We start from the raw sequence: 115,343 nt of genomic DNA on the forward strand, positions 1-115,343 counted from the left end.
AAGTGCTATTTTAAAGGTGATTGCATCTTCAAAAACTCTTAAATCTAGCCCTGTACTCTTTTGTAATTTATCTAAACGATAAACTAGTGTATTTCTATGAATATATAGCTGTCTAGATGTTTCAGACACATTCAAACTGTTTTCAAAAAACTTATTAATTGTTGTTAAAACTTCTTCATCAAAATCATCTGGTGAACGATCACCGAAAATTTCTTTTATAAACATTCTACATAAAGGTATTGGAAGCTGATAAATTAATCTACCAATTCCTAACTGTGAAAATCCAATTACGTCTTTTTCTTCAAAGAAAATTTTTCCTACATCTAAAGCCATTCTTGCTTCTTTGTATGAACGAGAAACTTCTTTTATTTCATTAATGATAGTACCATATGAAATATGAACTTCTTTTACTTCATCAGATTTCAATATTCCAATGATAACATTAGCTGTTTTATTTAAATCTTCGTATGTCTCATTTTCTGTGAGTTCTTTAACGATTATAATATTTTTTTCATCAACTGCTGTCACGAAATCTTTTGTTTTCCCACCAAAAAGACTTCTAATTTTTTCTAATTCATTACCATCTTTATCTCTTTTAGTTTCTACAATATAAACTACACGTCTAACTTCTGTTTCTATATGTAATTTCTTTGCTCTGTTGTAGATGTCAACTAGTAATAAATTGTCAAGCAATAAATTTTTAATAAAATTGTCTTTATCAAAACGTTCTTTATATGCTATTAATAAATTCTGAATCTGAAATCCAGCAATTTTTCCTATCATATATACATCTTCATTATCTCCATACGCAAGTAGAATATATTCTAATTGACGATCGTCAAAAACCTTAAAAAACTGGCATCCATTAACGACTTGACTGTCTGCAGGCGAACCAACAAATGCTCGTGCAGGCTCAACAAATTGCTCAGCATCTGAAAATGTTGCAGCTAAGACCTTTCCTTCTACGTCTATTACACATAAATCTGTGCGGGTAATCCCTTTTAGACCGTCTATCGTATTTTGAAGTATTTGATTGGATATCATATAACACACTCCTTCTCCGATTAATTTACGATTTGCATAAAATCCTGTTTATATTTTAATGCAAAACAACGAAAAAATAAAGAGTAAATGTGTAATTTTTACTCATTTTCTCTTATTTTTTTCATTTCGCTTGTTAATTTTTAACCATATTACATATTCAATACATAAATTTATGTCTTTTTTCTATAATAAAAATGCATTTTTTATGCTTTTTTATGTTCTTTTGTATATTCTATGAACCCCTCTCCTAGAACTTCTCTTACATCAGATACTATAACAAACGCACGTGGATCAATCTTAACAACAATTTCTTTTAATGTGACAATCTCCTTTTTAGATACGACACAATAAAGAACACACTTATCATCTCCTGTGTACATTCCTCTTGCTTCTAGCCCTGTAACGCCTCTATCTAATGTCTCTAATAAAGTTTCTGCAATTTCATCATATTTATCTGTAATAATATATGCTGCCTTTGAAAATTTAAAACCTTCAAGTATTGTATCGGATGTTCTTGAAGCTATTGTTATTGCAATAACAGCATAAAGTGTTGATCTTAAACCAAAAATCATAAATCCAATTGCAATAATCAAAAAATCTACAAACTGCATTATCTGTGCAACCGAATAATGTTTTACCTTTTTATGAATTAAAGCCGCAACCATATCTGTTCCACCTGTGGTTGCTTTACTTTTAAAAGTTAATCCTAATCCTACTCCAGCCAAAAATCCACCAAAAACAGATGCTATAACGTAATCTCCCTTAGGTATGTCAATAGCTGGCAATACTCCTAACCAAACGGATAACATAAGCGTTCCAAAAAACGTTCTACCTATAAATCTTTTTCCCATTATTATGTAAGCCAAAATAAAAACAGGCGCATTTAATCCTATATTGGTAATCCACAAAGGAATACCACCCTTTATTATATTTTTACTTACATCTTTAATAACAATTGCAAGTCCAGTAAAGCCTCCATCTACAAGATGTATTGGATCATAAATCCATCCGTAAGCCATCGCCACAAAACATGTTCCAATAACAATCATGCAATAGTCCTTTAATATGCCCTTGTATTTTAAATTCATTTTTAACAACCTCTTTTATCTAGTTTTCTAGTTATTTTTCTCTAGTTTATTATTTAGTTTTCCAAACTTATCAATGTTTTATGAAAACGCTTAAAACGTACAATTTTTTTTATTTTATTCCATAAGCTATGATTTGATGCAATATTTTTATTATCACCAACACCATACCAAATTCCAGCATTAATAAGCCCTTTATAATCATCGAGAAAACTCTCTTGCTCCAGACTTGGTATCACCGAAAAAACAACATCTGCTCCTGTTGCATTGATATCGTTTATTATAGATTCATATGCACCAATACACTCATCTAAAGCTCGTACATTAACAATTATAATTTCAGGAAAATTCTTTTCCAAAATATTTTTAAACTTTTCAATTTTTTCTATACTTTGCCCTATTATGAAAACTTTTTTTCTGTTACGTTCAACACGTTTAAAAAACTCTTCAAAAAAAACATTATTTTCAATTTCATGATATCTTTGTGTTGAATTTTCTCCAACAGCACTTAATATTTCTGTTTCAGCCAAAATTGAAAACTTTAAACCTTCTAATATTCCCTTATAATGTTCGTCTTTTTCTGCATTTAAAATCATGGACATATCAACCTCTTCTATCGTTTTTAGAACAGGCGATTCCATGTCTTTTTCTATTTCAGAAAGTATTTCACGCACATTATAATTATCTAACGTAACCCCTGCAATTTCTACTTTCTTTATCATACTCTCTCTCTTCTCTTTTTTATCGTAAATATATTATTTGTTAAAAATAGCCACATTTATATGCTATTATTATAATATACAATATGCTACTTGTCTAAAAATCACATTTTTTATTATATTTTTTTAATTTTTCATAAATATATTCTTAACAAAATTTCTATTCGTTCATTCCTGCAATGTAATTTCACACAATTTACGCACTGTTTTCTAAATTGATTGACTTCTTTAGTTTTTGAATAACACTAATAAATGTGCTCTAACTTATCAACTTTTGTGAGTTTACACATAATATTTTTTTAAATCCACAAAAGTTTTCCACTTTTTTAACATGATTTTTTGTGGATAACGTTGATAACCCTGTTTGTATATGATTTTTAGCGTTTTTCTATTGTCTATCATTTGTGGGTAAATTGTTGTTATTTTAGTGTAATATTTTTGTAATATTTTATTTCTATTTTTTTGTAATATTTTTGGTCAAAACGCTATATTTTTAGTAGAATTCAAACTTTTAGTTTTCAAACATTTCTCAAAATTACACAACAATTACATAATAAAAGTCATCGACTGATGACGATGACTACAAACGTTTGCCAAAATTTTAACATGCATAATTTAGTTTTGTCAAGTTTAGCTATTTCTGACATTATATTTCATGAATTTTCCTAATTAATAATATCCCTAAAATAGCCGAATTCATTGTTATGTGAATTAGTTTTTTCTAGGAGGTGGTTTTATGATGGATATCACTCAGGTAAATCACGCTTTAACTGACGTTGATAATTTTGCTATGACAAATACTGCCAGTCGAATCAAAACCGAGATTAACGTCCAGTTATTGAGTAATTCGATTGATCAAATTAAAACTCAAGGCACAGATATGATTCGCATGATGGAATTATCAGTTAATCCAAATATTGGCTCTAACGTTGATATACTTGTTTAAGTAAAAAAGATTACTCCTCAGATAATATTTAACAATAAAAAGTTAGAAACAGACGATATTTGATGTTTTAATTGTAATTAGTCCAAAAAAGGACGGCTACATATAAGTAGTCGTCCTTTTATTAAATTAATTTTATACATTTTTTATTGCAATTGCTTCTACTTCAAGCATAACATCTTTAGGAAGTCTTGCTACTTCAACACAACTTCTTGCAGGATAATCTGCTTCAAAGAATTTCTCATACACTTCGTTGATTTTAGCAAAATCATTCATTTCTTTAATAAAAACTGTAGTTTTTACAACATCTGCCATAGAACATCCAGCTTCTTTTAATAAATTTGTTAAATTCTCAAATGCCTGCTTTGCCTGTTCTACTGAACCTTCTGGAATTTCTCCTGTAGCAGGTACAACTGGAATAATACCTGATGTATACACAACTCCATTTACTTCTATTGCTTGTGAATATGGTCCAATTGCTGCTGGAGCCTTATCTGTTTTAATTACTTTTTTCATAACATAATCCTTCTTTCTGTATCTTAAATATTAATACAAAAAAAGTATATTACATTAAAGTATTAAAATCAATTAATTTTTACGAATTTTTCCATCTGTAATATTAATAATCTTCTCTTTATATAAACGTCCTATTGCTCGTTTAAATGCATTTTTACTTAATCCAGTCTCTCTTTTAATAACTTCAGGGCTTGCTTTTTCAGAGAAAGGAAGTACTCCTGCGTATGAATCAATAATTTCTAATACTTTTTTAGCATCTTCATCCATTTGAATATGCGCTTTTTCTCGCATAGTAATGTCAATTTTACCATCAGGTTTAACGCCTGTTACTCGCGCTTCTATCACATCACCAATTCTTAAATATTCATGTACTTCAAAAGATGGTAATTTAGCTGAGAATCTATCATCAACAGCTACAAATGTTCCAAAATTATCACTAAATTCATAAACTCTACCACTAACTCTATCGCCAACTTTATATGGTGAATCTTTCTCTAAAAGATCATAAATACCTTTCATACTAGCACATAAACGATTACTCTTATCTATATATAATGTAACTAAAATTTCATCGCCTTCTTCAACTTTTCTTAGCATTTCATGATATGGCAAAAACAAATCTTTTTCTAAACCCCAATCTAAGAAAGCACCAATTTTATTAACTTCTTTTACCTCTAATACAGCAAATTTTCCTAAAGTTAACTTTGGTTCATTTGTTGTAGCAATTAATCTGTCTTTAGAGTCTTTATATAAGAAAATATTAATCTTATCTCCTATTTTTACATTCTCTGGAACCTGTTTTGCAGGAAGAAGGACATGAGTTTCTGTCTCCATATCTTCTGCTAAATAAACTCCAAAATCTACTTTTTTCACATAATATAATTCTTGGTATTCACCTAATCTCATTTTTATACCTCTACAATAAACTTTTATTTTTATTGTTTACCTTTCTAAAATAATTCTCTAAACAATGTTATCGGCTACATTTATCACTTACACACTTACTTTTTATGTCGATACATTTTATGCACTTACTTTTTTATATATTTTAAAATTGCGTAAGGCTTGCCTTCTTCAGTTGCAAAAACAACGTCAACTTCATCATTATTATATGTCAATCTTGGATATAAAACATCATCTAACATTGCTTCTTTTCTATACTCTATTTTTAATTCACCAACTGAAAAATCATTTGGCAAATAAGTATCTGCTAACAATACATATTTTACATTATTCATATGTCCATTAGTATCTATAAAAAACGAAGGAACCTTTACCGGATCTTTTTCTTCATATTCTGTTGGAACTTTTAATTTTCTTTTTTTGTCACCGTATTCTAGTTTCGGCTCTAGTTTATATTTTTCCATGATTTTAGCACTATCTACTACTGGTTTTCTGGCATCAGTATTTAATAAAACCCAAATAGAATTAGCCTCAACTAGATGCTCGCCCAAATCATTAGTCACAAGAAAATTTCTATATCCATAAAACGCCTTAAATTCATATGGCCATGTTTTTATAATTATTTCATCCTTAAATTTTGGCATCTTATTTATTTTAATTTGCCATGAAGAGATAATCCAACCTAAATTTTCTTTTTTTAAAAAATCTAAATCAACACCAACATCCTCAGAATGATTTATACTGCAGTTTTGGAAATAATCCAAAAGAGCCGACATTGTCAATCTTTTTTCTGTATCAATTTCTGTATAATTTACAGTCTCCCTCATTTGAAACATATTTTACCTCCAAGCATACAAACGTATAAAAAAAGCACTACGCTCTGTCGCATAGTGCTTAAAACAAACTGCCCCACAAGGATTCGAACCTTGAAATGACGGAGTCAGAGTCCGTTGCCTTACCGTTTGGCGATGGGGCATCATGTTAGTAACGCTTTCGTGTCACACAACAATGATATTATATCTCAATGCATTCAAAATGTCAAGAACTTTTTTATTTTTTTTATTTACTTTTTAAAGATAGCTTTTCTTTTAAAAATCAATTAATTATTTATGTCTAATCATTTTTATAATCTAATTAATTCACTATCAACGATGGCATAATCTAATTCTTGAACTTTATTATATTTAACAGTTCCATTTGTTGTTTCGATTGCACCTTTTATTATTTTTTCTTCTTGATCAATTGGAATGATTATTTCTAATTTAACATCAGCTTCATAGATTGAATTTACAATTGTAATATTGTTTTGTGCAAAGTAATATTGCAATTTTCCTAATCCATTATAATCTGTACCTATTTCATATAAAACACCTTTTGCTTTTGTAATAAGCACTGAATTATTCAATCCTTCTTTTACTGCTTTTTGATATGCTCTTACTAAACCACCTGTACCAAGCAAAACACCGCCAAAATATCTTGTAACTACAACTGCCACATTATGAACATCTTCGTTTAATAACACATCAAGCATTGGTCTTCCAGCTGTCTGTGATGGCTCTCCATCATCTGAACATCTCGAAATCTCATTATTGTCTCCTATCACAAAAGCCGAACAATTATGACGTGCATCCCAATATTGTTTTTTCATTTCATTAATAAATTTAGTTGCTTCCTCTTCTGAAGTAACCGGACGTACTGTTGCAATAAATCGAGATTTTTTTTCTACAATTTCTCCTACACCAGCTTTATAAACTATCTGCATCTTTACCTCCTAAAAATGATAATGCTTGATTTTCTATTTAAAAATTATACTTTAGTAATAAATGTTTGTAAAGTTTTTCACTTTCTTATATTAAATGAATTTGTTATAATATATAATAAGGTATATTGTGAATTTAACAATACAACCTGTTTCTTTAAAATTAAATATAGTTTTATGCCAGTTTTTTACAACCTATAAGGAGGACAACCTATGAATTATGGCAAAAAATATACACAGCTTCGCATCAAAACTATAGATTACAAACCCACTAAGATTCGTATGAAAGTAGAAATTTTCATATTAAAATTATTAGTGATTGCACTATTGTTTTTTTCAGTAATCGGAATTTGTGCTGGAATTGGTGTTATTCAAGGCATTCTTGATTCCGCCCCCAAAATTTCAAAAACTGATGTGATGCCTAGCGGATATTCTACGACTGTTTTAGCCGAGGATGGTACTCAAACAACTAATTTAGTTTCATCAGGTTCTAACAGAAAATACGTATCGATTGATAAAATTCCTAAGGATCTTCAACATGCCTTTATTGCCGTAGAAGATTCTAGATTTTACAAACATAATGGTGTCGATTGTCAAGGTATTCTTCGTGCTACTTTTGTAGCAATCTCTAAAAAAGATTTTTCTGAGGGTGCAAGTACTTTAACTCAACAGTTAATAAAAAACAATGTACTTACTACTTGGACAGATGAAAAAACTTTTTTTGATAGTTTCAAACGTAAACTCCAAGAACAATATTTAGCGATAAAGCTCGAACAAAAGGTACACAATAAAAAATGGATTCTAGAGAATTATCTTAATTCCATTAACCTTGGTTCTAATACTCTTGGTGTTGAAGCTGCTTCCGAGAAATATTTTGGCAAAGAAGTTTCTAAACTTACTTTATCAGAAAGTTGTGTAATTGCAGGAATCACTCAAAATCCCGTTGCTTACAATCCTATAACTCATCCGGACAACAACAACAAGCGCCGAAAAAAAGTACTTAAAGATATGCTCGAGCAAGGTTATATCAAGCAGCAGGATTATAATGATGCATTAGCTGATAATGTTTATGATCGAATCCTTGAATTCAATCAAAACACAAGCAATAATAATATTAATTCTTATTTTGTTGATGCATTAATCGAGGATGTATACAATGATTTGACTGAGAAAAAAGGATATTCATCAGAAGAGGCGAATAAAGCTATTTTCCGCGGAGGTCTAACAATTCATTCCACCCAGAATAATAGAATACAAGCCATCGCAGATGAAGAAGTTAACAAAGCTTCTAACTATCCAACTGAACCAAAGTATTCATTCTTTTTAGCTTTTTCTGTTAAAAAGCCGGATGGTACTGTTTTGAATTACTCTAATCAAACCATGTTACGTTATTACAAAAACAAAACAAGTAACGAAAATTACTCCATCATTTTTAATTCTGAAGATGAATGCAGACAAGCTATTTCTCAATATGAGCAAGAAATGCTTAGTCAAGGTGGTACAATTGTTGAAGGTTCTGAAAATATAAATATAACCTTACAACCTCAAGTTGCTTTGACAATTATTGATCAACATACTGGCGCTGTTAAAGCTTTAGTTGGTGGACGTGGTCAAAAGATTGGTAACAGAACCTGGAATAGAGCAACAGATACAACTAGACAACCTGGATCGACTTTTAAAATTATTGCTTCTTACGCCCCAGCTTTAGATGCTAAAAATTTAACTTTAGCTTCTGTACAAGATGATGCACCATATACCATTGGAAATAAAACCTTCCAGAATGCTAATAAAAGCTTTGGTGGCTTTACAACAATCAGAGAAGGTATTCAAAATTCAACAAATATCGTAGCATTAAAAACTTTAAATCAAATTGGAATTGACACAGGGTATGAATATGCAAAGAAATTTGGTTTTACAACATTATCAGATACTGATAAGAATTTAAGCCTTGCTCTTGGCGGACTTGATCACGGTGTTAAAAACTATGAACTTGCTGGTGCTTATGCCGCTATTGCTAACAATGGCGAATATATCAAGCCTAGCTTTTATACTAAAGTTTATGATCACAATGGTAAACTACTTTTAGACATCTCTAAAAAAGAAAAACATCGTGTTATAAAAGCAACAACTGCATGGCTCTTAACTAGCGCAATGCAAGATGTTTTAACTCAAGGAACCGGTAAGGCTGCTTACTTTGGAAACGAATTAATGCCACAAGCTGGTAAATCGGGAACAACAAGCTCTAATAGAGATAGCCTATTTGCTGGTTTTACACCTTATTACACTTGTGTAATTTGGGGTGGAAATGACGACAATTCTGTCCAAGCCGGTGACCAGACAATTTATACCAAGAACATATGGCGAGAAGTTATGAGACGTTCTAACGAAGGTTTAGAGCGAAAAGAATTTACACAACCTGAAGGTATTGTTACAGCTAACGTATGTAAAAAATCAGGACTTCTACCTCTTGAAAATATTTGTGACCGAGACCAACGAGGTTCTATGGTTTATCAAGAATTTTTCGACAAAGACACTGTTCCAACAACTACATGCAATCACCATGTCGGTGTTCGAATTTGTTTAGCAACAGGTATGGAAGCGGCTAGTAATTGTCCTGTTAATCAAACATTTACTTCTATTAGAATTATAGGTGCAGCAGCTAATTCTCCTGAATCAGCTTATGCTCCACCTAGTAAAAAATGTCCACATTCTGGTGGTGCACCTGCGCAGCCAGCGCAACAACCCGCAGCCCCTGCGCAACCACAACCTAATAGAAGTAATTTCCCTTAAATCAAAAAGTTGAGGACTGATGATATGCCCCCTATCAAGCAGGCAGGGTAAATATCAGTTTCCTCAACTTTTTTCATTTATTTTTATTATATTTTTCTTATAAAATCTTATTTTCGTAAAAATATTTTTACATTTTTTCTTACAAAAATTTTTCTTACAATATTTTATTCTCGTAAAAATTATTCTACATCGGCTAATGCTTGCACATCTTCTTCACCTGTTCTAATTTTTACGACTTTATCTACATTATATACAAATATCTTGCCATCTCCAATATTTCCAGTATACAAAGCTTTTTTGGCAACTTGTATTACTTTTTTTACCGGAATTTTACTTACAATAATTTCTATTTTTACTTTTGGTAGTAAGGTTGCGTCTGTTTCAACACCTCTATATCTTTCACCTGCTCCTTTTTGAACGCCACAACCCATTACCTGTGTTACAGTCATACCCGTCACACCTAAATCATTCATTGCTCTTTTTACCTTGTCATACCTTGATAATTTAGAAATAATAACAACTTTATACATTCCTTTTTTATTCATATTGATATTTTCTTCGCCTACAACTACCTTATTACCAATACCTTCTGTATAACCTATATCAGTATTCTCATTAATATCCATTGTCAAAGTATTTGAAATATCCATTAATGAAAATCCTGAATAAGCTGATGCAAGTCCATGTTCTCGTGCATCTAATCCTTCAATTTCTTCTGCTTCGCTTACTCTTAAGCCTACTGTAATTTTTATTAACCAATATACTCCTGTAATTGTCAATGCAGTCCATGCTCCGACTGAAATAATACCTAGTAACTGAGTATTTAAACATTTAACTCCGCCACCATAAAATAATCCTACAATTTTAGTATTTTCTGGTGCGCTTTTTGTAGCAAATAAACCTACTGCTATTGTTCCCCAAATACCATTTAACATATGAACTGCAACTGCTCCAACTGGATCATCTATGTGCAAAATATAATCTAATAACCAAACTCCAAACACTACTAATAGACCAGCAACCGAACCAATAATAATTGCTCCTAAACAATCTGTAACATCACATCCTGCTGTTATTGCAACCAATCCAGCTAATGACACATTTAAACTCATTGAAACATCTGGTTTTCCATATTTTAACCATGTAAAAAGCATACATACTACAGTTGCAATTGCAGGAGAAACTGTTGTTGTCAAGAAAATTGAACCTAATTGTTCTACTGATGTTGCTGCAGCACCATTAAATCCATACCAACCAAACCATAAAATAAATACACCTAATGCTCCAAGTGGTAGGTTATGTCCCGGAAATGCATTTACTTTAATTATTTTTCCATTTTCATCTTTAGTATATTTTCCTATACGTGCACCTAACATTTTAGCTCCGATTAAGGCCGAAATACCTCCTACCATATGAATTGCACAAGAACCAGCAAAATCATGGAAGTCTCGAGCTGATAACCAGCCACCGCCCCAAATCCAATGTGCTTCTATCGGATATACTATAGCTGAAATTAAAGCTGAATAAATACAATACGATGAAAATTTTGTTCTTTCAGCCATTGCTCCAGAAACAATTGTTGCTGTTGTAGCACAAAAAACTAAATTAAATACAAAATTTGAAAATGAAAAAGAACTATATTTAGTAAAAATATCAAATCCTGGTCTTCCTATAATTCCCATATAATCTTCACCTAATAAAAATGAAAAACCTATAATTATAAACACAACTGTACCTATACAAAAATCCATAAGGTTTTTCATGATGATATTACCACTGTTCTTTGCTCTAGTAAAACCTGTTTCTACCATTGCAAATCCTGCCTGCATCCAAAAAACTAATGCAGCTCCACACAGGAACCAAACCGCAAATGCCTCCTTATTAACTAATCCATTAACAATTTCTTTTGTCATAATTATCCTCCTTTTATAATAAAAAAGCGATATATTCTCAAATTCACAGCTTCGTGAAATCAAAAATATATCGCAATATTTTATACTACAATAATATAATTCCTATTTTTAATTGTAAGTGTAATATTAAACTTCAAAAATCAAGTCGCCGTATGATGGCATTGGCCAGTACTCTTTGCCAACTAACATTTCTAAGTCATCAACTGGTTTTCTTAAAGCATCCATAGTAACTTTAACGTTATCTCTATAGAATTCAGCTTTTTCACGTTGACAAGAAATTGCTGAAGCTTTATCAGTCAATTCTGTTAATGTTGCCAACTGCTTATTTACTTCTTTCAATAATGAAGAAACTTTAGTTAACATATCGCTTTGTGTAGAAACATCTGCACTTGCAACTGCAGCTCTTACAGCATTAATTGAATCTGCAAGAGTAGTTGTATATTTGATAACAGCAGGAATAATCTGTTTACATGTAATATCGATCATTGCTCTAGCTTCGATATTTATTGTTTTAGCATATTTCTCATATTCAATTTCAACACGAGACTCTAATTCAGGTTTTGTAAATACTTTGAATTTTTCAAATGCTCTAACATTATTTTCTTTAACATATGCTGGTACAGCATCAACCATTGATTTAATGTTTGGAAGACCACGTCTTTGTGCTTCCTCAACCCACTCATCAGAATATCCATCACCGTTGAAAATAATTCTCTGATGTTGTGTTGCAAGTCTCTTAATGATATCATGCACTGCTAAATCAAAGTTATCTGCTTTTTCTAACTCATCACAAGCATCTGAGAATGCTTCTGCAACAATAGTGTTTAATACGATATTTGCCTGAGCAACAGAATCCTGTGAACCAACCATTCTAAACTCAAATTTGTTACCTGTGAAAGCAAATGGTGATGTTCTGTTTCTATCTGTAGCATCTTTCATGAAATCTGGTAAAGTCTTAACACCAGTGTGTAATCTTTCACCTTCTAAGCTTCGTGTTGCTTCACCAGTGCTTACTAACTGATTAATAACATCTTGTAACTGATCTCCAAGATAAATAGAAAGAATTGCTGGTGGTGCTTCATTAGCTCCAAGTCTGTGATCATTTCCTACATCTGCTGCAGATGCTCTAAGTAAATCAGCATGCTCATCTACTGCTCTTAAAATACATGTAAGAACAAGTAAGAACTGAATATTTTCATGTGGTGTCTCACCTGGCTCTAATAAATTGATACCATCGTTTGTTGTGATTGACCAGTTGTTGTGTTTACCTGAACCATTTACTCCATCAAATGGTTTCTCATGAAGTAAACATTGTAATCCATGTCTTCCTGCAACTTTCTTTAATGTTTCCATTGTTAACTGGTTATTATCTACTGCAATGTTACATTTTGCATAAATTGGAGCAAGCTCGTGCTGTGCTGGTGCAACTTCGTTATGTTGTGTTTTAGCTGAAACACCTAATTTCCATAACTCTTTGTTAACATCACGCATGTAAGCTGCGATTCTTTCTCTAATAGCACCAAAGTAATGATCGTCCATTTCTTGACCTTTAGGAGGCATTGCACCAAATAATGTTCTACCTGTAAAAATCAAATCTTTTCTCTGTAAATATTTTTCACGATCTACTAAGAAATATTCTTGTTCAGGACCTACTGAAGGTGTTACTTTTTTAGAAGTTGTATTACCGAATAATCTTAATAATCTAAGTGACTGTTCATTAATTGCTTCCATTGATCTAAGTAAAGGTGTTTTCTGATCTAATGCTTCGCCTGTATATGAACAGAATGCTGTTGGAATACAAAGTGTTGCACCAGCTGCATCGTGACGTACGAAAGCAGGTGATGTACAATCCCACGCTGTATATCCTCTTGCTTCGAATGTAGCTCTTAATCCACCTGATGGGAATGACGATGCATCAGGTTCACCTTTAATTAATTCTTTTCCAGAAAAGCTCATAAGAATTTTTCCATTCTCCATTGGAGCTGTAATAAATGAATCATGTTTCTCAGCTGTTACACCTGTTAATGGTTGGAACCAATGTGAATAATGTGTTGCTCCTCTTTCAATAGCCCACTCTTTCATCTCGTGTGCAACTACATCAGCTGTTTCTAAATCTAATTCTCTTCCCTCATCCATTACTTCATGAAGTTTCTTGTAGACTTTCTTTGGAAGACGTTCCTGCATTACAGAATCATTAAATACATCTTCGCCAAAAATATCTGCCACATTGAAATACTCTGTCTCTCGCATAATATACATCCTTTCTAAACATCACACAACTTTATTCCCTAAAGTGTGATTTTTTATCAACTTCTTTTGACATTAATTGATTACAACTTACATTAATTTATTCTATAAGGACAGCTAATATATCCCTTAAATAAAAAAATGGGCACTCCAACCTTTGTTGGAACGCCCTTGTTCTCTAAATCAACTGTTGTTAGAATACCTTATCTTCTAGAAAAAATCAATGTTTTTTTTTATTTTTTTAATTCTTTATATATTTTTTACTATAAACATCTTTTTTTTTATAAATTTTTATACAAAATTAATATTTTTATTTGGCTACTTTTTTACTTTATCAAAAAAGGGCTTGCATCCATATAGACACAAACCCTTTTATGTTAATCAATATCTCGAATAATGATTAACCCTTAATTATAAATTGACATTTAAAGAAAACAAAATTATGCGTTAGCTTTTCCAACTGAACCAAATAATTCCATTTTTTCTTTAACCATATCTTTAATAGCTTCAGCACCTGGAGCTAATAATTTACGAGGATCGAATCCTTTACCTTCTAAGTCTTTACCAGCTTCGATGTATTTACGTGTAGCTTCCTGGAAAGCAAGCTGACATTCTGTATTTACATTGATTTTAGCAACACCTAAAGAAATAGCTTTTTTGATCATATCAGCTGGGATACCTGTACCACCGTGAAGTACTAATGGCATAGCTCCTGTCTGCTGCTGAATAGCATCAAGTGTGTCGAATGAAAGTCCCTGCCAGTTTTCTGGGTATTTTCCGTGGATGTTACCAATACCAGCTGCAAGCATATCTACACCAAGATCTGCTACTGCTTTACATTCGTTAGGATCAGCACACTCACCTGCACCTACTACACCGTCTTCTTCTCCACCGATTGAACCAACTTCAGCTTCGATTGACATTCCCATTGCATGAGCAACTTTAACTAATTCTGTTGTTTTAGCTACGTTCTCTTCGATTGGATAGTGTGAACCATCGAACATGATTGATGTGAAACCAGCTTTAACGCATTTGTAACATCCTTCATATGAACCGTGATCTAAGTGAAGAGCTACAGGAACTGTAATTCCTAATTCTTTATCCATAGCTTTAACCATAGCTGCAACAGTTTCGAAACCTGTCATGTATTTTCCAGCACCTTCAGATACACCTAAGATAACTGGTGACTGTAATTCCTCAGCTGTAAGTAAAATAGATTTTGTCCACTCTAAGTTGTTGATGTTGAATTGACCTACTGCATAGTGGCCTGCTTTTGCTTTATCAAGCATTTCTTTTGCGGATACTAACATGTTATTTTCCTCCTATGAAATAAAATACTGTTCTCTCTAATACGTTTGCGCAAAACGTATTACAGATAGCGATTGTATTATTATTTGTACTTTTCGCTAACAGTTTTATTATAGTATATTTTGGAAAAAAAATAAAGTTAATTACTTAACAATTTTATTTTTTTTTCATTTTTTATGATTTTCTATAATATTTAGGTATTTAATTTATAATTTTTTTACGATTTTTTTCTAATATAAATAGAATTTTTATATATTTTTTACCTTACTATAATTTTTCAATCTCTTCGATGGTTAATTTTTCGTATGGATCTTCAAAAACTTCATGTGGAAAAGCTGTAATTTCTGCAATTTCTGCAGCATCTACAACTAAAGAAACCGCTTTATGTAAATTCTTTATGGTCAATTCTTTATATTTTCCACCAAATTCACCATCTGTTGTCCATGCAACTTTTTCATCACATGTAATTTTTAATTCGTCAGTTTTAAATGAGTATATATAATCTGTATCATCTCTTAAGTTAGTAAGACATGTTAAAATTTCACTTAACTCAACAGGATTTTTTGGTGTCTTGATAAATGTTGCTTCAAATACACCATCGTCTAATTTAACATTTTTTCCTGTCATTCCTTTAAAACCACCAACTGAAACAGAATTCGATATCATTCCGAAAATAAATTTATCTTCTATTACTTTTCCATCATATTCAATCTTCATTTTATAGGATTTAATATCATTTAAATGTTTTGCACCCTCTAAAATATATGCAAGATGTCCTAATATATTTTTTAATTGCTGTGGTGTTTTATATGATACTTCTGTAAAAATTCCAAATGCTGCAACATATACAAATGTATCTCCATTAAAATATCCCATATCACATGGGAATAATGTTCCAGTTGCCGCTGTACGTGCCGCCTCTACCATATTTTTTGAAATACCTAACGAATTAGCAAAATCATTAGTACTTCCTGCAGGAATATATCCTACTGGAATATCCAACTCTGCCTCAAGTAGTCCTGTAATTACTTCATCTAACGTTCCATCACCACCACTACAAATAATTCTGTCAAATTTTTCAGCTTCATTAATTATTTGTTGGACAGCATCTCCACTTGATTGTGTTGGATAAATTGTTACTTCATATCCTGATTTTACAATAATATCCACTATATCAACCAAATAATTTTTTATTAATCCTTTTCCAGAGTATGGATTAAATATTAACAAACACTTTTCTTTTACCATTTTTCATTACCTCTTTAGTCTTTAATAGTTTACAACCGCAATAAAAATCAACCTGCATTTTTATTTCTGAGCTCTTCTGCTATCAAAGATATTTTTCTGAGTCTATGATTTACTCCAGACTTTCCTACTGGTGGATCTAGTAATGTTCCTAAATCTTTCAATGAAGAATCCGGATTTTCCAATCTTAAAATTGCTATTTCTTTTAATTGATCCGGCAAATTAATTAATTCATTTTTTTCCTTAATCAATTCAATATCTTCTATCTGTCTTATAGCAGCATTTACAGTTTTTCCAATATTTGCAGTTTCGCAATTAACCTTACGATTAACGGTATTTCTCATATCTTTTAGAATTCTTACATTTTCAAGCTCTAATAATGCTTGATATGCCCCTATTGCGCTCAAAAAATCACTAATTTGTGATCCTTCTTTTATGTAAACCACATAGTGATTTTTTCTTAAAACAATTTTGGCATCTAATCCAAAAGTTATCATTATTTTTTGAATCCTATTAGCCTTATTTTTATTATTACATACCATTTCTAAATGATACGATTTATGTGGATCCGATATCGAACCAATGGCAAGAAATGTTCCTCTAAGATATGCCTTTCTCATTTCAGTTTGCTCTAACATTTTTTCATCAAATGCACTTAGTCCAACAGCTATTGGATCATTGGTTAGTTTATAGCCTAATGTTTTTAAAAATAATTTACAATTATCTTTTCCTATTTGTTTTGTTATATCAAAAGGAAAATTATTTTTTACTAATATAGCAAAGTGTTCAAACACAATTGGATTATCTGTATCTAGTATAAAATTTTCATAGTTTCCTACTACTTCTCCTATACTAGATACGATACCCATTAATTCGGCTATGTCATACTCTTTATTGTTGTTTGATTTGCTAATTATTTCTGTTTTTACTTTTTGTGAAAACGACATATTTTATTTGCCTCTTAAAGAATCCTTTCCTATGTCTCTATGCTCTATTTTTAAACCAAATTCATTTTGGTCTTTTAGTCGATTATAAAGTTCGTTTGCTAATGTAACAGAGCGATGCTTACCTCCTGTACAGCCTATTGATATTACAAGTTGATTTTTACCTTCACTAATGTATTTTGGTAATAAAAACCTAACCATATCCTCAAGTTTATCCAAAAATTCTGTTGACTCCTTAAACTGCATTACATAATCTTGGATTTCTTTATCATTTCCAGTTTTTGGTCTTAATTCATCAATATAATATGGATTTGGTAAAAATCTTACATCTATAACTAAATCAGAATCTGTAGGTATTCCGTACTTAAAACCAAACGATAATATAGTCACAAATATATTTTTATAATTATAATCGTTACTATATATCTTTTCAATCTCACTTTTCAATTCTCTCGTCAACAAATGACTAGTATCAATTATACAAGATGCATGTTTTTTTAATGTTTCAAGACGTAATCTTTCCCTTTCAATTCCTTTATCTATTCTTTCTCCATTTGCGAGCGGATGATTTCTTCTTGTCTCTTTAAAACGTTTAATCAAGACTTCATCTTCGGCATCTAGGAAAAGAATATCCGTCTGAATATCTATTTTTTTTAGATTGTCGACCATTTCAGAAATATTTACTAAATTTCCACTTCTAACGTCTATTCCTAAAGCAACTTTTTGCATCTCTGAAGTTTCGTTAGACAAATCAACAATTTTATCTATTAACTGAATTGGTAGATTATCAATACAATAATACCCTATGTCTTCTAGCATTTTCATTGCAGTTGTCTTTCCTGCACCTGACATACCTGTTACAATCAAAACCTTCATATTAGAACTCTCCCATCATTTTTACTTCTGGTTCTAAGGTTACATCATATTTAGTTTTAACGATACTTATAACATATTTTATAAGTTCATAAACATCTGTCGCTGTTGCCGCATTTGAGTTAACAACAAAACCACAATGTTTCTCCGAAACCTGTGCTCCTCCAATCTTATATCCTTTAAGACCTGCGTCTTCTATTAATTTTCCTGCAAAATTATCTTTTGGTCTTTTAAATGTGCTTCCTGCACTAGGAAAATTTAATGGTTGTGATGAGATTCTTCTTTTTTTGTAATCATCCATAGTTGCATATATTTCATCTTTATTAGCTTCTTTTAATTTAAAAGTTGCTTCTAAAACAATATATTCTTTTTCTAAGATACAACTATGTCTATATGATAAATCTAAATCTTGTGCTTTAATTTCTAGTACTTGTCCATCCTTGGTACAAACTTTTACACTAACTAAAACGTCTTTTATCTCTCCCCCAAATGCTCCTGCATTCATTACAATTGCTCCTCCAATTGTACCTGGAATGCCTGCTGCAAATTCAAGTCCGCCTAGGCCTTCTTTTGCTGCAAAGTTGGCAACTTTTGCAAGTGATGACCCTGCACCAGTGATAATAGTATCACCTTTTATATCTATATACTCTGCATTTCTTCTAACAGAAATAACGACACCTTTTAATCCTTGATCTGAAACTAAAAGATTACTTCCGTTACCAACTACATGATAAGGGACTTCTAAGTCATTACAAAGATCAATTAAATCTTTTACTTCTGTTGCAGATGGAGACACAAAAATCTCTGCATCTCCACCTACTCTAAATGTTGTATGTTTTTTCATTGGCTCATTAAGAGCAATTTCACTTTCTGGTATATATTTTTTTATTCCATTTACTACTTGTTCAATTATGTAACTCATATAATATTATTTCTCTCATTCATTAAAGATTTAATAATTATGCCTCAATTAAAAATGCAATATATCCTCTTAATGCTTCATACAAATCAACTTTACTAATAATTTCCCATGGTGCATGCATATTTAATACAGCAACACCACTATCAATTACGTTCATTCCGTATTTTGCAAGAATATAAGCGATTGTTCCACCGCCGCCTTGATCTACTTTACCAAGTTCTGAAGTTTGGAATGAAACTTCATTTTTATCCATGATGTTTCTAAGTTCTGCAATATATTCTGCATTTGCATCATTAGAACCGCTCTTTCCTCTTGAACCTGTATATTTATTAAACACTAATCCTTTTCCAAAATATGCACAGTTTCTTTTTTCCATTACTGATGGATACATTGGATCAAATGCTGCTGAAACATCAGATGATAAAACTTTTGAATTGCTTAACGCTCTTCTTACTTTAAGTTCTGAATAATTTCCTGTTAAATTCATAACTTCAGCGACACAATTTTCAAAGAATCTTGATGTCATTCCTGAAGCACCAACGCTACCGATTTCTTCTTTATCAACTAATAAACATACGCTAGTTTTGTTTGGAACTTCTTTCATTTCTAACATTGCCATAAATGATGGATATGCACAAACTCTATCATCATGTCCATAACCCATAATCATACTTCTATCAAATCCAAAGTCTCTTGCAGCTCCTGCTGGTACAACTTCAATTTCTGCTGATAAAAAGTCGTCTTCATCTACACTATATTCTTTTGATAAAATATCTAAAATATTTGCTTTAACTCTATCTTTAATCTTATCATCAGAATCATCTTTTTGTTCTTTTGGAATGCTACCAATTAAAACATCAAGGTTCTCGCCTTCAACTACTTTATCACCTTTTTTAGATAATTGATCTGCTGATAAATGAATCAATAAATCACTTACACCAAATACAGGATCATCTGGATTTTCACCAATGTTTACTTTTACTACTGTGCCATCTTTTTTAGCAATTACACCGTGTAATGCAAGTGGTAAAGTAACCCATTGATATTTTTTAATTCCACCATAGTAGTGAGTATCTAAAAATGTCATTTCAGTATCTTCATATAGTGGAACCTGTTTTAAATCCATTCTTGGTGAATCAATATGTGCACCTAAAATGTTCATTCCTTTTTCAAGATCTTCTTTTCCAAGAATAAACATTGCGATTTCCTTACCCATATTGTTTGCAATAATCTTATCTCCAGCTTTTAATGTAGTATCAGCTGCGATTACTTCATTTAAATCCTTGAATCCGTTATCTAAAGCTTTTGTATAAAATTCTTGTGCGCATTCTCTTTCTGTTTTGCAATCACTAATGAATTTTTTGTATCCATCTGCAAAATCAAATACCTTTTTTTTATCTTCTTCGTCTGAATATTTCAACCATGCATTTTTCTTTTCCATCTTATAATCTCCTATCTTTTAAAAACTAGTACATATTAAATAAAAACTAGTGTTTATTAATATTTTCTTGTACTCTTCTATATAATTCTTTAGCTGCATTATAACCCATTTTCTTTTGTCTATGGTTAACAGCTGCAGTTTCACATATTACAGCAAGATTTCTACCAGGTCTGATTGGTAAAGAGTGACAAACCACTTTATTACCAAGATACTCAATATATTCTTCTTCTAACCCAAGTCTATCATATTCTGCATCTTTCTTCCAATCTTCTAATTTGATAACTAAATCAATTTGCTGTTTTTCCTTTACGCATTCTACACCATAAAGTGCCTTTACATCAATAATACCAATACCTCGTAATTCAATAAAATATCTTGTGATATCAGGTGATGTTCCAATTAGCGTATGATCGTCAACTTTTCTGATTTCAACAACATCATCAGTTACAAGTCTGTGACCTCTTCTGATTAATTCAAGTGCAGCTTCACTTTTTCCAATTCCACTTTCACCTGTAATCAATAATCCCTCACCATATACATCAACTAACACACCATGAATTGTAATGCATGGAGCAAGTTGCTCACCTAACGTATGGATTAATTCAGCCATAAAAGCTGATGTCGCACTACTTGTACCAAGAACTGGCACTTGATTATCTCTTGCAACTTCTAAAAATATTTTATCAGGTTCTAAATCTCTTGCAAAAATCACACAAGGAATATCAAATTTAAGAAACTCATTATAACGTGCCTTTTTTTCGTCATCTGATAATTTTTGAGTAAATGCGTACTCTACATTACCAATTATTTGAGTTCTCGACTGCTCAAAGTGTTCAAAATAACCACTTAATTGTAACGCCGGTCTATTAACATCTGCTGTTGTAATTAATCTTTGTTGCGTATCTAATTCTTCCGTATAATTTTTTAGGCCTAAAATAGTGATAATTTTATCAACACTTACACCTTCTACTCTTCCAATACCACTCATAGGATACCTCCTTGTTTTTTCTGTTTATAAATCAAAAACTTATAACAAATCATTTTATCATTCTTAAACAGCTAAGTCTTTTCAATTTTATTTTATCACAGCAATAGATGTTATTCAATTTAGTTTTAATTTATATTAGTATTCCATCTAATTATTGTCTTCATACAAATCTTTATGAAAAAAATAATAAACATTTTGTGCTGCCATAAGATTCATTGAATCCGTCAACAATAAATCATCAATAGAGGCCTCTTTTATCTTATCTATAGACTGATATCGTTTCATCAAAGCCTTACGTCTAGTAGAACCAATTCCATCTATATCATCTAACACTGACCTAATTTGTGTCTTAGAGCGTAAACTTCTATGATATTCTATTGCAAATCTATGAGCTTCATCTTGAATTCTAGTAATTAGTTTAAAGCCCTCACTATGCGTATCAATTGGGATTTCTACATTGTTATAATATAATCCTCTTGTTCTATGATTATCATCTTTAACCATTCCGCAAACCGGAATGTTAAGATTTAATTCATCAAGAACTTTTTTACAAATATTAACCTGACCTTTTCCACCATCCATCATAATTATATCCGGAAATCTGTTAAAGCTTCCAACTTCTTTATCTAACAAATTATCCTTTATCATTTGCTGTTCTTTTTTCCCATGTAAAAAACGTCTAGTTAACACTTCATTCATTGATGCGTAATCATCCGGACCACTAACAGTTTTTAATTTGAATTTGCGATAATCACTTCTCTTAGGCTTTCCTTTTTCATAAACGATCATAGAACCTACAGTCTGAAAACCATTTATATTCGATATATCAAATGCTTCTATTCTATTTAGATCATTTAAACCTATTAGCTTTTCAATTTCTTTGACTGCACCAATGGTTCTTCCTTCTTCTCGTTTAATCTTTTCTTTATCTTGGGTAAGAATCAACCTTGCATTCTTATATGCAAGCTCAACTAATCTTTCTTTCATTCCTTTTTGTGGAACCTTAATTATTACCTTACTGCCTTTTTTATTAGATAGAAATTCTTCTATTATTTCTTTATCTTCGATATTTTCTTGTAGCATGATTTCCTTAGGTATAAACGGTGTTCCTGAATAAAATTGTTTTACAAAATTATATAAAATATCTGTTTTCTTCTCTTCTGTTCCAACTCTAACATTAAAATGATCTCTTCCAATTAGTTTACCTGAACGAATAAAAAATACTTGAACAACCGCATCCGTACCATCAGAAGAAACTGCAATTACATCCTTATCTTCACCGTCAGTATTGGTTATTTTTTGTTTTTGAGCTATTTGATTAACACTATTTATTAATTCTCTATACTCTATTGCTTTTTCAAATTCTAAATCTTCAGATGCCTGCTGCATTTTCTCCGTCAACTGAGTAATAACCTTTTCGTAATCACCATTTAAAAAAACAATTATATCTTGGATTCTTTTTTTATACTCTTCAGAAGAAATATATCCTTGACACGGAGCATCACATTGATGAATATGATAATTCAAACACGCCCTTTCTTTTCCAATGTCTCTTGGTAAATTTCTGTTACAAGTTCGTATTTTATATATCTTATTCACCAAATCTATTGTGTCTTTTACTGCCATTGAACTACTATATGGTCCAAAATATTTTGCTTTATCCTTTTTTAATTTTCTCGAAAAAAGAACTCTTGGAAAGTCCTCTGCCACAGTAACTTTTATATAAGGATACGTCTTATCATCTCTTAGCATCGTATTATATTTTGGAGTATATTCTTTAATAAGATTACACTCTAATACTAATGCTTCTAACTCTGAATCAGTGACAATATATTCAAATCTCATTATATGTTTTACCATTTGTCTTTTTTTTATTCCTTCATCATGGCTAGCTTGAAAATATTGTCTTACTCTGTTCCTTAAGTTTTTAGCTTTTCCAATATATATTATGACATCATCTTTATCATGCATAATATAAACTCCCGGATTAACCGGGAGTTTTTTTAATTCTTCTTGTATGTCGAACATAATATTCACCTTATCTTTTATACTCGTTTACAAGTTATAAAAACATATTAAATATTACTATTGTTGTTATTATCATCGTTAGTATTATTTACATCATTTGTATTATTTACATCATTTGTATTGTTAACATTATCATTTGAAGCTTTATCGCTATTTGATTCCTGTTGTAAATCAATAACATATTTTTTGGATTCTTCAGCATCTTCTTTTAATAAATTTTGAATCAAATCATCCTTCTGAGGAACCGAATTTCTTGCAAATCCAAATTCTCTTTCATATGGATTAATAGATTTTTCAACATTTTGTTGTTGAACCTCATCTACATTTTCTGTAGATTCAACTTCTTTGAAAGATTCAACTTCTCTTGTATCATCTTTTTTGCTTTCAGCTTCATCTTTTTTTGATAAATCTATAGTATTACCAGATTGTAATTTATGTACTTTTGATTCTTCTTCAGGTTCAGGAAGACCTTTCATCTTTCTATACATCTGCATGAATTCTTTACCTGTAATAGTCTCTTTTTCATACAAATACTCTGAAATAGCATCAAGAATCTCTTCATTTTCTTTAAGCATCTTGTATGCTTCTTCATATGCATTATTAATGATGCTATAAACTTCTTTATCAACTAAACCTGCTGTATCTTCACCACAAATAAGACCTGCACTGTTGCTTAAATATTGGTTTTCGATAGTTGCAAGACACATCATTCCAAATCTGTCAGACATACCATACATTGTAACCATTGCTCTTGCAATCTTTGATGCTTCTTCAATGTCATTTGATGCACCACTTGTGGCAACATTAAATTTAAGCATTTCAGCTGCACGACCACCCATATATGTAGTAATCTTAGCTAATAACTCATCTTTAGTTCTTAGGAATTTTTCCTCTTCAGGTGTCTGTAATGTATAACCTAAAGCACCCATTGTTCTTGGTACAATTGTAATCTTTTGAACTGGTTCAGAGTTCTTAGTTAACGCAGTAACTAAAGCATGACCTACTTCGTGATAAGCGACTGTTTTTCTTTCTTTGTCACTCATTGCTCTATCTTTTTTCTCTTTACCACCTACTGCTACTATTTCAAAAGCTTCAAATAAATCTTCTTGATTAACAGCTTTTCTTCCATTCTTTACAGCGTTGATTGCAGCTTCGTTAATTAAGTTGGCAAGCTCTGATCCTACTAAACCTGCTGTTGCTAAAGCTAAAGCATCTAAATCTACTGTTTCATCCATGTTTACATTTTTAGAATGAACTTTTAAAGTCTCTAAACGTCCCTTTAAATCAGGATGATCAACAATAATTCGTCTATCAAAACGTCCTGGTCTTAATAAAGCCTTATCTAATACTTCAGGTCTATTTGTAGCTGCTAAAATAAGAACACCTTTTGATTGATCAAAACCATCCATCTCTGCTAATAACTGATTTAAAGTCTGTTCTCTTTCATCATTTCCGCCACCATATCTGCTATCTCTGCTTTTACCAATTGCATCAATCTCATCAATAAATACAATACAAGGTGCTAATCTTTGTGCTTCTTTGAATAATTCTCTAACTCTAGACGCACCCACACCTACGAACATCTCAACGAAATCTGAACCTGCAATTGAGAAAAATGGAACATTTGCTTCTCCCGCAACTGCTTTTGCAAGTAGTGTTTTACCTGTTCCCGGTGGTCCAACTAATAAAGCTCCTTTTGGCAACTTAGCACCAATTTCACGATATTTTGCTGGATTATGTAAAAAATCTACTACTTCTTGTAATGATTCTTTTGCTTCGTCTTGGCCTGCAACATCCTTAAATGTTACTCCTGTACTTTTTTCAACATAAACTTTTGCCTTGTTTTTTCCAACTCCCATGCTTCCACCATCCATATGACGCGCAAACATTAAGAATAATAAAACAAGCAACGCTATAGGCATAATTAAAGATAAAACATTTAAAATAACTGTAGATGTATTATCTGGAATAACTGCATTAAACTTAACTGGCTTATTGTTTTTAGTTCTTGCATCTTTTAAACGATCTACCAACTTAAGATCACTAATTCTTCCAGTATAGTAAGTTATTTCATATTTTTCACCTTTCTTTTTGATTAACTTGTAGTCAATCTCATAACTTCCTACTTTTACCTCTTTGATTTCGCCCTTTTTTAAATATGTCAAAAATTGATCATATGATGTTTCTTTAGAACTCATTTGACTGAAATTCTTACTGAATAATGACACTGCAAACAATGCTATTAACGCAATAAAAATAAGAGTCATAACAAATATTCCATTATTTTTATTGTTCTTTTTATTATTATTGTTATTGTTATTATTATTTCTATTGCCATTATTATTGTTATTATTCATATTAAAATTGTTGTAATTATTTTGTTGAAATTTACTCATTTACTTATGTCCTCCACGCCATCTTCTATAAGACAACTTATTTATGTTACAATACATTACTTATTATATTTTAATTCTTATATAAAAGCAACTAACAAAAACTAAACTTTTTAACATTTACAGTTCGTTCATAAAAATTTTAAAAATTTTTTTCAAAATCTCTAGATTATTTTTCCTCTAGGCTGTATAATGTTTTAGTTATATCAATAAATGATTTTACGTGCTAATTGTGCCGATTATCTAATTGAGATAATATAATGACTATTATTATATACCATATATATATCATAATAGTTAAACAAAACTTAAAACAAATACCCTATTCTATTGAGGAGGAAAATCATGCCCGTTAAATATGTCTTTGTTACTGGTGGTGTTGTTTCTGGTTTAGGAAAAGGAATAACAGCCGCTTCCCTTGGTAGACTTTTAAAAGCAAGAGGCTATAAAGTTACCATGCAAAAATTTGACCCTTATATCAACATTGATCCAGGTACGATGAATCCAATCCAACATGGTGAAGTTTTCGTAACTGATGATGGAGCCGAAACAGATTTGGACTTAGGTCACTATGAGCGTTTCATAGATGAAAGTTTAACTAAAAATTCAAACGTTACAACTGGTAAAGTATATTGGTCAGTTCTTCAAAAAGAACGCCGTGGAGATTTTGGTGGAGGAACTGTACAAGTTATCCCTCATATCACAAATGAGATAAAGAGTCGATTTTATCGCAACTTCACTTCAGAAGATATGCACATTGCTATCATTGAGGTGGGTGGTACTGTCGGTGATATCGAAAGTCAGCCATTCTTAGAAGCCATTCGTCAATTCCAGCACGAAATCGGTCATGAGAATGCTATCCTCTGTCACGTTACATTAATTCCATACTTAAGAGCTTCTGGCGAGCTTAAAACTAAACCAACTCAAGCAAGTGTTAAAGAGTTACAAAGTTTAGGTATCCAGCCAGATATCATTGTATGTCGTTCAGAGCAGGAAATTGATCAAAATATCAAAGATAAAATTGCTCTATTCTGTAACGTTCCAAGTGAGCATGTTTTACAAAATCTTGATGTTGAGTACTTATACGAAGCTCCTCTTGCAATGGAAAAAGAAAACCTTGCAAAAGTAGCATGTGAGTGTCTACATTTGGATTGTCCAGAACCAAATCTTGATGATTGGAAAACAATGGTTGATAACCTACGTCATCCAGATAAAGAAGTTAACATTGCTTTAGTTGGTAAATATATTGCCTTACATGATGCTTATATTTCAGTTGTTGAAGCTTTAAAACATGGTGGAATTCCAGAACATGCAACTGTAAATATTAAATGGGTTGATTCTGAACATTTAACAGAAGAAAACGCAGCTGAAACATTTAAAGACATTCATGGTATTATCGTACCTGGTGGATTTGGTAATCGTGGTATCGAAGGAATGGTAGTTGCTGCTAAATATGCTCGCGAAAACAAGATTCCATATCTTGGAATTTGTTTAGGAATGCAAATTTCAATTATCGAATTTGCTCGCCACGTATGTAACCTTCGTGACGCAAACAGTATCGAATTAAACCCAAATACAACACATCCAGTCATTTCTCTAATGCCAGATCAAAATGACATTGAGGATATTGGTGGAACATTAAGATTAGGTGCTTACCCATGTATCTTAGCTTCTGATTCAAAAGCAAGAGAAGTATATGGAACTGATAATATTTCAGAAAGACACCGTCACCGTTATGAAGTAAATAACGATTATCGTAATATTTTAATAGAAAACGGAATGAAGTTATGTGGTACATCACCAGATGGTAGAATCGTAGAAATGGTAGAAATTCCAGATCATCCTTGGTTTATCGCTACTCAGGCTCATCCTGAACTTAAATCAAGACCAAATAGACCACATCCATTATTCCATGGTTTCATCAATGCTGCTACAAAATTAATCAAATAATTCTGTAAACGGCTAAGTGGACAAAAAAACCAGATTACATAAGATAAATGAGGCAATTCTCAAATATCTTTTGTGAATCTGGTTTTATTTTACATTTGATGACGAACAACTTTATATTCATCGCCTGATTTATAAAATGGACAATTTTTATATGAACTTTGAACAAATCTTGCCATCTCATCTTCATCCATATTTACAGAACAATAATATTCTTCATCTTCATCATCATATTCATTATATGCACATGTATCACAAATCATGAATATCTCCTTTATAATTTAAACGAATTTATTTTTTTTAGGATCATAAACATAGTCAATACTATTTAATTTTTCGTTTATTGAATCTATATCAACTGAAAGTGATTTAGATAACTCTTCTAGAGACTCATAATTATCTCTTAACTGTGTATTAATATAGCTTAATAACATTACTGGATCTTTTGGCATATTCATCAAACTCTCCTTCTTTTAAATTGCTGAATATTCATTCAGCCTCTTCCTCAAGTTCTTAGCCCCTGGAAGATAATGTTCCATCAAATTCCAGAAGTTTTTGTTGTGACTTGGTTCTATCAAATGTGTCAACTCATGTACCACAACGTATTCTACACACTCCCTTGGTACTCTTGCTAACGCCAAATTAAAATTCAAATGGTGAGTTCTTATATTACATGACCCCCATCTAGTTTTCATTTTTCTGATGGTAAAACCTGTAGATTTAACTCCCATAAGTTTTTCATATTTTATAATATAATTTTTTATTTCAAATTTCAAATATTCTCTGAGTTTTTTTTCTTCTTCAGAGCCTAACTTGTCAAAATTATTATTTTTATGTTGCTTATCTATAACCCTTTGTCTCGTTGTATTAATCCACTCTCGTCTATCTAACAAGAACTCATTTAACCTTTTCTTAGAAATAGTATATGGAGCTGAAACCTTTACTTCACAAGTATTAACATCTACTTTCAGGTATAAATTTTTAATTTTTTTATATTGGACATGCACTATTATATTATCTAGTGCAATATCTTCTTTCTTTACAATACTCCTTGGGTTTACATTCTTCATTTTTTTTCTCCAATCAAAAAGGTTATGACATATTTTAACATGCCACAACCTTTTTTGCTAGTTTATAATAATTAAGTTTTAATAATCTTATAAAAAAATTATTCTGTTTTTTACTTATTTTGTTATCTATCTTGCATTACAAGTTTCAAAAATATTGGTGCTAATACTGTTGTTCCTATGACAACTATAACAATTGGAGCAAAAAGTACTTCATCAACTAATTTACATTGATTACCTTTTTGTGCCACAATTAAAGCGACTTCACCTCTAGAAATCATTCCTACACCAATTTGTAATGCTTCCTTATACGAATTTCCGCATAATTTAGCGCCTATACCACAGCCTATTACCTTAGATCCAATTGCTACAGCTAACAATACCAACGTAAAAATCAAAATATTTGTGTCAATTTTGCTTACTTTCACTTTTAAACCTATACTCGCAAAAAATATTGGAGAAAAAATCAAATATGAAGCTATAGATGTTCGTCTTTCAATATAGCTTTCAACATTCATTGTACAAAGCATAAGTCCAGCAAAATAAGCACCTGTAATATCAGCAATACCAAATATCACCTCAGATATGTATGCTAACAAAAAGCAAAAAGCCAATGCTAAGATTGCTGTTCTTCTTTGGCGATTATGCTTTTCAATAATTTTTTTAGCTTTAGAAAAGATTATAGCAATTCCGCCTAATCCCACAAAATATATTAATAGTTTAAAAAGCATTGTTAATATATTTACGTTTGGATCCTTCAAACTTGTAATAATAGTTAAAATAACCATTCCTAAAATATCATCTATTATAGCCGCACCAAGAATTGTTGTACCAACTTTTCCTTTTAATTTGCCCATCTCATTCAAGGTTTCAACTGTGATACTAACGGATGTAGCTGTTAAAATAACACCTAAAAATAATGCATTTAAAAACTGACTATAATCTGACAAATCCGCCTTAAAGCAAAAAACATACACTATTGTGCCACCTATAAGTGGAAACAACACTCCTGCAAATGCTGTAACAAATGATGACACAGCATTATCTTTCAAATCCTTTATATTAGTTCCCAAACCTGCTTCAAACATAAGCATAATTACACCTATATCCGCAGCATACTCTATAAAAGTACCTGTATCTCCCTCTAGCGTAATTAACCTCATTCCTGAAGGTCCTAAAATAATACCAGCCATCAACGCCCCCACAACTGCTGGCATATTAATCTTTCGAGAAAAAATTCCCAAAACTTTTGTTGCAATTAAAATTATTGCCAGAAAAAGAATAAACGTGTAATCCATATCCTACTCCTCACTTCTTTATTAATTCACCTTAAACTAGCATCTTTCTAGTATTCTCCAATACTAATGAATATACTACTTTGTCGGCCAAAAATCAATCAAAAAATAGTTTTTAACAAAAAAGAAAAGAAGCCATATAGCTTGCTCTATACGACTTCCTTTCGAGGAGTTTAGTTATGAAAATGTTTATTTAATAAAAAGGGAATAATTGGGAAAAGGAATTGCTTCCTTTTACAATAATTATTATATACACGATATGTGTCCAAAGTGTGTCGTAATTGTAAACTTTTTTTGAACACGCAAAAAAGTTCTTTTATCTACTACCGAAAAAAGAAAGACACATTTTTTTTACTATTTTTAATTTTCTTTTCATTATTTTAAAACATTTTTAATAATAATTCAAGTATTATTTCGAAGTTTTCAGTTTAATTATTGTTTTTTGCAGATTTGATATAACAATTTCATAGGGTTTGCATAACTTCTGGTTATACAAAACTTTTTTTCACATTTATACAAATAAATTTTTCCTCATTTATACAAATAAAAAAATCTAATTTCTTAGAAAATGTTGTACACATTTGTATCTTTAGCTTTCAGACATCGTCTTACAGCTTATAAAACTAAGAAATTAGATTTTTAAATTTTTATTCTTTTTAGATTTTTAAATTTTTATTCTTTTGTATTTATGTTTTTATATTTTTATTCATCCATATAGCACAAAGCTTTTTCTTGTTCAATCTTCTCTTGACCCAAGCTATTTTCAAAAATAACCGTTCCTTTTGTTGTTCTAGGATTACGAAGCCCAGCAACTTCTAAACGTCTTCTGGCCTCTTTTGCAGTTCCATATCCACCATCAAAAATCAAGACATCATCACCTATAACTTCTTTTATTTTTTTCTTAACAAATGGATAATGTGTGCATCCAAGTACTACAGCATCAAGCTTATTTATCCGATAATCTTTTAGAAGAGATATTAAATATTCCTCTAGTTCCTTGCTGTCAGTATCTCCTCTTTCAACAAAATCCATTAAACCTGGACATGGAAGTGGAATTATGTCAGCTTGATCATTAAATCGACTGATTAGATTATGTAATTTTTCTTCTCGAATTGTCATTGGAGTAGCCATAACTAGCACTGTAGGATGTTCTTTACTCAATGCAGCTGGCTTTACTGCCGGTTCAATACCAACAATTGGTATATCAGGATATTTATTACGTAAATTTCTAACAGCCGCTGTAGTAGCAGTGTTACATGCAACAACTAGTGCTTTACACCCACGCTTAAAAAATTCATCTGCATGCTGACAAGTCAATTCATTTACTTGTTCTTTTGTTTTGATTCCATATGGTGCGTTTTTTGAATCGCCAAAGAAAATATAATCTTCATTTGGCATAACCTTAAGTAATTCTCTCAAAACGCTAATTCCACCCATTCCAGAATCAAAAACAGCAATTGGGTTTTCCTTGAGCAATTGATATGACATAATACTTATCTCCTAACATTTTTAAGTTATATACAAAGAGGTAATGCTAATGCAAAAACAACAATTTTTATTTGATACAGATGGTAAAACCTGTAAGATATGTGGACGCCCAATAAATAATGACGACGATGAAATTTATTGTCCTTTGTGCAAAGAGCACGAACTTTTTCAGCAGGTGAAAAATTTCATTCGCGAAAATGATGTTAACGAATTTGAAGTTTCTTCAGAATTTGACATACCACTTGGAAAAGTTAAAAAATGGATACGTGAAGGTCGCATCGAGTATCGAGATACTCCAACTGTTGGCAAATCAGCTCGCATGCGTAATCTTAATTGTGAACTTTGTGGTAAGGCCATCTCTTTTGGTACATTATGTCCACAATGTCTAAAAAAACAAAATTCAAAAGGTGTTGGCATTGGATTGCCTACGCCTCAAGGTAATAGTGCCTCTATGCACTTTCTTGATACTGAAGACAAAAACAAATAGAATCAAAAAATTCTTTGCCAAAAATTTTTACTTCTAGACATAATGAGAATGTCCTTAGACATTCTCATTATTTGTATCTTATTAACTTAATTATTCTTTCTACTTTGTTGACATTACAACTTTTTGTTTATATTTAACACAAACGGCATCAAGATATTTCTTATCAGGCTCAAACATTATTAATAATGTACCTGATTCATCATTGATAACCATCTCATAATATTGTACACCTTTTTTATGAGATGTAAAGTTTTTTTTGATAACATCCTTACGAGTCTCATAATTCATAACGGAGCGATCATGTGCAGGTGCAATTTGTACAACCTGTTCCATTGAATAGCTTTTTAATTGTTTTCTTTTGCTCTTATTTCTTATAATGGCAAATCTGACTTCTCCATCAAAATATGAACATTCATATTCTATATTCATTCTAAAAATCTGAATATACAATAAGATTCCCGCAACAACAACAGCTAACAAAAAAATTGGTGATATCAGTGTTAATACCAATAGCAAACCAAATAGTACTCCTGTTACAATTGTTGCAATCTTCTGCGATGTGTTTTTTTGTCTTTCTACAATCACAAATTCCTCAAACATTTTCTTTTTGTCCTTTCTATTAATTACATACTATTTATTATACATGTTATATGAATTTTTGGCTATATTATTGGACTTTTTTATTTTTTAAAACTTTTTTTATTTTTTTTATTTTTCCTATTGACAGATTCTCCTTTATACTGTAGAATAGTCATTGTTGTGAGAGCAACACCAACAGATGCCCAGTTAGCTCAGTTGGTAGAGCAGAGGACTGAAAATCCTCGTGTCTCTGGTTCGATTCCGGAACTGGGCACTGATTTTTAAATATGATTTGCGGGTGTAGTTCAATGGTAGAACACCAGCCTTCCAAGCTGGATACGTGGGTTCGATTCCCATCACCCGCTTTTTTATTTCCGTTTTGCCACCATTAAGGTGGTTTTTTTATTCTCATCTATATATTTTTCCCCTTTTTTATACTTATTTCTATAAATTTTATACATTTAAATTTATATGTGTATTCTTATATGTAAACTTCTATATCCAGACTTTATATCCAAACTTTATATCCAGACTTTATATCCAGACTTTATATATACGTAAATTTATATCTACAAATGTATAAAAAAATCCCTAGACATACTTATGTATATCTAGGGACCTCACGTATCATTCGTTAGGCTTTGAACAAATCTACTCTTCCATTAAATTCTTCATTAATTACATAATAAGCAGAATTATCTTCTGGTTTAACGTAAATTGCGACATTTTCAATTTCCTTTTCATCATGTCCTTCAGAAATAAACTGACTCTTAACAGACTCTTTAATTTCTTCGACATTTACTTCGCAATCCTGATACTGGACAACTAAGGCTGCCTCAACACTCTTAGCTTTAGATGCTTTAGATGTTGTTTTAGCTGTTGTCTTAGATGTTGCTTTTTTGGTTGTTGTCTTAGACGTTTTTTCTTCTTTCTTAGTTACTTCTTTAGGAGTTTTAGCTTTTTTAACTTCTTTAGTCGCCTTTGGCTGACTCTTTGTAGTCTTTGTTGCTTTAACATCATTTGTTGTAACTTCTACTTCTTCAACAACTCCCTTTTTAGATGTTGCTTTGGTTGTTGATTCTGCAGCTTTGGTATCTTTTAATGTTACTACTGGTTCTGCTACCTTAGCCGCAACTGTTGTTGCTTTTGTTTTTTCTACTTTTTTTGTTACATTAGTACCCTTTTTCTGCATCTATGAATCCTCCTCTTGCAATACACTCAAGCAATTTGCCTTTATATTAAATAAATTAACTTATTTACATAAAAATTCTTCAATAGCATTAATTGCCTGTTCTTCATCTACACCAGTTGTAATGATATTTATTTTCATTCCCTCAACTGGATTAAAAGCCATGAGCCCCATAATACTTTTAGCGTTAACTACAATGCTATCATGCTCAATCTCAACTTTAGAATCAAATGTACATGCGCACTGAACTAACTCAGCAGCTGGATTTTCATGGTTTTCATAAGCATTAGAAACTATTACACTTTTTTTCATTTGTTCTCCTTTACCTAACACTGTTAAAACTCACTTAAAATTATAAGTTAATTTCTATCTATTTGCAATAGATAAAATTATTTTCTGTGTAGTTTTAACTATGCCAAAAATTATATATACATTTTATTGTACAATTTTACTTAATATAAGTAAAATATGTATTCTTTCCAGCATTAAACATCTCATCTGCCATCTGATATGGATAAGGTTTAGTAACGGAGGTTACTGGATCATAAATAAAAATTGTAGATTCACTATAGCCAACAACAAGCACTGCTGAATCATTACCTGTCATACACATTACAGGAACACCCTTATTTACATAATACAAAATCTCTGCACTAGTGTTGCCTTTAATTTTTAATACTTTTTTACCTTTTAACTTATCCTGCAAAATATCCTTTATATTTTTTTTACTATTTATGCTCTCCTTAATAGAAACATTTTTGTTTTCACTTGCAACTAAAGCACTCATAGCCTTAACTAAACCATTTCCATTTGCATCATTTGCGCTAAAAGTAACATCATTCATTGGCTGACAATTACTTCTTTTTGCCCTTTGCCAGACAGTATTGCCCTCCGCATCTACAACAAAACCATTATTTGCATTTGCAATACTTATCATCTTAGATAAATTATCTGATAAGGCAATAACATGTCCTTTAGCGTATGCTTTATAGTTTTCTTCGGACTTAGAATCCTTAATTTTTACTGTAAGCGACTCAATATCTCTATCAACTAGTTTAGCATCCTCTCTTACAAATTTTTGGGTTTTTAATTTATTTTTAAAATTAATATAAATTTGTGTCTGCATTTTTTCTGTGATAACTGTTCCAATACTTGCAAAAATATTAGCATCAGCTTCTCTATTCATGATACTGTCTACTGTTCCATCACTCAAAGTAATGTTAATAGTATAATTATCAATAGTAGCATCAACTACGCTTCGTCCATTTGGAGTATAATTCTTTAATTCAGACAATTTATTGTTTTTATATTTAACAATTTTTATTGCCTTTATTGGGAAATTTGTATTTCCTGCATTATCAACACTTACTTCATTTTCATTTGCAATCGCATAAACAAAATCTTCATCGATAAAGCCTATTGGTTTTAACATATATCCAGCCTCTTCTTTGATTATTATATTATGCTTATTAGCTAGATTCATTAAATTCAAACTCTTACCATAGGTTTTACCTTTATTTGATACCCAAGCAACAAATTGATTTGATTTTGAACATCTATAAGTATTATCTTTCAAATTAGAAATCATTTTCTGAGATTTTGAATTTGATAAATCTATTTTTTGCAAATCACCATTAATTTTTATGAAGACTTCATTATCATTGTTCTCATAAACGAATTCTCCTAATTTAGCCTTTACAATTTCATAAGGCTGATTCATAGGTATAAATGATTCTTCTTTAACAGTTCCAGCAATTCCATCATAATGATAAATTCCAATTCCGACATCACCTTCGTGATCACCTCTGTTCATATATCCATCAACAACAAAATCAACACTTCCAGCTTCGTCAACATTTATTATCTTTATGCTATGCTTATTATTATTTGATCTAACATCAATCTTATCATCATCTTTAAAACTAAAGACTCTTGTTATAGTATTTTTAGCAATATTGTAATTCCATAAGTCACCTTGCTGAACAAACGCAACTACGCCACCAGCTTCTGAAACTTTATAATTAACATTTTCGTCAGTTATTCCAAGTTTCAATTGTGAACCGTTATACATAAAATTAGTTTTTGTACTAAAAATTCTATCCATTTTTCTTTCAAAATTTAAAACAAACATCCTAGTTGGAGAATATTTTAATCTATAATATTCTTCTACATTATAAAATTCTTTTTGTCCTTCTTGATTTATAGCACTAACAACATATGTTGCAGTAAGTACATTATAAGAATCGTTTATTTCATTAAAATTATAAACTGGCTTTACTACTTCTTCAGGTTCTAAACTTCCCCATGTAACTTGGGATACTGAGTTTGATAAATCTACATGCGCTAATGTCGAATCCTTAGTATGTGTCTGTTCCATATATTTTGCAATAAACTCTTTTGCTTTTTCTTTGTCGAAAGTCACATCGTGAAATTCTTTTGCAAAATCTAAACATTCTTTTTCACTCATACCCTTTGTTGCCATTATTCGTGAATAATAATACATTGGTTTATCGCCTGACATTAGCTTTATCTCTAAAGTATATTCACTATTTTTTTCTAGTTTAGATTTAAAATCAAGTTCCACATCAAACTGTTGTGTTTTCTTTGAATCAATAACAGCATCATTTGAAACAATTACTTTTTTACCATTTGTAGAATATACCTTAAATCCCACTTCATCAACTGGTGTATCATATGCATTAATGTAAAGCTTTAATCTTTGCTCCTTATCGACAGGGGTAATCAAATTCTTAATTGATGTTATTTTTATTTCTTTTTTATAGCCAAATAATCTATTTATAGTATTACCTTGACTTTCAAATTCTATTACCGGAAAAGTCTCATTTTCCATATCTTTAACCGTCTCGTTTTGAATATCATTCATTATAAATTCAAATATTACAGCTGAAAACAAAAAAACAGCTAATAATATTAAAACTTTTATTGTATACTTATTCTTCATATTATCACCCTAACCTAACGTAATATTTACTGGAATAACTTCTCCTGGCATCTTTAATAAAATTCTGCCTAGTATAAGAATGCCAATACCTATCCACGCTTTTTTTGACAATTTTTCCCTAAAAAAGATTACAGCAACTAAAGCTATAACTAAAACATTGAAACATTTTACATAATTCATAAACCCTTGGTCGCCTTGAACTTGAACCGGCAACTCACCTATTTTTTTAGGAATATTTTCTGAATACACAAATACAAGTCCTGCTAAAATTCCTGTAACCGCACCTAAAAATGGCATTTCACTCACTGAATGTATAACTCCAGAAGCGAAAACATACACCCACACAATTACAACACCTACAAACAATTCTGCGGCTCTTATATCATCACCTGCTAAAACTTGTGCATTTCTATCTAATAAAACCTGTCCTATTGCACCGCATAAAGCTGCACCAAACGCAGAAGCAAACATTTTTACATTATCTCCCGACAACTCATTTCCCAAAACAACGCCTAGAAAAATCAGAATAAGTGCTATTCCTTGTGTAAAATTAGTCGGATTTTTGTACCATAATATATTAATTAGATTTTCAAAAATTATTTCTGCACCATAATAAGCTACTATCGTCTTTGTTATTTCCATGGTTGATAATCCCTTAAATAATAACAACCAAACCAATCCACTCAAAACACCCGCAATCAAAAAAATAATCATAAGGTTTTGACTCGACGATACATTATTTACTTCTTGCGATATTTTAAGAAAATCTCTTTTATCTGATATATTTCTAAACAAAAACACTATACTTACAAAAATAGCTGTTATTAGCCTATAATCCGTTTTTTTCATTGCTAATTTTGCAAAAATATAGAACACTCCAGTAAGAACTAGCATTCCAAATATGTAATATAATCCTGTCATTTTTTAGCTCCTTTTAGTCTTAATCTTTTGCTTTAAACGGTCTTTAGAATGTGCATCTTATCCATTCCCCATCATTTTATTTAACCACATATATTGATTTTACGCAACAAAAAAAGAGCCATGCTTTCAATTAATTCTTACAATTGTAAAAAAATTGAAAGATGACTCAAATTTTTAAATCATATTATATTCTACTTTTAGATTAAAATCCAAATAGACTAGATTTTGGTGATGAATACATACCTGATATTGACTCTTTAAGAGAATCACTAATCATATTTGTTCCAATTCTAAGTGTGATGTATTCAACAACTAACATTACAAAGAAGATTGCAACCCATAACATAACTTTATATTTTTCATTACGACACTGTGAGCAATCATCTGCTGTAATCAACATTATAACACCCCAAATAGTTGTTGTTGAGTATAATAACAATGCAACCTGAAGTGAAACTAATGCAGCAAAAATTACTAATAATCTACCTATAGCATATACAATTGATCTAGTAGAAACCAACTTAAGTTCTGATGTATATGAAGTATTTTTTCCAATAATAACTTTGTGTACAAATAATGTAATTGCAGCAAAAATAAATGTTGCTATCAATGACAAAATAAATGTAACAAAGAAAATCAATACATAGTTAACATCTACATTCATAGATGATGATCTTGAAGACAAACCACCGAGTGATCTTGTAAGTCCTCCAAGCATTGATGAAAACAAGCCAGACATATAAGAAAATAGTTTTGCAACTGAAACACATGCTAAAGTAGCTGTAATAAATGCCTGTAAAGCGATAAAAATAAATGAAATTCTATAATCACCTTGTGCTACGTAATTACGAGTAACTGTTTTTGTATTTGAAAAAATACCTACAAATGTATTTACAAGTTCTGAACCAAATGTATTTTGTCTAACATATGGCTGTTGGTAGTTATAATTTGGGTTTTGCATATTATTTTGTTGATAATTATAATTACCATTTTGCATATTGTTTTGCTGATAATTATAATTACCATTTTGCATATCGTTTTGTTGATATGAATAACCAGCGTTTTGGTTATTAGCTACATTCTGTGTACTGTAATTATAATCAAAACTTACATTGTCGTTACTGTTTGTTGCTTGAGTCTCAGAACTATTTACTGTATTGTTAAATGTTTCGTTATTTTGTTCATTTGTCTGTCCCTGACAATTACAAATTTCACCATCTTGTAATGGTCTACCACATTTTGTACAAAATTTTGCCATTTTTATTTCCTCCTAGACTATTTTGTCAAATATTATCCTAAATACATGTAAAGATAATTTACTAACCATCCTTTTTTTTCATCGTATTTATATGTCACTCTAACATAACCTGTTCTACCGCGATCTCTGAAAATTTTTGTTTCAGTTCCAACATTTTCAACACCATCAACCTTATCGTTGTATGATAATCTTACAGAAGGAGTATTAACATCATTATTTGATATTGATCCTTTAATATCATTAATTTTAATATTAGCAATACCAACCTTTGCATTAGATGCTGTAAATAATCTAGCCAGATTATTATATCTGTATTTTGATATTGAATTAGATGTAGCAAACATATCTTTTACAGTTTCATAATCTTCTTGTTTAACAAATGCATTTAAAAGTCTTGCATAATCTTTTTTTGCCTGTTTAAGAAGTTCTTTTTGTTCACTCTCATTAAGTTTGATTCTTGTTAAAGAGAAATATGTTGATGGTCTTTCATCCATAACTTGTGAACCAACTAATCTTTTTACTGTCATTTTAGAATGTCCAATTGGTTTAACAGAAATAGAATACTGTCCATCATACATTGCTGGAATCAAATAAGTATCTGTTGTTGTAGCATGAGATGTAATATATTTAGTTGGAACTTGATCTCCATTAATATATAATTTTGCATCCTTTGGAACAATAAAGTTTACTCTTTGAGCAACTACCTGAGGGCAGCTAATCTTCCATGCATTAAAGAAAAGGAAATTCTTGCTGCTTCCTTTAGTACCTGTAAGCTTTAAGTATCCACTTCTACCTTTTTCATTCTCAATGTTGAATTTTTTAACTTTACTAATATCAAAAGCAGTATCAACATCTTCTTTATCAACTAACTTTCCTGTAAACTTCTTATCTAAGTCAAATGATTTTTTAAAGTTCTTTTCTGTTAAGAAAGTTTTATCTGTTACATTTGTATATTTATTAATTGTTTTATAGTCATAATTTTTTACAGCATTATAATATGCATCAGATGCATGATTAAAGTCATTTAAAATTGAACCTACTACAAAAAATAAAATTAATGCTACAACTGCAGCACCAATTAAACCAAATAAGATTTTAATATCTTTTGTAATTTGACGTTTTGGCATCATTTGACCTTGGAATCCTGGATTTGGCATTCCTTGATTCTGGAATCCTTGGTTTGGCATTCCTTGGTTTGGCATTCCTTGGTTTTCGAATCCTTGGTTTGGCATTCCTTGATTTTGGAATCCTTGGTTTTCGAATCCCTGGTTTGACATTTCCTGGTTAGTCTCTTCTTTATTAGATACGTCTTTATTTAAATTAACCGCATTATTTTCATTTGCATTATTTTCATTTGCATTATTTTCATTTGCATTATTTGTTGTACCATATGAATACTCAAACGAGTTTGGATCATTATTCACTTGTTCGAGCTTAGCTCCACACGATCCACAAAAAAGTGCACCGTTTTCATTTTCTGCTCCGCATTTATTACAAATCATCTAATTTCCTCCTAAAAACCTAAATATGATTTTTTGTGGCTTTCTTGATATTTTTCAATTAATTTGAAATTACTTGTCTCTATTGGTGATAATTGACCATTAGGAGTCATTGAATACCAGCTTTTTGATGAAAAATAATCAATAAATTCTTTTTCAGAAAAAGCAGCACCATGTCTAGCAACTATTTCTGCTTTCGCAAGTGTTAATTCTCTTGGTGAATAACCATCTAAATCTGATTCAGTTAATAATTCTGTAGCACTTTTTTCAATAATGTATCCATTTGGATTATTTACTGCATCTTTTCCTTTCCCTGGTTTATCTGTTTTCTTTTGATATTCTTCCCTAGACACTTTAATTGAACCCAAGTCATAGTCAGACACATATGTTGTCATTGTACTATTTGATGTTACTGTTACAGCCTTTCTAGAAATAAGTTCGTTGTCTTTGCTTGTTCTACTAGTTACTACCATTACAATTAATGTGATTAAGCATGCGAAAATAACAGCACCAGAAATGGCATATCCTGCAATTACGCCTGCGCTTATTTGATTGTTTTCCTTCTGCATAGTAACTCCTTTCTTTTACTTTTTTTGCTTTTTGCAAATCCTCTTCCTTACAATTATACCAAAACAACTTGATACATTCCACAAAAAACAACTCATAATTTTATTAATTTAAATTTTTTATTAATTTTTTCTAAATTTTTTATTAATAATATTCATAATTGCATACTTTTATTTAAAAATATTTTTCATTAAATTGCTTTTTTTTAAACATTAAAATCGACTTATGGTACTTCAAAAAATAAAAAAGCAAAAAAAAAGCGAGATATTATAAAATATCTCGCTTTAAAAATATACTGCCCCACAAGGATTCGAACCTTGAAATGACGGAGTCAGAGTCCGTTGCCTTACCGTTTGGCGATGGGGCATTGCCTCTCAACAGTTATATATTATAAGGCCTACTGATAGGTTTGTCAACAACTTTTTTTATTTTTTAAAAATTTCTTTCCAATAACTTCACCTTGGTTAACATGAATCTCATATCCATCTTCTGATGCCTTTAGTATATCCTCATCGATTTGAACTTTGTCTTTTTCAAACGCCAAAATAACCGTTGATCCACCAAATTCAAAACGACCTTTTTCATTTCCACGTTTTACAAGATGTTTTTCATTTGCATGATAGTTTAAAATTCTTCCAACTAACAATGCTCCAACTTCCATAATTGCGACATTACCAAAGTTATCACTCTTTAATATAGAAAATTCTCTAGTATTTTCCTTATATATCTTAGTATAATCATTGGCAATTGGATTAACTGTATGAAAGAATCCCTTAATTTTATAATGTTTACTTAGCACACCATCATCTATAATATGATATCTATGATAATCACTGACAGTAAGTCTACATATTAGAAGCTTACCTCCTTCATAATGCTTTGCTATTTTCTCACTTCTAAAGAGCTCAGTCATTGTATACTTTGTGTTCTTAACAGTAAAAACTCCATCATTAGTAATATCATAAACACTTAATCTACTATCACATGGCGAAACTAAATCTGTTGGTTCAAAAGAAACAATACGTTTTTCTTTTTTTACTTTTCTTGTAAAGAACTCATTAAATGAATTGTATTTTACATCTTCAAAATCACTCAAATCTATATTATTGTTTTTCACAAATGACTTAATTAATACAGTCGATAATTTTGAATCTAGAAATTTACCTGCTATTTCTGATATTGTTGGTTTAATTAGGACTTTAAGTATAGCATTTCCTATTGTAGTCTTATATAAAAAATCTAAACTTTTATTTTGTGCCTCATTATCAGCAATAACATTTCCTTGACGATCTAAACATTTCATTTAATATGTGCCTCACTTTTTCTTTAATCAAAATCTTATGTCTTTTATGTTTATGATATGCACCACAACTTCTAATGCATATCTGTTGTTATTAATTTATAATTTATTTTGCTTGTTTATGAAAAATAGTTGTAAATACTTTATTTTCTACAAATTGTTTCTTTCCACCTGCTTTATGTGGAACAATAACTGTTACGATAATTGCAATTGTAACAATAGCTACAAATGACGCCAACTGTTTATTAGATGGTTTTTTTAATCTAAAATCAGTTATAAATAATGTTCCAACAACAAATAATAAAGCTAATAAATTATACTGCCATATTTCTTGCGAAATATGTGTATTTATTAAATATAAAATTGGTAAAAAAATTGTAATACTTGTAATTGGTAAACCATGATAATATTTATTACAACCCTCTTCTACCTTTTGTCTATTTGTCTCTAACACATTAAAAAATGCCAATCTAATAACTGAGCAAATTAAATAATATCCTATTACTACCGAAGCTAAAAGACCTGTCATTCCCATGCTATAACACAAAATTGTTGGAAAAACTCCAAAACAAACCATGTCACAAAGTGAATCGATTTGCACACCAAAAAGTTTTTGGTCATCTGTTCTATTTTTTTTACTTCTAGCAACTTTTCCATCAAACATATCACATAATCCTGATAATGCAAGACAAATTACAGCAATTGTATACTGTCCTTCAATTGCTTGGAATATACCTACTGAAGTACATAGTAAACTAACATATGTTAAAATTACTGTATAATCATAAAACCCTATCATCTTTTTAATCCTTTCTACGCCCTATTGTTAGTTGAGCAACAATGGTTAAGATGGCGCTTAAAATTAATTCTGTATAATAACTCAATCCTCTACTTACAATCATTCCTGGTAAGCAATAACTTTTAAAAATCGGAGCAAAAATTTGCAAAAATAACTGTTCACTAATTCCCATACCACCTGGTAATGGAAGCATATCTACTGCCACGGAAATCATTCCTTGTAATACCATTATAAGATTAGCGCCGTGTTCCTTGAATCCAAACGAACGATAAACTAACCAAGTAACAAAGAATAATAAAAACCTCTGTACAATAGTTATTATGATGACATTAAAAACAACTTTCTTATTTGCCTGAAAAAAAACTGCCACCTCACTATATTGTTGCATAGATTTATTAAGTCTTTCTTCATGATATTCTCTTCTTTTAACAAATTTTAATTTTACAAGAATATCTAAACCAAAAAATAATATTTTTTTGGCCATTGTTGGGTGAAAAACTAATAATAACATAAATCCAACACAAAAACAATTTAGCGCTATTCCTAAATAACACCAATACAACACTGGTGATAAAAAGTTCATAACAGCTTCAGGTCTGATAATCATAACTCCTACACCAAGCAAAACAAGTACAAGTTTGTATGTAATCGTAACAATCATCAAGATTACTGTTGCTATAGGAATTGAAATTTTGTCTTTCTTCATGTAATAAATTTGAGCTGGTTGTCCTCCTGTCGCCGATGGTGTTATACAGCTAAAGAAAAAACCAACAAACGAGTACAAAATACAATGTAAAAATTTCACATGATTTTGTCCTACTTTTTTCATCATGTAATATATAATCACTGACTCTCCCTCAACGAAAAATACTACAAACAAAATTGATATCATCCAATATCGAATATCACACTGTTTTATGCATCCTAAAATTTGGCCCATATCTTGTCCATGAAAAACACCATATAAAGTCAATGCAAAAACAGTAATTAAAAATACAACATTAAATACATTTTTCTTACTGACTCTCATAACTATCAATTTTCCCTAACACTAACGTGTTGACCCTTTCAAATATGTTAATCATTGTATAATATAATCGAGTTTTACCTATAAGCACATAACATATCTGAGCAATAGCTATGCCAACAAAAACATCAACAATGTAGTGTTGTTTGGTAAACTGAGTCGATGCACACACTGCAATAGCAAATAAACATGAAAAAACCTTATACCATTTTGGAATTTTCTTACTGCTATATATTCCTATAAAGCACATCCAACTCACTAAACAATGTATAGATGGGAATAAATTAGATGGTCTATCCACCCAATATATAAATCTCATTAAAACACTTGATATATCATTCCCTATAACTTCTGGTCTTACATTAGTCGTTGGAATTAAAACAAAGAAAACACCACAAATAACCTTACTAGTCATTTCAGCTATTACAAATCGATTCCAGTGCTCTTTTCCTTCTCGAGCGATTAGTATGTAATTAATTACCCAGAAACCAAAACAAATGATATATACCCACACCCATTCTTTGACAAATGGAACTTTTCTGTCAAAAGATGTAGTCAAATCATAATGCTTAGAATTAGCACATAAAAATTGTGTTCCTGTATAGATTAAGCTATTAATCATCCAACACAAAATTAATGTCAATATAGCATATCCCGGAATAATTTTACCTATACTACAACGATACCATCGCCCAAAGCGCGTTTCTTTTGTCATCACTACTCCTATTCTAAAAAAGACTATATGTAACTCTACTGTATCAAAATAATAATTAGAATATCATACTATTCTTAAGATAAACATAATCAAACCTTAAGAAATCTTAAGATATTATAAATAATTTAAATATATTATTCTTGATACTCTTTCCATTATAACATAAAACATTTTATATGTCCTTTAGCAATATTAACAATTTATTCAATTTTATTCTCTAAAATTTCTAGTAAAAAAGCCACGCCCTAAAAATCGAAATCATCAGGCATGGCTTTGTATATAATGAAGAATGGTTATGTAAAAAGAATCTTAACTAATTTAGTCTGCAATGTTAATTTATGACATTACTTCTTATTTTACTGCACCAGTTATACCTTCTGCAAATTGTTTCTGTAAAACAAAGAATACAACTATAGTTGGGATTGAACAGAATAAAACTCCCATCATAAGTACTCCGTAATCTATTGTATAACCAGCTGATAAGTTAGCAATTAACATTGGCATTGTTTGAGCGCTATTATCAAGCATTACTACTTTTGGCCACATGTATGCATTCCATGCATTCATAAAAGTAATTACAGCTGCTGCTGCATATGTTGATTTCATAATTGGCATATACATTTTGTAAAAAATCTTAAACTCACTTAAGCCGTCAATTCTAGCTGCTTCCATTATAGATGTTGGAAAATTTCTAGAATTTTGTCTAAACATCATAATCATAAATGGTGTTGAGATACTTGGTAAAATAAATGCCCAAACTGAATTCAACAATTTCATAGTTGACATCATCTTAAATAAAGGAATCATTGTTGCAACTTGTGGAACCATCATTGCAAGTAGCAATACTGCAAACAATTTATCTTTTCCTGCATCATGATATAATTCAAATCCATAACCAGCTAAAGAACAAATTAGTAAACATAATACTGTCTGAACTATAGCATAAAAGAATGAATTTCCTAATGCTCCCCAAAGATCATTTCCTTCTAATAGTTTTGTCATATTTTCAGCAGCTTTCATACCGAATACAATTTTTCCTCTCGCAACATCTACAGTATCATTTGTGGCTGCTGTGATCATCCAGTATAAAGGAAAAACTGAAATAAAAGATACAATAATCAAAAATACATAACTAGGTATAAGTCTCATTTGAATTGAAGATATTCTTCTTTTTTTAGTCACGAGTATCACCTACTTTCAAATTAATTGCAGCTAGAACTGCTACTAAAACAAATACGAAAAATGACATTGCTGAAGCATATCCAAAGTTTGCAACGCCTTGTCCAAATGAATTGTTATATATATAATGTGACATAGTAATTGTTGTATTTGCTGGACCACCTTTTGTTAAGTTAACTGATTCATCAAATAATTGAAGTGTACCATTTATTGACATAATAAATGTCATAATAATAGTTGGTTTCAATAATGGAACTGTAATATGCCAAAATGTTTTCCAACCATTAGCACCATCAATTTTAGCAGCTTCATAAACTGAATATTCAATATTTTGTAAACCTGCTAAATAAAATACCATATTGTATCCTGTCCATCTCCAAATCAATGCAATTATAATTACGACTTTTGCACTGCCTGGTGTTCCTAAGAAGTTATAATTACTATGTAATATTCCAATTTTAACTAAAATACTATTAATCAAACCTTGTGTTGCAAATAATGATTTAAAAATCAATGCATACGAAACTAATGATGTTGCACATGGTAAAAATACGCATGTTCTAAATAATCCTCTAAATTTGATATCTCTATTATTCAATATTTGTGCTAATAAAATAGCAAAGATTAACATAATTGGTACTTCTACTATCAAATATAAAAAGGTGTTACCTACTGATCTTAAAAACAAGTCATCTGAAAACATTCTTGTGTAATTTCTAAATAATGGTTTTGACCAAACCATATCTGCGCTTGATCCTGTTTTAAACGATGTTATTAATGCCTGAAACATTGGATAAAAGCTCATAATTGTGATAAATACTGTCGCAGGAGTTAAAAATGTCCATCCCGCTCTATGCTGTTTAGCTGTTACTGTTCTTTTTTTAACTTTTTTATTTTTTTTCCCTTTTTTCATCGATTTAGCCTCTACAAAATCTGTACTTAATGTCTTGCTACTCAAATCTCCTGCCCCCTTTTTAAAAAAGGGGAATTGTCTTTATGATACCTCTTTACAACAATTCCCCTAAATTAACACTCTTAGATTCTAACTATTTTTCCATAGCAAACTTAACTTGTTTTTCAGCATCTTTTAATGCTGCATCTGTTTTTGTACCATTAATAATATTCTGAATTGCTGCTGCTACTTGTTCTCTACATACATAATGAAAATCGCTTTGTTCTACAACTTTTACATGTGTACCCATTTCTACAATCTTTGAATAGATTGCCTGATCACCAAAGTATTTAACACCTTTGTTATATACATCAGATTTACCAGCTGAGATACATGTTGTGATAACACCACCATCTTCAAGTGCTTTATCATATGTTTCCTGTTTTCCTTCGCCGCCACCAAATGTATATGCTAAGAAATCTTTAGCTAAATCTTGTTTACGACAGTTGCTTGTAATGTATAATGATGATCCACCGTTTGAAGCATATCCTTCTTCACCATTTAATGTTGGCATTGATGTAATTTCCCATTTGCCTTCATTTTTCTTAACTTGTTTAATTGTTGGAATAATCCAGTTACCATTCATAACACCTGCAACCATGTCACCAATGATTGTTTGATCTGTGTAATCAGACCAGTCATTTGCAAGATATAATACATCTTTTTGCTTCATTTCTACTATTTTATCGATGATTTTCTTAAGTGTTTCATTTTTTGTTAAATTAACTTTTCCGTCCTTAAATTGTGAAACCCCTTCTGCTTGAAGCATCATATATGGTAAATCATTTCCTGCGCCGTCCATAGAGAGTAAATATTTACCTGTTTTTTTATGTACTTTTTGGCCAATTTCAATAAACTTATCCCAAGTTACGCCTGTTAAGTCATCAATCGTATATCCACATTCTTTTAATAAATCAGTTCTGTAAGCACATACTACTGTTCCATTATCAACTGGAACTCCGTAATGTTTATTTTTGATTGTAGAATATGAAAGTTTTTCTTGTCCAAAATCAGCCCATTGTACGTCTGATTTTTCAAGATCTACCCAAGCTTTTGGATAATCTGTTACATATTTTTGGAAATAATGATCTTGGAATAAAACTATATCTGGTAATGTTGTAAAATCACCTGCTGATCCTGCTGTTGTAATAGCAGTTTCAACATCTGATGATTGTGACTGTTCAATGATGTTTAATTTAAATTTAGGATTCTTTTTCTGATATGCTTTCTCTGCAGCTTTTAATGCAGGAATATTAAAGTTTTTATCCCATGCATATACAGATAAAGTATTTTTATCTTCCTTTGTTACATCTACTTTTGTTACCTTTTTACTATCTTTTTTTGTTGAGCCTTTAGCATCTCCAGAACTACAAGCTGCTAGAGATGAAGCAACCATGGCTCCTGTTAAAATCACTGACATAACTTTTCTTTTTTTCATATAAGTTCTTCCTCCATTCCCCTTTGTTTTCGCTTTTTGTGATATTGACGAAAACACTGCTTTTTTTCCTTTTCTTTATAGTTATTTTAACAGTAATATTTAACATAATGTAACCGTTTACATACAAAAAAAGTGCAATTTCAACTATATACTTTATTTTCTGTTTATAATTCGCCTACTATTTAAGTAAGTTACAACAAAATAAGCAACATAAATTGCGATTATACATACAAAAGCAACAAAAACTGTAACAGCATTTAATTTTGCATCGGAAAATAATAATATTTTTTCTGTAAATTGTAATCCAAAAATACAATGAACTAACGCTACAGCTAATGGAATCATAAAAAATATAACCCCTTGTTTAAATAATGATTTATTTATCATTTTTTCATCAGCACCTATTTTACGTATAACTTCATATTTCTCAATACTATCAACATTATTGGTTAATTCCTTTAATGCTAAAAGCGCAACGCACACTATTAAGCAACCTCCACCTAAATATAAACCTGTAAATACTGTAATTGCACCAACGCCAACTGAAGCATCAATCATTTCACTTTTAGATCCTATAATTTCAATTTTTCCAACATAATCTTTTGAGTTTACAATATCATGTTTAATATTTTTATCAACTTGTCTTCTTACGTTGCTTGATTTTGCTTTATAGTTTCCAATAAGTACCTCATAATTTGCCATTCCTCTATTTTGAATAACTTCATAACCAGGATTATCTGAACTAGATAGTTTATCATAATAATTTGTTTTTTCATCTAATGTTTTCATGCTATTAATTTTTGTTATTGATTGTTCCATATAATCATAGTATCTTTTTGATAAAATGTTATACATCTTATTGTACATTTCATCTGTAACAACTATTGAAGCACATGCATTCATGCCACTATTATCAACTGATAATGTAGCCTTTTTTATTTTTTTGTATTTAGGAACGATATCAATTCCACAAATATTAATATCTGTTAGCTTAATTTCATCTTCCACTATATTCTGAAGTGTATCAAGCTCACAATTATAATAAACTGCATATTCATTTTCTTTTAAAGAAACTGTATTTTTTTTAGATATCATAGCAATTTTATTAAAATCACTTTGTTTGTATATTCTATTAAAAATCGGAAAACTGTATTTAGGACTCTTAACTCCGCCTGCTTCATTGGCTGTAAATTGGCTTATGTTCTTTGTTTCCTTTTGTAATGGATTTTTTTCTCCGTACCATATCATTGGTTTTATAACGGTATAATCTTTAAAGTTCGCTAAATATGTTCCATCTAATTTATTTAAAGCTTTTTTTAACTTCATTCTATTTAAAGAAATATCTTTTAATTTTTCCTTATCTTGTTTTTCATAACCAAGAGCTCTATCCATAGTTTCATTTAAAACCTGATAATTTTTTTGACAAACCGTTTTTTGTATTTCAACATCGTATGGGATGCTCTTTTTTGTTTTATTAGTTAAATCCTCTTTTATGGAAAAACCAGCAGCACAAATACATAATGTTACAAATAATAAAATACAAATAATCGACATTGCAATTACATTAGTATTAATTTGATATCCTAACTGTCTATATGTAAAAATATTCAATTCTTTATAATAAACTTTTGATTTATACCTCAATATTCTTAGCGCAAAACCTGATACTGACCAAAAGAATAACAACGTTCCTAAGCATCCTAAAATAATTGCCATAAGTAACTTGAGCTGCATATTCGTTGTAATACTATCTGTAAAACAATCAACTAATGCCAAATGATATGCTGCTGCCAAAACAACAATTGATAGGATAAACACTATAACACTTGGCCAAATACGTCGTATTTTTATGCTTTCCATTTTACGATTTGCATATAACAAATCAATTAATTTATATCTTCCAACCTGAAACATATGAAAAATAATATCAACTACAAATATTATTCCAAAGCATACTATTGTTTTTATAATTGCCTTTCCAGAAATTACAAAATAAAATCTTCTCATATCTGCTTCAAATAAGTTTGCAACTAGCCCACTTACAAAATATGATCCACAAATTCCAATTATTAATCCAACACCAAGTGAGAATAATCCTATTAAAAAGTTTTCTCCTAGCAATATATAAGAAACTTGTTTTTTACTCATTCCTAATGTTAAGTAAATTCCAAATTCATTTTTTCTTCTTTTTATTAAAAATCTACTTGCATATATTATTAAACATCCAAATATAATAGATATAATATAACTAATTATATTTATTACCTGTACAGCTATTTCCACTAGATCGTTTTGATCTTTTTTCATAGAAACAATAACTGATTGTGACTCAATGGAATTAAACAAATAAAACATTGCAACACCTAATGCTAATGTTATAAAGTAAACTGCATAATCCTTTATTCCAGCCTTTATGTTCTTATAGGAAAGTTTAAATAACATCATTTACATCTCCTCCTAACAATGCAATTACATCAATTATCTTATTAAAAAATACGCTTCTTTTATCTTCTCCTCTATTAAGCTCATGAAAAATTTCGCCATCTTTTATAAAAATAACTCTATTTGCATAGCTAGCACTAAATGCATCATGTGTTACCATTAAGATAGTAGCTTCATTTTTTTCATTTAACTCTCTAAATTGACTTAATAACATTGCTGCAGACTTTGAATCAAGTGCTCCAGTTGGTTCGTCTGCAAGGATTAATGAAGGTTTATTTATTATTGCTCTTGCTGCTGCCACTCTTTGTTTTTGTCCTCCAGATATTTGATATGGATATTTATTAAGTATATTCTCTATTCCAAGCATCCTTGAAATTTCGCAAACTTTTTCTTTTATTAAATGTGGGTTTTCTTTTTTTATAGAAAGAGCTAATGCTATATTTTCATACGCTGTTAATGTATCTAATAAATTAAAATCCTGAAAAACGAATCCTAATTCGTCTCTTCTAAATTTATTTAATTTATTTCCTTTGAGCTTAGTTATTTCTGTTCCATTTACCACAATGCTTCCGGCTGTTACCTTATCGATTGTAGAAATCAAATTAAGTAAAGTGGTTTTTCCACTACCAGATGAACCCATTATAGCCACAAATTCTTTCTTTTGTACTTCAAATGAAATATCTGATATAGCCTTTGTTAAACATGTTTTGTTTCCATAATATTTTTTTATGTGATCGATTTTTAATACTGTTCCCATATTAATCCTTTCTCCAATAAAAATTGGTATACATTTTATTTTTTTGCCTTTTATTTAGTACTTCAACTTACATGTTTATAATAAGCTATACAAAATCATTTGTCGTAATTTTAATCTTACATAATCTTACAAATCTGTAATGTTAACAATATGATTTTTTCCAAAAACAAGTCTAACCCTTGTAAATTCGTGCTTTTTTGATTCTATTTCTATTTTATGTCCTAACGCATCCATTAGTTTTTTTACTATATAAAGCCCTATTCCTGTTGATTTATTAAATACCCTACCATTTTCTCCTGTGAAACATTTATTGAATACTTTTGGTAAATCCTTACTATCAATACCTATTCCATTATCTTCTATGTCAAGTCTCACATAATCTTTTTCATCCTTTGCAACTATTTTTATGTATGACTCCTTCTTCTTGACATCTGAATATTTAATACAATTATTTACTATTTGATTTACGATAAATATAAGCCACTTTTTATCAGTTATGACACTTATATTATCAACATTAACATCAAATATTATATCTTTTTCTAATAAATCATCCTTATTGTTTAATGCAACCGTTTTAATAATATCTTTTAAATTACATTTTCCAAATAAGTAATCACTTTTTGTATTTTCTGAACGAGTGTAATATAAAATCTGTTCAAGAAACGTATCTATTTTTTTAAGCTGTATACTTATCTTTTTATAATTTTCTAGAGATATTTCTTCTATTTCATTACAATTTTCTATGTTTTTTAGCTTATTCTTGCTATTTTTACACATTATAACTATACTAGCTACTGGAATTTTTACTTCATGAACCCACATTTCGATAAACTCTTTATACTCTTTTACCCGTCTCTCATAAGCACTGACGTTATCACACATAGATTTGTCAATTTCATAAAGCCATTCATTAAACATTTTTCCTTCTAAATAATCCGTATCTTCAATCATTTCTGTGACAAGATATTTTTCATCTAAATTAGATAGGACTTCATTTATTTGAGTATAATATTTTTTCTTTTTAATATATGATAAAAATAATACTATAACCTCCTGAAAGAAAAATATGATTACTAATGTTTCTATATAATCTGTTCTTGCTCCATAGGCTAAACCAAAAATCACAAAACTAGCTAAAGATATAAATTTTATAAAAATAATTAGACTCTTACTTTTTAAATATTTTCTCAATGTCATTTTAAAATATACCCCTGTTTTTTTCTTGTTTCTATTACATCTGAGTAACCATAACTATCAAGTTTACTCCTAAGTCGACTAATGTTAACCGTCAATGCATTATCATTTATATATTCATCATTGTCCCATAAACTATTCATTATATATTCCCTTGAAACAATTGATCCTTTTTTTTCAACTAAACACATAAAAATAATCATTTCATTTTTTGTAAGGACAATTTCTTTTTCTTCATTGTAAAGAATACTTTTTGCCAACTCTATTTTTAAATCCCTATATTGAAGTTCATTTTTTAAATTTTCCTTATCATTTCTTTTTAAAACAGCTGAAATATGCAACAATAACAATGTTGGGTTATAAGGTTTAGTCACATAATCATCAGCTCCATAGCTTAACGATAAAACTTCATCTAACTCACTCGTTCTACTTGTTACCATAATGACTGGTATGTCTGTTTTTTTTCGTAATTGCTTTAATATTAACTCTCCATTTGTCACAGGAAGATTAATATCTAATAAAACTAGATTTGCATTTTGTGCTATAATTTCTTCTACAACATTTTCAAATTTTTCTATAATGTACGTATTATACCCTGATGTCTGAAGCAAAATTGCTAATTCCTGTCTTAAAGATACGTCATCTTCAACTATAATAATTTTTTTCATGTGTTCTCCATTCTTCTTCGTAATAATTTTATGTCTTTAAACTATTATGATTCTATCATATTTTATATTTTTTTACAGTAATAAAAACGCCGCCCTCGCACCATATTTCTGCGAGAGCGACGCTTTTTCGTTTATCACTCTGTAAAATAAAAACCGTATACTATTATTCCTTTACACCACCTAATGCAACACCTGCAACAATGTATTTCGAAAGGAGGATGTAGACTATAATAATTGGAACAATTGCTAACATAATCAGCATATACACTTTACCCATATCAAATTTCAAGAAATCCGCACCTCTTAACGAAGCAATTAAAATTGGAAGTGTTTTTAATTCCTTTCTATCGATAACAAGCGCTGGCATGAAGTAATTATTCCACGAACTTACAAACACGAATATTGCCTGAACTGCAAGTGCTGGTTTCAAAATAGGCATTACAACTCTGTTAAATGTCTTAAATTCTGAACACCCATCTATTCTTGCCGCTTCAACTAACTCCATTGGAAGTGATGACTGCATGTAACTATACATGAAGTAGAACACCGCTGGAGCCGCAATTGATGGAACAATAAGTGGTAATAAGTTATCTTTCATAAATGGTATACTTTTTACCAATCTTAAAAATCCTAATGCAGAAACCTGTGTTGGCATTACTAATATAAGTAATATAAATACAAATGCTGGTTTCTTTAATTTAAAATCATATGCATATAAACCATATGCGGTTAATGCTGAAAAATAAACTGCTAAAGCTGCCGAACAAGCCGAAATTACAAATGAGTTTTTGATACCAGATACAATTGGTACATTGGCATCATTTAATACATTATTAAAGTTTTTCATAAAAGCTTTTCCCGGTACAGCCGAAAAACCTTGTTGTATCTGTGCATGGTTTCTTGTTGAGTTAATAATTAAAATGTAAAAGAAGAACAAACATAGGAAAGCTAGTATAATTAATACTATATATGCAATTAATTTTCTAAGTCCGCCTGCTTTTAATCCATTTTTGCTATTCATATTAATTGGTCTCCTTCCTTATTTATTCTCTCCAGCTGGGTCAGATGTCTTATAAACAGCTAAACATAATACTGCACATATTACAAATAAAACTACTGATACTGCACCTGCCATACCATTGTTTTTACTATAAAGGTGGTTATTTAAGAACATAATCATAGTTGTTGTTGTTCTATTTGGACTTCCTGCTCCACCTGTTAAAATCTGTGGAACATCAAACATCTGTAATCCACCAATCATAGATGTAATAAATACATATACTAAAATTGGTCTAATACTTGGTAATGTTATCTTAAAGAAAATCTGTCTATGATTACATCCATCTAATTGTGCCGCCTCAAATAATGATGGACTAATTCCCATTACTGCTGCCATAAGCAAAATAGTTGTATTTCCAAACCACATCAAAAAGTTCATAAGTGCTATAAGTCCCCTTGCTCCAATAACAGATGATAAGAATCTAACTGGTTCCTTAACAAATCCTGATGAAACTAAAAATGAGTTAATTGGACCAATATCTGAAAACAAAGCGAAGAATAACATTGAAAAAGCACTCGCCATAATAAGGTTAGGCATATAAATTACCACCTTAAAAAACTGTTTACCTTTAATTTTTAGTCTTTCATCTGTAAACCATGCAGCTAGTACTAATGATACAACAATTTGTGGTATGAAGCCGATTATCCAAAGTATAAAAGTATTACCTAAATATTTTGGTAAATCAGCCCCAAATAATTCAACATAATTTCTTAATCCCACAAATTTTGGTCCTATAACATCTAGACCATCCCTATAGTACTCAAAAAAACTATAATAAATTGTTGATGCCAATGGAATAAACTGAAATATGGCAAAAGTAAGAAAGAAAGGCAATATAAATACGTAACCCCATTTTCCATGTTTGTCTCGTCTGTATTTTTTTGTTTTATTTTCTTTCATCTTTTCTCACCATTTTCCCTTTTCTCATTTATATAATTCTCTTATTAAATTATTATTTTGTAAATTATTCATTTGGCCATTCAACTTTTTTGATTGTTGGATATGTTTCTTTAATAGATGTTTCAAAATTCTTTTTAGCTTTATCTAAAGAAACTTTACCATCAAAATAATCCTTCATAGCTGTCTGGATTTTTTCATTACATCCTTGATCATATTTACTTGTATTTGACATATCGATCTTATTAGCAGACTCGCTAAATAATGCTACGTGGTTTTGGCCTCCTAAAAATTCAGAACCAAAGTTAGGATCTTTAGCGATTTCTTCCATACCTGAAACTGTATTTGTATAATCCTGAATTTCTGGATTTTCTGTCATTTTCTTCATAATATTTTTATCGCATGTAAGTTTTCTCATAATGTCTTTAATTTCTTTCTTGTCATCTGTTCCTTTTGCAGCACATAACCATGATCCACCCCAATAATAAGGAGCTGGTCCTTCACAAACTGCCCAGTCACCAAATGCACCATTTCCTACTTGAGCTTTTCCATCTGGATCTGCTAAAGAGTTTTTCATTAATGTAAAGTTAATTCCCCATGTTGAATAGAAGAATCCAAATACTTTTCCATCTGGTCCCTGATCTTTTGACCAAGCATCATTCCAAAGAGATGTCTTGTTGTTGTATCCTTTATCTGTAAACTCTTTTGTCTGTTTTACCCATTCCATAATGTTTTTATCTACTGTAACAGTATCACCTTTAACCCAAGGCTGTTTAACATTATTTGAGAAAACTCTAAATGAATCATCATATCCTGAAAGCATCTGGAATCCAGCTGATTTTGCTTTACCAGCAACTTCATTGAATTTATTCCAATCGCTTAATGATTTTTGAACTTCTACAGGATCATCTGTACCTAAAACCTGTTTAGCAACTGATCTTCTGTAGGCAAATAATCCAGGAGCAGCCTGCCAAGAAGTAGCTTTTTGTACACCTTTTGTTGTAACGATGTCTTTTGTATACTGATACTGATCGCCTAAATCTTTTTTAGTTAAACCAACATCTTTAACTACATCAAGTGTTGCACTAGAATTAACATATTTCAAAGCATAGTCAGCTTCAATTAAGAATATATCAATTTTTTCATTATCATCTTTATCATCTTGTGCAGCAAGTGCTTCATCTAACTTGTTCTGATAGTTATTACCTTTGTTTTCGTTGATAGTCCATTTTACAACAGTACCATCTTTCAAATATGTTTTAGATTTGTCTTTTGAAACTTTTTTAACTTCTGGATAGTAATCGTTGAATCTACTCTGAAATTCATCATTCCAGCACCAGATGTTTAATACGTGTTCATCTGATTTTGCTTCATTTCCTCCTGTAGAACAAGCTGTCATTGGTACTAACATAGATGTTGTTAATAATAATGCCATTAATTTTGTAATTCTTTTTTTCATAGATTTTCCCCCTAATCTACCATAATAATTTGGCTTTTTATTTTTTACTTGTGTTCCGTTTATTACTTAAGTCTTTTACGGTACCTCCCACTAACAGTCTTCCACTAACCATTATTTGTTCTGGTACGCAAAACTTAGGTTGTTCTATTATTTCTACCAATTTTCTTACCGATTTAATGCCGATCATCTCAGCATCCTGGTAATAAGTTGTAAGTTTAGGTCTAAGGACTTGCGCCAATTTTACACCATCATATCCAACAACGCTAACATCATCTGGAACAGACAAATTTAGTTTTTCTAAAGCATTTAATCCTCCTAAATAAGCAAAATCATCTGGATACATAATTGCTGTTGGCGGATCTGCTAACTTCATTAATTTTTCAGTTGCTTCCGCACTTGATTTTGTATCATGAAACTTTGCCTCTAAAACCCATTCTTTTTTTTCAAGTATTCCTCCTTCCTTACATGCTCTAAAAAATCCATTCAATCTCTTTTCCGTTACTGATGTTCTTTCGCCATGAATAAACGCTATCTTTTTATGACCTTTTTCTATTAAAAATTTAGTAAGTTCATAAGCGCCCTCTATATTGTTTGACATCACGCTACTGCGATTATCATATGCATAATCAATGCTAATTGTTGGGATTTCGCTATTTACTAAATTAATAACCTCCTGGTTTTTGTAGTTTACGCAAGCAATTAATACTCCATCAACTTTCCTATATCTTGCATGATCTAAATAAGAAAAATTCTTTCTTCCCATGTTTTTACTAATAAACGTTATATCATAGCCTAACTTCTCTGATTCTTCTTTCGCGCTATTTAATATAGTTGAAAAATACTCATGAGCTAGTCCACTATTCGTTTCATCAACAAACAATACACCAATATTATGTGACATATTCGTTTTTAGCTGTCTAGCTGCTGCATTCGGAAAATAATGCATTTCTCTAGCTGTTTTCAATACCAAATCTCTTGTTTTATCACTGATATCTTTATAACCATTTAATGCTTTACTAACCGTTGTTGTTGAAACATTACATGCTTTCGAAATATCTTTTATAGTTACCATCTTAATCCTTCCTAACATCAACGAATCTTGCGAATACGTTTTCGTTAATCTCATTCTAACGTAGTTATCGGCACCAGTCAACTTATAATTTTCACAATTACAGGTTACGTTTTTTGTAATTTATGCACAAACTTATATTTTTTCTGATAATTGTATTTATTTTTCCAAAATTGGTTGCTATAATGACATTAATAAGTTTACGAAATCGTATTCGTAAGACAATTTATACAGGATTTTAAGAAAATGTTACTTATTTGATTGGAGGTATATAATGAAATACGGATTTTTTGATGACATTAATAAAGAATATGTTATTACTACTCCTAAGACTCCATTACCATGGATCAACTACTTAGGATCAAAAGACTTTTTTGGTATTATTTCTAATACCGCTGGTGGTTATGATTTCTATAAAGATGCCAAATTATTACGACTTACAAGATATAGATATAATAACTGTCCTTACGATTCAAACGGTCGCTATTACTATATAAAAGACAACGAAAATGTTTGGAATCCAGGATGGCAACCTACCCAAACACCGCTAGATTCCTACGAATGTCGACATGGTCTTGGATATTCAACATTTGAAAGTAGCAAAAATAATCTACGTGCAAAATTAACTGCTTTCGTACCTATTAAAGACAATGTTGAAATAAATAAGCTAGAATTAACGAACGATAGCGAAAACGTAAAAACACTAGACTTATTTAGTTATGTGGAATTTTGTTTATGGAATGCTGAAGATGATTGTACTAATTTTCAGCGAAACTTTTCAACTGGTGAAGTTGAAATAATAGGAAGCACAATTTATCATAAAACCGAGTATCGTGAAAGAAGAAATCATTATGCCATATACCATGTAAACCATGAAATCGATGGTTTTGATACTGACAGAGCGACATTTACCGGTTTTTACAATAGCCCAGCTAATCCTGACGCTGTAAATGAAGGTATTTCAAGAAATAGTGTTGCTCATGGTTGGTCTCCAATCGGAAGTCATCATTTAAAAGTAACATTACAACCAAATGAATCCGTTTCATTTATTTTCTTGTTAGGATATTGTGAAAATAAACAAGAAGAAAAATTCGAAGCTCTTAATGTCATCAATAAAGCTCCTGCAAAAGAATTGATTGCTAAATATTCAACAGATGAGCAAGTCGATACAGCATTAAAAGAATTAAAAGACTATTGGAACTCTTTATTATCTAAATTTAATGTTGAAACTGGAAATGAAAAGTTAAATAGAAGCGTCAATATATGGAACCAATATCAATGTATGGTTACCTTTAATATGAGTAGAAGTGCTAGTTACTACGAAAGTGGTATGGGACGCGGTATGGGATTTAGAGATTCTTCTCAAGATTTACTTGGTTTCGTTCATCTTATCCCATCTAGAGCCAGAGAACGAATTATTGATATCGCTAACACACAATTTGAAGATGGTAGTGCTTACCATCAATATCAACCTCTCACAAAAACTGGCAATTTAAATGTTGGTAGCGGTTTTAATGACGATCCTCTATGGTTGATTGCTGGTACTTGTGCTTACATAAAGGAAACTGGTGATTATACTATTCTTGATGAAGAATGTACTTTTAACAGTGATTCAACTAACAAAGCCTCTCTTTTTGAGCATTTAAGACGTAGTTTCAATTATACTGTGACACACAAAGGACCACACGGACTACCTCTCATTGGACGTGCTGATTGGAATGATTGTCTAAATCTCAATTGCTTTTCTGATACACCTGGCGAAAGCTTCCAAACAACTGGCCCAAGCTCTGGTCCTGTTGCAGAAAGTGTATTTATTGCTGGATTATTTGTAAAATACGGCAAAGAATATGTTACTCTATGCAATGAACTAGGCCTTGATGAGGAAGCTACAGCTTGTGAAAAAGAAATCGATACAATGATTGAAGCAATTACCACTCATGGTTGGGATGGAAAATGGTTTATACGTGCATTTGACGCAAATTCAAATCCTGTTGGAAGTCACGTAAACGAAGAAGGCCAGATTTTCATTGAATCTCAGGGAATGTGCGTAATGGCAGAAATTGGTCTTGATAATGGAATGGCTCTTGATGCGTTAAATAGCGTCAAAGAAAAACTTGATACAAAATACGGAATTATGCTCCAACAACCTGCATATTCAACTTATCATCTTGAACTTGGCGAGATTTCATCTTATCCACCAGGATATAAAGAAAATGCTGGAATTTTCTGTCATAACAACCCTTGGATTGTTTGCTCAGAGACAATCGTTGGACATGGTAATAGAGCATTTGAACTTTACAAAAAAACAAATCCTGTCTTCTTAGAAGATATTGAAGATATACATAGAACAGAACCATATGCATTTTGTCAGATGGTTGCTGGTAAAGATGCACCTTCTTTCGGTGAAGGAAAGAACAGTTGGCTAACTGGTACAGCAGCTTGGACTTTTGCTACAATTAGTCAATTTATTTTAGGAATAAAACCTGATTTTAAAGGATTACGCATTGATCCATGTATTCCTAGCGATTGGGATAAATACGATTGTGTACGTGTTTTCCGTGGCAAAACCTACAACATACATGTATTAAATCCTGAGCACGTTGAAAAAGGTGTAAAATCAATTAAGGTTAACGGAACACTATTGTCTTCAACAATCATTGATCCTGTCCTCGGAACAAACACTGTTGAAGTTGAAGTCGTTCTTGGTTAATAAATATTTATAGACTCCACTTTTTTTCATAATATTATTTATTTTATAAGTTTTCCTTTTTGTTTTAACAGCATAGGTACCTATTATAGATACCTATGCTGTATTTTTATATTTCTTGGGTCAAATCATGTATCCACATTCCACTTTTTACCATTAGATATGCAACGACACATTTAATAAATTCAGCTGATTGAACTATTATAAATGCAGTAATTATATCAACTTTAGTAAAATGTGTAATCACAAAAGCTAACGGTAAACTACACACCCAAACAAAGCCGGCATCAAATAAAAAAGTGATAAATGTTTTTCCACCTGATCTAATAGTGAAATATGAAGCATTTTCAAAAGCATATACTGGCATAAAAATAGCGCCAATTTTGATTAATGAACTTGCCATTTGCTTAATCTCATTTTCCGTTTTATATAGCATAGGGAAAACGTTTGAAAGTGAAAACATAACTAATCCCATAATTATACATACTTCTACCGAAAATACTATTAATTTATTAGCTTCTTCTCTTGTTTTTTCTAGTTTTCCACTACCTAATCCTTGCCCTAATATAATCGCAATCGCATCTCCTAACGCAATAAATCCAATGTTACAAACATTTGCTAAAGTACTATGAATATTGAAGGCCGCAACAACACTAAATCCTAATCTAGAATATTGTTGACTCAATACAGTGTTACCTAGTGACCACAATGTTTCATTTAGTAAAAGTGGCCATGCTTTTAATAATATTTTTTTTGCAACGTCTAGCGGAATATAAAATCTAGAATATAATCCCTTAATAAAACTATACCTAGCTTTGTTTTTACTAAGCCATACAACAACATATATAACTTCAACGAATCTTGAAATAACAGTTGCAGTAGCAGCACCAACTACTCCTAATTTTGGTAGACCAAATTTTCCATAAATCAAAAGATAATTACCAATTAAATTAACAACTATTGCCACAATTCCTGCTTTCATTGGCGTTAGTGTCTCTCCGCATTCTCTAAGTGTTCCAGAATAAACCTGCCCTATAGCAAATGGAATAAGACTAATACATATCGTAAACAAATAGTTTCTTGCGGCATTCAATGTCTCATTCATACTCGCTTTATCTGAACTTTTTGTAAGCCATAAGGAAGCAAGATCTACACCTTTTGTTAAAAAGAATATTAAACCTAATCCTGAAAGAATCAGTGCCATTAATATTTTCATTCTTACAGTAATTCTAATTCCTTCATCGTCTCCACGTCCAACATATTGTGCTGTAAAAATTCCGATACCGGCAAGACCACCAAAAATCATCAGATAAAAGACAAATAGCAACTGATTAACAATAGCAACGCCTGACATTTGATTTGTTCCAACTTGACCAACCATAATGTTATCTAACATTCCAACTAAATTTGTTATTCCATTTTGAATCATTATAGGAATTGCAACTTTTAAAACTTTACTATAAAAACTTTTTGTAGCCAGAATATTTTCCTTCTTAAACATTAAAAATCCTTTCCTTTATATCTTATTTATTTTAGAATGATGATGTCTAATCATAAATACATCTAATATCATCTCTATTCCAAGAACTCTTATATGGAAAATAAAATGATGAAATGGATCAATCATAAGCATTATTGCAAAAATCGTAGACATAATACATACTAAAGTTCGCGATTTAGAAAACACTCTTTCAGCTATCATCTCATCTATTTCCTCTGATATTTCTTTCAACGAAATAAAAGCCCACAAAATTCCCATAATAGCTAGAGTATTATCAACTTCAATTAACAATATTATACCTAAAATTATCATTATACTATTATTTCCAACTTGAAATTCTAGAGATTTCCAATTTAAAATAATTCCGAGCAACAAATTTATCATGCCGTACAACGCCATCATTCCCCCTATGAAACTAGGCGCATATACTGATACTTCCTCGGCAAAAATTAAACAAATGACACCAATTATAGCAAATACATAAGCTTGATCATTTTTATTCAGAAAGCCCAACATTTTTTTCATTTAAACTACACTCCTTTTTGTAAAATATTTTATGTAATTTAATAGCTTAATAATATTTCGTATTTTGCCACATCAAATTAATCTTTTTCACTTGTTTTTATAAAAAATCAGCACTATATGATTCTTGTACACCTACACTAATCATATATTGCTGACCTATCTATGCACTAATAAACTTACTAGTTACTGTATCTTGAACATGCAATGTTTCCTTTGTCGCACAAATTTTATCCGCCATACATACAATCCATGCTTCTTTACTATGCGGTGGAATCGCTGTAAGTGGAAACATATGATGCCTAATAATATCTCCCTCAACTTTTGAAATATAAGTATCTCTTTGAGCATTTTCATACGCTTTCTTAGGATGTGAAAATCCATGCAATCTATGACTTGGGTCATTATCATGCCAATCATATAAGAAATAGTCGTGCAATAATGCACCTTTTATCATCTGTTCATAATCAACATCTGCCTTTAATTTAAAAGCTATTTCACAACTTTTTAGCATTACCATTACACAATGTTCATATACCGACACATCACCATGTTGAATGAAGTCTTTAGTCTTTAAAAATTGAGTATTCTCATTTAAATCCTTTATAGTCTCTAACATAACAGCTTCAACTTCATCCCAAGTATATCTATTTTTCATAATTATCCTTTCTCACTAATCAAATTCCTATATATACCTTCTAATCTACACTACACACTTTTCATTATAAGACTTATAAAAAATAAATCAAATAAAAAAAAATAAAATTTATTTTATAAAATTTTTCACATAAATAATTTCATAAAAAAAACCGCCGCTTATTACTAAAGCGACGGTTCGTATATATAAGACTTTAGGCTCGCATTATACTCTATTACCCTAGATTATAGGAAAACGAATTTTAATACGAATAAAACAGATAGCACATACATAAGTGGTGTAATCTTTTTGAATTTTCCTGCACATACATTAACGATTGTGTAAGAAATAACACCAAATGCAATACCTTCTGAAATACTATATGTAAGTGGCATTGCAATGATTGCTAAGTAAGCTGGAATAGCTTCTGTAAAATCATTAAAATCAATATCAACTACTGCTGAAATCATTAAGAATCCAACGTAGATAAGTGCTGGAGCTGTTGCAAAGCTAGGAATTGCAATGAAAATAGGTGATAAAACAATTGAAACAAGGAATAATAAACCTGTTACAACTGAAGCTAAACCTGTTCTTGCACCTTCAGCTACACCTGCTGTACTTTCTACGAAAGTTGTTGTTGTTGATGTACCTAAGATAGCACCAACTGTTGTTGCAATAGCATCTGCTAATAATGCTGGTTTAATTCTTGGTAATTTACCGTCTTCATCAAGTAAGTCTGCTTTTGTAGCAACACCTACTAATGTTCCTAATGTATCAAAAATATCAACAAATAAAAACGCAAAGATAACCGTTATAAAGTCAAATATATGAATAGTTTTAATAATATCTTTGTCAAAACACTGTCCGAATGTTTTACCGATTGCTGTAATATCAAATGTACTAAGTGATGGAATTAATGAAGGAGTTGTTGGTCCTACTTTGTAAATTCCTGCTAATTCGCAGATAATTCCAAGTCCCCATGTAATTAAGATTCCAAGTAATAAAGAACCTTTTACATTATAGTAACTAAATACTACAATCACTAAAACACCGATAATTGCAAGTAATGCACCAATACCTACAGTATTGAAATTTTCTTTAAAATTAACTAATTTAACAAGAGTTGACTCATCTTTTGTAACAATTTTAGCACCCTGTAAACCAATAAATGCTACGAATAAACCAATACCAACTGAAACACCTTTTTTTAGAGTAGTTGGAATAGCATTAAATATTGCTTCACGAATATTTGTAAGAGATAAAACAATAAAAATAATACCTTCAGCAAATACTGCTAATAAAGCAACTTTGTAGCTATAACCCATTGATCCACAAACTGTAAATGCAAAGTAAGCATTTAATCCAAGACCTGGAGCTAATGCAAATGGGTAGTTAGCAAGTAAAGCCATAGCCATAGTACCTATAAAAGCAGCTAAAGCTGTTGCCATTAAAACTGCATTTTTGTCCATGCCCTTAGCACTTGATAAGATAGAAGGATTGAGGGCCAAAATATAAGCCATAGTCATGAAAGTTGTAATACCACCGATTACTTCTCTTTTGACTGTAGTGTGATTTTCCTTCAAATGAAACATCTTTTCTAACATTTCGTTATTCTCCTTACTACATAAATTAATTATGCATATTCTAATATTTTTATTTATTTTTACTGACAATACCAATCCTTTGAAATTGTCTAATAAAAACCGATTTTAATTATGCCTCATCAATTGCTTTTCCAATATCATGACGCATATACTTGTTAGCAAAATCAACCCACTCTGTAGCTTGATATGCTTTTGATCTAGCATCTTTTAAATCTTTTCCTGTTGCTGTGACTCCAAGAACTCTTCCTCCATTTGTCACAATCTTGCCAGATTCATCAAACTTTGTTCCTGCATGGAAACAATAAAAATCTTCTTTGTCATCAAATTTATCTAATCCAGTAATTTCAAATCCTTTTTCATATGCTACTGGATATCCATCTGAAGCTAAAACAACACAAACTGCTGCATTATCTTCAAACTGCAAATCTATTTCATCAAGTTTACCATCAACACATGCTTCCATAACATCAATGATGTCATTTTTCATTCTTGGAAGAACTACCTGCGCTTCAGGATCACCAAATCTTGCATTATATTCTAAAACTTTTGGTCCATCTTCTGTTAACATAAGGCCAAAGAATATTACACCAACGAAAGGTCTTCCTTCTTTTGCCATTGCATCTACAGTTGCCTGATATATGTATTTTTTACAGAACTCATCAACTTCATCTGTATAAAATGGACTTGGTGAAAAATTACCCATTCCACCAGTATTTAAACCTTTATCTCCATCTTTCGCTCTCTTATGGTCCTGAGCTGAAGACATTATCTTAATAGTTTTTCCATCTACAAATGATAAAACTGACACTTCTCTACCTGTCATAAATTCTTCGATTACGATTGTATTACCAGCATCCCCGAATTTTTTATCTTCCATTAAAAGTTTAACACCATCTTGTGCTTCTTCTAATGTATTGCAGATCAAAACACCTTTACCTAACGCTAAACCACTTGCTTTTAATACAATTGGCATTTTAGCTGTTTCTAGATATTTTAAAGCTTCATCCTTATTATCGAAATTTGCATATTGAGCTGTAGGAATATTGTACTTTTTCATTAAATCTTTTGAAAAAGCTTTTGATCCTTCTAATATTGCTGCATTCTTACGTGGTCCAAAAACTTTTAGCCCCTCTTTTTCGAATTCATCAACAATACCAGCTACTAATGGATCGTCCATTCCAACTATTGTAAAATCAATTGCCTCATCTTTTGCAAAATTTACAAGTCCTTCAAAATCCATAGCTTGAATAGGAACACATTCTGCTAATGCTGCTATACCAGCGTTACCTGGTGCACAATATATTTTATCAACTCTTTTGCTTTTTGCAATAGCTGTAACTATTGCATGCTCTCTTCCGCCGCTTCCAACTACTAAAACTTTCATCCTTATGCCTCCATTTTATTGTAAACGTAATCTATAATTAGCTACATAATTATCATATACGTTTGTACATTGTATATGTACTTATTATACATTTATTTTATGTATACTTTTTTGTCAATTACACTCACTTTATTATTTGCAATCAAATTAATTGCCTGTGGCATAATCTTCCATTCAGCTTGTTCCATAACTCTTCTTTGTAAAATTTCTGGAGTATCATCTTCTAATACTTCTACTGGTTTTTGTATAATGATTGGGCCTGTATCTGTCCCCTCATCAACAAAATGAACTGTTGCTCCAGTAATTTTAACACCACGTTCTAACACACCTTCATGAACCTTAAGTCCATAAAATCCTTTTCCACAAAATGATGGTATTAACGAAGGATGAATATTAATAATTCTGTTCTGATATTTTCTTATCATCTCTTCTGGTAAAACCACTAAGAATCCCGCTAAAACCACTAAATCAACATCATAACTATCTATTTTACTAATAAATTCTTTATTGAATTCTTCTCTACTTTCATAACTTTTAGGTGATATACAAACTGATTCAATTCCATGTTTCTTGGCTCTTTCTAGTGCATAAGCATTTGCATTATTACTAATAACAACCGAAATTTTGGCATTAGTAATTGCTCCACTTTCTATAGCATCTATGATAGCCTGTAGATTTGAACCGCCGCCTGATACGCAAATCGCAAGTTTTAACATAATTCAACTCCCTTTTCGCCATCAACGATTTTACCTACAACATATGGTGTATCACCTGCTGCTTTGATTGCCTCTAATGTCTTATCAACATCTTTCGGATCAACTGCAAGTACCATACCAAGACCCATATTGAAAGTATTATACATCATGTGTTCTTCTATATTACCTTCTCTTTGTAACATTCCAAAAATTGGTGGAATCTTATAACTATCTTTTTCAATTACTGCGCATTTTCCTTCTGGTAACATTCTTGGTACGTTCTCATAAAATCCACCGCCAGTAATATGACTACATGCTTTTACAATAACGCCTGCGTCTTTGATACTTTTTAAAGCCTTAACATAAATTCTTGTAGGAGCAAGAAGTGCTTCACCTAATGTTGTTCCAAGTTCTTCATGATAAGTCTCTAATGTTTCTTTATCCATCTTGAATACTTTTCTTACTAAAGAAAATCCATTTGAATGAACTCCTGTTGAAGCCATACCAATTAACACATCGTCAGCTTTTAAATTAGCTCCTGTGATAATATCTTTTTCATCAACAACACCAACTGCAAAACCAGCTAAATCATACTCATCCTCTTCCATGAGTCCTGGGTGTTCAGCTGTTTCTCCACCTATTAAAGCTGCTCCAGATTGTTTACATCCATCTGCAACGCCTTTAACAATTGATGCGATTTTTTCTGGATAATTTTTACCGCAAGCAATATAATCTAGGAAAAATAATGGTTCTCCACCTGCACAAGCAATATCATTTACACACATTGCTACACAATCAATACCAATTGTGTCATGTTTATCTAAAACAAATGCAAGCTTAACTTTTGTTCCAACTCCATCTGTTCCAGATACTAAAGTAGGTTTTTCCATATTCTTAATTGACTCTAATGAAAATGCTCCTGAAAATCCGCCTAAACCTGTTAGAACTTCTTTTCTCATAGTCTCTTGAACATGTTTTTTCATAAGTTCTACTGATTTATATCCTGCTTCAATATCTACACCTGAGTTTTTATAATCCATTTTTTTTCCTCCTGTATTAACACATAACTAAACTTTTTAATTAGCCATATTAAATTGTGTTTCGAATATGCTCTCGAATCACCTTCTATAGTATAACTGTATTTTATAATTTACTCAAATAAATTATAATAATCTTTTCTATAAGGTAAACTAATAAAAGAGGAATAATTATTCTTTTCTATGTACAATATCATAAATACATGGTTCAACCACTAATGTTAAAAGCGTACCATAAACCATGCCTCCGATTATTGTTATAGCCATAGGTTGCATAAGTTCAGATCCTTCACCTATACCAAGTGCCATCGTAGACATTGATAAAATGGTTGTAAGCGCAGTCATAAGAATAGGTCGTATTCTTACCAAACCCGCACTTAAAATTGCTTCTTGTTTATCTAATCCTTTTTTTCTAGCTTGATTAATATAATCAATAAGTACTATTCCATTGTTAACTATCAAGCCTGCTAACATAATAAATCCAATCATGGCAATTACACTTAATTCGTTTTTAGTTATAAACAATCCTATAAATCCACCTGTAAAAGCTAATGGAATAGTAAACATAATTATAAATGGCGATAATAATGATTGGAACTGAGCAACCATAATCAAATAAATAAATATTACAGCTAAAACTAACATTAACATAAGTTGATTCATTGATTCTTTTATATTTTCATCTTCACCAACCATCTCAACTGTATATCCTTCAGGTATATTTAATTTATCGATTTTTTTTGATATTTCATCACTAACTAACGCCACATTATGATTTTCATCAATGGCTGCAGAGACGCTTATATATCTACTTTGTGCATCTCTATTAATCGTACTTAATGTTTTTATTTTTTTAAAATTTGCTATCTCTTTTAAAGGTATAGTACTTTCTTTTCCAGTCAAATCCTTTGACTTAAAACTTAGATTTTTTATATCCTCTAGTGTTGCTTGATTTTGCTTATCTGAAACCAAATAAACTTTATAATCTTTTAAATCTGTTTCTATTGTTGTGGTTGGACTTTCACTTTTCATTACTTCATATACTAATTGAAAAGCCTGCGCAACTGTAAAATTATTCTCGGCTGCTTTTTCTTTATCAATGGTTATGCTAAATTCATCCATCATATTATTTAGTCCATTGTTAACATTTTTTACACCCTTTGTTTGATTTACAACTTTTGCAATTTTTTTTGCAAGGATCTGTAATTTTGCAATATCTTTTCCTTTTATTTGAACTTCAATACCACTTCCTAAGAAACTATCAAAATCCATTGCAGAAGTATTCGTGCTAACATTACATTTTAAATTTTTTGTCTTATTTAAGATATCCTTTTCTATATCTTTTAAACTTCTTTTATTATTGTCCTTTAAAATAACATACATCGTAACAGAATTAGAACCACCAATTCCACTAATTCCTAGTGATGATGCTGTTCCTCCAGTCATTGCACCTACTGTTTTTACCCCATCTATCTTTCTAATTATTTCTATTATTTTATCCGAATTTTGTGTCAAATCCTTAAATTTTAGTGTTTCACCCTTCCTAGGAGAAACTGTCACAGATATCTGATTTGTCTCCATTTCCATATTCATAAAAATCATTCCTCTTGACATCGTTGCAAAAAATGATACACATAAAAATAGCACTGTAACAAGAATGACTATGACTTTATGATTTAAACATTTTCTTAGAAAGCTCTCATAAAAAGTTTTTATTTTTTCAAACCAAACAATCTTCTTTTCTTCATCGTGTTCAAGCATTTTTGAAGACATAGCAGGTACAACTGTAAGCGCAACTATCAAACTTGCCACAAGTGTAAAAGTTACCGTAAGTGCAAGGTCAACAAATAATTGACGTGTTATTCCTTCCGTAAAAATAATAGGCGCATACACACTTACTGTCGTTAGTGTTGAGGCAATAATGGCTCCACCTACCTGTTTAGCTCCTTTTATAGATGCCCTTTTTATGTTAGTTGTTTCTTGCTTCATTCTAAAAATATTTTCTACAACTACAATTGAGTTATCTACAAGCATACCAATTCCTAATGCTAGTCCTGACATTGAAATAATATTTAATGTTATACCCATAAAATACATTAAAACGATTGCAAATATAACCGACATCGGAATTGAAAAAGCGATAATAATTGTAGTTCTCCAATCTCTTAAGAAAACAAGTAACACTAGGATCGCCAAAAAAGCCCCCATTATCATGTTCTGTACCACACTTTTTACAATAATATCAATATAAATTCCCTGATCCATCAAAATTGTAAATTTTAATTTATTGTTTTCTTTTTCTAGTAAGTTGAATTTGTCCTTTATTTTCTTTGTGACATCACCCGTTGAGTAGCCTGTTTGTTTTTCCATTGCCAAAAGTATACCTGGCTTATTGTTAACTCTTGCATATGTTGAATCTGAATTATCCGTAAAATCAATTCGAGCAATATCATTTAAACGAACCATCGAAACTTTATCTAGCTTCATATCTATTAATGGAAGATTTTCTAATTCCTCTACGCTTTTAACTTTTTTTCCAACACTTACTAAATACTTAACATTATTTTCTGTTACGTATCCAGCTGGCATATCAAAATTTTGTGCAATTAAAATTTTAGACAAAGTATCCATAGAAAGTACACTATTTAAATCTGCCTGTGACATGGTAGAGTTTTTAGTTTCTTCTATTTTTTCTTTTGATGCTCCGATTTTATCTGCTGCACTTTGTAATTTTGCAACATTCATCGCCATTTCCATTGACGCAATAGACGCATTCGAATTAAGCACTTCTAAGATACTTGAAGTTGTATAAGTTCCAACAATTATTTCTCCAAGTGATTTTGAAAGTGTTAAAATTTGAGTATTTAAAACGACTAAATCTTGAGCAATTTTACCAGCAGCTTCATTAAAGCTAGCATAATCATTTACATTAAAACCTATTTCTTGTAATCCTTCAAATTTATTTCTTATATCTAAGTTTCCTGAAGTCACTTCCTTTTGAAGCTCTTCAATTTGTTTTTGTATTTCTTCCCTATTTCCGACTTGTTGCATAGCCTCGTTTAAGGCACTCATGCTTTGAATATTTTTTTGTAGGTTATTAAATGCTTCACTTGTTGAATAAGTTAAAAATTCTTGTTGTATTCTTAATAATTCATTTCTTTCTTGAATTATTTTTTCTAATTGATTTTGAACATCCGCTTGTTTTTTATATAATCCTTCTTTTTGCTTTAATGTATTATTAATTGTATCTTGTAATGCTTTTTTACCGCTTTCTATTTTATTTTGTCCGTTTTGTATTTCATTATTAGCATTATCTAATTGACTTGTCGCTTCTTTGAATTTAGCTTCTATACTTTCTTTGATTTTTGCATTTAAAACATCTATTTTTCCTTGATCTAAATATACATTTACTTTTTGCTCTAATTGACCTGATGCAGAAACTGATGCGACACCTTCAACACTTTCAAGTGAAGGTTTTATTTCGTTATTGATGTAATCTGATAATTTATTCGCATCAAATCCTTCTACATCTACTGCTGCATTCATAATTGGCAACATATCTGGATCAACTTGCATGATAATTGGAGATGACGTTTTATCATCCCATTTACTTTTCAATTGTTCAATTTGTTGTTGAATTTCAATGATTGTTGAATCCATGTTAGTTGATTGTTCATATTCTAACATTACCATGGAATAACTATTGCTCGAACGAGACGTTATTGTTTTTATATTAGATGTAGTGGCCATCGACGCTTCTATAGGCGCTGTGATATTTGTTTCCACTTCTTTAGGACTTGAACCGACGCTCGTCGTAATAATAATGACATATGGAAAACTCATATTAGGCAAAAGATCCATTGTCATTTTTGATAAAGATACTACCCCAATTACAATTACTAATAAAACTGACACCAGTACAGTATATGGTTTTTTTACACTAAGCTTAGATAACATCAAACCCTCCCCTGTAAAAAAAAAGGAATCTGCTTTATTAAAAACAAATTCCTCTTTCTTAGTTATTCATCTTCTTCGCTTTCTGCTTCATCAACATACGCTGCAACTGATGCAGTTACTGCTGAAACTACAGCGATTACTGCTGCAATAATAACTAATACAAAAATAAAGCCCATAAACATTATTAAACCTGATTCATTCATATGCTATCTCCTTTGCTGTTCACCTTCGGTTTATTAAAATTTACTTATATCATACACTAACCTTATCGGATGAAGCATCCTTTATTATTAGTCTATTTATAAAGTCATTACTTACTAGCATCTGCCTCTACTTTTTTTATAAAAGAAATTACTACGTCTATTGCAACTTGAGCTGCTTTTGTAGCAAATGTCTGATAATCCATTGCTCCGCCTTCACTATCTGAAATAGTACGTAAAATAACAAATGGTACATTATTAACATAACATACGTGTCCTATACTTCCACCTTCCATTTCAGCTGCAATTGCATCAAAATTATCACGAATCCATTCTTTCTTTTCTTGTGTATGAATAAACTGATCACCTGTTGCAATTGTTCCAACTTCGTAATTTATACCTTTTTCTTCTAATGTTTCAACTAAGACATTTCTAATATTTTCATCTGTTGGAATATAAATTTTATTAATTCCAGAAAGTAGTCCTACAGGATCTCCTAATGGTGATGTATCCATATCATGTTGTACTACATTTTGTGCAACAGCAACATCAAACACCTTTAATTTATTTGTTGTACTTCCTGCAACACCGATGTTAATAAGTACATCTACGTTATATTTTAATATCATTGTTTCAGCACAAATTGCTGCAAAAACTTTACCTACACCTGATACAGCTGCAACAACTTCTACATCACCAACTTTACCAATTGTAAAACTAACAGAACTTACTTCTTCTATTTTTTCTACTTGCATTGATTTTTTTAAATTATCAACTTCAATTTGCATTGCGCCAATAACACCAATTCTCATAATAGCTTCGTTCCTTTAACTTTCATAGTAGTATTTTTAAACTCTCTCCAGAGTTGTTTTTATTTAGTTGGATATTTAAATTCCATATCTTTTTGATTTTTTAAAACTTCAAGATAGCTTTTGCATTCTTCTTGAGCAATAGCTAAATCTAAGTTTTCGTAATGACCACATTCAATCGCTGATGCCCCAAAAACTTCACCTTTATGATCAATTATCTTTTGTAAAACATCTTTTGTGACTTCAAATGCTTTTTGAGGAGTTTCATTTTTTACAACAAGATAAAAACCTGTCTGACATCCCATTGGTCCAAAATAAATGACATTATCACCAATTGAAGAATTACGCACATAAGTTGCAAACATATGCTCAACTGAATGCATATTTGCATTACTCATATATGATCCTGCATTTGGTTTTCTTGTTCTTAGATCATATGTAATAATATCGCCATCTTCCCTAGAAATATAAAAACCAGGAACTAATACATCATGATCTATTGTAAAACTTTTAATTCTATCCATGAAAATTTCCTCCTTTAATAACAAGAACAGTTCCTATCATTATAGCATTATATTATCATTTTTTGCAATTAAATTGTTATATTCCTAAATATTCTTCAAGATATTCTTCAAAGCTCTTTAGTGCCTTATCAACTGGTTTACTACTACTCATGTCAACACCTGCTTCTTTAAGCAATTCAATAGGGCTCTTTGATGAACCACCACATAGAAATTCTTTAATATATCTGTTTGCTGCTTCATCTTTACCTTCTAAAATAATTTGTGCAAATGCTGTAGCTGCCGAATAACCTGTTGCATACTGATACACATAAAATGGTGTATAAAAATGTGGAATTCTCATCCATTCATAATCAATCTCTTCGTCAACTACCATATCTTCTCCGTAATATAATACATTTAAGTCATGGTAAATTTTATTTAATTTTTCCATTGTAAGAGCTTCACCTGCACGTATCTTTGAATGTACAATATGTTCAAATTCAGCAAACATAGTCTGTCTAAATAAAGTTGTTCTAAATTCTTCTAACTGATGATTCAATAAGAATTTTCTAACTTTTTTATCTTCATTATTTTCTAACATGTAGTGCATAAGTAAGGCTTCGTTACATGTTGATGCAACTTCAGCCACAAAAATTTTATATCCTGCATATGTTATCGGCTGAGTTTTATTAGAATAATATGTATGCATCGAATGTCCCATTTCATGTGCTAATGTAAAAACATCATTTAATTTGCCATGATAATTCAATAATACATAAGGATGTGTACCATAAGCTCCCCATGAATATGCTCCACTTCTTTTGTTTCTGTTTTCATACACATCTATCCAGCGGCTATCCATTCCTTCTTTTAAAATAGAAACATACTCTTTGCCCATTGGCTCTAAGGCTTTAGTAACTATTTCTTTTGCTTTTTCAAAAGAATACTCTTTTTCAACACCCTGCACTAGCGGAACATAAACGTCATACATATGTAATTCATCTACATTTAAATTTTTCTTTCTATCTTTCATATAGCGATGAAGTGATGGTAAATGTTTATGAACTGTTTCGATCAAATTATCATAAACACTTTCTGGAATTTCACTTTTATCTAGTTCCATAGCTCTAGAACTTGGATATTTTCTGATTTTAGAGTAAAAATTTTCTTGTTTTAAATTACTTATAAAAATAGCTGCAATTGTGTTACCGAATGCTTTATATGAACTATACACGCCCTCAAAAGCATCTTTTCTCACCCTTCTATCATGACTTTGCATAAAATGAATAAAATTACCATGTGATAATTCAACTTCATTTCCTTTTTCATCTTTAATCTTTTTGAATTTAATATCCGCATCATTAAACATGTGAAAAATGTTGTCTGGTCCCATTGCAAGTTCACTAACTTTTGCTAAAATTGCTTCACCATCTTTATCTAACACATGATTTTTTGTACGTCTTATCTCATCCACGATACGTTTATATTTTAATAATTCTTCCTTTTCCTTGTAAAAAGCTTCAAAAGTCTCTTCTGAAATTGCTAATATTTCAGGATTAGCAAATGAAGTTGCTCCACTCGCATTTACCAACAATGCCTCTGCATTAGCTGCGTAACCTTGGTACTTTGAAACTGTTGTATCCTGGTGATATCTTTGATTAGCGTACACATAAACACGATCAACATAATAATCTAATTCATCACTTTTTTTGAAAAAATCTAATAAATTCTGGGCACTATTTGATAATGTTCCTTGAAACTTAGACACTTCCTCAACGAGCTCGTTAGCTTTACTTAATTCTTCTTCCCAACAAGCATCATTCTCATACATGTCCTCTAATTTCCATTTATATTTTTCTTCAATCTCGTCTCGATTTAATAACTGTTTTTCCATCTTTATCCCTTTCCTTAAAAGGCTCATCCTTTTAATTTAACTCCCTACTCACCCCATATTATAGTTAGTCTTCTATAATTCTATCATAACTATTTTGCAAAAACAATTATTCTATCTTTAGATTTGATTCAATAAATTTACCATTTCAATAGCAGAAAGGGCACAATCATAGCCTTTATTTCCGGCTTTACTTCCTGCTCTAAGAATTGCCTGTTCAACATTTTCTGTTGTTAAAACGCCAAATAATACAGGAATTCCTGCATTCAAACCTACCTGTGCAATACCTTTAGACACTTCATTGCATACATAATCATAATGTGTAGTATCACCTCTTATTACAGCACCCACACAAATTATTGCATCATATTTTTTACTCTGTGCTAATTTTTGGGCAACAACAGGAATTTCAAAAGCTCCTGGAACCCATGCTGCATCAATGTTTTCCTCTAAAACACCATGTCTTACTAATCCATCAACTGCACCACCTAATAATTTGTTTACAATAATTTCGTTGAATCTTGCTGCCACTATTGCAACTTTCATTCCCTCTGGTGCGACTACTTTTCCTTCTAAAACGTTAATGTTATTCATATATTTTTCTCCTTTTTACTATTGTGTTGGCTTTGCATTTATTTTTTCTTAACATAATATTTATTCTTAATGTTGCTTTTATTATTGATCTAAATCTCGTTTTTTAAGATTGTAAAATACTAACATTCTTTTAAAATATGCCCCATTTTTTCTTTCTTTGTTTTCAAATAAAATGCATCAAATTTCTGAGGGGCAATTTCAATTGGTACCCTTTTTTCTATTTTTAATCCAAAATCCTCTAAGCCATAAACCTTAAGGGGGTTATTAGTCATCAAATTAATACTTTTAACTCCTAAATCTTTTAAAATTTGAGCACCAATCCAATACTCTCTTAAATCTGGTTTAAATCCTAATTTAATATTTGCTTCAACAGTGTCTAATCCCTCTTCTTGAAGTTTATACGCTTTTATTTTATTGATCAGGCCGATTCCTCTTCCCTCCTGCCTCATATATAATAGAATTCCTCTTCCTTCTTTTTCTATTTTTTCCATGGCTGTCTGCAATTGTCTACCACAATCACACCTGTATGATCCAAATGCATCTCCTGTCAAACATTCTGAATGCACTCTAATTAATACGTCTTTTCCATCTCCTATATCCCCTTTTACTAACGCAATGTGATGTTCCTTAGTAATATCATTGACATATCCATACATTTTAAAATTGCCATGCTCGGTTGGTAAATCAGCTTTAGCTTCACAATAAACATGTTTATCATGGTATCTACAATAATCTTGTAAATCTGCAATTGTTATAAACACCAATCCATATTTTTTTGCAAAATCAAACAACTTATCTTGACGCATCATACTTCCATCATCATCCATTATTTCACAGCAAACACCACATTCTTTTAATCCTGCAAGTCTCATCAAGTCAACTGTCGCTTCTGTATGTCCATTTCTTTCTAGCACTCCTTTTTCTTTTGCTATTAATGGAAAAACATGACCCGGACGTCTAAAATCTTCTGGTTTTGCCTGTTCGTTTACACATTGTCTAATTGTAAAAGCTCTTTCTTTAGCAGATATTCCAGTTGTTGTATCAACATGGTCTATAGAAACTGTAAATGCTGTCTGATGATTATCTGTATTATTTTCAAGCATAGGATGAAACTGTAGTTTTTGTGCTAAAGACTCACTCATTGGTGTACAAATAAGGCCTTTTGCTTTAGATGCAATAAAATTGATATTTTCTTGTGTTGCATATTCTGCCGCACAAATTAAATCTCCTTCGTTTTCTCTCTCCTCATCATCTACCACTAAGATAATTTTTCCTTGTTTAAGAGACTCTAGTGCTTCTTCAATCGTGTTGTGTTTTTTTTCATTATTGAATTCAACATCAAATTTGTGATTTTTCATATTCCCTTCTAACTCTCCTTTTTATTTATTATTTATTTTTAAAATCCATTTTCTAATAACATTTCAAGACTAACATTGCTCGTCTTAGAAAACTTTTTGTGTGATTCTTTTTGGTTAGTTTGCTTTTCATTTGAGTAATCAATCGGGACATCTTTTGTCAAAAAACTCCTGATATATTTTCCGATGATGTCATTTTCAAGATTTACAACTTCTCCAAGTTTTTTACTTACCAAAGTTGTTGCATCTTTCGTATGTGGTATTATTGAAACTGCAAAACTTGTTGTATCTAAATACGCTACTGTCAAGCTGATTCCATCTATCGTAATTGAGCCTTTCATAACAATCAAATCAATTATATTCTTAGGTGCTTCTATATATATCCATATTGCGTTTCCATCTTTTTTCATTTTTGAAATATGCCCCACACCATCAATATGCCCCGAAACAATATGTCCACCAAATCGACCATTTAAAGGCATAGCCCTTTCTAAATTCACCTTTGAATTTGTTTTTAGGCTTGCTAAACTTGTTCTTTTAACTGTTTCAGACATTACATCTACTGTAAAACTTTTTTCTGAAATTCTATTTGCAGTAAGACATACGCCATTTACTGCTATACTATCTCCTAAATTAATATCTTCTAAAACAGTTTGACATTCTATTTCTAGTTTCATATAGTTTCCATTTTTTGTAATTCTTTTTATCTTACCTATCTCTTCAATAATTCCTGTAAACATAATTTCTCCTTTATGAAATACTTATTATTCTTCAGATGCGACTGTATATCTAATTACCACATCATTGTTTAGTAACTTTACATCCTTAACAGACATCTTATAAGCATCTTTTATTTTAGAAATCCCATCTCCATCAACTGGACTTTTAGCCTTTCCTCCAAAAATCTTAGGTGCAACAATACAAAAAACCTCATCTACAATATTGCTTTTTAAAGCATTCTCATTTAGTGTTGCACCGCCTTCTAGTAAAATTCCATCAATTTTCATTTTTCCTAAAAATCTCATTAATTTTACTAAATCAACCCTTTTTTCATACTTTCTTGTATCTTTCTCTTTTGTTTCATCATCTATCATTTCTACCTTGCTTTCTCTAGCGCATGCATTGATAATTACCACACTTTTTTTTTGCAATTGTTTTATTTTATCTGCAATAATATCCGGTAAAACTTTATAAGAATCCACAATTTCACCGTCTGGTACTTCTGTAAATGCTGTAGCAATTATTGTTTGATACTTATTTGCTGTTTTTACAATGTTTGAATCCATAGGAATTCTTAATTTAGAATCACAAATAATTCTAACAGGCTGTCTTACATCATATTTCTTAGGATTATTTACTTCTTTTGCTTCTTCATCTTCATTTGTTTTTTCTGGTTCAAATTTTAACCTGCAATTCAACATTGGATTATCTAATAAAACGGTATTAATCCCAACCATTATTCCCATGTATTTATTCCTTAAAAAATGCACAAACTCTATAGATTTTTCCCCAGAAATCCATTTTGACTCATTTGTCTTTGTTGCGATTTTTCCATCTGCTGTCATAGCATATTTCATAACAACATAAGGAGTTTTATTTTGTATAAATTTAAAAAAGACCTCATTTAAGCTGTCGCACTCACTTTTTAAGCAATCCCTTTTTACCTCAATGCCAGCGTTTTCTAAAATCTTTATACTTTTTTCACCCACAAGCGGATTAGGATCTCTTGAACCAATTACAACTCGTGCAATTTTATTTTCAATAATCGCATCTGTACAAGGTGGCTGTTTACCAAAATGACAACAAGGCGTCAACGTAACATACAACGTTGCTCCTTTTAACTCATCTTTTAATTCTTGACGCGATTTTTCTTTTAGTTTGCCCTCTGAATTTTTGTTTTTTTCTCCACTTTCCTCACATTTTGTATTAAAAAAATTTTGAAATGCATCTCTTTCAGCATGTAAATCACCATATTTCTTATGATATCCTTCTGCTAAAATTTGAGATTCTTTTACAATAACTGCGCCTACTAAGGGATTGGGATTAACTTTACCAATTCCTTTTTTAGCCAATTCAATAGCTTTGCGCATAAAAAAATCATCATTTTCATTCATACAACTTCAAGCTCCTTTATTGGTATTTTATTGTTTAATTAATATTTATTCTTGGGACTTTAGCAATTAGATTTATATCGCTACTAGAAATTTGAATTCGAAATTATTAATAACTGACTTTTTATTATTTATCTAATCATTATTTATCTAATTATTATTTATCTAATTATTATTTGTTTAATTATAATTACAATGATGTATCAATATTATTAAATAATAACTATCAGTTAAATACTATAATTCTTCTCTCATCCAGACTTTAACTGTCGGTTATGGAATCACACCATATCAACCAAAATGGCTCGCGGACTTTACCGCCGGTAGGGAATTACACCCTGCCCCGAAGAATATTTTATTATACATTTATTAATTATTAACAAAAGTCTTAATCTTTTATTAACTCAAATTATAAATCGCTAACTCGATAATTGCAACTATTTTTTATGATTTTTGTGTATCTAATAAAATACAATCTAATTTTAATATTATTCATTGTGCATATTGACTATTCACGGAATTTATTGTATATTTTTTAACAAAGCTCCTTTTATTAAGAATATTCATTTTTTTCTGAAATAATAAGGTGTTTTTGACTACAATTTTACAATTTGTAGTACTAGGCTAACCTAAAGGAGAAACAAAATGGAAACTAGAGTAGCATTATTAAGCATAATTGTGGAAGATTTAAGCTCTGTTAAGCCTCTCAACGACATACTTCATCTATATAGTGAATATATAATCGGTCGAATGGGAATTCCTTACAAGAAGCGCGGAATCTGCATTATTAGCATCGCTTTAGACGCACCTCAAAATACCATTTCTACTTTGTCTGGTAAGATTGGCAAACTAAAAGGAATTAGCGTTAAAACCGCTTTTTCAAAAATAAAATCTAACTAAATTTTTCAAATGAAGAAAGAGAGAAACACAAATGGCAATTTACAATCCAAAATCATTAAAAGCAGAGGAGTTTATTAATCATGAAGAAATTCTTGAAACTCTTTCTTATGCTGACGAAAACAAAGATAATTACAAATTAATCGACGAAATTCTTGAGAAAGCTCGTCCACAAAAAACCAAAACAGGCTATGTTTGTTCAGGTTTATCTCACAAAGAAGCATCTGTACTTCTTGCATGTGAAAATCCAGAAAAAATTCAAAAAATGTTTGAAATTGCAGAAGAAATTAAACAAGCTTTTTACGGTAACCGTATAGTTATGTTTGCACCTTTATACCTTTCAAATTATTGTGTAAATGGTTGTCTATACTGTCCTTATCATGCAAAAAACAAACATATTGGACGTAAAAAATTAACTCAAGAAGAAGTAAAGGCAGAAGTTATTGCACTTCAAGATATGGGACATAAACGTCTAGCAATTGAGGCTGGAGAGGATCCCGTAAATAACCCAATTGAATATATTCTTGAATGTATTAAAACTATTTACGGTGTACATCACAAAAATGGTGATATTCGTCGAGTTAATGTTAATATTGCAGCTACAACTGTTGAAAACTATAAAAAATTAAAAGAAGCTGGAATCGGTACATATATACTTTTCCAGGAAACATATCATAAACAAAGTTACGAAACATTACACCCAACTGGTCCAAAACATGATTACGCTTACCATACAGAAGCTATGGATAGAGCTATGGAAGGTGGTATTGATGACGTTGGCCTTGGTGTATTATTCGGTTTAGATAAATATAGATATGAATTTGCCGGTTTATTAATGCATGCAGAGCACTTAGAAGCAGTACACGGAGTTGGTCCACATACTATTTCTGTACCAAGAGTTAAACATGCTGACGATATTGATCCAGATGTATTTGATAACTCAATTTCTGATGAAATATTCACAAAAATCGCAGCATGTATCAGACTTGCAGTACCTTACACAGGTATGATTATTTCAACTCGTGAAACAGAAGAAGTTCGTGCTAAAATGCTTCAAGTCGGTATTTCTCAAGTCAGTGGTGCATCACGTACATCAGTCGGTGGATATACTCAAGAAGAACGTCCACATGACACAGAACAATTTGATGTTTCTGACCAACGTACCCTTGATGAAGTTGTTCATTGGTTAATGGATACTGGACATATTCCATCATTTTGTACAGCATGTTATCGTGAAGGTAGAACGGGCGATAGATTTATGAGTTTATGTAAGAGCGGACAAATTCAAAACTGTTGTACTCCAAATGCTCTTATGACACTTACTGAGTACTTAGTTGATTATGCATCTGAAGAAACCAAAGAAGTTGGGTTTAAATTAATTGATGAAGAATTAAAGAAAATTCCAAAAGAAAATGTAAGAAAAATTGCGGCTGAACACATTGAAGCTATTAAAAATTCTAACCAACGTGACTTTAGATTCTAAGAGGTGATAATTATGGATTTAAATTCAACTCCAAGTGCCCTTAGAACTCATATTAGTTTTTTCGGTGTAAGAAACGCAGGTAAATCAAGTCTTGTAAATGCAATTACAGGCCAAAATTTATCTATTGTATCCGACATTAAAGGTACAACAACTGATCCCGTACGTAAATCAATGGAAATACTTCCCTTAGGACCAGTCGTAATAATAGATACTCCTGGAATTGATGATACAGGTCATCTTGGAACACTACGTGTTGAAAAAACTAAGACTATTTTAAAAGAAACAGATATTGCAATATTAGTAGTTGATGTAACAAAAGGCATTACTAATGTTGAAAAAGAAATGATAGATTTATTTATTGCAAAAAAAATTCCATACATAATTGCATATAATAAATCTGATTTAAAAAGCTCTTGCGAAACTACAAGTAATGGCGATAATAAAATCAATGTTAGTACCATAAATAATCATAATATTTATGAACTTAAGGAAATGATTGGACACCTTATAAAAAATAATTCATCTAGCGAAAAAACATTAATTGGTGATTTAATTAATGAAAATGATTTAGTTGTACTCGTCATTCCAATTGATAGTTCTGCCCCAAAAGGTAGACTTATATTACCACAACAACAAGTACTTCGTGATGCACTTGATCATCATGCTATTCCACTATGTTGTCAAGTAAGTGAACTTTCTCATTTGCTACAATCATTAAATAAGACACCAAAACTTGTTATCACTGATTCGCAAGCTTTTAAAGAAGTTGCAAAAATAACGCCTAGTGACATACCTTTAACTTCATTTTCTATTTTAATGGCACGATTTAAAGGTAATTTAAAAGAATTAATTCTTGGCGCTAAAGCATTACATGAACTTAAAGATAATGACACTGTTTTGATTTCTGAAGGCTGCACTCACCATCGACAATGTAATGACATTGGTACAGTTAAAATGCCAAATTGGATAAAAAATTATACTCAAAAAAATATTCAATTTGAATTTACATCTGGAAATGATTTTCCAAATGACTTATCAAAATATAATCTAGTTGTTCATTGTGGTGGTTGTATGCTTAATGCAAAAGAAATGCTTTCACGAATTGAGATAGCTAAATGTCAAAACGTTCCAATTGTAAATTATGGAATTGCTATAGCTCATATGCATGATATACTTGCAAGAAGTATTGATATTTTTCCAGATTATAAAAATCTATTAGATTAAAAATAATACCGTTTCTGAATTGTTAGATTACAAATATAACAATTCGAGAACGGTATTTTTATTTACCTTCTCACTCTTTTATTAATTAACAACTCTTTTTATTTGCTCTTTACTAATTCTATCCTTATACATTTTTCCTTCTGCTTCAAGAAATGCGTTATTCACACCATTTTTTTCTATTTTATACCTCGCAAAACCTATATTTACATCTAAATTATAATCAACTTCTTCCTTCGCATTATACCTTGCTATAGCATTGTTTAAATCAATCTTTAACTCTCTAATAATAGTTCTTTCCTCATTTTTTTGCTTTTCTTTTTCGCTTTCCTTATGATAAATTTTCATAAATAATGCAAATTCATTTCCCTTAATTCTTCCTACTATAGCTTTTCTATTAGCATCCACTGATACATCTTCTAATATTTTAGCAAATGCTTTCAATTTTTTTCCAGTTTCACGACTTCTTTGTTCTCTATCTCTTAAATCTAATTTATTAATTTCAAACACCAACAAATAAATAACCACAAAATTATCATCCTTTAACTTTTCTACTTCAGCATACATCCTTCTTAAAAACTCTCGATTATTATTCAATGATGTAACTGCATCCTTTGAAATCAAATCTTCTTGTGTCGCAAAAAAAATCAACAGACTCGTTACTGTAACAGATACAGATATCAACGGCATCCAGTTAAATCTCATTTGTATTATGCTAAATATAATAGGAATATATGGAAAAAGCGCAAGCGTTCCATATTTTGTCCTTTCAATATTTTTTTCCGTAAAAATAAGCATACAAAACGCTTGAAAACTACCTGTTATTAAATAAAGATATGCAAAAACAATCTGCAACACATAACAATTTCCAATATGATATTCCATATTTTTATCATAATAATATATAAATCCTGTTTGCGAATTTATTACACATATGAAAAAATTCACAAAAATAAAAAATAAAGCTACTGCATCCATCATTTCCTTATTTTTCGTATATTCTTCACCTTTATCTAATACAAACTCAAAATATACAAACCACAAATAGCCCATAACCGTTTCTGATATAAAATACATTGATTTAAAAACATACAATAAATCCATATTTAATTGTCCATTACCATAATGAATAATTCTACTAACACAATCAACGCTAACATATGACATCGTACAAACAACTGCATTGATATATGAACGTTTATATCCTGAATCATTCAATCTTACACTACTTTGTAATGCAACAATAATTAGTAATACTATACACAATACACTAATTTCTATATATAACGCTAAATACATCATAATTCCACCTCATATTTTTCCCGATGCACAAAAAAGTACACTACCCTATTCTTTATATCGAATCAGTAAAAAAAATACTTATTGAAATTTAAAGTAAATGAAATAAATTAAAAGAACTATATCTCTTTAGATATGAAATAATGAATACTGAAAAATGCAAAAAAAAAATCCCGAAACCATTGTCCACAACAGTTCCGGAACCTCTTAAGAGCGACAGACGGGGCTCGAACCCGCGGTCTCGACCTTGGCAAGGTCGCGCGTTACCAACTACGCCACTGTCGCATATTATTTCCGACTTTTGCCAGAAATAATACAACATAGAAATAAAAACTATAAACACAAATAAAACTAACAACTTTTTAGTCAATTTCTCGACTAAGAGCGATAGACGGGGCTCGAACCCGCGGTCTCGACCTTGGCAAGGTCGCGCGTTACCAACTACGCCACTATCGCATATTAAATTGCGTGGTATCAAATGATACCCATTTAATCAAAAAAATATTCAACCTTTTTTGATTGAGAGCGACAGACGGGGCTCGAACCCGCGGTCTCGACCTTGGCAAGGTCGCGCGTTACCAACTACGCCACTGTCGCATTTCTTTTTTATTTTGTTGCCCTCATCCGTGGCACATGTAATATATTACATTTTTTCTATTCATTTGTCAACACTTTTTTTTGAAAAAATTTTATTTTTTTTTAATAAACTTATTTTTCCTTATACACCATGCACTTTTTCTTGCTTTTTTTATATAAATATGTAAAAATATTAAATGAAAAATATGGAGGACATTATGATAATTGTTTCTTGTATTACAAATAATTATGGGTTACTTTTTAATAATAGAAGAATTGCTCAAGATCGTACTATTTTAGAATTGGTCTATAAACAATTTATCCATTTTAAAAAATTACATCCTGACATACAATTTTTTATGAATAAATATTCTTATAAACTTTTTTTGACTTATCTTAATAACTTAAATCCAATTTTATCCAAAAAAGAATATCTTAATTTCATAAAATCAATAATTGTATCTGATTCTTTTTTAGATGAAGCAGGTCAATATGATATTTGTTTTGTCGAATGCAATGATACTTTGCCATACTTTAAATCTAATAAAGTTATTGGTATTATTTTTTATAAATGGAATAATGCTTATCCTTGTGATTATTTTTTTGCATTACCTTCTGATTTTACCCAACATTTTATTTTACAAAAAGAGACTAAACATATTGGTCATTCCCACTCAACTATATTGGAGGAAGTATTAAGACATGAACAATGACGCTCGTAAACTTTTAAAAATTATTATTACTTTTTTTGTTGTGGCTATATTAGGTTCTGTTATTTTTCTAGCAGCTACTAAACCATCACATAGAACTTCACATAGAAGATATTCTAACAGTTCAATATATAATAATAACCACTATAAATATAAAACTTATAGCAAAAATAGAAATAATTCTAGTAGCTATTCTTCAAGTAATGATAGCTATACTAAACCCAAAAAGAAAACTTCTATTTTTAGTGGTTTTAGATCTTCTACAAAAAGTAACAGACATAGTTATAGCACTCATTCATCTAGACACAGTTTTCATAGTCATCATTTTAGACATCATTGAAGAGCACAAGGTGAATCTGATGGTAACTCAAAGCTAACAAAACAACAACAAGCCCAGATTTCAAAGGATTATAATGTTGATTTTAGTTCTTCTGATATACCAACTGAATCAGGTTCTCCTTACGTTGTAATAAACGATAATAAACCATTTTTTGATGATAAACTTCTCACCAAAAAATCTTTCGAATATTACAGTGATTTGGATTCTCTAGGACGTTGTGGCTTTGCCGTTGCTTCTATTGGACAAGATTTAATGCCAACACAAAAACGTGGTGCTATTGGCATGGTCAAGCCTACTGGGTGGCATACTATTAAATATGACCATGTTGACGGCAAATATCTATACAATAGATGTCATTTAATTGGATATCAGTTAACTGCTGAAAATGCTAATAAACAAAATTTAATTACCGGCACACGATATCTAAATGTTGAAGGTATGCTACCTTTTGAAAACTTAGTAGCAGATTATGTTAAAGAAACAAATAATCACGTTTTATACCGTGTAACACCTATTTTCAAGGGTAATGACCTTGTTGCAAAGGGTGTTCTAATTGAAGGGAAATCTGTCGAAGACAAAGGCGAGGGTGTAACATTTAATGTTTTTTGTTACAATACTCAACCTAAAGTTTCTATAGATTATAAAACTGGTTATTCACACCTTAAATAAAATACCGGATTTAACATTGGATAAAAATAATGATTTAACATAAAAAATACCGGCCTAGCATTGTCAAAATTTTATATGTATTTTAATGTCATACATATCTTTTCTAACTTTGTGGTCGGTATTTTTCTATATATATTCTATTTTTATATATCCTATTTTTATATATTCTATTTTTATATATTCTATTCTTCTAAATTAATATATTTTTTTAAATCAATTTTTTCTAATGCTGAGGCGAAAAAAATATACGCAATAACCGTTACACCTGCTTCAACTAAAAGCCCTGTGGTTTGCATTAAACTTCCAACAACACTACCTCTTACAACGATTCCAAACACTAAATATCCAGCTACAACATATAATGCCATTAATGTTGCCAAAAAATATATCTTCAATGTTTTGATTGGGACTTTCTTTTCTGCCCATTCTTTCCTAAGAACTAAAGAGGCTATATATCCCATCGATCCTTTAATAATTAATGTCGGAATTGCCCATTGCACGTATCCACTAAGTATATCTGCAAACATAGAACCAATTCCCCCTGCGAACAAAGCCGCTACTGGATTTACAAAAGTTGCAATAATCAAAATAAAACATCCACCTAGATTACTGTATCCTGTCATAGTTGGAACTTTAATAAACAACGTAACGACTGCTACAATAGCAATTGATAACGAATATATACTTAACGCCTTTATACTTCGTTGCATAATTTTCTCCTTTATCCTAATATAATTTATCCTAACTCTCCTATAGTTCATAATTCGAACATATTAAATTTTACTCCTCCATTTGAGCCTGTAGCTCTCTATCAACAAACATCATTGTAAGTGCTATCATTAAAAAGATAGAACACATACGAATTGCTGTTTCTTGAAATAATTTAACAAAAAAATTTCCGATAACAGCACCTATTATAAACGATGATATAATCCCAAAATAAAGTAAACTTTTCTTTAATGCTTCTATTTTTTGGGTTTCTAAAAATGTAACCATATTCTGTGTTGCGCTTCTAAGATTTCCTATACACATTGTTGTGGCTGCATTATTACCTAAAACTTTTCTAAAGCTCTCTACCTGTATTCCACACGCAAAAGAAATTAATGAATTGGCAATCAAATTGTATCTTTGAGAAAAGAAACTTACTCCAAAAAGAATAATTGCTTCCACAAAAACAGAAAATTGTCTCCAATGAAGTGTATTTTTTTCTTTAAAAATAATCCTAAACAATTCTGCCAAGGCTATTCCTATCGCAAAAGACATAACCGGTAGAAAAAATCTTAATGCCTTAGCCCAATCTCCTTCCGATAGATGTACTCCAAACAAAAGCATATTTCCTGTTTGTGCATTTGCAAAGACTCCTCCCCTGCATACGAATGAGTAAGCATCCATAAAGCCGCCAGAAACTGCAAGAACGACTCCTAATTCGATTGATTCTGACATTTGAATAACATTTTTCACTTTTTTTCTCCTTTTATATATGTATCACAGAACTAGTATACATCCAATATGTAATATTTACAACTAACTATATCTTATAAGCAATCATAAGTATTACTTTTAACTAGACTTTATTTTAGAATAAGCTCAGGCACACATTCCGCCATTTTTTGATATCCTAATGAACTCGGATGTAAATGGTCTCCACTATCTAGACCTGGCGCAAATGCTTTTGGATTATTTAAATCTCTAACAGCTTTATCAAAATCAATACAGCCATCAAAACCTTCTGCTTTTCTTATCCAATCATTTAATTCATTTTTCATTTTTTCTCTAAAATCAGCATATGTTCTCCAATTTTCAATTGGAAGTAATGTTCCTACATAAACTTTATAGTTGTAACTTTTTGCCAATTCAATATAGTATTTAAGTCCATCTATCATTTCGTCTACTGTAGGCAAATCACTCATTGGACGATATGGATTAACATCTATTCCAACTGGATGAATAATATCATTAATACCCTGTTGAATTATAACTGTATCAACACCCTCAGTTGGAACCTCATGTGCAAAACGATTTGTTCCTTTTAATCCATATGATTCATATCTAATACAATTATATTCTCTTAAAATACGCGAACCGCTTGTTGCTCTTCTTATAACAGCTGTATTATTAAAATTGTTATCTTTACATCTAAGCTGCAGATAGTCAGGCCAATCCTGTGCTGTAATGGAATCCCCATAACAAAGAATTGTTCTATTTTCTTTTTCTGTAAAAATTGATACGTTACTTAAAAAATAATATAAATTTGTTCCTCTTTTAATGTCTATTGAAATATCTTTATTGTGAGTTTGATTTCCAATTGCATATAATGCACTATTTGATAATGGTCCACTCACATAAACAGTTGATCTCATTTGTGTGAAATCTTTTAGGTAAAAATTAACTTCAAATTGAGATTTTGCATCTATTTTACATTTCAATGCATCTGATACAACGTTTTGTTTTGCTGGAATTGTAATAGATTTACTTCCATTATCGAAAGTTACATCTTTAAATTCTCCATTTATATAAATTGTACATTCCGATATTGTTATAGGTTCTGTTCCACAATAATTATCAAATGTAAGCTTTATTCCCTCTCCGGAAAACTGTGAATAAATTGGGTATCTAAAAGTAATGTTCTTTCCATAGCTTTCTGGTCTATTTTCTCCAATAGATACCGCATTTCCCCAAATACTTGCCCAATGCTTGTCATTTACAACCATTCCATTATTACTGTCAATTAAATTATTACTATTTTGTTGCATTTTAAATCCTTTCTAACTCTTAAATTACACTTTCCTGCCTAATTCTAAAGAGCCATAAAACATATATTGTTGAATAACACCATTATATGGTGAATATTTATCTAAATCAAAATTATTATTATATTGTTCTTCTAAAATTCTTAAAATCCAAACATCTTTTGGAAACGAATTTAATCTATGAAAGCCAAATAACATAATACATGAAGCCACTTTAGGTCCAACTCCATATAAATCTAACAGTTTATTATACAATTTATCATCATCAAGTTCTTGTAAACTTGCAATCGTAATCTCTTTATAATAAAACTGTTCCACAATAGTTTTAAGATATTTAGTCCTATAACCTAATGCACACTTATTCCAATCTTCTTCAGACATATTATACATTTGTTCCGGTGTAGGAAATGAATATATCTTTTTATCTTTATCAATTAGATTTCCTGCACATTCACATAAAGTTTCTACTGCTTTTTTTATAGCTGGAATATTTTTTCTCTGAGAAATCACAAACGATACTATCATTTCCCAAGGATCTTGTATTAGTATTCTTACACCTTTTGAATATTCTGCTGCATTATACAAAAATTTATCTTCTTTAGATATCATATTTCGAATTTTTTCATAGTCTGTTGATAAATCAAAATAATCATACCAAATATCCATAAATTCTTGTTTAGAACATGAAATCTCATAAATTGCATGATCTGTTTGATTAAATTTTTTTCGAATATACAATACACGACCAAAGGCAATGGTACAAAAAATACCATTGCCTACTTCATTAAATCTAAACACTTCACCGCTATTTTCTATTTTTTTTAGATCAAAATCGCCAATTATCTCTACTTCACTTTGAAATATGTTTTGTTTTTTTACATCAATTTCATTTTGAAATAATTCTTGCATTTTATCTCCTTTTGTAAAAATATGTACCTTTTACTTAAATATATATTTTTTGTATAAATATGTACTTTTACACTCTAACATCTACTAATTGCTGATTTTCATCACATCTTTTTAGTATATCCCTAATTACAAACTTATAGGCTATAACTGCATATATACCTGTCGTAATCCAAGCAGATGAATCACAGAAAAATGCTAATGTTTGATTATGTAAATATACTGATATAATACCACAACATGCTCTTGATACTAATTCTACAACTCCACCCATTAAAGGTAAAAATGCATAACCACATCCTTGCATCGTATTTCTGAAGATGAAAATATATGACAAAGGTACATAAAATGATGCACTTAACATAATATATGTCCTTGCAGCTGGAAATGCATCTGCAACTTCTTTTGCCGTTCTAAAATAAATCATCATGGTTGGTTTTACTAAAATGACTGCAACTATTCCCATAATGACTGCCATAATCGTAGATGTTATAGTCGCCACTTTAACACCTTCTCGTAAATGTTTTATATTACCTTTACCATAATTTTGTCCGCTATATGTAGCCATAGCCTGTCCCATAGCCGGAAAAGCTTGAGACATTAAGCCATGCAATTTAGATGCTGCCGCAAAAGCAGATACAGTTACTACACCAAAGTTATTAATAGCCGCTTGCATAACCATTGTACCTGATGCAGTAATTGCAAATTGTATTGCCATTGGTAAACCTACACCTAATTGAAGTTTAGAATCTCCTAACTCTAAATACCATTCATGTTTTTTAGGCCATAACAATTTTTCATTTTTTATTATATAAATCAAACACAATATTGCTGAAATACCCTGAGAAGTTACCGTAGCAATTGCAGCGCCTGCAACTCCCATATGAAATCCTTTTATCAACGTTAAATCTAATATTACATTCAAAACCGAAGAAAATACAAGCGCAACCAACGGAATCATACTATTACCAACAGCTCTTAAAAAAGCTGAAAATAAGTTATAAAATACTAATGCAACTAAACCACCACATATTATAGTTATATATGTGTATGCTTGGTCAAAAATTTCTTTTGGTGTACGCATAAGTGTAAGAATATTATTCATTGCTAATATACTTACCAAAGTAGTAAGAAATACAATAATTATTGCTAATAAAATAGCATTCGCGACACTTCGTCTTACACCTTTTTCATTTTTTGCACCAAATCTTTGAGATGTAAGTACCGTACATCCTGTTGTTATTCCCTGTGCAAAGCCGATTATCAAAAACATAATCGTACCTGTTGACCCCACGGCAGCTAACGCATCATTTCCTACATATCTACTTACAATAATTGAATCTGCTGCATTATAAAGTTGCTGAAAAATATTACCTAAAAATAATGGAAAACCAAATTTCATAATTAATCCAAATGGTTTACCTTGTGTCATATCACGCTCCATAGCATCTTCTCCTCCCTGTCTACAATGTAATATTTTTTAAGGTAACAATAAGATTATTAACTGTTGTCTCATAAACGTCTTTATCTTTGGCTTTTTTTATTTTTTTAGCATATTTTTTTACTTCATTATAATCACTAAATGGTTCTAATATATAAAACCATAATTCTTTCATTCTATTAATCGCATCAGAACATGCCGTATAATCCCTTACATAATCCTCAAAAAGTTTTGCAACAAATTCTTTTAATCTATCGCAATCAATATTTGTATCAGGTTTATTACTTAGATAATTCTCTACTAACATCGGATTTGTCAAAAAACCTCGCCCTATCATAATGCTATCAACATTATAATCCTTAAAATCCGTAATTATTTTATTGATGTCATCGGATATTTTTATATCTCCATTATAACCAATATTCTTATTTGATTTCTCACAAACCTCTTTAAACGCGTTATAATTTGGAATATTTTTATAAAAATCCATTCTAGTTCTTGGATGAACTATTAATTCGTTCATCGGATATTTATTATAAATTTCTATCAGTTTTTCTAAATCATCAAAATTTTCTATTCCTAATCTTGTTTTTATAGAAATAAATAAATCATTTGCTAGCTCAGAATATATGGTTTCTAAAAAATTATCAAACTGTTCTAAATCAATTAACATACCAGAGCCCTTATGTTTACTAACAACTGTTCCTGAAGGGCATCCAACATTTAAATTTATTTCGTTATATCCTAATTTTTTTATTTCTTTGGCATACCAGATAAACTGTTGTGCATTATTAGTTAATAACTGTGGCACAACTACCATTCCTTCATTTATCTTTGGATCAATTTCTCTTTTCTCTCGATTTTTTAATTTAAAGGTCTGGTTGGTTGCTATAAAAGGAGTAAAATATTTATCAACTCCTTTATATAATTCATTAAAATGTCTTCTATAAATATGTCCTGTTATACCTTCCATCGGTGCTAAATAAAATTTCATTTTGTACCTCATTGTTACACTTTGCAATAATTCTTTAGACGATATGCATTTTTATTGTTCTCTTTAATCTTATACAATTCATGATCTGCAAGATCAAATGCATCGTCAATATTCTTTTTAGATGAGACAATAACAGCCCCTATACTAATTGATATTCTTATAAAATTGTTTTCATACTTCAAAATCTTATTCATTCTTTTTACTAAATTAGCAAGTAAATCTCTTATCTTTTCTACATCCCTTCCATCTGGAATATAAAAGATAAATTCATCCCCCCCATATCTGGCAAATATACCTATATCTTTAAAAGTTTTTCTTAACTCTTCAGCTAATACTTTTAAAGCTTTATCTCCTCCTAGATGACCTAACGTATCATTTACCTTTTTAAAATTATCATAATCTAAAATACCAACAACAGCTCGCTCATATTTACAATTTGAACTATATTGGTCGTTGTATATTTTATTAAATCCAGAACGATTATATACTTTGGTAAGCGAATCAAGTGCTGTTTGTTTAAGGAACATTTGACGTTCCTCCATCTCATGCTGAACATTTGAAATCTTTCCAACATATAAAATATTATTAGTGTCTTCATCCTCTATTTGCGAAATAAAAATACGCACCCATGTAACATTTTGATCACCTAAGTTTCCAAAATATATTCTCTGTTCCTTTTTTTCATATTTAACCATATTTTTTAGTGCTTCAATGAACTGATTTAATTTTTCATTGTTTTTTTCATATTGGTTTACATCAATACAATTTTTTGAGAACTCGAAAAACTCCCTAAACTTTTCGTCAACAGTTATTGTATTCTCCGATAAGTTATATTCAAAAATATATTCATCCATCATTTCTGCTAAAAGCGCATATCTCTTCGCATAAAATTCCTGTTTATGTAAATATTTTTGTTTTTCATATCCGCTAAACCATATTTCCACTAAAACTAATAAATATATAAATAATATTCCTAAAACAAAATGCATTGGATACTGTCTCATCAACATTTTTATATCCATTTTAGAAGCTAGGTTATTATCTTCATTTAATAAATATGTTTCTAATGAGCTGTCCGAAATATCGTATAAACACTTATTAAAAATAGATAACATCTGTGCATTTTCTTCATCTCTGAAAGCAATTTTTAATGAATTCTTCGATGATGTTGAAATTATCTCTAGATTACTATACTGACCATTTCTTATATAATAATTAGCTGTATAATAATTTAAAATCGTGTAATCCGCATCCCCATCATTTACTGATTCTATTGCATCTTCTACTGAATCACACTTATGCTTTTTCTTAATTCCTTTATAATAATCACGATGCATATTTTTAACAACAGCAGCTCTGCAATCTGCTAAATTTAGCCTTGATACATTTCGCAGCTTTTTATTTCTTACAAGTACGTTATTATATTCCATATATGACTTAGTGAGTTTATACTTTTCTATGTTACTAGCTGTGTCCTCTACTCCTAAAGCCAAATCAATAGTTCTATTATCAAGAGCTTTTGTCATTTGTGCTTCATTATCGAAAAAAACAAATTTATATTTTGTCTTCATTTTTTTCATAATGTCATCAGCCACTAATTTTGACATACCTCTTATTTTATTCTTTTTGCCCATATATGAAAATGGTGGAGCATCAGTTAAAATTCCAACTTTTAATATTGGTAACGTTTTAATATATTTCTTCTCTTGCTCAGTAAAATTTGTTAGATCTTGATTAACATTTTCAGCGTTAATAGATTGAATATTATCTCCAACTGCATTTTTTTCTACACTAGCTTGAGATTTTATCCATCTCCTGCTCCATTCTCTATATATGTTTTCAACTTTTTCGTTAGAATAACCTAATGTAGCATCCGCTATACGTTTTTGCTCGTTTCCTGAAAACATATTTAGATGCTTTCCTATCTCAATATATTGTTGATACATATTTTCTGAAACATTACAATTTTGTAAAACGCATAGATTCTTAACTTCTCTATATACTTCTGGAAGCAAACGTCCTTTTACAATAGATATATTTTGAGTTTCTAAATTATAGTTTGATTCATCAAGAAAATAATCTACAAATTCTTTTGCTTCTTCAGGATACTTTGTTTTTTTACTAATTCCCACACTTAAATCCGCAATCACTGATGCAAATTGCTTATTTCTTATCGTGTTAGGAAAAGGCATATATCCAATATCACTAGGATTATCTGATGCTTTTTGGATAATTTGAATTGCCCATGAGCCAGCCGCAATACAACCAAGATTTCCATTTGCTAGATCCTCTACTGCATTTTCCCATGTATAATCTTTACAAGAATCTTCACAGTAATGATTACGTAAAATATTGCAATAAAAATCATAAACTTTTTCATGTGTAGATCCAGTCGCAAACGGATTACTGCCATTTTGAATTTCGTTATTTTTCTCATCCCCCATCATCTCGATATACGTAAAGTACTCCCACGTTGTAAGAGCCCACTTATATGTATAACCACTATAAAAAGGGATTTTGTCTGTATTATTTTTAATATACGACATATCCTTCAAAAATTCGTCCATTGAAGTTGGCAATTTAGTGATTCCAGCTTTTTCAAACACTTTTTTATTATATACAAACCCCGCCAAAAACATTCTTGATGGTAACCCATATATGTCTTCATCTATTTTGATTGCCTGGTCTAAATAATTATATTCTTTTTCAAGTTGCGTTCTATTTCCTAACTTTAAAAGATATTTTTGTTTATCTGAATCTGTTATTTTAGGTGGAATAAACATCACATCTGGTGAATTATTACTTTTTAATTTATTAAGTGCCTTTTCACAATAATTATCCACATATAAAAATTTTATATCTATATTTGGATGTTTTTTTTCAAAGCCATTAACACATCTTTCTAAACCTATATTTGGTTCATTCACCATAAATCTTATTACTTTTTTATTAGATTTTGCATATATGGGTGTTGAGAGTTTTATAGTCACAATAGACTGTAAAGCTATAAACATTGCAAAACTTATTAAAATTAGCTTTTTCAATTTTTTATTTATCCTATATACTATCTCCATTGTACTCCCATCCTTGGTCTATGAATGCTCTCTTCATGCAATTAACGATAAAACTTTTTCTAATAATAAAGTTCCTCTTCCATTGTTGCTGCCATTAAACTTCTATAACTTCTTTTTAATTCTTCATTATCTGCTGTGAGTTTATTTATTTTTTCTTGCAAATCTTTAATAATCTTATTAAATTCTGTTTGCTGTCCTTCTTGTTTTTGTGCAACTTCATTATTTACAGTTTGTACCGCATGTAACTTTAAGTTAGCTTCTTCTAGTTGATTTAAAGCATCTTTACCTTTTTTTAGTGTTTCTTCATTTTCTTTTCTCAAATTATGTAATTCTTCCTCTAATTCCATAATTCTTAAATCACTATCATCTTTAGCATTATTAATTGTTTTAACTTCTTTAGAAGCATCAGCTAATTTTTGAGTTGTCTCATTTAATCTATTTTGAGTCATTTCAAGTTCTTGCTCTAGATTACGATTCTTATTAGAATATTCTTTATTCTTATCATCATACTCTTTTACAAGTTCTTCTAATTCTAATATTCTAAAGTCGCTATTGTCTTTTTCATCTTGCAATTTTTTATATTTTTCTTGCTCTTGTTTAATAGCGATATCTTTATTATTCGAAAGTTCATTTAATGCTCTAACATCATTATTAGAAATTTTTAAACTTTCTTTTAGCTGATTTAATTCATGCTGTAAATCTTCTTTTTTAGCATTTGATTCATCTAATCTTCCTTGAGTTTTATCTAAATTACTCTTTAATTCAGTTGCTTTTGACTGAATTGAATTTTTTTCATCTTGTAATGCATTATAGTATTTTTTTGCTTGATCTAATCTATTAGCTAACTCATAGACTGTATCATTTAATCTAGTTTTTTCATTGTTTATGCTATCTTTTTCAGCAGAAAGTTGTTTATACTGTACATCTTTTTCCTTAATATCTTTTTCTAAGGACTTGATGTTTTTCTCACCATCTTCAACTTGAGTATGTAATGCTTTATTCTCAACTTCAAGTTTATTGTATTCTTTCTGTGAGTTTGATAAATCTCTTTTCACAGCGACTAATTCTTTACTTACATCTTCATATCTTTTTTCAGCAAGATTTGCAGCTGTTTTAGCATCTTTAGACGTATTTTCTAATTTATTTACTCTTATTTCAAGATTGTCTTTTAATGCTCTCATTTCACTGAATTCACGATTTACCGTTGCTAAAATATTTTTAGTTGAATTAAGCTCTTTTTCGCTAGATGTTACTCTATCCTTCATAAAAGCTAATTCCTTACCTTTTTCATTTAATTCATCTTTAACAAGTTTAATCTTACCACTTTCACGTCTAGTATCATCTCTTGCTTCATCTAAAGCAGCTGTCAACTCATTAATTGTTTTTTCTTGAGATTCTGTTGTCACTTTAGAACTTCTAAGTTTAGTTTCAACAGCACTAAGTTGCTCTTTTACACTATTTAATTCAAGAGCAGTTGCACTTGATTCTTCAATCAAATTCTCATAATTTTTTGATAAATTATTTCTCTCTACAACAACTGTTTGATGTTTTTCCTGTAAATCTTTTAATTCTTCTTGTAAAAGTAAAACATGATAATCGCTATCATCTTTATAATTTTTGATATCTGCAAGTTCTGTACTCGCACTATCAAAATCTGCTTTTACAGTTTCTAAGTTCTTACTAAGTGTTGCTACTTTTTGTTCTAAATCTGCTTTTGTTTTATTATATGTTTCTGTTAATGTTCTATAATCTTCTTTTAAAGATTTAAGTTCATTTACAGCTTTATTTAAACTTTCTTTTGTTGTATTTAATTCAGTTTTATTCGCATTATTTTGCAATGTTATACTTTCTAATTCTTGATTGCAATCTTTTAAGCTATTAATAGTAGATAATACTTCATCTGATTTAGCCTTTAAATCAACTTCTGTATCATGTAATTTAGCGCGAACATTTGCTAAATTTTGTTCTAGTTCCTTTATGTTCTCAATTTTTTGTTCTTCTGATAGTGTTTTTTCTTGTAATGATTCTTCTGATTTTTTTAGATCCTTTCTTGAAATCTCTAAATCATGTTTAACACCAGATAAATTATTATGTAAATCCTCTATTTTTTCTTTGGCTCTTTGTAATTCACTTTTCAATGTTGAAATATTGGCCTTATTTTTTTCAAGTTCCTTATCGTGATTTACTAATTTTGCATTGCTATCATACAATTCTTTACTTTTCTTTGATAATTCTTCTTGTAAAGAATGTATTTGTTGAGACTTTTTAGTATGCTCTTTCTTACTTTGTTCAAACTGCTCTTCAATAATTCTTCTATCCTTGATAACATCTTCTGCTTTTTTGTTAGACTCATCAAGTTTCTTATGATACTCTTTTACTTCTTCAGTCATTATCTTTAGCTTTTCAAGAGTTTCTTGCAATTTTCCTTTAGTAATATCAAGTTCTTCATTTGTATTTAAAGCCTTGTCTTTTGACTCTTTATAATTTTCTTTTATAAGACCAAGTTGTCCTTCAAGATTTGCAACCATTTCTTCTAATTTTTTCTTTTCGATAGTTGCTGAATTGGCACTTGATTCTTTATCCTTTACTACACCTTCTAAATCTGTAATTTTAGTATATGCCTTAAATAAATCATCTACAATGTTAATTTGAAGCATTACACTTTTAGCATCATTTGGCAACTGCCAATATGCTGAGCTTCCATCTATTTCTGCTAATTTTCTATTTAAATATGCAGCTACTTCCTGCATATATTCTGCACTTTCTGAACCACAAAGGTTATATTTTTTTCCACCAACTGTTATCTCTGTATTAATATTTGAATCTGACACAATTAACTTCCTCCACTATATCTTAAGTACTTAATCCTAAAAATACCCAAGTTACATTATAGCAACTTATAGGGTATAAAAACAACCTAATTTATCTTTTTTCACAAAATAAACACAACTATTCTTTGCCCGCATATAAGTGCATTTAAAAACACTTTTGAAAAAAAAGAAAAGGCCAACTTTCGTCAACCTTTTCTAAAAAAGAGGAAGTCAAAGAATTTACTTCTTGTACTCATATTAAAATTATTTATACTCTTCCGACGTTACACGGTTCTTTTCATACTTACAAACACTTTCAGATTTATACTCATCTAAGTTAGATCTAAAATTGGACCATTTACAACACCAACATTCCTTCATAGGAACTATTGTTCCATGTTCTGGCTCCCAATGTTCGCAAAAATCATCTTCACTTACAACTCTATACCCTTCTTTATCATAACTTACGATTTTTGCCATCCAGCTGTTAACCTCACTTCTCTTATTCGCGTCGTTTGCATCCCCTGTAATGCTGCTGATAATGACTTCCCTTTAGCGACACAACCGACTCGACTTTTCGATTGAACAACAAAGCACTCTTCCTCATTGTTCCAATTCACAATTACGCTATACCCTTTTTTTCTCACTTAGACTCTCCTTTCTTGCTAACCGTGTCAGATGTAGTATCTCCCTAGAAACTACATCCATCACTTCAGCAAAACAATACTTTTTAATGAGCCCTTATGAAAAACTCCTAAAAAGCTCTTCTCTACAGTTTATACTTTACACAATTATCACTTACACTAAACTGTATATATATTTCGAATTTAACCCCCATTAAGTTCGAAATAAACATCAAAATCAACTGTTCTAAAAACACTATATCACAATCTGTGAAGAAATTATTTTTTTGTCGTAAACGCGACCATTTTTGTCGTTAAACGGTTTTTGATTTTTTGTTTTTTATATATTTTGTGCATATAACTGTAATAGGATACTTTTTTTGAAATTATTAAAACATTATACTTTTTTTAAGGATTTTATTGGAACAATTAATTCTGTATAAAATGAATTTTTTGTTTTTATAACCTCATACTTTGCTTTACATTCTATTATGCCGCTAAAAATTTTTTTTAGAATTTCATAATTCTTAGGTGGTATAACATCATTTTCATATAAATAACCTAATTTTTCTTTATTAGTCGATAATTTAGTAAAATAATCTTTTCCATCCTTAAATGCCTCTAAATTACCGCTATTATCCATGCTAATATTTATACTTGAAAATACTTGGTTTAATCCTGCTTTAAACTGCATTCCAACTTTTTTAACCTGAATATTTGTATTGTCAATTTTGATATCTATCCAAACCTTCAATAATGTAGTATCATCTTTTCCTAAAATATGCTCAATATCATTTTCAAGTATCTCAAATGATATCGCCAAGAATTCTACTAATTTATTTATGTTACAAGTTTTTTCTATATAATTGCAAATATCGCAATTTACATTAACTTTATAACATTTGTCTCTTAATTTGTATATATAGTTTTCTATTATATAATTAATATACTCATTTTGAGTATACCTTTCATTGGTATAATCTTGTAATTTATTTTCATCATTATATAATTCACTTAAATATTTATACGCTTCATCCATCTCATCGTTTTGAATATACGTTTCTACCGCATTAATAAATCGTCTCATTTTAGATTCATAAATTTCATTAATATTTCTTAGAAATTGATAATCTACGCTGTATTCTTTCATATTTTCTTCTACATGTTTTTTGAGAAATTCTGATTCTCCTAACAGCTTATTTTTTTCTATGTAATACTTTGTAAATTCATTCTCGATCATTACAGCAAGCAATTGAACTAGTACATATATAAAAGGATATGCACTATTTATTATATTTTTTTCAATATACATGTTGCACCACATAAAAAGAATAGATAACAACAATCCACTACAGCTTGCGATTAATCCATAAAAAATTCCTGCTAAATGTATCGAAATATACGGAAGAATTAATATCCATATCCAAAATGAACTCATTCCTTTATTTCTAAATGCTTCTGTTACAATAAGATAAACAGCTATTATCACACATATTGCAACTGACAAAATCATAGTTACAACTATGTGATTTTGCTTTTTTTTGTATTCATACATTGAAAATAGAATAAGAAGAAATATCGTAGCATTTGAAAAAGTCGACACAATATCATCCTGCAACAAATTCAAAAAAATGAAAAAAGAACACAACGCTTCAATTAAACTTAAAAAAACAATAGTTTTTTCTAGTCTTTTTTCTTTTACAAACGGATATTTCTCTATTTCTCTCAATTGGTTGATACTATACATTATTACAATTCCTCATATATATAAAATCTCTTAAAACAACCTACATAGAATATTTAACAAATAATTCTCCTACCGTCCTATAGGCTCCACGAGGCATAGGAAAAACTTTGCCATCTTCCATCACGATTTCCTTTTTAGATATCTTTAAAATGTATTTAAGATTAATTATCATTTTTCCATTTGGCATATAAAAGAAGTCTTCTTTTATGTTATCCGTTAAGGCCTGCATAGTAATACGAATTAAATGTTCACCATTTTTTTCAAATATCCTCTTATAATGATCTTCTGATGTGATATACATAATATCATCAACTGGTATTTTAACTAAAACACCTGACTCTTTAATTACCAAATAATGTAACTCATCTGATTCAAAAATGCGATCTAACGCGTCATAAAGTTCTTCCTTTAAAAGAGGTTTTTCTAAGTAATGTATAGCCTTTAAACGAAATGCCTCTTTATAGAAACCATCTGATGAAGTTTCAAAAATAATTGCGCCTTTTTCATCTTTTTTACGAATCATTTTAGCTAATTCTATTCCATTAATTTCATCTATGTATATATCTAAAATATATATGTCATATACCTTCTTATCCATTGCATCAAGCAACTCTAAAGACGCACTAAAAGTATCTATTTCCCAATCCATATTTGGATTATCTTCTTTATATTCAGATAATAATGTTATTGCTTCTTTTATCGATTGTTCTTCATCATCACATACTGCTATTTTATACATTCACATTATCCTCACCTATATTATTTGTTCTATTTTTTAAAATAAATAGAAATTTAAAATACTATTCAAAATCTTCACGTATTATATTAGCATAAAAAAATTCATTTGTGCTAATATAGTTTAATATTCATCAAAAAAGCTGTGCCAATTTTGGCAATATATTTACTGCAAAAACTGTTACACAACACATTGTTGCAACAACAAACAAATTTTCAGTAAGATAACTCAATATAACTCCAACTATCATAGCTAATATTCCAGCATATATGTTTTTTGTGGCATATATTATTGCCGGAAAAGTCATAACAGCAAGTGTTACATATGGAACATAATACAAAAACGATTTGACAAATCTATTATGTATATTTTGTTTAAATATCAACATCGGTACACATCTAACTGAATAAATTGTTGCAATCATAATTAATATTGGAATAACGTTACTCATCATCTTCTCCTTTTTCATCTTCTTCAATTGGTCTAATCATAGCTGCTACTGACGCAATTACAATTGTTATAACTATAACTTTAGTTCCCTGTGACATCTTATTAACGATTGGTATATAATCTGAAAGAAAACTTATTATCATCGAAAAAAATACACATATAGCAATATTTATATTTTTCTTTGAAGCCGGAATTATTATTGCTAAAAACATTCCATATATTGCTACTGTAAGAGAAGTGACTATTAGTGGAGGAACAATATCTACAAAAACACAACCTAACACCGTTCCTAATGTCCAACCCGGAATTGACATTAAGGCCGCACCATACGTATAAAACGGATTAACCTTTCCCTCTATAGCACTCGATATTCCAAATATTTCATCTGTAATACAATATGACATAAAAAATCTATGTCGTATTTTTGTTTTTTCTGATATCTTTTGTGATAAGGATGCTCCCATCAAAAAATATCTTAAATTTACAATTATCGTTGTCAAAATCATTTCTACGATTCCCGCTTTTGAAATGATTAACTGTAACGCTGCAAATTCACCCGCTGATGCAACCATTCCTAGCGACATAAATCCAGCTTCTAACAATGATAACTTTGCATTTTTTGCCATTACTCCTAGACTAAATGCTACTGCAAAATATCCCAAACCAATTGGAATTGCATCTTTTAATCCTTTTTTTAACCAATAAACATTTTCATTTTTCATTAGTAGTCAACCTCCACCAAGCACAAACCATTCGCTGGTGCCATAAAACCAGCTTTTTGTCTGTCTTTTGCTTTTAATATTTCTTCAATCTCTTGTGGTTGTATTCTTCCCCAGCCAACTTCTAATAATGTTCCTACTAATATTCTTATCATATTTTGTAAAAAACCATCTCCGTGAAACGTCATGTATATATATGAATCTTTTTGGGTAATTTCTATTTTATCAATGGTTCTAATTGTTGATTTTTTCATTTTTTTATTACCGCAAAAGCTTTTATAATCATTAGTTCCTTTAAGTAATTTAGCTGCCTCATTCATCTTATCTAAATCAGGCATTTTATCTATTACATATAAATATTTTCTATCAAAAACAGGTTTAGTCTCACCACACCAAAGTGTATAACGATAAGTTTTTCCAATTGCATTAAATCTACTATGGAATCTATCTTTGACAATACTTACATCATCAATAGAAATGTCCTCTGGTAAATATTTATTCATATATTCTTGAATTTGTTTTTCAGAGAATTGTGTATCTAAATAAGCATTAGCCGTCATAGAAATAGCAGAAACCCCTGCATCAGTTCTTCCTGCACCTATTACTGTAATTGGCTCATCTTCATTTTTATTAGTCATTCTCATCAATAGAGTTTCTAATTTTCCTTGAATTGTATTTAACGTATTTTTTTGGTGTTGCCACCCATTGTATTTTGTACCATCATATCTTATTTTGAATCTATAATTTTTCATGTATCTTATCCTTTAAAAAATCATTTAATTTACACTTTAGTTTAGCACATTACAAAATTAAATAACATAATTTTTTTTGTTTTTTTCGTACATTTGTATTTTTTGTTTAAGCTAAACAATTTCAGCTCTTGTTTATTCATTTTTTTTATGCTAATATATGCCTTGTACGTTGTATTTTTTTTTGCGTAATGGAAAAATTTTACAATTAAACACTCAAATTTTAGTTTTATAAGTTAGCTTAATGCTAACACGGGAGGAATTTATGGATAATATGTTACAAAATGGTTCACGTATAGCGAATCAACCAAAAGAAAATTCTAAGAAAGTATTGACACTTGTTCAAACAGCTTTAATGATGGGTATAATTGTTGTTATGGCCTTTACACCATTAGGTTACATTAACCTACCAGGTCTATCAATTACATTCTTAACTGTACCTGTAGCTATTGCTGCTATCATCATTGGACCAACTGCAGGATTTCTTTGCGGATTAACTTTTGGTCTTACAAGTTTTTCAATGGGATTAATGGGATCTAGCCCATTTTCAACAGCATTATTAAATTTAAATTTTGTTGGATTTTTTATAACAACAATTGTAACTCGCTCACTTGTTGGACTATTTACTGGCTTAATTTTTAGACTACTTTGTAAACTTAAAATTAATAAAAACATAAAGGTTGCTATAGCATGCCTTTCATGTCCATTACTTAATACACTTTTATTTATGAGTTCACTTGTTATTTTTTACTACAATACAAACTATGTTCAAGGTTTTGTAAAAGCTGGTCATTTTGCTAATCCATTCGCTTTCGTAATTGGATTCGTTGGTATTCAAGGTGCTATTGAAGCAGGCGTTTGTACAGTTTTTGCTACTGCCATTTCTCTAGTTTTAAAACAAGTTTTAAAGAAATAAAATAAATTTTTAATTATACAATTATTTAGGATAATTCTTTAAAGTCATAATAAAAATTTAAGTTTATTTATATAAAATAAAAACTCCGTACTAAATATTATTTAAAATGTCAAGTACGGAGTTTTTCTTATATATTTTTATATATTTTTATATATTTTATAATATAACTTCATATATATTTTATTACATAACTTCATATATATTTTATAATATAACTTCATATATATTTTATAATATAACTTCATATATATTTTATTACATAACTACAGCTAACACTACAACATGATAATCTGATCTATCCTGCATAGGGACATCCTGTAAAAGTCTATATTCTCTATGGAATCTAAGATGTTTCTTTAATAAGCCAATCTCATTTGTATACATTACAATTATACCGTTTCTTGTAAGAACTTCTCTTGATTTTTCAAGGAATTTACCATAAAGGAAATCTAAATCACGTCTAGTAACGCGTTGTGTTCTCGCTGGCATATTTGTAATGATTTCATCAAATAAATAATCATGTCTAAAATCAAAATAATTTCTATTAATAAAATTGATTCTCTCTTTTGCTAAAAATGCATTCTCTCTTGCAAATTCGATTGCCTGGCCATATACATCTATACCATACATTTCTCTTGCAAAAACATTTTTAGTTCTTTCAATAAGCATTGTTCCAACTCCACAGAATGGATCAAGAATTTGTGCTTCATTTTTAAGATATCTTTCTGCAATCTTCATTACTAAAGCTGCAGTTGAAGGATGGATTGATGTTGAAATAGAATTTTTTCTATAATCAAATCTTCTATCTTTAAGTGTATAGAACTTACATGATGGATAGTATTTTCCTTCAGCAGTTCCAATCAATCTAATTTCAATTTCATAATCACTACTAGAATTAACTAATCTATTCTTTGATAATTTTTCTAGTTCAGTACCAAATTTTCTAATGAATTGACCTCTTTCGTCAACATTCATTTGATTTCTTAATTCTACTCTAAAATAATAATCTTCTGGTCCTTCATGATATTTATTAATAAAATCATAAATTCCAGACTCCCAAAGCATTATAGCAGCTTCTTTTGGATCCTCTGGTAATAAAGATTTTAATCCTAATGGGAATAAAACTTCTCTATATGTTCTATTTTCAAGTAATTCACCTAAATCTGTAGTTTCTGCTAAGACTCCAAGAGGATGGATTCCTGTTCTTACATTTCCAAGTGTCTGTTTTAGAATTGATCTAACGCCACGATTGCATGTTAAAACAACTTTAGTTTTATCTTCCTTTACAACAAATTTATGTCTTGTGATTCCTTGATATCTAATTATAATTTTTCTTAAAGCAGCAATCTCATTATTAATATGCTTTTCATTCTCAGGTTCTACCTGCTCATGTAATTTTGCATCTAAAATATCAATAAGATCAGGTATCTTATCTTCAACATTTAACTTATTTAGTGCAACTAAATAATGAGATTTTACGAATAAAATCTGCTCTTTCACATACGCATCATAAATAGCATCTTTTGCTTCTTGAAGCTCTAAATCACCTAATAATAATGCAGCATTTTTTCTACTTTTAGGATCTTCATCTTTCAAAAATTGAGTTATATCTTCTATATTATTTATTAACTCTTTTAAATGTTCTTTGTTTTCTTCTTCTTTGACAAATTTTCTTAATGAACTAAGATTTTCTCTTACATTTTCTTTTTCTAATAATTTCTTATATGTATTCTCCAATATTCTACGCCATCTTTACGCTAAGATGGACTCTCCTTTCTTTACGTGCTAGGCATAACACATAACAATGGCTTGATATGTCATTATACTACTCTTTCTATCGGCAATTTACTCTGCTGTTTTCACACCATTTTTGTCTATATATTCTTGCACGTCATTTTTGAATTTTTCCCATGCTTTTGGATGTTCGACAAAATATTTTGGACAAATTTTACCTGTAATATCATAATGTCTTATTATATCCTCACATGACAATTTATATCTTCCCACTAGCCAAGCAGTGAGTTGTACAACTGATTTATATGTTTTTTTGTTAAATTTCCCCGTATTATCTTCTATACAACACTCTATTGAAATAGTATCTTTATTACGACTATTAGACGCATACGATATTTCTTTGCAAGGTATGCATTGCACTATCTCTCCTTCTAATCCAACAATAAAATGTGAACTTGCCTTTGTTTTCTTAGAATATTGCAATCCATTAAAATAATCTCTGTTTTTAATAGCCGAAGTCCCAGGATTAGCTGTGTAATGAATCACTATACCATTTACTTTTTTTAATGGTATCTGTGGTCGCGAATATGGATTTGGATTAAGTAATACAACTTGAATCGGTGGTCTATCGCCTATCACTTTATCTGGAATATTCTTTTTATTGAACATTTTAAAAAACAAAAATCCACCAATCACCAATATCACTAACACTAATGTTACTAAACCTATTAATTTTTTATTATTTCTATACTCTAAAAATCTTTCCCTATTATCTTTAATAAACACAACCTACTCAACCCCTTTTAATATAATTTTCTTAAAAAGAAATCTTTTCTTTAATAGCTACACCTGTTGGAGTTGCTGCCAATCCACCTTTACCAGTTTCTTTAATGTCATCCGGAAGACTCTTTCCAATTGTTCTCATGGCATCGAAAACTTCATCTGGTGGAATTTTGCTCTCAATTCCTGCAAATGCCATATCTGATGCAGTCATAGCATTAACCGCACCTATTACATTTCTTTTTACACATGGAACTTCTACTAAACCTGCAACCGGATCACATGCTAAACCTAAAAGACTCTTCATCGCAAGTGCTGCGGCATGTGCAATCATATTACCATCTCCACCTCTTAAGTAACATAAAGCACCAGCTGCCATAGATGATGCCGATCCAATCTCTGCCTGACATCCACCAGCTGCACCAGCTAAAAATGCTCGACTTGCAATTACTTCACCAATTCCTGCCGCCACATACATAGCCTTAGTCATCTCATCATCACTATAACCTAACTTTTCCTGAGCTGTAATAAAAACAGCTGGAATTACTCCACAAGATCCGGCAGTTGGTGCGGCTACTATTCTTTTCATACATGCATTAGATTCTGCCATTTTAACAGCTCTTTCCATGACTTTTCCTATGAAATCTCCACAGATTAAATCACCTTTTTCACATGCATCTTTTAATTTTTTGCCATCTGTTCCAACTAAACCACTTTGTGAAAACAATTTATCATTGTAGTTTTTGTCAGCTTCTTTCATTACTTTATAAAGGTTAGCCATTTTAGCAAATGATTGTTCTTTTGACATATTATTTTCTTTACAATCGTCGTTTTGGATACATTCCCAAAAAGGAATATTATCTTTTTTTTCACATTCTATTATCTTAGCAATTGATTCAAACATATATAAATTAATCCTCCATACTAAGGTAAGTTACCCTTAAAATTCCACTCATATAACGTAAATACGAAATAATATGTTCTGGTACCTCACTATCACATTCAATGACCATTACAGCATTTCCACCGGTTCTACTTTTTCGATATAATTGCATTGTCGCCAAATTAATATTTTCGTGAGCCAAAAGCGAAGTAACTTCTGTAACATGTCCTGGTTTATCTACATTATGTACAATAAGTGTAGGATAATCTCCACAAAAATTAACCTGTATTCCGTCTAATTCATTAACTTGAATTCGACCACCACCTATTGAAGATGCAATTATCTCTAAAGGTTTAACATCCTTATCACCTGACAATACTAATTTAACAGTATTAGGATGAACATCGCCTAAATCTATTCCCGAAAAGGAAAATTTAACTCCCTTATCCTTAGCTATTTCAAAACTCTTAGGTATATTTTCATCATCAACCTTCATACCTAATAAACCTGCTAAAAGGGCTTTATCTGTTCCGTGTCCTTTTCCTGTATCTAAGAAAGATCCTGAAAAGAAAATCTTTGCTTCTTTAATTTCTTTTCCAAATAACCTTCTTGAAATAAGACCAATTCTAACTGCTCCTGCAGTATGCGAGCTAGATGGTCCAACCATAACAGGTCCAATTATATCAAAAATATTCATTCCATGCTCCTTGATAATTAAACTTATTTCTCTTTTATAGCTTATATATTATAGCACAAAAATAGGATAGATTCCGAACAAATTCAAAATCTATCCTAAATATTATATTAAAACTTATTCTTTATAATTATTTTATTCTGAAATCACTTTAATCCATCCTTCTGGTGCTTCTAATTTTCCTTGTTGAATACCAGTTAATGTATCATAAATTTTCTTCATCTGTGGTCCCATTTCATCCATTCCTGAAGGGAAACAAATTTCATCTCCATGATCATAAATCTTTCCTACTGGAGATATTACAGCTGCTGTACCACAAAGTCCGCACTCTGCGAAATCTTTAAGTTCACTTAAGTATACTTCTCTATGTTCAACTTTCATTCCAAGAATATGTTCACACACGTACATAATTGAACGTCTTGTAATTGAAGGTAAAATACTATCTGATTTAGGTGTAACTACAGTTCCATCTTTTGTGATGAAAATCATATTTGCTCCACCTGTTTCTTCTACTTTTGTTCTTGTTGCAGGATCTAAATAAAGATTTTCTGCAAATCCTTCTTCATGTGCCTTAACAATTGGATATAAACTCATTGCATAATTAAGTCCAGCTTTAATATTACCTGTTCCATGTGGAGCTGCTCTATCATAATCAGAGACTTTAATAGTGATTGGTTTAGCTCCTCCTTTAAAATATGGTCCTACAGGTGTTACAAAAATACGGAATTGATATTCATCTGCAGGTTTAACACCAATTACTGGATTAGTCGCTATCATGAAAGGTCTAATATATAGTGTTGCGCCTGAACCATATGGTGGAACCCATGCTTCATTTGCCTTTACTACTTCTTCAACAGCTTTTACAAAACGATCTTCTGGAAAAACTGGCATCTCAAGTCTTCTTGCGGAGTCAGCCATACGTTTTGCATTAAGATCTGGTCTAAAGCATACAATCTTGCCATCCTCTGTTGTATATGCTTTTAATCCTTCAAAACAACATTGAGCATATTGAAAAATTCCTGCACACTCATTAAGTGTAATATTTGCATCAGTTGTTACTTTTCCATCATCCCATTTTCCATCTTTATAATTTGATACATATCTATATTCTGTTGTCATGTATCCAAAACCAAGATTTTGCCAATCTAGATTCTTTTTTTCCATTAGCTATTCCTCCTACTCTAAGTTAAATTTAAATTTATTCTATTACTTTATTTTATATTTGTCTACACGTTTTAGAATATTTTGTTATAGTATTATATTATAAATGATATAACAAAATGTAATATCTACCATAGCTTTTTGATATCGCCTATAAAATAAAGTGATCCTAACGCAATATTTTTTGCATCATCTAAAAGATTATTTTTAATATCCCTAATTTCATTTAGCGTGCATGCGTTAATCCCTAATTCATTGATGTAATTTTTTAAATTTTCATTCTGCAATGCCCTAGAACTATCTGGTGTGATTGTCTTAAAATCTATTGCTAGCGGCGCTAAAAGCTTAACCATTTCTTCATAATCTTTGTCAGCTAAAACTCCCATTATAAAATGAAATTTTTCTCCCGGATATAAATTTCTTAAACTATCACATAAAGCTTCAACTCCGTTAGAATTATGTGCACCATCAATCATGAAGAATGGTTCTTTTTGTAAAATTTCCATTCTACCTTCCCAAGTTGCATTAGCAATACCACGCTTTATAGCATTATCTATTTTTATATTATCTTTTGCTGGAAAATCAATTCTCTCGAATACCTTTTGACATATCTTCTTAGCTGTAGCAATATTTTCAAGCTGATATTCTCCTATCATTGTTCTTTTATAATTTTTTATTTCTTCAATATCAACCTTATTAACTATATCAAACTCTTTTACTTTTTTCTCTTTTGCAGCTGTTTTTAAAACTTCTAAAGCTTCATTTTCTTGCATCTGTGAAACAACAATCGTATCCTCTTTAAATATTCCTGCTTTCGAGGATGCGATCTCAGCTAAAGTATTTCCTAATATTTGCATATGATCATAACCTATTTTTGTTATACCACATACAAGTGGAGTTCCAATGGCATTTGTTGAATCGTAGGTTCCACCTAAACCTGTTTCAATTACTGCAACATCAACTTGTTGTTCTTTAAAATATAAAATTGCCATAACAAGACAATAATCAAACATTGTTAATCCTACTTGAAAATCAGTATCTATAAGCAATTTTCCTAGTCTTGCCACATCTTCTTTAGAAATATATTTACCATTAATTCTTATTCTTTCCTCAAAATCGATTAAATGTGGCGATGTAAAAAGTCCAACCTTTAACCCACTTTCCATTAAAATATTTGAAACTACGGATGCTGTTGAACCTTTTCCGTTTGTTCCCGCAATATGTATAAATTTTAAATTCTTTTGTGGATTAGATAACTTTTCTAATACTTTTTTGGTTATTGTAACACCATAATCATTTCCAAATCTTCGACTATTTTCTATTTTATTAACAACATCTTTATATGTTTTGATGTCACATTGATGTTTTGATGTTTCCATAAATCTTACCTACTTATTCAATAAATTTTCAAATCCCTTGTAATATTTTACAATTGCTCTTCCTATAATTTTATCCTTATGAACATACGAAAATTTCTTAGCTTCCTTTTCATTTCTAGCCTTTCCCTCTCGAAAAGCGATTTCTGCCCACTCTCTAGCATCACTTGACCCATTTCGATTATCACCTAACATCAAGTATGAATCGTTTGGAACCTTAAATGTGATTTTATCATTTTTATATGTCCATTTTTCTTTTAAATAAGTTTCTTTTAGAGGTTTTTTGGAATCATTGATATATATATTTCCTTTTTTTATTGTTACTTTTTCTCCAGGAAGTCCTATAACTCTCTTGATATATAGTTCACTTTCATCTACCGGAAATTTAAAAATAACAATATCTCCTCTATTAGGTTTTGAAAAAATATACGACAATCTAAAACCTATTAATCGACTGTCTGTCATTATTGTATTTTCCATCGAACCTGATGGGATAGTTGCATTAATTATTATAAATTTATTAATAAATACGACAATGAATATTACAATTGCTATTGTTTTAATCCACGACCATACTTCTTGCATCACTGTCACATTTTCTTCATTTTCTTTTTTAGAATTAGAATCATTTTTTAATTTATCCATTACCTTCTCCTTTCAAGTCACTACATTCATTATATACTTTACTTTAAACCTTGTACAGATAAAAAATAACCCCATTTACTACAATAATCTCCTTGTTTTTTAGATTTTATTATAGTTAAATGAGGTTATTTTATAAATTAGTTTAGCCACATTGTGTTGAATTTCTCTCAACAATTTCATATCCCATTTTTATTTCTAAAAGCTTACTCTTATCATTATCCTTTCTTCTCATTAGTGATAAAAGTTGTTTAGCAGCCTTTACTCCACTTTCTTCAAAGAAATATCTAACTGTCGTAAGCTCTGGGCTAACCATATCCGAAAAATTAGAATCACCATGCCCTGCAACTAAAATATCATTTGGAATTATTTTTTTACAATCTTTTATATACTTGTATACTCCAAGTGCAATTGTATCTGTCGCACATATAAATGCATCAATATCAGGATTTTTTTCCAAAAGAGCCTTTGCCCCCTCTTCTCCAGCTTTTCGGCTAAAATCTCCAATATAATATTCCATATGAGCATTATTATTTTCCTTAATTGCCTGGCAAAATCCATCATGTCTATTTTTTCCCGCTGAAATATCTCGTTCCGTTACACCAATATATGCTATGTTTTTTCGACCTTTTGATAAAATCAAATTAGTTAATTCTTTAGTTGCATTAAAATCATCATGATAAATACTGCATACGCCTCTAAAATCCTGCCCAACAACGACTACCGGTACACCAATTTTTTTAATAAGTTCATGATGTTTTGGCGTATCAATTGTTGCAATAAATATTACTCCATCTACTTGATTTTGATCGAATGATTTTAAATATTCTAATTCTTTTTCAACTTCATTTTGCGTATCTGCTAAAATACATTTATATCCGCTATCATTTAATACACTTAAAATACCATTTATAACATGTCCTAACGCTGAAGATGCTAATTTAGGCATTATGATACCAATCATTTTTGTTTTTTTAGTTCTTAGTGTTTGTGCTTGAAGTAATGGCTTATATCCTGTTTCTTCTACAACTCTTTTTATAGCTTCTTTTTTTTCATCTGATAAGTATCCATCGTTAAAATAACGGGAAACCGCTGCTCTAGAAACACCAGCTAATTCTGCGATTTCTCTAATATTCATTAATTCTTTTCCTCCAATCCTTTATTTCTATATAATAAATTACAATAAAAATCGGATGATGTCCAACCACCATCCGATTTTATATATTTTAAAAAAGTTTAAGTCATTATTTATATCACGATTTTTACTATCCAAACACTAGTAATTTCAAACGCAATCTTCAATATTTATTTTTCAAAAATTAGCTTGCAACGATAACTTCTGTACCTTTTTCAACTGCTCCTAATTTTTTAACTTCAAAGTTATTATACTGATCGCTGTTTGTAACTAATACAGCTACTGTTGGATTATATCCTGCTGATTTAATTGTGTTAGGATTAAAACGGATTAATTCCTGCCCTTTTTTAACACTTTCACCATTTTTAACTAATGCTTCGAAACCTTCACCATTCATTTTAACAGTGTCAACACCGATGTGCATTAATAATTCAATATTTTTAGGTCCAACCATTGCTACTGCATGTTTTGTATCCTGTACATCTACAACCTGACCATCACATGGTGCAACTAATACACCTTCTGAAGGAATGATACCAACACCATTTCCTAAAACTCCTGATGCAAATGTCTGATCTGGGATGTTTTCTCTAGCTACCACTTCACCTGTTACTGGTGCTTCGATAACTGCTTCTGCCATTTCTACTGCTACTGGAACTGGCTGTGTTTTGTTTCCATCTTCTTCTGCTACTTGTTCTTTATCTTCTCTCCAGAATGTCATTGTTCCTACGAAAGCAATACCACCTGAGATTGCTAACATAATTGTATATAATAATGGTTTGTTAATTGTTAAGTATCCTGGGATACCTGTTACACCGTAAGCTGTTGCTCCTAATCCAACGATTGAACCGAATGCTGATGCACAAGCACCACCAACCATAGCGCAAACGAATGGAGTCATTAATCTTAAGTTAACACCGAAAATAGCTGGTTCTGTAATACCAAGTGAAGCTGATGCTGATGCTGGTACTGCAAGAGATTTTCTCTTTTTGCTAATTGTTTTGAAACCTACTGCAAGACATGCACCAAACTGTGCGAAGTTTGCAGCTGATGCGATTGGCATCCAAATATTTAAGTGTTCTTTACTAGCAAGTAAACCTGCTTCAATTACGTTGTACATATGATGTAAGCCCATTACTACTGTTACTGGGTAGAATAATCCGGCGATGAATGCACCAATACCGAATTTTAATTTAATTACTTCTTTGATACCTTCTAATAATAATGATTCTGCTGTTGAGAATACTGGTCCAATAAACATAAATGTAATCAATGCTGTTGAAAGTACTGTTACAAGTGGAACGATAAATAAGTCTAACATTTCAGGTACGATTTCATGTAATTTTTTCTCAATTTTACTCATTAAGTAAATAGCGATAACTACTGGAATAACGTGTCCTTGATAACCAAGTTTATTAATCTGTCCTAAGTAATAACCATTTGTTATACGAACTTTACCAAATAAATACCAATGTCCGTATCCCTCTGCTGCATTCCAACCATTTACTAAGTTAGGATGGATCATTAATAAACCAACTACACCACCAAGGAAAATATTTCCACCAAATACTCTAGCTGCTGATACAGCAATGATAACTGGTAAGAATACGAATGCTGTGTTTGCTACCATATCTAAGAACTCAAACCATGGTGATCCTGCGAAATGTAAAGCTTCGATCTTAGCTAAAGCTTCTACAAGTCCCATCATTAAACCTGAAGCAACGATTGCTGGTAAGATAGGTACGAATACGTCACCTAAAGTTTTAATCATTCTCTTGAAAATTGGCTGTTTCTGAGCTGCTGCTGCTTTAACATCATCTTTTGTTGCTGCAGACATTCCACTCAATGAAAGGAACTCATCATATACTTTGTTAACTGTTCCTGTTCCGATGATGATCTGTAATTGACCACTATTTTCAAATACGCCCTTAACACCATCAATATTTTCTAATACTCTGACATCTACATTACTGTTATCTACAGTAACAAGTCTTAATCTTGTAGCACAGTGTGCTGCACTTACTAGGTTTTCTCTTCCGCCA

General features: G+C 30.5%; 97 protein-coding genes, 7 tRNA genes, 1 pseudogene and 1 riboswitch (2 of these 106 cut by a window edge). Of the genes and pseudogenes, 14 read left to right on the top strand and 91 right to left on the bottom strand.

What is annotated here, in order from left to right; translation table 11 throughout:
* From BMY79_RS00245 to BMY79_RS00255, 3 genes are all read right to left on the bottom strand, one after another.
* Window positions 1-1,044, bottom strand: the 5' portion of a protein-coding gene (locus BMY79_RS00245) for a PucR family transcriptional regulator (protein ID WP_022748603.1). Its footprint begins 45 nt before the window's first position; the window shows 1,044 of its 1,089 coding nt (coding positions 1-1,044); it begins with the start codon at window positions 1,042-1,044; its stop codon lies beyond the left edge, outside the window.
* 203 nt (window positions 1,045-1,247) lie between these two features.
* Complete coding sequence (locus BMY79_RS00250) at window positions 1,248-2,132, bottom strand: YitT family protein (RefSeq protein WP_074730271.1); 885 nt, start codon at window positions 2,130-2,132, stop codon at window positions 1,248-1,250.
* Between the two features lie 53 nt (window positions 2,133-2,185).
* Window positions 2,186-2,851 (bottom strand): WecB/TagA/CpsF family glycosyltransferase, encoded by a 666-nt coding sequence (locus tag BMY79_RS00255; protein WP_074730272.1) that lies wholly within the window; start codon window positions 2,849-2,851, stop codon window positions 2,186-2,188.
* A 733-nt stretch (window positions 2,852-3,584) separates the two neighbouring features.
* On the opposite strand from BMY79_RS00255, the gene BMY79_RS00260 reads away from it, so the two are divergent.
* Window positions 3,585-3,794: a YjfB family protein gene (locus BMY79_RS00260; RefSeq protein WP_022748599.1), complete on the top strand. Its 210-nt coding sequence runs from the start codon at window positions 3,585-3,587 to the stop codon at window positions 3,792-3,794.
* 132 nt (window positions 3,795-3,926) lie between these two features.
* Here BMY79_RS00260 and BMY79_RS00265 read toward each other — a convergent pair whose 3' ends face one another.
* The 5 genes from BMY79_RS00265 to BMY79_RS00285 all read right to left on the bottom strand — a co-directional run bounded on the left by BMY79_RS00265 (window position 3,927) and on the right by BMY79_RS00285 (window position 6,972).
* Window positions 3,927-4,307, bottom strand: a complete 381-nt coding sequence (locus tag BMY79_RS00265) for a RidA family protein (RefSeq protein ID WP_022748598.1) — start codon at window positions 4,305-4,307, stop codon at window positions 3,927-3,929.
* A gap of 72 nt (window positions 4,308-4,379) precedes the next feature.
* Window positions 4,380-5,213, bottom strand: coding sequence for a CvfB family protein (locus BMY79_RS00270; RefSeq protein ID WP_022748597.1), 834 nt, complete (start codon window positions 5,211-5,213; stop codon window positions 4,380-4,382).
* 125 nt (window positions 5,214-5,338) lie between these two features.
* Window positions 5,339-6,046, bottom strand: a complete 708-nt coding sequence (locus BMY79_RS00275) for an acyl-[acyl-carrier-protein] thioesterase (protein WP_074730273.1) — start codon at window positions 6,044-6,046, stop codon at window positions 5,339-5,341.
* Between the two features lie 68 nt (window positions 6,047-6,114).
* Window positions 6,115-6,186 (bottom strand) — tRNA-Gln (locus BMY79_RS00280).
* A 147-nt stretch (window positions 6,187-6,333) separates the two neighbouring features.
* Window positions 6,334-6,972 (bottom strand): YigZ family protein, encoded by a 639-nt coding sequence (locus tag BMY79_RS00285; protein ID WP_022748594.1) that lies wholly within the window; start codon window positions 6,970-6,972, stop codon window positions 6,334-6,336.
* A 324-nt stretch (window positions 6,973-7,296) separates the two neighbouring features.
* Here BMY79_RS00285 and BMY79_RS00290 point away from each other — a divergent pair, with 324 nt between their 5' ends.
* Window positions 7,297-9,759, top strand: a complete 2,463-nt coding sequence (locus BMY79_RS00290) for a transglycosylase domain-containing protein (protein WP_242941473.1) — start codon at window positions 7,297-7,299, stop codon at window positions 9,757-9,759.
* A gap of 179 nt (window positions 9,760-9,938) precedes the next feature.
* On the opposite strand, the gene BMY79_RS00295 is transcribed toward BMY79_RS00290, so the two are convergent.
* The 11 genes from BMY79_RS00295 to ftsH all read right to left on the bottom strand — a co-directional run bounded on the left by BMY79_RS00295 (window position 9,939) and on the right by ftsH (window position 26,064).
* Complete coding sequence (locus BMY79_RS00295) at window positions 9,939-11,672, bottom strand: ammonium transporter (RefSeq protein ID WP_074730275.1); 1,734 nt, start codon at window positions 11,670-11,672, stop codon at window positions 9,939-9,941.
* A 126-nt stretch (window positions 11,673-11,798) separates the two neighbouring features.
* On the bottom strand, window positions 11,799-13,922 hold the full coding sequence (locus tag BMY79_RS00300; protein WP_027421894.1) for a glutamine synthetase III family protein: 2,124 nt from the start codon (window positions 13,920-13,922) through the stop codon (window positions 11,799-11,801).
* A gap of 437 nt (window positions 13,923-14,359) precedes the next feature.
* Complete coding sequence (fba, locus tag BMY79_RS00305) at window positions 14,360-15,229, bottom strand: class II fructose-1,6-bisphosphate aldolase (RefSeq protein WP_022748589.1); 870 nt, start codon at window positions 15,227-15,229, stop codon at window positions 14,360-14,362.
* A 265-nt stretch (window positions 15,230-15,494) separates the two neighbouring features.
* Window positions 15,495-16,475 (bottom strand): diacylglycerol/lipid kinase family protein, encoded by a 981-nt coding sequence (locus BMY79_RS00310; protein WP_022749995.1) that lies wholly within the window; start codon window positions 16,473-16,475, stop codon window positions 15,495-15,497.
* Between the two features lie 47 nt (window positions 16,476-16,522).
* Entirely contained in the window at window positions 16,523-17,419 is an 897-nt protein-coding gene (gene whiA, locus BMY79_RS00315) for a DNA-binding protein WhiA (RefSeq protein WP_022749996.1), read from the bottom strand.
* 3 nt (window positions 17,420-17,422) lie between these two features.
* Complete coding sequence (gene rapZ, locus BMY79_RS00320; RefSeq protein ID WP_022749998.1) at window positions 17,423-18,292, bottom strand: RNase adapter RapZ; 870 nt, start codon at window positions 18,290-18,292, stop codon at window positions 17,423-17,425.
* A 1-nt stretch (window position 18,293) separates the two neighbouring features.
* Window positions 18,294-19,211 (bottom strand): UDP-N-acetylmuramate dehydrogenase, encoded by a 918-nt coding sequence (murB, locus tag BMY79_RS00325; RefSeq protein ID WP_022749999.1) that lies wholly within the window; start codon window positions 19,209-19,211, stop codon window positions 18,294-18,296.
* Between the two features lie 37 nt (window positions 19,212-19,248).
* On the bottom strand, window positions 19,249-20,652 hold the full coding sequence (locus tag BMY79_RS00330; protein WP_022750000.1) for an aminopeptidase: 1,404 nt from the start codon (window positions 20,650-20,652) through the stop codon (window positions 19,249-19,251).
* A gap of 46 nt (window positions 20,653-20,698) precedes the next feature.
* The gene (hprK, locus tag BMY79_RS00335) at window positions 20,699-21,640 is read right to left on the bottom strand and encodes an HPr(Ser) kinase/phosphatase (RefSeq protein WP_022750002.1); all 942 of its coding nucleotides are present in this window, start codon (window positions 21,638-21,640) and stop codon (window positions 20,699-20,701) included.
* Between the two features lie 147 nt (window positions 21,641-21,787).
* Window positions 21,788-23,668 (bottom strand): excinuclease ABC subunit UvrC, encoded by a 1,881-nt coding sequence (gene uvrC, locus BMY79_RS00340; RefSeq protein WP_027421891.1) that lies wholly within the window; start codon window positions 23,666-23,668, stop codon window positions 21,788-21,790.
* Window positions 23,669-23,715: 47 nt separating this feature from the next.
* Window positions 23,716-26,064: an ATP-dependent zinc metalloprotease FtsH gene (ftsH, locus tag BMY79_RS00345; protein WP_083383420.1), complete on the bottom strand. Its 2,349-nt coding sequence runs from the start codon at window positions 26,062-26,064 to the stop codon at window positions 23,716-23,718.
* 342 nt (window positions 26,065-26,406) lie between these two features.
* Between ftsH and BMY79_RS00350 the strand changes: the two genes are divergently transcribed.
* Window positions 26,407-28,011, top strand: coding sequence for a CTP synthase (locus BMY79_RS00350; protein WP_029066949.1), 1,605 nt, complete (start codon window positions 26,407-26,409; stop codon window positions 28,009-28,011).
* 89 nt (window positions 28,012-28,100) lie between these two features.
* Here the strand turns inward: BMY79_RS00350 and BMY79_RS12085 are convergent, their stop codons facing one another.
* From BMY79_RS12085 to murI, 5 genes are all read right to left on the bottom strand, one after another.
* Window positions 28,101-28,271 carry a DUF6472 family protein gene (locus BMY79_RS12085; RefSeq protein ID WP_022750008.1) on the bottom strand — a complete coding sequence of 57 codons (171 nt, stop codon included), beginning with the start codon at window positions 28,269-28,271 and terminating at the stop codon, window positions 28,101-28,103.
* A gap of 18 nt (window positions 28,272-28,289) precedes the next feature.
* A complete protein-coding gene (locus tag BMY79_RS00355; RefSeq protein ID WP_022750009.1) occupies window positions 28,290-28,466 on the bottom strand; it encodes a DUF4250 domain-containing protein in 177 nt (58 codons plus the stop codon).
* A gap of 15 nt (window positions 28,467-28,481) precedes the next feature.
* A complete protein-coding gene (locus tag BMY79_RS00360; RefSeq protein ID WP_022750011.1) occupies window positions 28,482-29,078 on the bottom strand; it encodes a M48 family metallopeptidase in 597 nt (198 codons plus the stop codon).
* Window positions 29,079-29,200: 122 nt separating this feature from the next.
* Window positions 29,201-30,373, bottom strand: coding sequence for a cation:proton antiporter (locus tag BMY79_RS00365; RefSeq protein WP_027421889.1), 1,173 nt, complete (start codon window positions 30,371-30,373; stop codon window positions 29,201-29,203).
* A gap of 699 nt (window positions 30,374-31,072) precedes the next feature.
* Window positions 31,073-31,858, bottom strand: coding sequence for a glutamate racemase (gene murI, locus BMY79_RS00370; protein WP_074730276.1), 786 nt, complete (start codon window positions 31,856-31,858; stop codon window positions 31,073-31,075).
* Between the two features lie 49 nt (window positions 31,859-31,907).
* Here murI and BMY79_RS00375 point away from each other — a divergent pair, with 49 nt between their 5' ends.
* On the top strand, window positions 31,908-32,345 hold the full coding sequence (locus tag BMY79_RS00375; RefSeq protein ID WP_022750015.1) for a hypothetical protein: 438 nt from the start codon (window positions 31,908-31,910) through the stop codon (window positions 32,343-32,345).
* Window positions 32,346-32,444: 99 nt separating this feature from the next.
* Here BMY79_RS00375 and BMY79_RS00380 read toward each other — a convergent pair whose 3' ends face one another.
* Complete coding sequence (locus BMY79_RS00380; protein WP_022750016.1) at window positions 32,445-32,945, bottom strand: DUF6106 family protein; 501 nt, start codon at window positions 32,943-32,945, stop codon at window positions 32,445-32,447.
* Between the two features lie 180 nt (window positions 32,946-33,125).
* On the opposite strand from BMY79_RS00380, the gene BMY79_RS00385 reads away from it, so the two are divergent.
* Together BMY79_RS00385 and BMY79_RS00390 are read left to right on the top strand one after the other, a co-directional pair.
* Window positions 33,126-33,198, top strand: a tRNA-Phe gene (locus BMY79_RS00385).
* A 20-nt stretch (window positions 33,199-33,218) separates the two neighbouring features.
* Window positions 33,219-33,289: transfer RNA gene (locus BMY79_RS00390), tRNA-Gly, on the top strand.
* A gap of 269 nt (window positions 33,290-33,558) precedes the next feature.
* On the opposite strand, the gene BMY79_RS00395 is transcribed toward BMY79_RS00390, so the two are convergent.
* From BMY79_RS00395 to BMY79_RS00505, 23 genes are all read right to left on the bottom strand, one after another.
* On the bottom strand, window positions 33,559-34,116 hold the full coding sequence (locus BMY79_RS00395) for a DUF6465 family protein (RefSeq protein ID WP_022750348.1): 558 nt from the start codon (window positions 34,114-34,116) through the stop codon (window positions 33,559-33,561).
* A 60-nt stretch (window positions 34,117-34,176) separates the two neighbouring features.
* A complete protein-coding gene (locus BMY79_RS00400) occupies window positions 34,177-34,425 on the bottom strand; it encodes an HPr family phosphocarrier protein (protein ID WP_022750349.1) in 249 nt (82 codons plus the stop codon).
* A gap of 136 nt (window positions 34,426-34,561) precedes the next feature.
* Window positions 34,562-37,075, bottom strand: a complete 2,514-nt coding sequence (locus BMY79_RS00405; RefSeq protein WP_074730277.1) for a hypothetical protein — start codon at window positions 37,073-37,075, stop codon at window positions 34,562-34,564.
* 9 nt (window positions 37,076-37,084) lie between these two features.
* Complete coding sequence (locus tag BMY79_RS00410; RefSeq protein ID WP_027421887.1) at window positions 37,085-37,996, bottom strand: EamA family transporter; 912 nt, start codon at window positions 37,994-37,996, stop codon at window positions 37,085-37,087.
* Window positions 37,997-38,198: 202 nt separating this feature from the next.
* Window positions 38,199-39,254: a hypothetical protein gene (locus tag BMY79_RS00415; RefSeq protein ID WP_074730278.1), complete on the bottom strand. Its 1,056-nt coding sequence runs from the start codon at window positions 39,252-39,254 to the stop codon at window positions 38,199-38,201.
* A 32-nt stretch (window positions 39,255-39,286) separates the two neighbouring features.
* Window positions 39,287-40,756: a zinc ribbon domain-containing protein gene (locus BMY79_RS00420; protein ID WP_074730279.1), complete on the bottom strand. Its 1,470-nt coding sequence runs from the start codon at window positions 40,754-40,756 to the stop codon at window positions 39,287-39,289.
* Window positions 40,757-40,767: 11 nt separating this feature from the next.
* Complete coding sequence (locus BMY79_RS00425) at window positions 40,768-41,322, bottom strand: YARHG domain-containing protein (protein ID WP_022749388.1); 555 nt, start codon at window positions 41,320-41,322, stop codon at window positions 40,768-40,770.
* A 293-nt stretch (window positions 41,323-41,615) separates the two neighbouring features.
* Window positions 41,616-41,687, bottom strand: a tRNA-Gln gene (locus BMY79_RS00430).
* A 45-nt stretch (window positions 41,688-41,732) separates the two neighbouring features.
* A complete protein-coding gene (locus BMY79_RS00435) occupies window positions 41,733-42,623 on the bottom strand; it encodes a phosphatidylserine decarboxylase (protein WP_022749387.1) in 891 nt (296 codons plus the stop codon).
* 103 nt (window positions 42,624-42,726) lie between these two features.
* Window positions 42,727-43,419 carry a CDP-alcohol phosphatidyltransferase family protein gene (locus BMY79_RS00440; protein ID WP_022749386.1) on the bottom strand — a complete coding sequence of 231 codons (693 nt, stop codon included), beginning with the start codon at window positions 43,417-43,419 and terminating at the stop codon, window positions 42,727-42,729.
* 4 nt (window positions 43,420-43,423) lie between these two features.
* Window positions 43,424-44,449 carry a lysylphosphatidylglycerol synthase transmembrane domain-containing protein gene (locus tag BMY79_RS00445; protein WP_022749384.1) on the bottom strand — a complete coding sequence of 342 codons (1,026 nt, stop codon included), beginning with the start codon at window positions 44,447-44,449 and terminating at the stop codon, window positions 43,424-43,426.
* Window positions 44,436-45,161 carry a phosphatase PAP2 family protein gene (locus tag BMY79_RS00450; RefSeq protein ID WP_051532791.1) on the bottom strand — a complete coding sequence of 242 codons (726 nt, stop codon included), beginning with the start codon at window positions 45,159-45,161 and terminating at the stop codon, window positions 44,436-44,438. Before BMY79_RS00450 ends, BMY79_RS00445 begins: the two co-directional genes overlap by 14 nt.
* Window positions 45,162-45,512: 351 nt before the next feature.
* Window positions 45,513-46,310 carry a carbohydrate ABC transporter permease gene (locus tag BMY79_RS00455; RefSeq protein ID WP_074730324.1) on the bottom strand — a complete coding sequence of 266 codons (798 nt, stop codon included), beginning with the start codon at window positions 46,308-46,310 and terminating at the stop codon, window positions 45,513-45,515.
* 25 nt (window positions 46,311-46,335) lie between these two features.
* Window positions 46,336-47,253: a carbohydrate ABC transporter permease gene (locus tag BMY79_RS00460; RefSeq protein ID WP_027421885.1), complete on the bottom strand. Its 918-nt coding sequence runs from the start codon at window positions 47,251-47,253 to the stop codon at window positions 46,336-46,338.
* A 133-nt stretch (window positions 47,254-47,386) separates the two neighbouring features.
* Window positions 47,387-48,730: an ABC transporter substrate-binding protein gene (locus BMY79_RS00465; RefSeq protein ID WP_027421884.1), complete on the bottom strand. Its 1,344-nt coding sequence runs from the start codon at window positions 48,728-48,730 to the stop codon at window positions 47,387-47,389.
* Between the two features lie 153 nt (window positions 48,731-48,883).
* Window positions 48,884-51,175 carry an FtsX-like permease family protein gene (locus BMY79_RS00470; RefSeq protein WP_074730280.1) on the bottom strand — a complete coding sequence of 764 codons (2,292 nt, stop codon included), beginning with the start codon at window positions 51,173-51,175 and terminating at the stop codon, window positions 48,884-48,886.
* A complete protein-coding gene (locus tag BMY79_RS00475) occupies window positions 51,162-51,929 on the bottom strand; it encodes an ABC transporter ATP-binding protein (RefSeq protein ID WP_022749376.1) in 768 nt (255 codons plus the stop codon). Before BMY79_RS00475 ends, BMY79_RS00470 begins: the two co-directional genes overlap by 14 nt.
* A gap of 126 nt (window positions 51,930-52,055) precedes the next feature.
* Window positions 52,056-53,129, bottom strand: coding sequence for a sensor histidine kinase (locus tag BMY79_RS00480; RefSeq protein ID WP_027421882.1), 1,074 nt, complete (start codon window positions 53,127-53,129; stop codon window positions 52,056-52,058).
* The gene (locus tag BMY79_RS00485) at window positions 53,126-53,794 is read right to left on the bottom strand and encodes a response regulator transcription factor (protein ID WP_022749374.1); all 669 of its coding nucleotides are present in this window, start codon (window positions 53,792-53,794) and stop codon (window positions 53,126-53,128) included. Before BMY79_RS00485 ends, BMY79_RS00480 begins: the two co-directional genes overlap by 4 nt.
* Before the next feature lie 163 nt (window positions 53,795-53,957).
* Window positions 53,958-54,815 (bottom strand): carbohydrate ABC transporter permease, encoded by an 858-nt coding sequence (locus tag BMY79_RS00490; protein WP_022749372.1) that lies wholly within the window; start codon window positions 54,813-54,815, stop codon window positions 53,958-53,960.
* 18 nt (window positions 54,816-54,833) lie between these two features.
* The gene (locus tag BMY79_RS00495; protein WP_022749371.1) at window positions 54,834-55,754 is read right to left on the bottom strand and encodes a carbohydrate ABC transporter permease; all 921 of its coding nucleotides are present in this window, start codon (window positions 55,752-55,754) and stop codon (window positions 54,834-54,836) included.
* A 64-nt stretch (window positions 55,755-55,818) separates the two neighbouring features.
* Window positions 55,819-57,210, bottom strand: a complete 1,392-nt coding sequence (locus BMY79_RS00500) for a type 2 periplasmic-binding domain-containing protein (protein WP_022749370.1) — start codon at window positions 57,208-57,210, stop codon at window positions 55,819-55,821.
* 37 nt (window positions 57,211-57,247) lie between these two features.
* On the bottom strand, window positions 57,248-58,282 hold the full coding sequence (locus tag BMY79_RS00505) for a LacI family DNA-binding transcriptional regulator (RefSeq protein ID WP_022749368.1): 1,035 nt from the start codon (window positions 58,280-58,282) through the stop codon (window positions 57,248-57,250).
* A gap of 271 nt (window positions 58,283-58,553) precedes the next feature.
* Between BMY79_RS00505 and BMY79_RS00510 the strand changes: the two genes are divergently transcribed.
* Window positions 58,554-60,989 carry a glycoside hydrolase family 94 protein gene (locus BMY79_RS00510; protein WP_022749367.1) on the top strand — a complete coding sequence of 812 codons (2,436 nt, stop codon included), beginning with the start codon at window positions 58,554-58,556 and terminating at the stop codon, window positions 60,987-60,989.
* A 106-nt stretch (window positions 60,990-61,095) separates the two neighbouring features.
* Here BMY79_RS00510 and BMY79_RS00515 read toward each other — a convergent pair whose 3' ends face one another.
* From BMY79_RS00515 to ribD, 16 genes are all read right to left on the bottom strand, one after another.
* Window positions 61,096-62,487, bottom strand: coding sequence for an MATE family efflux transporter (locus tag BMY79_RS00515; RefSeq protein ID WP_074730281.1), 1,392 nt, complete (start codon window positions 62,485-62,487; stop codon window positions 61,096-61,098).
* Window positions 62,488-62,502: 15 nt separating this feature from the next.
* Window positions 62,503-63,012: a hypothetical protein gene (locus tag BMY79_RS00520; RefSeq protein WP_022749364.1), complete on the bottom strand. Its 510-nt coding sequence runs from the start codon at window positions 63,010-63,012 to the stop codon at window positions 62,503-62,505.
* 160 nt (window positions 63,013-63,172) lie between these two features.
* Window positions 63,173-63,667 (bottom strand): HD domain-containing protein, encoded by a 495-nt coding sequence (locus BMY79_RS00525; RefSeq protein WP_022749363.1) that lies wholly within the window; start codon window positions 63,665-63,667, stop codon window positions 63,173-63,175.
* A gap of 224 nt (window positions 63,668-63,891) precedes the next feature.
* Window positions 63,892-65,250 carry an NCS2 family permease gene (locus tag BMY79_RS00530; RefSeq protein WP_074730282.1) on the bottom strand — a complete coding sequence of 453 codons (1,359 nt, stop codon included), beginning with the start codon at window positions 65,248-65,250 and terminating at the stop codon, window positions 63,892-63,894.
* 109 nt (window positions 65,251-65,359) lie between these two features.
* Complete coding sequence (gene purD / locus BMY79_RS00535; protein ID WP_022749360.1) at window positions 65,360-66,634, bottom strand: phosphoribosylamine--glycine ligase; 1,275 nt, start codon at window positions 66,632-66,634, stop codon at window positions 65,360-65,362.
* 92 nt (window positions 66,635-66,726) lie between these two features.
* Window positions 66,727-67,350, bottom strand: a complete 624-nt coding sequence (purN, locus tag BMY79_RS00540; RefSeq protein WP_022749359.1) for a phosphoribosylglycinamide formyltransferase — start codon at window positions 67,348-67,350, stop codon at window positions 66,727-66,729.
* Entirely contained in the window at window positions 67,344-68,369 is a 1,026-nt protein-coding gene (gene purM / locus BMY79_RS00545; protein ID WP_022749358.1) for a phosphoribosylformylglycinamidine cyclo-ligase, read from the bottom strand. The genes purN and purM overlap by 7 nt, the downstream gene beginning before the upstream one ends.
* A 168-nt stretch (window positions 68,370-68,537) precedes the next feature.
* Complete coding sequence (locus BMY79_RS00550; RefSeq protein ID WP_027421878.1) at window positions 68,538-72,323, bottom strand: efflux RND transporter permease subunit; 3,786 nt, start codon at window positions 72,321-72,323, stop codon at window positions 68,538-68,540.
* Between the two features lie 62 nt (window positions 72,324-72,385).
* Complete coding sequence (locus BMY79_RS12090; RefSeq protein WP_022749355.1) at window positions 72,386-72,526, bottom strand: hypothetical protein; 141 nt, start codon at window positions 72,524-72,526, stop codon at window positions 72,386-72,388.
* A 107-nt stretch (window positions 72,527-72,633) separates the two neighbouring features.
* On the bottom strand, window positions 72,634-73,335 hold the full coding sequence (locus BMY79_RS00555; protein ID WP_022749354.1) for a 5'-methylthioadenosine/adenosylhomocysteine nucleosidase: 702 nt from the start codon (window positions 73,333-73,335) through the stop codon (window positions 72,634-72,636).
* A gap of 59 nt (window positions 73,336-73,394) precedes the next feature.
* Entirely contained in the window at window positions 73,395-73,856 is a 462-nt protein-coding gene (locus BMY79_RS00560; protein WP_027421877.1) for an S-ribosylhomocysteine lyase, read from the bottom strand.
* A 76-nt stretch (window positions 73,857-73,932) separates the two neighbouring features.
* Window positions 73,933-75,729 (bottom strand): oligoendopeptidase F, encoded by a 1,797-nt coding sequence (pepF, locus tag BMY79_RS00565; protein ID WP_074730283.1) that lies wholly within the window; start codon window positions 75,727-75,729, stop codon window positions 73,933-73,935.
* 117 nt (window positions 75,730-75,846) lie between these two features.
* On the bottom strand, window positions 75,847-76,320 hold the full coding sequence (ribE, locus tag BMY79_RS00570) for a 6,7-dimethyl-8-ribityllumazine synthase (RefSeq protein WP_027421875.1): 474 nt from the start codon (window positions 76,318-76,320) through the stop codon (window positions 75,847-75,849).
* Window positions 76,321-76,439: 119 nt separating this feature from the next.
* Window positions 76,440-77,678, bottom strand: coding sequence for a bifunctional 3,4-dihydroxy-2-butanone-4-phosphate synthase/GTP cyclohydrolase II (locus tag BMY79_RS00575; RefSeq protein WP_051604836.1), 1,239 nt, complete (start codon window positions 77,676-77,678; stop codon window positions 76,440-76,442).
* Between the two features lie 38 nt (window positions 77,679-77,716).
* Entirely contained in the window at window positions 77,717-78,415 is a 699-nt protein-coding gene (locus BMY79_RS00580) for a riboflavin synthase (protein ID WP_029066938.1), read from the bottom strand.
* A gap of 24 nt (window positions 78,416-78,439) precedes the next feature.
* Complete coding sequence (gene ribD / locus BMY79_RS00585) at window positions 78,440-79,789, bottom strand: bifunctional diaminohydroxyphosphoribosylaminopyrimidine deaminase/5-amino-6-(5-phosphoribosylamino)uracil reductase RibD (protein WP_074730284.1); 1,350 nt, start codon at window positions 79,787-79,789, stop codon at window positions 78,440-78,442.
* 236 nt (window positions 79,790-80,025) lie between these two features.
* Window positions 80,026-80,141: riboswitch (FMN riboswitch) on the bottom strand.
* 290 nt (window positions 80,142-80,431) lie between these two features.
* Between ribD and BMY79_RS00590 the strand changes: the two genes are divergently transcribed.
* Genes BMY79_RS00590 through hydF form a run of 3 tightly spaced genes read left to right on the top strand, consistent with a single transcriptional unit; the run spans window position 80,432 to window position 83,390 of the window.
* Window positions 80,432-80,686: a TM1266 family iron-only hydrogenase system putative regulator gene (locus BMY79_RS00590; RefSeq protein ID WP_074730285.1), complete on the top strand. Its 255-nt coding sequence runs from the start codon at window positions 80,432-80,434 to the stop codon at window positions 80,684-80,686.
* Window positions 80,687-80,717: 31 nt separating this feature from the next.
* Window positions 80,718-82,166, top strand: a complete 1,449-nt coding sequence (gene hydG / locus BMY79_RS00595; protein WP_022749343.1) for a [FeFe] hydrogenase H-cluster radical SAM maturase HydG — start codon at window positions 80,718-80,720, stop codon at window positions 82,164-82,166.
* A 12-nt stretch (window positions 82,167-82,178) separates the two neighbouring features.
* Window positions 82,179-83,390 carry a [FeFe] hydrogenase H-cluster maturation GTPase HydF gene (hydF, locus tag BMY79_RS00600; protein ID WP_022749341.1) on the top strand — a complete coding sequence of 404 codons (1,212 nt, stop codon included), beginning with the start codon at window positions 82,179-82,181 and terminating at the stop codon, window positions 83,388-83,390.
* A gap of 81 nt (window positions 83,391-83,471) precedes the next feature.
* Here hydF and BMY79_RS00605 read toward each other — a convergent pair whose 3' ends face one another.
* The 4 genes from BMY79_RS00605 to BMY79_RS00620 form a co-directional block, all read right to left on the bottom strand.
* Entirely contained in the window at window positions 83,472-84,686 is a 1,215-nt protein-coding gene (locus BMY79_RS00605) for a diguanylate cyclase domain-containing protein (RefSeq protein ID WP_177176414.1), read from the bottom strand.
* A gap of 212 nt (window positions 84,687-84,898) precedes the next feature.
* Window positions 84,899-84,971, bottom strand: a tRNA-Gly gene (locus tag BMY79_RS00610).
* 98 nt (window positions 84,972-85,069) lie between these two features.
* Window positions 85,070-85,142 (bottom strand) — tRNA-Gly (locus BMY79_RS00615).
* Window positions 85,143-85,210: 68 nt separating this feature from the next.
* A tRNA-Gly gene (locus BMY79_RS00620) sits at window positions 85,211-85,283 on the bottom strand.
* A gap of 197 nt (window positions 85,284-85,480) precedes the next feature.
* Between BMY79_RS00620 and BMY79_RS00625 the strand changes: the two genes are divergently transcribed.
* From BMY79_RS00625 to BMY79_RS00635, 3 genes and pseudogenes are all read left to right on the top strand, one after another.
* A complete protein-coding gene (locus BMY79_RS00625; RefSeq protein ID WP_022749707.1) occupies window positions 85,481-85,975 on the top strand; it encodes a hypothetical protein in 495 nt (164 codons plus the stop codon).
* Window positions 85,965-86,312, top strand: a complete 348-nt coding sequence (locus BMY79_RS00630; RefSeq protein ID WP_022749708.1) for a hypothetical protein — start codon at window positions 85,965-85,967, stop codon at window positions 86,310-86,312. Before BMY79_RS00625 ends, BMY79_RS00630 begins: the two co-directional genes overlap by 11 nt.
* Window positions 86,313-86,408: 96 nt before the next feature.
* Window positions 86,409-86,969, top strand: a pseudogene (locus BMY79_RS00635) (DNA/RNA non-specific endonuclease); the annotation flags it as partial.
* A 194-nt stretch (window positions 86,970-87,163) separates the two neighbouring features.
* On the opposite strand, the gene BMY79_RS00640 reads toward BMY79_RS00635, so the two are convergent.
* From BMY79_RS00640 to truA, 14 genes are all read right to left on the bottom strand, one after another.
* Entirely contained in the window at window positions 87,164-87,691 is a 528-nt protein-coding gene (locus tag BMY79_RS00640) for an ECF transporter S component (protein WP_022749711.1), read from the bottom strand.
* Between the two features lie 70 nt (window positions 87,692-87,761).
* Window positions 87,762-88,442, bottom strand: a complete 681-nt coding sequence (locus BMY79_RS00645; protein ID WP_022749712.1) for a YoaK family protein — start codon at window positions 88,440-88,442, stop codon at window positions 87,762-87,764.
* A 110-nt stretch (window positions 88,443-88,552) separates the two neighbouring features.
* Window positions 88,553-89,734, bottom strand: a complete 1,182-nt coding sequence (locus tag BMY79_RS00650; protein ID WP_022749713.1) for a GDSL-type esterase/lipase family protein — start codon at window positions 89,732-89,734, stop codon at window positions 88,553-88,555.
* A 24-nt stretch (window positions 89,735-89,758) separates the two neighbouring features.
* A complete protein-coding gene (locus BMY79_RS00655) occupies window positions 89,759-90,640 on the bottom strand; it encodes a DNA-3-methyladenine glycosylase family protein (RefSeq protein WP_051532790.1) in 882 nt (293 codons plus the stop codon).
* 67 nt (window positions 90,641-90,707) lie between these two features.
* Window positions 90,708-92,081 carry an MATE family efflux transporter gene (locus BMY79_RS00660; protein WP_027421865.1) on the bottom strand — a complete coding sequence of 458 codons (1,374 nt, stop codon included), beginning with the start codon at window positions 92,079-92,081 and terminating at the stop codon, window positions 90,708-90,710.
* Window positions 92,082-92,100: 19 nt separating this feature from the next.
* Complete coding sequence (locus BMY79_RS00665) at window positions 92,101-93,072, bottom strand: tRNA dihydrouridine synthase (RefSeq protein WP_074730287.1); 972 nt, start codon at window positions 93,070-93,072, stop codon at window positions 92,101-92,103.
* Window positions 93,073-93,086: 14 nt separating this feature from the next.
* Window positions 93,087-96,146 carry an extracellular solute-binding protein gene (locus tag BMY79_RS00670; protein WP_022749718.1) on the bottom strand — a complete coding sequence of 1,020 codons (3,060 nt, stop codon included), beginning with the start codon at window positions 96,144-96,146 and terminating at the stop codon, window positions 93,087-93,089.
* Between the two features lie 59 nt (window positions 96,147-96,205).
* Window positions 96,206-98,977 carry a cell division protein ZapA gene (gene zapA / locus BMY79_RS00675; protein ID WP_022749720.1) on the bottom strand — a complete coding sequence of 924 codons (2,772 nt, stop codon included), beginning with the start codon at window positions 98,975-98,977 and terminating at the stop codon, window positions 96,206-96,208.
* Window positions 98,978-99,220: 243 nt separating this feature from the next.
* On the bottom strand, window positions 99,221-99,436 hold the full coding sequence (locus BMY79_RS00680) for a hypothetical protein (protein WP_022749721.1): 216 nt from the start codon (window positions 99,434-99,436) through the stop codon (window positions 99,221-99,223).
* Between the two features lie 540 nt (window positions 99,437-99,976).
* On the bottom strand, window positions 99,977-101,326 hold the full coding sequence (locus tag BMY79_RS00690; RefSeq protein WP_022749723.1) for a hypothetical protein: 1,350 nt from the start codon (window positions 101,324-101,326) through the stop codon (window positions 99,977-99,979).
* 40 nt (window positions 101,327-101,366) lie between these two features.
* Window positions 101,367-102,065, bottom strand: a complete 699-nt coding sequence (locus BMY79_RS00695; protein ID WP_022749725.1) for a LytR/AlgR family response regulator transcription factor — start codon at window positions 102,063-102,065, stop codon at window positions 101,367-101,369.
* 130 nt (window positions 102,066-102,195) lie between these two features.
* Window positions 102,196-102,513, bottom strand: a complete 318-nt coding sequence (locus tag BMY79_RS00700; RefSeq protein ID WP_022749726.1) for an AzlD domain-containing protein — start codon at window positions 102,511-102,513, stop codon at window positions 102,196-102,198.
* Window positions 102,506-103,234, bottom strand: a complete 729-nt coding sequence (locus BMY79_RS00705) for an AzlC family ABC transporter permease (RefSeq protein WP_022749727.1) — start codon at window positions 103,232-103,234, stop codon at window positions 102,506-102,508. The genes BMY79_RS00700 and BMY79_RS00705 overlap by 8 nt, the downstream gene beginning before the upstream one ends.
* The gene (truA, locus tag BMY79_RS00710; RefSeq protein WP_022749728.1) at window positions 103,234-103,983 is read right to left on the bottom strand and encodes a tRNA pseudouridine(38-40) synthase TruA; all 750 of its coding nucleotides are present in this window, start codon (window positions 103,981-103,983) and stop codon (window positions 103,234-103,236) included. The genes BMY79_RS00705 and truA overlap by 1 nt, the downstream gene beginning before the upstream one ends.
* A 262-nt stretch (window positions 103,984-104,245) precedes the next feature.
* On the opposite strand from truA, the gene BMY79_RS00715 reads away from it, so the two are divergent.
* On the top strand, window positions 104,246-104,896 hold the full coding sequence (locus BMY79_RS00715) for an ECF transporter S component (protein ID WP_022749730.1): 651 nt from the start codon (window positions 104,246-104,248) through the stop codon (window positions 104,894-104,896).
* A gap of 255 nt (window positions 104,897-105,151) precedes the next feature.
* Here BMY79_RS00715 and BMY79_RS00720 read toward each other — a convergent pair whose 3' ends face one another.
* The 9 genes from BMY79_RS00720 to BMY79_RS00760 form a co-directional block, all read right to left on the bottom strand.
* Complete coding sequence (locus BMY79_RS00720; RefSeq protein ID WP_083383421.1) at window positions 105,152-106,633, bottom strand: methyltransferase; 1,482 nt, start codon at window positions 106,631-106,633, stop codon at window positions 105,152-105,154.
* Window positions 106,634-106,741: 108 nt separating this feature from the next.
* Window positions 106,742-107,416: a peptidoglycan recognition protein family protein gene (locus BMY79_RS00725; protein WP_242941474.1), complete on the bottom strand. Its 675-nt coding sequence runs from the start codon at window positions 107,414-107,416 to the stop codon at window positions 106,742-106,744.
* A 31-nt stretch (window positions 107,417-107,447) separates the two neighbouring features.
* Complete coding sequence (gene sdaAA, locus BMY79_RS00730; protein WP_022749733.1) at window positions 107,448-108,314, bottom strand: L-serine ammonia-lyase, iron-sulfur-dependent, subunit alpha; 867 nt, start codon at window positions 108,312-108,314, stop codon at window positions 107,448-107,450.
* A gap of 7 nt (window positions 108,315-108,321) precedes the next feature.
* Window positions 108,322-108,990: an L-serine ammonia-lyase, iron-sulfur-dependent subunit beta gene (gene sdaAB / locus BMY79_RS00735; protein WP_027421860.1), complete on the bottom strand. Its 669-nt coding sequence runs from the start codon at window positions 108,988-108,990 to the stop codon at window positions 108,322-108,324.
* A 132-nt stretch (window positions 108,991-109,122) separates the two neighbouring features.
* On the bottom strand, window positions 109,123-110,151 hold the full coding sequence (locus tag BMY79_RS00740; protein ID WP_022749736.1) for a branched-chain amino acid aminotransferase: 1,029 nt from the start codon (window positions 110,149-110,151) through the stop codon (window positions 109,123-109,125).
* A gap of 125 nt (window positions 110,152-110,276) precedes the next feature.
* Complete coding sequence (locus BMY79_RS00745) at window positions 110,277-111,527, bottom strand: bifunctional folylpolyglutamate synthase/dihydrofolate synthase (RefSeq protein ID WP_074730289.1); 1,251 nt, start codon at window positions 111,525-111,527, stop codon at window positions 110,277-110,279.
* Window positions 111,528-111,536: 9 nt separating this feature from the next.
* Window positions 111,537-112,169: a signal peptidase I gene (lepB, locus tag BMY79_RS00750; protein WP_074730290.1), complete on the bottom strand. Its 633-nt coding sequence runs from the start codon at window positions 112,167-112,169 to the stop codon at window positions 111,537-111,539.
* 142 nt (window positions 112,170-112,311) lie between these two features.
* Entirely contained in the window at window positions 112,312-113,304 is a 993-nt protein-coding gene (locus BMY79_RS00755; RefSeq protein ID WP_074730291.1) for a LacI family DNA-binding transcriptional regulator, read from the bottom strand.
* A gap of 181 nt (window positions 113,305-113,485) precedes the next feature.
* Window positions 113,486-115,343, bottom strand: partial view of a PTS sucrose transporter subunit IIABC gene (locus BMY79_RS00760; RefSeq protein WP_022749740.1) — the 3' portion only. Its footprint extends 41 nt past the window's final position; only the last 1,858 of its 1,899 coding nucleotides appear in the window; its start codon lies beyond the right edge, outside the window; it ends in the stop codon at window positions 113,486-113,488.

Origin of the sequence: Lachnobacterium bovis, assembly GCF_900111325.1 — a bacterium.
GTDB classification, from domain to species: Bacteria; Bacillota; Clostridia; order Lachnospirales; family Lachnospiraceae; genus Roseburia; species Roseburia bovis_A.

Bases quoted from the DNA above. Each gene is read 5' to 3' on its own strand.
- BMY79_RS00410 (WP_027421887.1), bottom strand. From the start codon at position 37,996: ATGACAGGATTATATTACATATTTGGAATGCTAGTTCTTACTGGAGTG.
- uvrC (WP_027421891.1), bottom strand. From the start codon at position 23,668: ATGTTCGACATACAAGAAGAATTAAAAAAACTCCCGGTTAATCCGGGA.
- BMY79_RS00745 (WP_074730289.1), bottom strand. From the start codon at position 111,527: ATGGAAACATCAAAACATCAATGTGACATCAAAACATATAAAGATGTT.
- BMY79_RS00400 (WP_022750349.1), bottom strand. From the start codon at position 34,425: ATGAAAAAAAGTGTAATAGTTTCTAATGCTTATGAAAACCATGAAAAT.
- sdaAA (WP_022749733.1), bottom strand. From the start codon at position 108,314: ATGTTTGAATCAATTGCTAAGATAATAGAATGTGAAAAAAAAGATAAT.
- BMY79_RS00395 (WP_022750348.1), bottom strand. From the start codon at position 34,116: ATGCAGAAAAAGGGTACTAATGTAACAAAAAAAGTAGAAAAAACAAAA.
- BMY79_RS00270 (WP_022748597.1), bottom strand. From the start codon at position 5,213: ATGAGATTAGGTGAATACCAAGAATTATATTATGTGAAAAAAGTAGAT.
- BMY79_RS00420 (WP_074730279.1), bottom strand. From the start codon at position 40,756: ATGATTTGTAATAAATGCGGAGCAGAAAATGAAAACGGTGCACTTTTT.
- BMY79_RS00490 (WP_022749372.1), bottom strand. From the start codon at position 54,815: ATGAATAGCAAAAATGGATTAAAAGCAGGCGGACTTAGAAAATTAATT.
- purN (WP_022749359.1), bottom strand. From the start codon at position 67,350: ATGTTAAAACTTGCGATTTGCGTATCAGGCGGCGGTTCAAATCTACAG.
- BMY79_RS00375 (WP_022750015.1), top strand. From the start codon at position 31,908: ATGCAAAAACAACAATTTTTATTTGATACAGATGGTAAAACCTGTAAG.
- BMY79_RS00405 (WP_074730277.1), bottom strand. From the start codon at position 37,075: ATGAAGAATAAGTATACAATAAAAGTTTTAATATTATTAGCTGTTTTT.
- BMY79_RS00350 (WP_029066949.1), top strand. From the start codon at position 26,407: ATGCCCGTTAAATATGTCTTTGTTACTGGTGGTGTTGTTTCTGGTTTA.
- BMY79_RS00450 (WP_051532791.1), bottom strand. From the start codon at position 45,161: ATGACAAAAGAAACGCGCTTTGGGCGATGGTATCGTTGTAGTATAGGT.
- BMY79_RS00255 (WP_074730272.1), bottom strand. From the start codon at position 2,851: ATGATAAAGAAAGTAGAAATTGCAGGGGTTACGTTAGATAATTATAAT.
- BMY79_RS12085 (WP_022750008.1), bottom strand. From the start codon at position 28,271: ATGATTTGTGATACATGTGCATATAATGAATATGATGATGAAGATGAA.
- BMY79_RS00275 (WP_074730273.1), bottom strand. From the start codon at position 6,046: ATGTTTCAAATGAGGGAGACTGTAAATTATACAGAAATTGATACAGAA.
- purM (WP_022749358.1), bottom strand. From the start codon at position 68,369: ATGGATTATAAAAACTCAGGTGTAGATATTGAAGCAGGATATAAATCA.
- BMY79_RS00470 (WP_074730280.1), bottom strand. From the start codon at position 51,175: ATGATGTTATTTAAACTTTCCTATAAGAACATAAAGGCTGGAATAAAG.
- BMY79_RS00660 (WP_027421865.1), bottom strand. From the start codon at position 92,081: ATGGAGCGTGATATGACACAAGGTAAACCATTTGGATTAATTATGAAA.
- BMY79_RS00555 (WP_022749354.1), bottom strand. From the start codon at position 73,335: ATGAGAATTGGTGTTATTGGCGCAATGCAAATTGAAGTTGATAATTTA.
- BMY79_RS00355 (WP_022750009.1), bottom strand. From the start codon at position 28,466: ATGAATATGCCAAAAGATCCAGTAATGTTATTAAGCTATATTAATACA.
- BMY79_RS00250 (WP_074730271.1), bottom strand. From the start codon at position 2,132: ATGAATTTAAAATACAAGGGCATATTAAAGGACTATTGCATGATTGTT.
- BMY79_RS00455 (WP_074730324.1), bottom strand. From the start codon at position 46,310: ATGAGACTTATACCTAGTTATGTATTTTTGATTATTGTATCTTTTATT.
- BMY79_RS00440 (WP_022749386.1), bottom strand. From the start codon at position 43,419: ATGATAGGGTTTTATGATTATACAGTAATTTTAACATATGTTAGTTTA.
- BMY79_RS00755 (WP_074730291.1), bottom strand. From the start codon at position 113,304: ATGAATATTAGAGAAATCGCAGAATTAGCTGGTGTTTCTAGAGCAGCG.
- BMY79_RS00500 (WP_022749370.1), bottom strand. From the start codon at position 57,210: ATGAAAAAAAGAATTACAAAATTAATGGCATTATTATTAACAACATCT.
- BMY79_RS00530 (WP_074730282.1), bottom strand. From the start codon at position 65,250: ATGTTAGAAAAGATGTTTCATTTGAAGGAAAATCACACTACAGTCAAA.
- pepF (WP_074730283.1), bottom strand. From the start codon at position 75,729: ATGGAAAAACAGTTATTAAATCGAGACGAGATTGAAGAAAAATATAAA.
- BMY79_RS00665 (WP_074730287.1), bottom strand. From the start codon at position 93,072: ATGAAATTTTATTTAGCACCGATGGAAGGTATAACAGGACATATTTAT.
- BMY79_RS00670 (WP_022749718.1), bottom strand. From the start codon at position 96,146: ATGGAGATAGTATATAGGATAAATAAAAAATTGAAAAAGCTAATTTTA.
- whiA (WP_022749996.1), bottom strand. From the start codon at position 17,419: ATGTCGTTTTCACAAAAAGTAAAAACAGAAATAATTAGCAAATCAAAC.
- BMY79_RS00495 (WP_022749371.1), bottom strand. From the start codon at position 55,754: ATGAAAGAAAATAAAACAAAAAAATACAGACGAGACAAACATGGAAAA.
- BMY79_RS00550 (WP_027421878.1), bottom strand. From the start codon at position 72,323: ATGTTATCTAAGCTTAGTGTAAAAAAACCATATACTGTACTGGTGTCA.
- BMY79_RS00650 (WP_022749713.1), bottom strand. From the start codon at position 89,734: ATGCAACAAAATAGTAATAATTTAATTGACAGTAATAATGGAATGGTT.
- BMY79_RS00640 (WP_022749711.1), bottom strand. From the start codon at position 87,691: ATGCAACGAAGTATAAAGGCGTTAAGTATATATTCGTTATCAATTGCT.
- BMY79_RS00480 (WP_027421882.1), bottom strand. From the start codon at position 53,129: ATGACATTGAGAAAATATTTAAAAAGTAAGAGTCTAATTATTTTTATA.
- BMY79_RS00310 (WP_022749995.1), bottom strand. From the start codon at position 16,475: ATGGTAAAAGAAAAGTGTTTGTTAATATTTAATCCATACTCTGGAAAA.
- BMY79_RS00605 (WP_177176414.1), bottom strand. From the start codon at position 84,686: ATGTATTTAGCGTTATATATAGAAATTAGTGTATTGTGTATAGTATTA.
- ribE (WP_027421875.1), bottom strand. From the start codon at position 76,320: ATGAATAACATTAACGTTTTAGAAGGAAAAGTAGTCGCACCAGAGGGA.
- BMY79_RS00700 (WP_022749726.1), bottom strand. From the start codon at position 102,513: ATGAGTAACGTTATTCCAATATTAATTATGATTGCAACAATTTATTCA.
- BMY79_RS00285 (WP_022748594.1), bottom strand. From the start codon at position 6,972: ATGCAGATAGTTTATAAAGCTGGTGTAGGAGAAATTGTAGAAAAAAAA.
- BMY79_RS00520 (WP_022749364.1), bottom strand. From the start codon at position 63,012: ATGAAAAAAATGTTGGGCTTTCTGAATAAAAATGATCAAGCTTATGTA.
- BMY79_RS00580 (WP_029066938.1), bottom strand. From the start codon at position 78,415: ATGTTTACAGGAATTATTGAAGAGATAGGTAAGATAAAAAGAATTACA.
- BMY79_RS00445 (WP_022749384.1), bottom strand. From the start codon at position 44,449: ATGAGAGTCAGTAAGAAAAATGTATTTAATGTTGTATTTTTAATTACT.
- BMY79_RS00690 (WP_022749723.1), bottom strand. From the start codon at position 101,326: ATGTATAGTATCAACCAATTGAGAGAAATAGAGAAATATCCGTTTGTA.
- murI (WP_074730276.1), bottom strand. From the start codon at position 31,858: ATGTCATATCAATTGCTCAAGGAAAACCCAATTGCTGTTTTTGATTCT.
- BMY79_RS00625 (WP_022749707.1), top strand. From the start codon at position 85,481: ATGATAATTGTTTCTTGTATTACAAATAATTATGGGTTACTTTTTAAT.
- BMY79_RS00630 (WP_022749708.1), top strand. From the start codon at position 85,965: ATGAACAATGACGCTCGTAAACTTTTAAAAATTATTATTACTTTTTTT.
- purD (WP_022749360.1), bottom strand. From the start codon at position 66,634: ATGAAAGTTTTAGTAGTTGGAAGCGGCGGAAGAGAGCATGCAATAGTT.
- BMY79_RS00505 (WP_022749368.1), bottom strand. From the start codon at position 58,282: ATGGTAACTATAAAAGATATTTCGAAAGCATGTAATGTTTCAACAACA.
- BMY79_RS00695 (WP_022749725.1), bottom strand. From the start codon at position 102,065: ATGTATAAAATAGCAGTATGTGATGATGAAGAACAATCGATAAAAGAA.
- BMY79_RS00510 (WP_022749367.1), top strand. From the start codon at position 58,554: ATGAAATACGGATTTTTTGATGACATTAATAAAGAATATGTTATTACT.
- BMY79_RS00365 (WP_027421889.1), bottom strand. From the start codon at position 30,373: ATGGATTACACGTTTATTCTTTTTCTGGCAATAATTTTAATTGCAACA.
- BMY79_RS00465 (WP_027421884.1), bottom strand. From the start codon at position 48,730: ATGAAAAAAAGAAAAGTTATGTCAGTGATTTTAACAGGAGCCATGGTT.
- hydG (WP_022749343.1), top strand. From the start codon at position 80,718: ATGGCAATTTACAATCCAAAATCATTAAAAGCAGAGGAGTTTATTAAT.
- BMY79_RS00560 (WP_027421877.1), bottom strand. From the start codon at position 73,856: ATGGATAGAATTAAAAGTTTTACAATAGATCATGATGTATTAGTTCCT.
- BMY79_RS00680 (WP_022749721.1), bottom strand. From the start codon at position 99,436: ATGGCAAAAATCGTAAGTTATGATAAAGAAGGGTATAGAGTTGTAAGT.
- BMY79_RS00575 (WP_051604836.1), bottom strand. From the start codon at position 77,678: ATGAAAAATCACAAATTTGATGTTGAATTCAATAATGAAAAAAAACAC.
- BMY79_RS00435 (WP_022749387.1), bottom strand. From the start codon at position 42,623: ATGAAATGTTTAGATCGTCAAGGAAATGTTATTGCTGATAATGAGGCA.
- BMY79_RS12090 (WP_022749355.1), bottom strand. From the start codon at position 72,526: ATGAATGAATCAGGTTTAATAATGTTTATGGGCTTTATTTTTGTATTA.
- truA (WP_022749728.1), bottom strand. From the start codon at position 103,983: ATGAAAAATTATAGATTCAAAATAAGATATGATGGTACAAAATACAAT.
- BMY79_RS00425 (WP_022749388.1), bottom strand. From the start codon at position 41,322: ATGCAGAAGGAAAACAATCAAATAAGCGCAGGCGTAATTGCAGGATAT.
- fba (WP_022748589.1), bottom strand. From the start codon at position 15,229: ATGTTAGTATCCGCAAAAGAAATGCTTGATAAAGCAAAAGCAGGCCAC.
- BMY79_RS00715 (WP_022749730.1), top strand. From the start codon at position 104,246: ATGGATAATATGTTACAAAATGGTTCACGTATAGCGAATCAACCAAAA.
- lepB (WP_074730290.1), bottom strand. From the start codon at position 112,169: ATGGATAAATTAAAAAATGATTCTAATTCTAAAAAAGAAAATGAAGAA.
- BMY79_RS00515 (WP_074730281.1), bottom strand. From the start codon at position 62,487: ATGTTTAAGAAGGAAAATATTCTGGCTACAAAAAGTTTTTATAGTAAA.
- BMY79_RS00485 (WP_022749374.1), bottom strand. From the start codon at position 53,794: ATGAAAAAAATTATTATAGTTGAAGATGACGTATCTTTAAGACAGGAA.
- murB (WP_022749999.1), bottom strand. From the start codon at position 19,211: ATGAGTTACATAATTGAACAAGTAGTAAATGGAATAAAAAAATATATA.
- BMY79_RS00415 (WP_074730278.1), bottom strand. From the start codon at position 39,254: ATGGCAAAATTTTGTACAAAATGTGGTAGACCATTACAAGATGGTGAA.
- ribD (WP_074730284.1), bottom strand. From the start codon at position 79,789: ATGAATGAAAATGATGATTTTTTTATGCGCAAAGCTATTGAATTGGCT.
- BMY79_RS00265 (WP_022748598.1), bottom strand. From the start codon at position 4,307: ATGAAAAAAGTAATTAAAACAGATAAGGCTCCAGCAGCAATTGGACCA.
- BMY79_RS00460 (WP_027421885.1), bottom strand. From the start codon at position 47,253: ATGAAAAAAGGGAAAAAAAATAAAAAAGTTAAAAAAAGAACAGTAACA.
- BMY79_RS00260 (WP_022748599.1), top strand. From the start codon at position 3,585: ATGATGGATATCACTCAGGTAAATCACGCTTTAACTGACGTTGATAAT.
- BMY79_RS00740 (WP_022749736.1), bottom strand. From the start codon at position 110,151: ATGGAAAAAAAGAATCTAGATTGGCAAAATCTTGGTTTTGGATACATG.
- BMY79_RS00590 (WP_074730285.1), top strand. From the start codon at position 80,432: ATGGAAACTAGAGTAGCATTATTAAGCATAATTGTGGAAGATTTAAGC.
- BMY79_RS00655 (WP_051532790.1), bottom strand. From the start codon at position 90,640: ATGCAAGAATTATTTCAAAATGAAATTGATGTAAAAAAACAAAACATA.
- BMY79_RS00330 (WP_022750000.1), bottom strand. From the start codon at position 20,652: ATGGAAAAGAAAAATGCATGGTTGAAATATTCAGACGAAGAAGATAAA.
- BMY79_RS00300 (WP_027421894.1), bottom strand. From the start codon at position 13,922: ATGCGAGAGACAGAGTATTTCAATGTGGCAGATATTTTTGGCGAAGAT.
- rapZ (WP_022749998.1), bottom strand. From the start codon at position 18,292: ATGAAGGTTTTGATTGTAACAGGTATGTCAGGTGCAGGAAAGACAACT.
- ftsH (WP_083383420.1), bottom strand. From the start codon at position 26,064: ATGAGTAAATTTCAACAAAATAATTACAACAATTTTAATATGAATAAT.
- BMY79_RS00360 (WP_022750011.1), bottom strand. From the start codon at position 29,078: ATGAAGAATGTAAACCCAAGGAGTATTGTAAAGAAAGAAGATATTGCA.
- BMY79_RS00705 (WP_022749727.1), bottom strand. From the start codon at position 103,234: ATGAAAAATGAAAATGTTTATTGGTTAAAAAAAGGATTAAAAGATGCA.
- BMY79_RS00295 (WP_074730275.1), bottom strand. From the start codon at position 11,672: ATGACAAAAGAAATTGTTAATGGATTAGTTAATAAGGAGGCATTTGCG.
- hprK (WP_022750002.1), bottom strand. From the start codon at position 21,640: ATGAGTGGTATTGGAAGAGTAGAAGGTGTAAGTGTTGATAAAATTATC.
- sdaAB (WP_027421860.1), bottom strand. From the start codon at position 108,990: ATGAATATTTTTGATATAATTGGACCTGTTATGGTTGGACCATCTAGC.
- hydF (WP_022749341.1), top strand. From the start codon at position 82,179: ATGGATTTAAATTCAACTCCAAGTGCCCTTAGAACTCATATTAGTTTT.
- BMY79_RS00380 (WP_022750016.1), bottom strand. From the start codon at position 32,945: ATGTTTGAGGAATTTGTGATTGTAGAAAGACAAAAAAACACATCGCAG.
- BMY79_RS00475 (WP_022749376.1), bottom strand. From the start codon at position 51,929: ATGGGAACAGTATTAAAAATCGATCACATAAAAAAATATTATGGAAAC.
- BMY79_RS00525 (WP_022749363.1), bottom strand. From the start codon at position 63,667: ATGAAAAATAGATATACTTGGGATGAAGTTGAAGCTGTTATGTTAGAG.